The 98,597-nt window shown below is 39.7% G+C and carries 79 protein-coding genes, 2 tRNA genes and 1 pseudogene; 25 read left to right on the top strand and 57 right to left on the bottom strand.

The features are described 5' to 3' along the window. Window positions 1-456: 456 nt before the first annotated feature. A pseudogene (locus BCU84_RS14355) lies at window positions 457-591 on the top strand (thioredoxin-dependent thiol peroxidase); the annotation flags it as partial. Window positions 592-699: 108 nt separating this feature from the next. On the opposite strand, the gene BCU84_RS14350 reads toward BCU84_RS14355, so the two are convergent. From BCU84_RS14350 to dnaQ, 6 genes are all read right to left on the bottom strand, one after another. Further along, entirely contained in the window at window positions 700-2,649 is a 1,950-nt protein-coding gene (locus tag BCU84_RS14350; RefSeq protein WP_102528758.1) for a sodium:proton antiporter, read from the bottom strand. A 250-nt stretch (window positions 2,650-2,899) separates the two neighbouring features. Further along, window positions 2,900-2,976, bottom strand: a tRNA-Asp gene (locus BCU84_RS14345). A 61-nt stretch (window positions 2,977-3,037) separates the two neighbouring features. Further along, a tRNA-Asp gene (locus BCU84_RS14340) sits at window positions 3,038-3,114 on the bottom strand. A gap of 459 nt (window positions 3,115-3,573) precedes the next feature. Beyond that, a complete protein-coding gene (locus BCU84_RS14335; protein ID WP_241906442.1) occupies window positions 3,574-4,794 on the bottom strand; it encodes a DcaP family trimeric outer membrane transporter in 1,221 nt (406 codons plus the stop codon). 333 nt (window positions 4,795-5,127) lie between these two features. After that, window positions 5,128-6,438: a TIGR03503 family protein gene (locus tag BCU84_RS14330; protein ID WP_102528757.1), complete on the bottom strand. Its 1,311-nt coding sequence runs from the start codon at window positions 6,436-6,438 to the stop codon at window positions 5,128-5,130. A 23-nt stretch (window positions 6,439-6,461) separates the two neighbouring features. After that, window positions 6,462-7,196, bottom strand: a complete 735-nt coding sequence (gene dnaQ, locus BCU84_RS14325) for a DNA polymerase III subunit epsilon (protein WP_102528756.1) — start codon at window positions 7,194-7,196, stop codon at window positions 6,462-6,464. A 73-nt stretch (window positions 7,197-7,269) separates the two neighbouring features. On the opposite strand from dnaQ, the gene rnhA reads away from it, so the two are divergent. Continuing rightward, window positions 7,270-7,743, top strand: coding sequence for a ribonuclease HI (gene rnhA, locus BCU84_RS14320; RefSeq protein ID WP_102528755.1), 474 nt, complete (start codon window positions 7,270-7,272; stop codon window positions 7,741-7,743). A 7-nt stretch (window positions 7,744-7,750) separates the two neighbouring features. Here the strand turns inward: rnhA and BCU84_RS14315 are convergent, their stop codons facing one another. Continuing rightward, on the bottom strand, window positions 7,751-8,482 hold the full coding sequence (locus BCU84_RS14315) for a class I SAM-dependent methyltransferase (RefSeq protein ID WP_102528754.1): 732 nt from the start codon (window positions 8,480-8,482) through the stop codon (window positions 7,751-7,753). Between the two features lie 367 nt (window positions 8,483-8,849). On the opposite strand from BCU84_RS14315, the gene gloB reads away from it, so the two are divergent. After that, window positions 8,850-9,641, top strand: a complete 792-nt coding sequence (gene gloB / locus BCU84_RS14310; protein WP_102528753.1) for a hydroxyacylglutathione hydrolase — start codon at window positions 8,850-8,852, stop codon at window positions 9,639-9,641. A gap of 143 nt (window positions 9,642-9,784) precedes the next feature. After that, entirely contained in the window at window positions 9,785-11,302 is a 1,518-nt protein-coding gene (locus BCU84_RS14305; RefSeq protein ID WP_102528752.1) for a LysM peptidoglycan-binding domain-containing protein, read from the top strand. A gap of 154 nt (window positions 11,303-11,456) precedes the next feature. Here BCU84_RS14305 and BCU84_RS14300 read toward each other — a convergent pair whose 3' ends face one another. Genes BCU84_RS14300 through BCU84_RS14290 form a run of 3 tightly spaced genes read right to left on the bottom strand, consistent with a single transcriptional unit; the run spans window position 11,457 to window position 14,369 of the window. Beyond that, entirely contained in the window at window positions 11,457-11,999 is a 543-nt protein-coding gene (locus BCU84_RS14300) for a BsuPI-related putative proteinase inhibitor (RefSeq protein ID WP_102528751.1), read from the bottom strand. After that, complete coding sequence (locus BCU84_RS14295; protein ID WP_102528750.1) at window positions 11,999-13,816, bottom strand: AsmA family protein; 1,818 nt, start codon at window positions 13,814-13,816, stop codon at window positions 11,999-12,001. The genes BCU84_RS14300 and BCU84_RS14295 overlap by 1 nt, the downstream gene beginning before the upstream one ends. Window positions 13,817-13,874: 58 nt before the next feature. Beyond that, window positions 13,875-14,369, bottom strand: coding sequence for a putative 4-hydroxy-4-methyl-2-oxoglutarate aldolase (locus BCU84_RS14290; protein ID WP_102528749.1), 495 nt, complete (start codon window positions 14,367-14,369; stop codon window positions 13,875-13,877). Window positions 14,370-14,541: 172 nt separating this feature from the next. On the opposite strand from BCU84_RS14290, the gene BCU84_RS14285 reads away from it, so the two are divergent. After that, window positions 14,542-14,856 (top strand): hypothetical protein, encoded by a 315-nt coding sequence (locus tag BCU84_RS14285; RefSeq protein ID WP_102528748.1) that lies wholly within the window; start codon window positions 14,542-14,544, stop codon window positions 14,854-14,856. Between the two features lie 305 nt (window positions 14,857-15,161). Here BCU84_RS14285 and BCU84_RS14280 read toward each other — a convergent pair whose 3' ends face one another. The 16 genes from BCU84_RS14280 to BCU84_RS14205 all read right to left on the bottom strand — a co-directional run bounded on the left by BCU84_RS14280 (window position 15,162) and on the right by BCU84_RS14205 (window position 40,674). Beyond that, a complete protein-coding gene (locus tag BCU84_RS14280) occupies window positions 15,162-16,808 on the bottom strand; it encodes a methyl-accepting chemotaxis protein (protein WP_102528747.1) in 1,647 nt (548 codons plus the stop codon). 493 nt (window positions 16,809-17,301) lie between these two features. Beyond that, window positions 17,302-18,456, bottom strand: coding sequence for a GGDEF domain-containing protein (locus BCU84_RS14275; protein WP_102528746.1), 1,155 nt, complete (start codon window positions 18,454-18,456; stop codon window positions 17,302-17,304). 253 nt (window positions 18,457-18,709) lie between these two features. Then, window positions 18,710-19,216 (bottom strand): GNAT family N-acetyltransferase, encoded by a 507-nt coding sequence (locus BCU84_RS14270; protein WP_241906441.1) that lies wholly within the window; start codon window positions 19,214-19,216, stop codon window positions 18,710-18,712. A gap of 469 nt (window positions 19,217-19,685) precedes the next feature. Continuing rightward, a complete protein-coding gene (locus BCU84_RS14265; protein WP_102528744.1) occupies window positions 19,686-20,219 on the bottom strand; it encodes a cell division protein ZapC in 534 nt (177 codons plus the stop codon). A 189-nt stretch (window positions 20,220-20,408) separates the two neighbouring features. Continuing rightward, window positions 20,409-21,431, bottom strand: a complete 1,023-nt coding sequence (gene pyrD / locus BCU84_RS14260; protein WP_102528743.1) for a quinone-dependent dihydroorotate dehydrogenase — start codon at window positions 21,429-21,431, stop codon at window positions 20,409-20,411. A 65-nt stretch (window positions 21,432-21,496) separates the two neighbouring features. Continuing rightward, window positions 21,497-26,341 carry an NAD-glutamate dehydrogenase gene (locus BCU84_RS14255; protein WP_102528742.1) on the bottom strand — a complete coding sequence of 1,615 codons (4,845 nt, stop codon included), beginning with the start codon at window positions 26,339-26,341 and terminating at the stop codon, window positions 21,497-21,499. A 266-nt stretch (window positions 26,342-26,607) separates the two neighbouring features. Next, window positions 26,608-28,962 (bottom strand): MMPL family transporter, encoded by a 2,355-nt coding sequence (locus BCU84_RS14250; RefSeq protein ID WP_102528741.1) that lies wholly within the window; start codon window positions 28,960-28,962, stop codon window positions 26,608-26,610. Window positions 28,963-29,100: 138 nt separating this feature from the next. After that, window positions 29,101-30,111, bottom strand: a complete 1,011-nt coding sequence (locus tag BCU84_RS14245) for a YCF48-related protein (protein WP_102528740.1) — start codon at window positions 30,109-30,111, stop codon at window positions 29,101-29,103. Window positions 30,112-30,159: 48 nt separating this feature from the next. Further along, window positions 30,160-31,524 carry a DUF1329 domain-containing protein gene (locus BCU84_RS14240; RefSeq protein WP_102528739.1) on the bottom strand — a complete coding sequence of 455 codons (1,365 nt, stop codon included), beginning with the start codon at window positions 31,522-31,524 and terminating at the stop codon, window positions 30,160-30,162. 13 nt (window positions 31,525-31,537) lie between these two features. Next, entirely contained in the window at window positions 31,538-33,589 is a 2,052-nt protein-coding gene (locus BCU84_RS14235; protein ID WP_102528738.1) for a DUF1302 domain-containing protein, read from the bottom strand. Between the two features lie 315 nt (window positions 33,590-33,904). Then, window positions 33,905-34,120, bottom strand: a complete 216-nt coding sequence (locus BCU84_RS14230) for a DUF2835 domain-containing protein (protein ID WP_102528737.1) — start codon at window positions 34,118-34,120, stop codon at window positions 33,905-33,907. Between the two features lie 85 nt (window positions 34,121-34,205). Further along, window positions 34,206-36,767: an aminopeptidase N gene (gene pepN / locus BCU84_RS14225; RefSeq protein ID WP_102528736.1), complete on the bottom strand. Its 2,562-nt coding sequence runs from the start codon at window positions 36,765-36,767 to the stop codon at window positions 34,206-34,208. Between the two features lie 95 nt (window positions 36,768-36,862). Further along, the gene (gene prc / locus BCU84_RS14220) at window positions 36,863-38,977 is read right to left on the bottom strand and encodes a carboxy terminal-processing peptidase (RefSeq protein WP_102528735.1); all 2,115 of its coding nucleotides are present in this window, start codon (window positions 38,975-38,977) and stop codon (window positions 36,863-36,865) included. Between the two features lie 22 nt (window positions 38,978-38,999). Next, window positions 39,000-39,635 carry an RNA chaperone ProQ gene (gene proQ / locus BCU84_RS14215; RefSeq protein ID WP_102528734.1) on the bottom strand — a complete coding sequence of 212 codons (636 nt, stop codon included), beginning with the start codon at window positions 39,633-39,635 and terminating at the stop codon, window positions 39,000-39,002. Window positions 39,636-39,904: 269 nt separating this feature from the next. Further along, window positions 39,905-40,363 (bottom strand): GAF domain-containing protein, encoded by a 459-nt coding sequence (locus BCU84_RS14210; RefSeq protein ID WP_102528733.1) that lies wholly within the window; start codon window positions 40,361-40,363, stop codon window positions 39,905-39,907. Window positions 40,364-40,383: 20 nt separating this feature from the next. Further along, window positions 40,384-40,674 (bottom strand): YebG family protein, encoded by a 291-nt coding sequence (locus BCU84_RS14205; protein WP_102528732.1) that lies wholly within the window; start codon window positions 40,672-40,674, stop codon window positions 40,384-40,386. 229 nt (window positions 40,675-40,903) lie between these two features. Here BCU84_RS14205 and BCU84_RS14200 point away from each other — a divergent pair, with 229 nt between their 5' ends. The 3 genes from BCU84_RS14200 to BCU84_RS14190 all read left to right on the top strand — a co-directional run bounded on the left by BCU84_RS14200 (window position 40,904) and on the right by BCU84_RS14190 (window position 44,874). Continuing rightward, on the top strand, window positions 40,904-41,533 hold the full coding sequence (locus BCU84_RS14200) for a paraquat-inducible protein A (RefSeq protein ID WP_102528760.1): 630 nt from the start codon (window positions 40,904-40,906) through the stop codon (window positions 41,531-41,533). Window positions 41,534-41,657: 124 nt separating this feature from the next. After that, on the top strand, window positions 41,658-42,248 hold the full coding sequence (locus tag BCU84_RS14195; RefSeq protein WP_102528759.1) for a paraquat-inducible protein A: 591 nt from the start codon (window positions 41,658-41,660) through the stop codon (window positions 42,246-42,248). Then, window positions 42,235-44,874, top strand: a complete 2,640-nt coding sequence (locus tag BCU84_RS14190; protein WP_102528731.1) for an MlaD family protein — start codon at window positions 42,235-42,237, stop codon at window positions 44,872-44,874. Before BCU84_RS14195 ends, BCU84_RS14190 begins: the two co-directional genes overlap by 14 nt. 104 nt (window positions 44,875-44,978) lie before the next feature. On the opposite strand, the gene BCU84_RS14185 is transcribed toward BCU84_RS14190, so the two are convergent. Beyond that, window positions 44,979-46,205, bottom strand: a complete 1,227-nt coding sequence (locus BCU84_RS14185) for a spore maturation protein (protein WP_102528730.1) — start codon at window positions 46,203-46,205, stop codon at window positions 44,979-44,981. Between the two features lie 135 nt (window positions 46,206-46,340). Here BCU84_RS14185 and rsmF point away from each other — a divergent pair, with 135 nt between their 5' ends. After that, entirely contained in the window at window positions 46,341-47,792 is a 1,452-nt protein-coding gene (gene rsmF / locus BCU84_RS14180; RefSeq protein ID WP_102528729.1) for a 16S rRNA (cytosine(1407)-C(5))-methyltransferase RsmF, read from the top strand. Between the two features lie 437 nt (window positions 47,793-48,229). On the opposite strand, the gene BCU84_RS14175 is transcribed toward rsmF, so the two are convergent. From BCU84_RS14175 to apbC, 8 genes are all read right to left on the bottom strand, one after another. Continuing rightward, window positions 48,230-49,018 carry a YchF/TatD family DNA exonuclease gene (locus BCU84_RS14175; RefSeq protein WP_102528728.1) on the bottom strand — a complete coding sequence of 263 codons (789 nt, stop codon included), beginning with the start codon at window positions 49,016-49,018 and terminating at the stop codon, window positions 48,230-48,232. A gap of 44 nt (window positions 49,019-49,062) precedes the next feature. Beyond that, on the bottom strand, window positions 49,063-49,389 hold the full coding sequence (locus BCU84_RS14170) for a PilZ domain-containing protein (RefSeq protein WP_055024454.1): 327 nt from the start codon (window positions 49,387-49,389) through the stop codon (window positions 49,063-49,065). A 12-nt stretch (window positions 49,390-49,401) separates the two neighbouring features. After that, entirely contained in the window at window positions 49,402-50,361 is a 960-nt protein-coding gene (gene holB, locus BCU84_RS14165; RefSeq protein WP_102528727.1) for a DNA polymerase III subunit delta', read from the bottom strand. A 34-nt stretch (window positions 50,362-50,395) separates the two neighbouring features. After that, the gene (gene tmk, locus BCU84_RS14160; RefSeq protein WP_102528726.1) at window positions 50,396-51,025 is read right to left on the bottom strand and encodes a dTMP kinase; all 630 of its coding nucleotides are present in this window, start codon (window positions 51,023-51,025) and stop codon (window positions 50,396-50,398) included. Then, on the bottom strand, window positions 51,022-52,032 hold the full coding sequence (mltG, locus tag BCU84_RS14155; RefSeq protein WP_102528725.1) for an endolytic transglycosylase MltG: 1,011 nt from the start codon (window positions 52,030-52,032) through the stop codon (window positions 51,022-51,024). Before mltG ends, tmk begins: the two co-directional genes overlap by 4 nt. Window positions 52,033-52,052: 20 nt before the next feature. Continuing rightward, window positions 52,053-52,898: an aminodeoxychorismate lyase gene (gene pabC, locus BCU84_RS14150; RefSeq protein WP_102528724.1), complete on the bottom strand. Its 846-nt coding sequence runs from the start codon at window positions 52,896-52,898 to the stop codon at window positions 52,053-52,055. A gap of 265 nt (window positions 52,899-53,163) precedes the next feature. Further along, window positions 53,164-53,802, bottom strand: coding sequence for a uridine kinase (gene udk, locus BCU84_RS14145; RefSeq protein WP_102528723.1), 639 nt, complete (start codon window positions 53,800-53,802; stop codon window positions 53,164-53,166). Between the two features lie 9 nt (window positions 53,803-53,811). Further along, window positions 53,812-54,927: an iron-sulfur cluster carrier protein ApbC gene (apbC, locus tag BCU84_RS14140; RefSeq protein ID WP_102528722.1), complete on the bottom strand. Its 1,116-nt coding sequence runs from the start codon at window positions 54,925-54,927 to the stop codon at window positions 53,812-53,814. 155 nt (window positions 54,928-55,082) lie between these two features. Between apbC and metG the strand changes: the two genes are divergently transcribed. Then, window positions 55,083-57,125, top strand: coding sequence for a methionine--tRNA ligase (gene metG / locus BCU84_RS14135; protein ID WP_102528721.1), 2,043 nt, complete (start codon window positions 55,083-55,085; stop codon window positions 57,123-57,125). Between the two features lie 74 nt (window positions 57,126-57,199). Here metG and BCU84_RS14130 read toward each other — a convergent pair whose 3' ends face one another. Next, entirely contained in the window at window positions 57,200-59,161 is a 1,962-nt protein-coding gene (locus BCU84_RS14130) for a monovalent cation:proton antiporter-2 (CPA2) family protein (protein ID WP_102528720.1), read from the bottom strand. A 29-nt stretch (window positions 59,162-59,190) separates the two neighbouring features. Next, on the bottom strand, window positions 59,191-59,958 hold the full coding sequence (locus tag BCU84_RS14125; RefSeq protein ID WP_102528719.1) for a Nif3-like dinuclear metal center hexameric protein: 768 nt from the start codon (window positions 59,956-59,958) through the stop codon (window positions 59,191-59,193). A gap of 197 nt (window positions 59,959-60,155) precedes the next feature. On the opposite strand from BCU84_RS14125, the gene BCU84_RS14120 reads away from it, so the two are divergent. Continuing rightward, the gene (locus BCU84_RS14120; protein WP_102528718.1) at window positions 60,156-60,518 is read left to right on the top strand and encodes a hypothetical protein; all 363 of its coding nucleotides are present in this window, start codon (window positions 60,156-60,158) and stop codon (window positions 60,516-60,518) included. Window positions 60,519-60,603: 85 nt separating this feature from the next. Here the strand turns inward: BCU84_RS14120 and BCU84_RS14115 are convergent, their stop codons facing one another. Then, entirely contained in the window at window positions 60,604-61,047 is a 444-nt protein-coding gene (locus BCU84_RS14115; protein ID WP_241906443.1) for a glycine zipper 2TM domain-containing protein, read from the bottom strand. A gap of 101 nt (window positions 61,048-61,148) precedes the next feature. On the opposite strand from BCU84_RS14115, the gene aat reads away from it, so the two are divergent. From aat to infA, 3 genes are all read left to right on the top strand, one after another. Further along, window positions 61,149-61,856, top strand: a complete 708-nt coding sequence (gene aat / locus BCU84_RS14110) for a leucyl/phenylalanyl-tRNA--protein transferase (protein ID WP_102528716.1) — start codon at window positions 61,149-61,151, stop codon at window positions 61,854-61,856. Then, the gene (locus BCU84_RS14105; RefSeq protein ID WP_102528715.1) at window positions 61,846-62,559 is read left to right on the top strand and encodes an arginyltransferase; all 714 of its coding nucleotides are present in this window, start codon (window positions 61,846-61,848) and stop codon (window positions 62,557-62,559) included. Before aat ends, BCU84_RS14105 begins: the two co-directional genes overlap by 11 nt. 84 nt (window positions 62,560-62,643) lie before the next feature. Beyond that, a complete protein-coding gene (gene infA / locus BCU84_RS14100; protein ID WP_011496276.1) occupies window positions 62,644-62,862 on the top strand; it encodes a translation initiation factor IF-1 in 219 nt (72 codons plus the stop codon). 134 nt (window positions 62,863-62,996) lie between these two features. On the opposite strand, the gene clpA is transcribed toward infA, so the two are convergent. Then, window positions 62,997-65,255, bottom strand: a complete 2,259-nt coding sequence (clpA, locus tag BCU84_RS14095; protein ID WP_102528714.1) for an ATP-dependent Clp protease ATP-binding subunit ClpA — start codon at window positions 65,253-65,255, stop codon at window positions 62,997-62,999. Between the two features lie 60 nt (window positions 65,256-65,315). After that, complete coding sequence (clpS, locus tag BCU84_RS14090) at window positions 65,316-65,624, bottom strand: ATP-dependent Clp protease adapter ClpS (RefSeq protein ID WP_102528713.1); 309 nt, start codon at window positions 65,622-65,624, stop codon at window positions 65,316-65,318. Window positions 65,625-65,819: 195 nt separating this feature from the next. Here clpS and cspD point away from each other — a divergent pair, with 195 nt between their 5' ends. Next, complete coding sequence (gene cspD / locus BCU84_RS14085) at window positions 65,820-66,026, top strand: cold shock domain-containing protein CspD (RefSeq protein ID WP_055024439.1); 207 nt, start codon at window positions 65,820-65,822, stop codon at window positions 66,024-66,026. 241 nt (window positions 66,027-66,267) lie between these two features. Here cspD and BCU84_RS14080 read toward each other — a convergent pair whose 3' ends face one another. Beyond that, on the bottom strand, window positions 66,268-68,493 hold the full coding sequence (locus BCU84_RS14080; RefSeq protein ID WP_102528712.1) for an NADP-dependent isocitrate dehydrogenase: 2,226 nt from the start codon (window positions 68,491-68,493) through the stop codon (window positions 66,268-66,270). A 283-nt stretch (window positions 68,494-68,776) separates the two neighbouring features. Here BCU84_RS14080 and BCU84_RS14075 point away from each other — a divergent pair, with 283 nt between their 5' ends. The 6 genes from BCU84_RS14075 to BCU84_RS14050 all read left to right on the top strand — a co-directional run bounded on the left by BCU84_RS14075 (window position 68,777) and on the right by BCU84_RS14050 (window position 74,583). Next, complete coding sequence (locus tag BCU84_RS14075; protein ID WP_102528711.1) at window positions 68,777-69,436, top strand: rRNA large subunit pseudouridine synthase E; 660 nt, start codon at window positions 68,777-68,779, stop codon at window positions 69,434-69,436. 114 nt (window positions 69,437-69,550) lie between these two features. Next, a complete protein-coding gene (locus BCU84_RS14070) occupies window positions 69,551-70,030 on the top strand; it encodes an NUDIX hydrolase (protein WP_102528710.1) in 480 nt (159 codons plus the stop codon). Window positions 70,031-70,197: 167 nt separating this feature from the next. Continuing rightward, window positions 70,198-71,316 carry a tRNA 2-thiouridine(34) synthase MnmA gene (gene mnmA, locus BCU84_RS14065; RefSeq protein WP_102528709.1) on the top strand — a complete coding sequence of 373 codons (1,119 nt, stop codon included), beginning with the start codon at window positions 70,198-70,200 and terminating at the stop codon, window positions 71,314-71,316. A gap of 3 nt (window positions 71,317-71,319) precedes the next feature. Next, window positions 71,320-71,940 carry a high frequency lysogenization protein HflD gene (gene hflD / locus BCU84_RS14060; protein ID WP_102528708.1) on the top strand — a complete coding sequence of 207 codons (621 nt, stop codon included), beginning with the start codon at window positions 71,320-71,322 and terminating at the stop codon, window positions 71,938-71,940. 40 nt (window positions 71,941-71,980) lie between these two features. After that, window positions 71,981-73,351, top strand: a complete 1,371-nt coding sequence (gene purB / locus BCU84_RS14055) for an adenylosuccinate lyase (RefSeq protein WP_102528707.1) — start codon at window positions 71,981-71,983, stop codon at window positions 73,349-73,351. Window positions 73,352-73,452: 101 nt separating this feature from the next. Beyond that, window positions 73,453-74,583 (top strand): cupin domain-containing protein, encoded by a 1,131-nt coding sequence (locus BCU84_RS14050; protein ID WP_102528706.1) that lies wholly within the window; start codon window positions 73,453-73,455, stop codon window positions 74,581-74,583. A gap of 151 nt (window positions 74,584-74,734) precedes the next feature. Here BCU84_RS14050 and lpxM read toward each other — a convergent pair whose 3' ends face one another. The 4 genes from lpxM to pheS form a co-directional block, all read right to left on the bottom strand. After that, complete coding sequence (gene lpxM / locus BCU84_RS14045) at window positions 74,735-75,670, bottom strand: lauroyl-Kdo(2)-lipid IV(A) myristoyltransferase (protein WP_102528705.1); 936 nt, start codon at window positions 75,668-75,670, stop codon at window positions 74,735-74,737. 180 nt (window positions 75,671-75,850) lie between these two features. Further along, window positions 75,851-76,150, bottom strand: coding sequence for an integration host factor subunit alpha (gene ihfA, locus BCU84_RS14040; RefSeq protein WP_102528704.1), 300 nt, complete (start codon window positions 76,148-76,150; stop codon window positions 75,851-75,853). A 4-nt stretch (window positions 76,151-76,154) separates the two neighbouring features. Beyond that, complete coding sequence (pheT, locus tag BCU84_RS14035) at window positions 76,155-78,542, bottom strand: phenylalanine--tRNA ligase subunit beta (protein ID WP_102528703.1); 2,388 nt, start codon at window positions 78,540-78,542, stop codon at window positions 76,155-76,157. A gap of 15 nt (window positions 78,543-78,557) precedes the next feature. Then, window positions 78,558-79,541: a phenylalanine--tRNA ligase subunit alpha gene (gene pheS, locus BCU84_RS14030; RefSeq protein ID WP_102528702.1), complete on the bottom strand. Its 984-nt coding sequence runs from the start codon at window positions 79,539-79,541 to the stop codon at window positions 78,558-78,560. A 395-nt stretch (window positions 79,542-79,936) separates the two neighbouring features. Here pheS and BCU84_RS14025 point away from each other — a divergent pair, with 395 nt between their 5' ends. Further along, the gene (locus BCU84_RS14025) at window positions 79,937-81,445 is read left to right on the top strand and encodes a methyl-accepting chemotaxis protein (RefSeq protein ID WP_102528701.1); all 1,509 of its coding nucleotides are present in this window, start codon (window positions 79,937-79,939) and stop codon (window positions 81,443-81,445) included. Between the two features lie 178 nt (window positions 81,446-81,623). Here BCU84_RS14025 and BCU84_RS14020 read toward each other — a convergent pair whose 3' ends face one another. The 10 genes from BCU84_RS14020 to yceD all read right to left on the bottom strand — a co-directional run bounded on the left by BCU84_RS14020 (window position 81,624) and on the right by yceD (window position 89,723). Further along, window positions 81,624-82,496 (bottom strand): NAD(P)-dependent oxidoreductase, encoded by an 873-nt coding sequence (locus tag BCU84_RS14020; protein WP_102528700.1) that lies wholly within the window; start codon window positions 82,494-82,496, stop codon window positions 81,624-81,626. A gap of 33 nt (window positions 82,497-82,529) precedes the next feature. Then, on the bottom strand, window positions 82,530-83,015 hold the full coding sequence (locus tag BCU84_RS14015) for an acyl-CoA thioesterase (protein ID WP_102528699.1): 486 nt from the start codon (window positions 83,013-83,015) through the stop codon (window positions 82,530-82,532). 272 nt (window positions 83,016-83,287) lie between these two features. Continuing rightward, a complete protein-coding gene (gene fabF / locus BCU84_RS14010) occupies window positions 83,288-84,532 on the bottom strand; it encodes a beta-ketoacyl-ACP synthase II (RefSeq protein ID WP_102528698.1) in 1,245 nt (414 codons plus the stop codon). A 210-nt stretch (window positions 84,533-84,742) separates the two neighbouring features. Continuing rightward, window positions 84,743-84,976 carry an acyl carrier protein gene (gene acpP, locus BCU84_RS14005; protein ID WP_011496723.1) on the bottom strand — a complete coding sequence of 78 codons (234 nt, stop codon included), beginning with the start codon at window positions 84,974-84,976 and terminating at the stop codon, window positions 84,743-84,745. A gap of 160 nt (window positions 84,977-85,136) precedes the next feature. Continuing rightward, window positions 85,137-85,883, bottom strand: coding sequence for a 3-oxoacyl-ACP reductase FabG (fabG, locus tag BCU84_RS14000; RefSeq protein ID WP_102528697.1), 747 nt, complete (start codon window positions 85,881-85,883; stop codon window positions 85,137-85,139). 9 nt (window positions 85,884-85,892) lie between these two features. After that, window positions 85,893-86,819, bottom strand: a complete 927-nt coding sequence (gene fabD / locus BCU84_RS13995; RefSeq protein ID WP_102528696.1) for an ACP S-malonyltransferase — start codon at window positions 86,817-86,819, stop codon at window positions 85,893-85,895. Window positions 86,820-86,997: 178 nt separating this feature from the next. Further along, on the bottom strand, window positions 86,998-87,957 hold the full coding sequence (locus BCU84_RS13990; protein ID WP_102528695.1) for a beta-ketoacyl-ACP synthase III: 960 nt from the start codon (window positions 87,955-87,957) through the stop codon (window positions 86,998-87,000). Between the two features lie 9 nt (window positions 87,958-87,966). Further along, the gene (gene plsX, locus BCU84_RS13985; protein WP_102528694.1) at window positions 87,967-88,995 is read right to left on the bottom strand and encodes a phosphate acyltransferase PlsX; all 1,029 of its coding nucleotides are present in this window, start codon (window positions 88,993-88,995) and stop codon (window positions 87,967-87,969) included. Between the two features lie 15 nt (window positions 88,996-89,010). Further along, on the bottom strand, window positions 89,011-89,181 hold the full coding sequence (gene rpmF / locus BCU84_RS13980) for a 50S ribosomal protein L32 (RefSeq protein WP_011496728.1): 171 nt from the start codon (window positions 89,179-89,181) through the stop codon (window positions 89,011-89,013). Between the two features lie 17 nt (window positions 89,182-89,198). After that, window positions 89,199-89,723, bottom strand: a complete 525-nt coding sequence (gene yceD, locus BCU84_RS13975; RefSeq protein ID WP_102528693.1) for a 23S rRNA accumulation protein YceD — start codon at window positions 89,721-89,723, stop codon at window positions 89,199-89,201. Between the two features lie 240 nt (window positions 89,724-89,963). Here yceD and BCU84_RS13970 point away from each other — a divergent pair, with 240 nt between their 5' ends. Then, the gene (locus BCU84_RS13970) at window positions 89,964-90,650 is read left to right on the top strand and encodes a nucleoside triphosphate pyrophosphatase (RefSeq protein ID WP_102528692.1); all 687 of its coding nucleotides are present in this window, start codon (window positions 89,964-89,966) and stop codon (window positions 90,648-90,650) included. Between the two features lie 1,116 nt (window positions 90,651-91,766). Then, complete coding sequence (locus tag BCU84_RS13965) at window positions 91,767-92,990, top strand: hypothetical protein (RefSeq protein ID WP_102528691.1); 1,224 nt, start codon at window positions 91,767-91,769, stop codon at window positions 92,988-92,990. Window positions 92,991-93,132: 142 nt separating this feature from the next. Here the strand turns inward: BCU84_RS13965 and BCU84_RS13960 are convergent, their stop codons facing one another. Together BCU84_RS13960 and rluC are read right to left on the bottom strand one after the other, a co-directional pair. Next, a complete protein-coding gene (locus BCU84_RS13960) occupies window positions 93,133-93,789 on the bottom strand; it encodes an HAD-IA family hydrolase (protein WP_102528690.1) in 657 nt (218 codons plus the stop codon). Further along, a complete protein-coding gene (gene rluC / locus BCU84_RS13955; RefSeq protein WP_102528689.1) occupies window positions 93,786-94,742 on the bottom strand; it encodes a 23S rRNA pseudouridine(955/2504/2580) synthase RluC in 957 nt (318 codons plus the stop codon). The genes BCU84_RS13960 and rluC overlap by 4 nt, the downstream gene beginning before the upstream one ends. Window positions 94,743-95,349: 607 nt before the next feature. Here rluC and rne point away from each other — a divergent pair. Then, window positions 95,350-98,547 carry a ribonuclease E gene (gene rne / locus BCU84_RS13950; RefSeq protein ID WP_102528688.1) on the top strand — a complete coding sequence of 1,066 codons (3,198 nt, stop codon included), beginning with the start codon at window positions 95,350-95,352 and terminating at the stop codon, window positions 98,545-98,547. Window positions 98,548-98,597 lie beyond the last annotated feature (50 nt).

The following is a 98,597-nucleotide window of genomic DNA, read 5'->3' as shown; positions in this document are numbered from 1 at the left end:
TAGCGATTAAGATGCTGCTGGATTTAGTGAGGGAACCACAAGCATCCTATTAAATTCGTGGGGATCCCTCAGGGTCAGGGTAAACTTTTTTTATTACCATACTTTCCCTAATCCTACGACCCAGCTTTAGACTCCTTGCTCTAACGCATTTCTGTCCAAAAGTGAGATAGCTATGATGCTGATGAGTTGTGATCACCAAGCGATTCTGTCGTACTTTAAATACCAACCTGCTCTCCCGTATGACAATCAGCTATGAGCCATTGCACCGTCTAAACTTTTTATGACAGTTCACTACTTTAAAAAGCGTCAAAAACAGCCCTTTTTACAAAAAAATATGACAACTGATATAATTAAAATACAAAAGGAAAACTTATTAACCTAACTCACTGTTAAGTATAGACTTCATTGATATCTGTCAAGTTTTATGTCCCAAGTTATTTCCAAGGGTGATGCGTTATGGGTAAAATCTACGATGGCATCCATCGTTTAAGTTTCTTAATTGGTCAAGACGGTAAAGTGGCGCACGTGTTTGATAAATTTAAAACTAAAAATCATCACGAAGTTGTCTTATCAGTTATCGCTGAACACTAATCACAGAATAGTATAAGCATTTGAATTAATTCAAATGCTTATACTAAAAGGCTTCGTTAACACGAAGCCTTTTTTGTTACTGATTATTGATTCATTATAAACTGACTTTTATTCCTGAGGCTTTTGTTGACTGTTGGACGGTTTTTTATCCGTTGCTTGCGTTTCATTTTGCTCAGCTTGTTGTTTTTCCGCTTGCCCTTTTTCTGCTAGCAGTTTTGCTTCTCTATCAGCCACTTCTTTTAAGTTACGTTGGATGACATCCTGCTCTTGGGCCTCTTGTGGTAACAAGCTGATGAGCTCGATGCCTATCGGTAAGTCTTGCTCAATACCTGAGACAATTTTTACTTTTTGATCTTTAGTCAAATAAATTAATGGCATTGCAGTTTCGCCATAACGAGATTTAAAGTCTTCCAACGTAAAGTTTTCAGTGATGTTAGTCACCTTGATGACCGCACCTTTAGCCATATAACTGGCAATTCGTGCATATGAGACAGACTCACCAAATAAGCATAAACGTTGTAAATATGATTCAGACAATTGATGTCTAGCACTTCCGCCTTCAGCATTATTTAAACCATAAACTTTTTCACTACCAAAATAGTCCTGAAAATGAAAACTCACTAGTGGGTTTAATTGTCGATAAGGTGACAGGATTAGTACTCGGCCTATACCGCTTAAGTCCATAAAGTTATCGGCATGCTCTGAAGCTGGGTTGCCAAAATACACTGGAATATTTGCCATACGCGCTTGACGAATATTATCCCAGTTATTATCAGCAAGCATGACTTTGACATTTTTCTCAGTTAACACTTTAGCTAACTCACGTGAAAATTTAGATGCGCCAAATAACAGTAAACCTTGTGATGAATCCGCTTTAACGCCTAAAAATTTAGCCCATGGGCCTGCAGTCAAACTTTGAATAACGACTGTACCGATAATAATTAAGAAAACTAATGGCACAATTGAGCTCGCGCCGTTAACCCCTATAGCTTCTAGTTTTATCGCAAATAGTGATGAGATAGCTGCTGCAACAATACCGCGTGGTGCAACCCAACTTAAAAACCATTTATCAGAGCGGGACAAGTTAGTGCCAATGCCTGAAATCCAAATGCTTAATGGTCTCGCCACCAGCATTACAACCATTAATACACCAATGCCACCCCAACCCAGATCTAACATGGCTGTTGAATTTAATCTTGCAGCTAATAAAATAAAAAGTGCAGAAATTAACAGCACCGTTAAAGTTTCTTTAAACTCTAAAATATCCGCAATATCCACGCCGCGCATATTGGCCAGCCAAATTCCCATTACGGTTACAGTCAGCAGACCTGATTCTTCTTGAATTAAGTTAGAACCAACAAACATGCCTAGCATGATGGTTAGCACAGCCGTATTTTTAAGATAATGGGGAAAGACATTGGTTCTTAACGCGACACCAATTAAATAACCAGCTATAGCGCCCAAGCCAAAACCCAGTAGTAAAGTAATACCTAATGCAGACAATACATGAGTGGTTGGGTCTGCTGCGGCAGCAACTGCGATATATTCATAAACTAAAACCGCTAGAATTGCGCCAATTGGGTCTATCACAATGCCTTCCCATCGCAATATACTGGCAAGGTTTGATTTAGGCCTTACTGTACGCAGCATAGGGACAATAACCGTTGGCCCTGTTACCACAACTAAAGCGCCAAATAACAGTGCCATAGGCCATTCAAAGCCCAATAACCAATGTGCCGCAGGGGCAATACATGCCCAAGTGATAAAAGCACCAAAAGTGACTAAATTCGTCACCATGCGGCCGTGATCTTTAATTTCTTTAAAGTTAAGCGTTAATGCGCCTTCAAACAGGATGACTGCAACCCCTAAAGAAATAATAGGAAACAGTAAATCACCAAAAATGGCGTCTGGATTTAAAATGTCTAAACCGGGTCCTAACAATAGTCCACACAGCAATAGCGGTAAAATTGCAGGTAATCGTAACTTCCAGCCGATCCACTGACACAATAAAGACAACACACCAATGAGTGCGAGCATGCCTGTGATGTGTTCAACCATGTATATATCCTTATAAAAGCGCTAACGTGCTTAGCTGTATCTTTGTCGATGTTCTTTGTATTTTACTTACAGTAATAAAATACTAAATACCTAAGTAGAGCAAGTGATAATTAATAGATTAGACGCATTTAATTAAAGATTCATTAACATCATAAGGTGTTGATTTGAAATATGTAAAAATTAAGCAAACTGTGAAAGGTAAATTTCGAACACAAAAAAGCCCTTGTCATATGACAAGGGCTGATCTGTTTGGCGGAGCGGACGGGACTCGAACCCGCGACCCCCGGCGTGACAGGCCGGTATTCTAACCAACTGAACTACCGCTCCTAAACTGTGCTATCTGTTATGAACAGTATCAAACAAATAAACATAATCTAAGTAACTTAACTGGCGGAGCGGACGGGACTCGAACCCGCGACCCCCGGCGTGACAGGCCGGTATTCTAACCAACTGAACTACCGCTCCACTTAAGTTGCGAAGAATAATAGAGATGTCGTCAAAAACCGTCAACCGTTTTTTTTATTTTTTTGTCTGTTTAGCCAAAAAATGTTCAACCAAGCTTAATTCATGAGCTTTTTGGATGTAAATAAACCAGTTTAGTGCCCTTCTTGTGATGTCATTATTTTCATCAAACAATAAAACTCATAACCAATAAATATCTAATCAGTAATTAACCATGGGGTTACTCTTTTTTTTAAAAGAAGAATCTTTTTATTGATAAATACTTAAACAAGCGTGAATACTTAAGCAAGAGTGAATACTGAAGCAAGTGTGAATACTTAAGCAAGCTTGAGTCCATAGCTGATCTACTGTCTGGTCAGCTATAGACTTTTATAGCTTGATAAGCTGCTTTAAAGCTCCTATCAATACTGCTTTTAAACATGAAAAAGCTAGCATTAAAGTGAGCCACAAAACGTTAAGCAGTTACAATACGTATTTAGCTGAAAACATAATGCGATTTAACTCTCCTTCATCGCCATTTTCTTTACTGTTTTTAGCGTACATGTACTCAACTCCTACTGTCAGAGGCTTAACAGGTGAATAGAGTAAATTAACATAGCCAGAGTATGAGTCTTTATTGACCTCATCTGCCATCAAGCTGGTATTGTTATCAGCACTAAAGGCTGAAGCTGTTAAGCTAGTACGCCATTTATCATTCCACCAGTGACGATAAGCAATAAAACCCCCATAGGATGAAATGGTGTCAATATCGCCATCAGCATCAATAACGCCGGCATTTACATAATTTAATGCCATATAACGACCTAAACCTTCTCCATATGTCGCTGTAAACTTTAAATCATCTTTTCCGACGGGAAGTATGCCGCTAACGCTTACACCGTAACCCATAGCTGTGGCATCTAACTGAATATCATTGATTTCGGTTTCTATATTGAGCTGTCTTGCAATACCGGCAACAGAAAACTTAGCCCCCTGCTCTGTTTTAATGTTATATCTTGCGACAACGTCTGGCACCATGCCACTACCACTCACAATTCTGCTTGTACTTTGATAAGCATTTAGTGTTGTTTCGGGGTTTTCTAATGAAAATTGAAACCCACCATTGGTATATCTAACTTGCGTTTGACGAACAAACGGTGTCCCTTCAGCAGCACCAACAAAATCAAGGTTTTCAGGTAACGCTGCAGGGTTTTGAAAAGTGGTCCAAGACTGGCCTACAGTCCAATTGTCAAAACTGAAAAAGGCATGACGAATACGCGGCGAATAGCTATTAGAAACACGTTCATTGCCATCAGCATGTGTCATAAAATCTAACTCAATAAAACTCGTTAATTTATGATCGTCGATACTGCTAACCGTTTTAAAATTAAATCTTGATTCCCTAGCTTGAAAATCAACAACCTGACTGCCATTACCATCAACGCCATAGATAGTGCCAGGCACATAAAACTGCCTTGAGATTGAACCAGAGTCAGGTGCGCCATTACTATAATCACTGAACATGGTATCGACTTTTATATAGCCGCCAAAGTTCACGTCAGTGTCATCAATCACTGATGCGCTTACATTTGTTGCGGCAAGTGCGCTGGCGACCACTAGCCCTATTAGGCTCAATCCTTTGTTTAATTTAAAAGATTTAACATCTGATGACTTTAGCTTGGCGTTAACTACACAGTTTTTCATTACATCACCTTATTTTTATTTATAACCTTCCATCGCATCCGTAAATGATGAGAAAGATTGGGATTTAGGAATTTTTAATATCCATGGTGTGATGATAAAACTGGAATTTGTTCCAAAATGTGGGTTACTAGAAGGTTTACAAAAAGAAACTCAGTCGTAACAAGAAAGTTAAAAGTGAGTCCCAAAGATTTGATATTAGTGATAAATGTCGCTTTTTGGATTGGGTGCCATAGTGTGAATAAGCTTTCTTTAACACGCTAAATGATTAGCTAATAGAAGATTGATGGTGAGATGATTAAAAATGGAGCTAGCATTGTAGCTCCACCGTAGTAGTTACTTTTCGTCTGGCATGGTTAAATCGAGATCATCAATGCTTGGTTCGTCGGTATTCTCAGCACCACCCTCTTGCTCTAAACGCAGTTTTGTTGCCGCTAACGCTTTGTTTAGCGCTTGTTTCTTGCGCCAAATAATTAAACCTAGAATGCCAATCACTAATAAACTGCCGTTGATGACTAAAATCCAGAAAATGGCTTTGTCTTTTGCTGCTGCCTCTTCTTGCGCTGCTTTAATCGCTGCACGCTGGGCTAACTCTTCGGCTGATGGTGGTGGCGCAGGGGGTTCAATTAAGTTGAAAAACTGCTCGGGTAAGTCCAGTACAATCTCACGGCCTTCAATAGTCGTTGAGACTGCAGAGCCTTTAATTCGATAGCTACCAAAGCCAGTGACCGATGGGATAGCGAGTAAGGTTTCAGCGAACTGAACCTCATTAAAGCTTATCGGTAACTTAAGGCCAGCTGGTCCGACAATATCAAAATGAAAATGAGTTTGTTCAAGTTGTAAAACGTCGTCATCTACGTTTAACTGAAGATGCCAAACACCGTTTAATTTATCTTCAGGTTCAATTACATCTACAGCAATCGGTTTTTCTGATAAGTAAAATGGGTAGCTAATTTCTCGTTGAAATATATTATTTCGAGCTTCAACCGTTAAGGTGTAATTCCCCCACGGTTGATTGAGGTTTTTCTTACCAGTAAAGATACCATCATCAGGTACTTCATCTAGCCCTTCGCCATTGTCTTTATAGGAACCTACGATGACAGTTCCGGTGGTAAAGTTTGCGTCAGTGTTTTTATGATGACTGGCAAACTTGACTGTCCACTCAATCATGTAATCAAGCCCGGGCAGCCTGACTGTTAATCCATCCCCTAATAAACGCGATGTCACTTTTAAACGCTCGCCTTGAAATAAAGGCTGTGGAATTGGCTCAACGTCAATTTCAAGGTTAGACACTTTTTGAATGGTTGAATTGGGCGCTAAACTGCCCAACAGCTGCCATGGACCAGGCATTGGCTTTTGGATTTTTATCATATCACCAGTCAAGCCATCAACCCATTTGACAGACTCAGGATGCCTATCGGCATACCATTTAGAACCATCGGGTAATATGACAATAACGGGCGCGGAGCCGTATTCACGTTGCACTAATAATGTCAGTTCATCGACCATATGATCAATTCTGAACCTATTTTTAAGTTCAGTGGCCTGTGTATATGGCACAGCTAACGCCAATTGAGAAAAGGTGCTCGCAATCAGTATTAGCAGTGACAATGCCAGTGACATTAAATACGGTTTAATTCCATTCATTACTTGCGCTTTTACCTTAATTTTTAGGCTTCACCTCTCCAGAGGCACTTCCCCGATTTCTTGACTAAATCAAGACGTTCGTCATGTAATACTAATTCATCGGCCGTAGCTGAGATCACTTTAAGATTAAACTCATTTTGATCAATTAATTGTATCCCACCACCCTCTTGCCCCGCTTTTTCATTGGACAAATTAAACTTAATTTGTCCGCCCGTCATGATCAGATAAACATCTGCAAGAATTTCGGCATCTAATAACGCGCCGTGATAAGTACGACGCGAAAGATCGATACCATAACGACGACACAGGGCATCAAGGTTGTTCTTTTGCCCAGGGTGAAGATGTTTTGCAACGGTTAATGAATCGAGAATGCCACAAATATCAGCAGTTTTGGGGCCGATGGGTTGAAGGTTTGCAAATTCGTGATCCATGAAGCTGATATCGAACGGTGCGTTATGTGCGACGATTTCAGCGCCATCAATAAAGTCGATAAATGCTTGGGCTATTTGATGAAAACGAGGCTCTTTTGCTACTCGTTCATCAGTGATGCCATGTACTTCAATTGCTTCAGGATCAATGAGCTGACCAGGGTTAATATATTGATGGTAAGTTCTACCGGTTAATTTACGGTCAATGACTTCAACACAACCAATTTCAATAATGCGGTGACCAATATAAACAGGCCCGCCTGCTTGGTTCATACCCGTTGTTTCTGTATCTAAAATAACCTGGCGACTTGCGCTAGAAATAATATTCATAGGTAACTCAATTAATAGTTGTGTATTTAAGTATAATTGCCGCAATTAATACGTATTGTATGGTAACAATTTGATGTCAGAACTAAAACAAATCAAAATTTATACTGATGGCTCATGTCTGGGTAATCCAGGTCCTGGCGGATACGGTATTGTAATGAAATATAAGCAGCAAACCAAAGAATTGTCTGACGGATTTAAATTGACCACTAATAATCGCATGGAATTATTAGCCCCAATCATAGCATTAGAAGCCTTATATGAACCGTGTAATATTATTTTAACGAGTGATAGCCAATATATGCGTCAAGGGATCACGCAATGGATCCACGGATGGAAAAAAAGAGGTTGGATAACATCCACTAAAACACCCGTTAAGAATGTCGATTTATGGAAACGCCTCGATGCAGTCAGCCAAATTCACCAGATGGATTGGCGCTGGGTTAAGGGTCATGCTGGACACGCTGAAAATGAACGCTGTGATGATTTAGCTAGGTGGGCAGCAGAAGCTAAACCGGAGCAAGAAGATGAAAACTATAAGCCAGAATAAATTTAACTTAGTTTGGGTTATTTAATTTATTTGAATGACCCGTTCTACCTGCTGTTGATGCTGGCGCCCATTGAGGTGCCCGCGCTTTTTTCTTTTCTCTAATCGGTGTCAAAGGTGACTCCATTTTTCGCGCCACAATAAGATAAACACTGCCAATACCAGGAAGCCATCGCTCAATTCGGTTTTGCCACCAAGCACCTTGGTTAATATCGCCTATAAGCGGGTGATATATAAATCGTTCATCTTGCAATATTTTATAACCCAAAAGCCCTAGCCAATCTTTGACCCTTGCAGGCATGAAGAATTGTCCAGACCAAGGAAGTTTTGTTTGATATTTAGGCATAACCTTTCCAATAAATGCAGTGCTCACCGGATTAAACCCGCAAATAAAGATATAACCACCGCTGATCATCACTCTATCGACTTCCCTAAGTAACCGGTAAGGATCTTGTTCAAACTCTATAAGAAAGCTCATTAATACCGCATCCATAGAACCACTATTGAGCGGTAAATGGTGGGGGTCAGCAATGATTGATGCTCCTTCTCCATCGTGAATAGAAAAATGACGAGCAATGTTGCAGTGTAAACTGGAGATTTGATGGCTAAGAGGGCCAAGTTTAAGTAAATGATAACCGAATATTCTTGGCCACCAACTAGCCAGTTGCTGCTCAACTGCTAATTGGATCTCATCACCACAAGGTAATTGATGCCATTGCTGCGGTTTCTCACTTTTTGACATGAACAATAACCCCTTAAGATTGTAACGCCTCACTTGAGTATAACGATTTTTGAATTTTTTTGAACTAAAGTCCCTAAGGCGATTCAATAAATTATGCTATTGACAACAGTAGGTAAATTAAGCTGAATTTTCGAATCTCTGGGCTTTGGCTACCAACATGCGGGCCGCTCAAAGTTTAACAAACAATACCAATTCTGTATCAACATATGCTCTTCATTTCTAGTCTGTATTTCCGCTTTAATAGATGATTCAATCAAGGCAATTTGTTCAGATAAGGTATACAAGACTCTCAAGTGGCAGGCCATTATTTGGCGTCTTTAAGATAATCCGTTAATCTGTAGCTTCATCTATTATCAAGGTTGCTTTCATGCTCTCAGTTATTACCATCCCAGCTTTTAATGACAATTATATTTGGCTTTTCCATCAAGCTAATTCTAACAAAGCTTATGTGGTCGACCCAGGTTGTGCACAGAGTGTATTAACCTATTTAAATCAAGCTGATGCTCAAGGCAATAAACTAGAATTAGTGGGTGTTTTGATTACCCATCATCATGCTGACCACACCGGTGGTATCGCTGAACTACAGCAAGCTCATCAACAACAGTTAGCGGTATATGGTCCAAGCAAAGAAAAAATTAGTGGTCTGACTCAATTAATCGAACGTGATCAGACAATGTCACTACCCCATATAAGCAGCCCTGTTAATGTCATCGAAGTGCCAGGCCATACCCTTGGTCATATTGCTTATTCAATAGAGGACGCCTTATTTTGTGGCGATACCCTCTTTAGTGGCGGCTGCGGACGATTATTTGAAGGAACGGCTGAACAAATGAGGGCTTCTTTAGCGAAACTATCATCCTTAAATGCAAATACAAAAGTCTATTGCGCCCATGAATATACCCAAGCAAATTTAGCCTTTGCCATCGCTGTTGAGCCGAATAATAGTGCACTGCAGCAATATCAACAGTCAGTTCACAAGGCAAGAGAAAACAACATTTCAACAATCCCTACTACTATTGCAACAGAATTAGCAATTAATCCATTTCTGAGAAGTCATTGTACAGAAATTAAACAATCTATTTCTGAACAGTTTGATGTAGAGAATCCGACCGATTTACAGACATTTACCCTATTAAGACAATGGAAAAATAATTTTTAAAAATACTGACAAAGCCAAGCAAACGTAACTAAGCAAAGACATTAGGCGTGTTTTGCTCTACAATGCCGCTTTAATTTTGACCAATACTTTAGGCTTACAACCTTGTTAAGCCTGTTTTGCAAGACTTAGGAATATTGTTTTTGATGCACAAATCTTTATATATTTTTATTGGTGGAATGGCCTTTTTAACAGGTTGTCAAACTCTTACAACACCAAAACCGACCCCAGAGCCGATTGCTATTCAAAAGCCTGTAGAGCCTGAAGACACTATCGTAAAAGTTGAAAAACCAGTTGAAATTACCGATGTATGGCAGCGTATTAGCCTACAAATGGAAATGCCGATAGATGATCATAAACTGGTTAATCAGTATCGTGACTGGTATCTGGCTAACCCTAGACATTTGGAAATTGTTTCAAAACGTGCTGAACCATATCTTCATTACATTGTAGAAGAGCTAGAAAAGCGTGATATGCCAATCGAAATCGCATTATTACCTATTGTAGAAAGCTCATTCGACCCTTCAGCTTATTCAGCAAGTGCTGCGTCTGGACTCTGGCAATTAACTTCACCTATCTCCAATCATTTTGGCGTAAAGAGTGACTGGTGGTACGACGGTCGCCGTGATGTGCCAGCTGCAACGATTGCCGCATTAGATTTTCTTGAATACCTGTACGACCGTACAGGCGAGAACTGGTTGTATGCCATTGCAGCTTATAATACTGGTGAAGGCCGTGTAAATAATGCAGTGCGCCGTAATAAAGCTGCAGGTAAAAGCACAGAGTTTTGGGCTTTATCATTACCTAGAGAAACACAGCGCTATGTCCCACAGTTAATTGCCTTATCTGACGTTATTAAAAATGCTGAAAAATATGGCATTAATCTAACACCTATCAGTAATGAACCTCATATCGCCATCGTTGATATCCAAAGTCAGATGGATTTAAAGCTTGCTGCTGATTTAGCAGATATGAATATTAATGAGCTTAAAAGTTTAAATCCTGGGCTTGACCGCTGGGCGACATCACCTGATGGTCCCCATACTTTGGTTGTGCCTTACGACAAAAAAGATGTTTTTGAGCAAAAGCTTGCCCAATTAGATCCAAAATCAAAGCTAAATTGGCATCGCTATAAAATTCAATCTGGTGATACGGTCAGTCACATTGCGAAACGTTTCGATACTTCACCCTCGTTTATCCGTTCTAGTAATAACCTAAAGAACAACAATATCCGTGCTGGCCGATATCTTATAATTCCAGTTCCACCTGAAGGGGCTGATTTAACAACCGATGAGCTATTAGCACAAAACCAGTTAACACCTAAAGCGATGACGTATACCGTTAAGTCTGGCGATTCATTATGGGTTATTGCACGTCAGTTTGATGTCTCTGTAGATGCGTTAATTCGCTGGAATAGATTACCTAAAAATGGCGCATTAAGCATAGGTAAAGTACTGACGATTGGCAGTGCAACATCTAGTAATGCCACAGAGCGTACGGTTAATTATAAAGTGCGCTCAGGGGATTCTTTAGCACGTATCGCTAGTCGGTTTAATGTCTCAGTCGATGACTTAATCAAGTGGAATAAGCTGCATAACACTAAGTACATTCAACCAGGTCAAATGTTAAGACTCGTTGTTGATGTGAGTAAAGTGAACGCGTAACAGTGTTAATCTAATGAAGTGAAGATTGTCGATGAATGCCGCATTCTATAATCTAGCATTCATTAACATTCAATAGCACAACGAATAAAAACGGCCAGTGAAATCACTGGCCGTTTTTTATTTCATGCATACTAAATCAGTTCAATAAGCTATTTTATTTAACGATAAGCGGCGTTGAACCTGCATTGATTAACGGTAAGCTACTGCCTTCGGCTTTACCTGCAAATTTTACTTCAAAGCGATAACCAGGGCCTGAAACTTTTTCCATAATCGCAGCAGGAACACTGAATCTAGATTTAATCGTTTGTGCTGGTGCTAACGTCACATCTCTTAAAGCTTGGGTGTACATCATATCTTGCGATGATGACCATACCTTTTGCCCTTTAGGATCGTATAACCACAAATCAGCTGTCATTCCCGAATTAAATCGTAGATTAACACTACGACTTTGGCTGTTAGTGACTGTATGTGTCAATGACATTGCTTTACTTGGATCGGTATATTCTTTAGCTTCTAAAAAACCGACTAACAGTGTTTCAGCCATTGTTGAGACTCCAGCGCCTAACATAATTGTTTTGGCTTGCATTACGGGTTTTACCTCTGCCGCTGCCTCTTTGCTGTTTTGTGCTGTAACATCGGTACTTGTCGCACTACAACCTACTAACAGTAAACTTAAGCAACCTATAAAACGTTTCATTAAAACCCTCCTAATTTTTTAAACAAGCTATCTTTTAGCTTATCAGTTTCACCTTTTAACTTAGCATCAAACAATGCGCTAGTATCAATACCAAATTTAGGGTCTTGCATACTGCCTTTAATGGTTAAAGGTATATCCACACCAGCTAACGCATCGCTGCCACCGCCTTGACCAGCAAGTGAACCAACGACAGATGTCGTAAGTTTATAATCAACAGTTTGCGAGTCAATATTGGCACTACCATTACCAGCTAAACGTATTAATGGCGAAGCCATTGATAAATCTGGGTTAGTAAATACCGCATTTTTCAGTGAATAAGAACCGGTTAAACTGGTGAAGTCAGTTTTGAGTTCTTCATCATTTTTAGCTGATAAATCCCCTTTTAACTTATCTTGAGCACTACGGATCATTTGCGGAATATTCACCCCGTAAAGCGAACCATCAGCAATAGCAAAATCACCATTTGCTAATAGGTTTTTCTTCAAGTTGTCAGGGATTAAACTCTTACCAGAACCTTTAACATTAAAATTTGCAGCGCCAGAAATTAAATCAATATCAGCAGCATCTTTTAATAGCGGACGGAATTGTACCCCTGAAAGCGTTTGCTCGAAATTGTAACTTGCCACTTTTTGGCGTCCATCAAGTTTTGCTTTAGCTGTGATACTACCCTCGTACAAATTAGCTGAAAAATCACTCAGATTAGCAATACCATCTTTCACAGTCGCTTTCATTTTCCAGTCTTGAGTTAATAAATTTGAAACCTTTATCGACTTAACCGTCATGCCTAAGGTTAAATCAATCGTTTTAAGCGCCGATAAATCGGGCTCCTCGGCAGGTGTTGTTGAAGCAACTTGCTCTGTTTCTTTGGTTTCAGTTTGTTCACTTGCTGGCATTATGGAATCAAGGTCTATATCACCAAAATCCATCTGCACATTAATTTTCGGGATCTTATTGCCATAGTTCACTTTGATGTCACCAGTAGCATTAATATCCATTGCTGACAGCTTACTAATTGCAACCTGAAGCGTTTGCGAATCAAGTGCAACATTAATATCAGTGACTAGTTGGGTTGATAACTTCTTATTGGGGATACTGTCACCGGCTACATCAGTATTGATAGAAAAACCACTTATCATCACTTTCGATAAATCATGTTGCACAGTCAATTGGCCTTCGCCGTTACTATTTACCGTCATATCAGGCATCTGCGCTGAAAAGTCATAAGCAAAATCAGCAGCATTGCCTAACGAGAATTCACCTAAGGTTAAGCTATTTAACATGAAGACTTGTTTGGTATCACTAACCTCATCAATGAGATTAATCCTAGTATTGGTAATTGATACGCCACCGATTTGTAGGCTTTGAAGTTGCAAATCGCTTTTTTCTGAAGGTGCGGCCTCTTCTTTAGGTGCTGTGGCAGCCTTGTCACCACTAAGACCATCTAAACTGTTAGCGCCATCTTTTTTTGTCACCATGTTAAGTGTCAAACCATCTAATGAAAGCATGGCAATTTCAACTTCTTGGCTTAATAGCGGCATCAATGCCACATTGGCAACCGCTTCATTGATTTCAACAAAAGTCGCTGGGGCGAAGTTCTCAGGGTTGGACAATGTTATTCCGCCCAAGTTAATGCCGATAGAAGGAAAGAAACTCCAACTTAAATCATCTTTAATAGCAAACTCACGCCCAGTTTGGTCTTTTACCGCATCTACAATTTGTGGTTTAAAACTATTGAGATCAAAAAATACCGTTAAATACACAACCAGTATTAAAATCAAACTAGCCATAATACCTAATAGCCATTTAAGTGCCTTCATGTTTGCATCCTTGTAAGCAAATTGAAATTTAATGAGAAATTCTGTTCTATATATGAGTTTAGCTTAATACCATTAAATCTAAAGGTTTTTCAGAGACTGCTATACCATTTTTATCGGCATAAACCATCATATTAGGTTTTATTGTGACTCCAGCGATTTCAATATTCGCATTCACTAGGCCGACATCTTTTTTATCGGTTTTGATTGGGTTACTCGCAAGTGCTTGAACACCAATATCAATAGTAGCAAGGGTGCCAACATCACGCACTGCGCCATAAATAATGATCCCTTCCCATTCATTATTTGCTGCAGATTCAGCAATCATATCACCTAATAACGCACGTCGGCATGCACCGCCACCATCAACGACTAGGACTTTTCCTTTACCTGAACTGGCTAATGTTGATTTAACTTTTGAATTATCTTCAAAACACTTAACCGTCACTATTTCGCCATAGAAAATAGTTTTACCACCATATGTATTCCAATTCGATTGAACCAAAGTCAGTTTATCTTCGTAATAATCAAATAAATCAGGCAATAAATCTAACATCTCACACTCCATGTACTAATTTAATAAGACTATCATTAATATAAACGTGTATAGCTATTGAAACAATTCATTAATCTGAATAGACTGTCGCTATAGTTGATTGTTCATGGATGAAAACACTGCAATATCCTTATTGCTATTCATTAACCCACCTTTCTAAGTAGTTTTCAATATGACAGATATTAATTTACAAAATGTTATTAATGCTTTCGATGAATTAGATTTTGAAAATCGTACCACTAAGAGTTTAGAGAATGCTCGTAACAGAGTTCAAATGAAGACCTATTTGTCTTCTTTAGATTACAGCTTACGTCGTATCAAAATTCTTGAGGAAGTCGTTTCTGAGTTAGTTGAAGAAAAGCAAACCGAACTCGTAAAACAAGAGCATATTCAGACATATAAAGCCAAAGTTATTCAGCTTTCTAGAGAGTTCAAAATCTCTTATCAAGATGTGTTAAGTATTATGTTGAAATTAAAACAAGATTAGAAATGAATACAAAGTAAGTTATTCACTCAACTCTGAAGATATTAATTATATTTTATTCAGATAAAACTGATGTCTTTGGGAAAATGAAATTTCTGAAATACAGCATTAAATTATCTTAAATATAATCATCAATATCCGCTGTAGCAATTTACCTATCGTTAAACTCACTTAAGATAATATACCAGATAAACATATGACCTAAGTGAGTGATGACTTTTATAAAGCGAGTTAGCTTTTACAGTTAATTCTGTCATTGATATAAAATTTGTATCAATGACACAAAAGCTGAGTATTCGAAAAAGCCACTAGACTTTAAAATTACCAACAATACTTTCTAATTGAGTAGAACCTTCTGCTATTTGTATACTGCTATTAGAAAGTTGTTCATTGTGAGTTTTATTTTCAACAGACATATCATTGATTCTTGTAATGTTCATATTAAGTTCAGATATAACAGCGCTTTGCTCTTCAGTTGCGCCAGCAATTTGAATGTTCATTTGCGATATGTCACCAATCGCTGTTTTAATCGAATTGAGTGCAGCTTCTACTTTTTGGGTTTCTGTCACCGTTTCATCAGATTGCGTTATCGCGCGTTCGACTGATTGGTTAACATTTTCAATAGCTTCTCTAATTGCATCAATAATGCCATTAATTTCGCGGGTAGAATCTTGAGTTCGGCTCGCTAATGTTCTTACTTCATCAGCTACAACTGCGAAACCTCGACCAGCTTCACCAGCTCTTGCTGCTTCAATCGCTGCATTCAAAGCCAATAAGTTAGTCTGTTCCGCAATACCTACAATAACATCCAATATTTGCCCTATTTGGCTGGAACTGACCTTTAATCCTTTCGCTACAGTTTCAGTTTGTTGAAGTTCCGTGGATAAATCGCCAATTTTCACTATCGCATTATCAACAATCTCAGCCGTTTTATCCGCTTCGCTATCAGCAACATTAGCACTTGATGCTGCAGTTTGGGCGTTTGAAGCCACTTCAGCTGCTGTCATCGACATCTCATTAATTGCAGTGGCGACATTTTCAGTTTCCATTTGCACGTTGGAAGATATTTGATTGGCCTGTGAAGAAATAGTCGATAAATCATTAGCCAGAGTATGACTCTCTGACACAGAATCCGCGACCGAGGACACTAACTTTTGAATTTTATCAGTGAAAATATTAAAGTTTTGCGCGATTTGGTTTAATTCATCTTGACCAGCTTCAGACAACCTTAATGTTAAATCCCCTTCGCCTTTCGCAATATTCTCAAAAGCAGTAATGGTTTGCGACATGGGTTCAGCAATACTGCGAGTAATGACAAACAAAATAATGATGATTGGCAACCATACAATCAGTAAAAGTATTAAATATTGCATAGCAAATTCTGTCTTTTGAGCCTGGATATCATCGATATAAATGCCGGTTCCGATAATCCATCCCCATGGCTGAAAACGCTCTACCACACTCATTTTAGGACTAGGTGAATCTTGTTCTGGCTTATTCCACATATAATTCACAGTGGCATTCTTAGCGGAGTTTGTATGTTCAATCATTAACTGGAATAAAGGAACATTGTCGGGATCACGCATTGATAACACGTTAGTATCGATTAATTTTTTAGCGAAAGCATGCTGCACCATTATCCCATCAAGGTTGATAGTAAAAAAATACTCATTGCCAGAATAACGTAGTTCATTTAACGCTGTTATTGCCGCCGTCTTTGCTTCAGCCTCGGTTAATTTTCCTTCTTGTGACTGCTGATGAAATTGCGAAATAACTGAACTCGCTACCCCAACCAAAGAAGTTAATTTTGATTCTTTTTCTTGTACTAGAACATTATCGATACGATTAAAAGCGAAGAAGAACATTAGGATAGTGGCAAATGCAGCCACGATAATCATTGCTAGTAAGCGATTTGCAATGCTTGTTTTACGAAAGAAAAGATAGACAGCATTCATGATATATCACCGTATTCTTATAATAGGGATTAGATCACATGCGTGATCACTGTGAGGCTTCCCAGATCAAATACCACTTAATTAAGTTTAGAAATACCACACCTATACAATCGACCATATATGGGAATTATTTAGGGTTTAACGCTACAAATATCTAAATAAAAATATTATCGATAGAACTAGTCTATTTTTCACACTACAACTAATGCAACAATTTAAACATCAAAGAGGCATAAAAATTGAGATAATTACTAGTGTTAACCATCTAATTTAACAACGAAAAATTTGTAATATAAAGAGTTACTATTCAGTAAAAGTAGTTGATGTATTTACATCTCGCAAGTACTTAACTGCCCGTCATGGTTAGTTATTCTTTAATTAGACAATAATATTTTATATTAGATATTAATGCTTAAATGAAGAAAATTAAAACAGAAACGCTGCTACCGCTTTATGGTTAGGGTTAGGGTTAGGGCTATAACTAGAGCTATAACTATGGCTTATCGCTATATATTTCGATTCTATTTTTACCTTTTTGTTTCGCTAGGTATAAAGCTTTATCGCCTTGATTAATTAACTCATGCATATTCAATGACTGATTTTTGTTGGTAGCTAAACCAATAGAAACGGTGACTCTTAAGTTTTTATCAGGCCAATAGAGTTTTGCCACGTCGGTTAATATTGATTCCGCAATTTGCTGTAGCTCTGACTCACTAAAGCAATGGAATACCGATAAGAACTCTTCCCCACCATATCGAATGTTCATCCCTGTATAACGTCCACAATGCTGCCTGATGATTTGTGCAACACCATAAATCACATTATCACCCACTTGATGCCCGTATACATCATTGATTGATTTAAAGTTATCTATATCAATCATGAGTAAACTCATACCTTGCTTTGATTGCTTTGCATTTTGGACAAATAGAGCTGCATTTTGGGTTAAGTAGAGTCTATTTTTTAATTCGGTTAATGGATCGGTTACCGCTTGTAGCGATAATTTACGCTGGCTGGCTTTTAACTTAAGTTGCTGACTGCGGATTTGTGAATATTGTTCAAAACTTGTATGTGTTTCAGACTCTCGTCTTAAACAAGCAATAAGGCACATGATATAAATAGCCGACATGATAGATAAACGATCTATTTCTTCTGCAAAATCATGCTCTAACCTTAAAGGAGATATCATCCATACGTAACAAATTGCCATAAATGTAAGTGCGATAAAACTGGCTTTGAACGGCAAGCGTGACAAGGCGCCGACATAAGCCATGACCAATATACCGCCCGATTGATAGTTAAAATCCCCTCCGTGCATTGCCATTTGGCCAATATAAGTCAATGACCAATAAACACATAACACTAAAGTTAATTCAGCTAAATCTAAATGTTTTGGCGAATAACGTTTTAATAATAATAAAAGTGCCACACATAAAAAAGAAAAAAACAGGCGGGTCATTGTTGCTAGCCACGCATCTTCCTGTAAGTGCTGATAGTCAAAATAACCAAATAACAGGTATATCGGAATAACTGAAAGCACAAACCCCGAATAAGGCAACATGACTTGGTAAATGTGAAAGTGTTTAAAGCGCCAAAAGGTATATTCTGAACGATGTATTTTGGCAGAGCCTTTCAAATAATCGAACATATAATTCCCTGAGTTATTTTAAGGTTATACTTGTTTAATTTGATTGTAGGACAACTGAAATTAGGTAGCAATAATTGACCATAAAATCATAAAATCATAAAATCATAAAATAGTTATCGAAAACAATCTTTTTTGGAAATAATCTAATAGAACACGCTGTAATGACAATCTATCTGAGAGTTGTGAATTTCGATTAAAGATTGGTGCAATGGATGAAGGAGTACAGGGAACGTTGTAAAAGATCACTCGCCATTTAACAACCCGAATCTGTACTAAACTTTTTAAGCATCCAAACATCACAGCCACCGTGAATGGTACCATCCAGAGGTTGGTTAAGATGCTCAAAACCTACTTTCTCGTATAGCTTAATCGCAGCGGTCATACTGGTTAATGTATCTAAATAACATTGTTTAAACCCCATATCTTCAGCAAATTCCAAGCAAGCTTGAGTGAGTTGCATGCCTATACCTAATCCACGGCTCTCGGGTAGCAAAAATAACTTACGAAGCTCACAAGTATCTTCTGACTCATTGAAAGAAGCGACGCCACCACAACCTAAAATTTTCCCATCCAACGATGCCACTAAATAGATACTCTTATTATTGTAATGATAATGCTGACTCATTTGCTCTACTTCAGGATCTGACGGTCCAAAACCTTCGCCAATCGCACCAAATTCCTTGCCAACGGTTTTAATAATTAATGCAACTTCGCTATCTTGTTCTGCAACAATTGGTTTAATCACTATATTCATCTTCATGGTCTTTTAGTATTCCAACATTTATGACTTTTCACCTTACCAGCTAAATTTAACATTTCAAAGATTAGCGATATTCATTAATACATATAGACATGATTATACTAAAACGAAGCTTTAAAGCTCACAACTGCATCAAATAATAGGTTTTGAGTTTTAGCTATTCTAGGCATTTTTACGATGAGTAATAACAAGAGTTGCTCAGTAAGACATGCATCTGACTAATAATAAGTGATGAAAGGAGTTAATGTTATGAGAAGTAAACTTTGTTGCAAAGTCATCTTATACAGCAAAATAGATATAGAATAGTTAAACTTTATAGCTTCTAAAACAATTATAGATAAGCTTCGCTAAAGTGTGAAGCCTAAACTGATGTTGTAAAAAACGATGTTAAAGAAACCTATGTTAGAGAAACCAATGTTAGAGAAACCAATATTAAAGAAGCTAACCTCGAAGAATCAATTCTATTTGATTATGCAGCAACCACAAGTTGAGCTTTTCTAAGCGGATTGAGTCTATTATGCATCACTTTAATTGTTTCAAATTGCTGCAGAGTTTTGTTCTCAGATAATGGACACTCTTTAGACAGTACCATCACTAATGCAGCTTGTAGGCTATTTTCAACCACCATGACTAAAACGCGAGTACCATTAGCATTGAGGTTAAATAACTTACCTACTTCACAATAAACACATTCTTGGCTTATTTCAAAAAACCAAGATTTAGGCATTTGTGGTTTTAACAAAAAATGCGCAGCGGTTGCATTTAGTGCTGTTTGAACAACAGCAGCATCTGACATATTGATAACTTTTGGAAGAGTTTCAAGCAAGTTGATATAGAATTTAGCGTGCTCGACACTAAATTCCGATGTTATTAATGCATCAGGAATGAGCGCTTTAGTTTTGTATGGGGTTAAGAACTCCATCTCGGAACCTAATGAAATACTTAATTGCTTATAGTTTTCATTATATTCCCACTGCCAGTCCTTATTTGGCATTAATAACATTTTTTAGTACCTAATTATAAGAATACAAGGTGATAATAGTTTATATTTCAGACAATATCAAAACATTATTGAATATTTTTGATATAAAGATCATAAAGTTACAACGATCGAAAGATCGTTAATTCGATCGCTATAACTTTATTAGATCTAAAAAAAGGATCTTTGGTTGGTTTTTAAACTATTCAGATCTTATTTTGCTTTATAGGCTTTTACAATATCGTTAATTAATCCAGGACCTTGGTAAATAAAGCCAGTATATATCTGAACTAATTGAGAACCTGCGTCAAATTTAGCTAAAGCATCTTCTGCACTATTAATTCCGCCAACACCAATAATTGGGATCTCACCGTTTAAATATTCAGCTAATTGTTTGATCACTTTAGTTGAAAGATCGGTTAACGGTTTACCACTCAAACCACCCATTTCATCGGCATTATCAAGGCCAACCACAGCATCACGACTTAATGTGGTGTTTGTGGCAATTGCGCCGTCAAATTTACTTTTCAATAATGACTCAGCAATTTTCTCAATTTCTTCAGTGGTTAAATCTGGCGCTATTTTCAATGCAACTGGAACATATTTATTATACTTTTTAGCTAGCTCTGCTTGCTTTTCTTTTAGCGAGCTTAATAAATCATCTAACAATTCACCGTATTGCATTGTACGAAGACCCGGTGTATTTGGTGATGAAATATTAACCGCAATATAATCTGCATGTTGATAAACTTTTTCCATGCAAATTAAGTAATCGTTTTTGCCTTCTTCAACCGGAGTATCTTTATTTTTACCAATATTCACACCAACAATAATGTCTGTTTTTTTAGCCATTAAGTTTCGGACTAAATTATCAACACCTTTATTATTAAAACCCATACGATTAATAATCGCTTTAGCTGGTTTTAATCTGAATAAACGTGGTTGCTCGTTACCTGGTTGTGGTCGAGGAGTGACAGTGCCGACTTCTACATGCCCAAAACCCATGGCATGGAATGCATCAATCGACTCACCGTCTTTATCTAAGCCTGCAGCAAGGCCTACAGGGTTATTGAATGTAATACCCATGCAAGTCACTGGAGCAGCGCTAACATTTTGACTATAAAATAGGTTTAAAGGGTTGTTTCCAGTGTTTTTTAAACTTCCAATAGCGATGTTATGCGCTACTTCTGGATCCATTTGAAACATTACTTTTTGTGCAACTTTGTAAAAAAACATGCTTTCTCCTAAACCTAAAAAAAACCCCGGCTATTTGCCAGGGCTTGTTCACTTATTATAAATAATTATCTCGGTCCTTCGCAATGAAGGATCAACAAATTAAGTTCACGTAACGCCACCGAGAATTTGGCAAAGTCATGACTTTGAGAGACTTTAAAGTCTGCTAATAGGTGGAACCAACGTTCCAATAGCTTCTCGTTATTGTCTATCCATTGCTGAATAATTGAATCGGCATTACAAGTATCTGTACACGCTCGCAGCACAGTAGAGCTCAGTGCGCGTTGCTGCCAATCTAATTCTTCTCTGAAGGCGGCACGAGCAAGCGCTTGCCAATGGTTAGATACGGGCTGATTACTAATTTGTTCAAGGAACCAATGTAATTCAACTTTTGCACCAAGTCTGAAATAGGTTTCAGCCACAAGCTGAACTGACTTACCTTCGATTTGGGCAATTTGGGCGATATCTAACGCTGAGAACAAGGTACTCATTTTAGCAACAACTTGTGCTAAAGACTCAGGTACTTTTTGTTCTGTTAGTGATTTTATTTCAGTTGAAATCGCAATCACTTCAGCAGCAATCATATACTGATCAACATTGGTCTTTAATTCTTCAAATACAGGTTTGAAGAACGCCACTGTTTGCTCAATATTTTCACCTTTGGTGCGATGACGGATGAACCAGCGACAAGCACGGCGCATATTGCGACGTAATTGATGCAGCATTTCACTTTGCACGTCAGCAGACACAATACCGTTTAATTCAGTAATTGATTGAGTTAAATCAGCTAAACCGAAAACTTCACGAGCCATAGTATAACAAATTGCGGCTTCGGCTACTGTGGCACCTGTCTCATCTTGCATGCGTTGCACGAAATTAAAGCCCATGTCATTAACAAGTTCATTAGCTAATGAAGTCGCAATAATTTCACCGCGCAATGGGTGCGCAATCATTTTATCAGCATATTTGTCTTGTAATTTCTGAGGGAAATAAGCCGTTAGCAATTTACTTAAGAATGTATCTTCAGTGATTTCTGCTGTAACTAATTGCTCTTTTAAAACCATTTTTCCATAAGCAACTAACACAGATAATTCTGGACGAGTTAATGCTCTGCTATTGGCTAAACGATCTGCAAGTTCATCATCTGTTGGAAGGAACTCTAACGCTCTATCCAACTTGCCATCTTTTTCAAGATACTGAATATAACGAATGTGTTCTTTTAATTGTGAAACACCGTGAGCCTGCGTCACTGAAATTGTACGAGTTTGATCATTACAATCTTGAAGTACAATATCCCCCACTTCATCAGTCATTGATTCTAATAAGCGGTTACGTTGCTTAACGGTAAGTTCACCGTCTGCCACTAACGTATTGAGTAAGATTTTAATGTTCACTTCATTATCTGAACAATCAACACCGCCAACATTATCAACAAAGTCAGTATTAACTCGACCACCATTAGCCGCAAATTCAATACGGCCTAATTGTGTCGCACCTAAATTACCACCTTCACCAATGATTTTAGCGTTTAATTCATTACCATTGACACGAATAGCATCGTTTGCACGATCGCCAACTTCAGCATGCGTTTCAGAAGTCGCTTTAACGTAAGTACCAATACCACCATTCCAAATCAAATCAACACGCATTTTTAGCAATGCTTGCATTAACTGGTTCGGGGTCATGGTGTCTGAATCAGTTTCAAGCATTCCCTTGATTTCTTTAGTCAACTTAAGTGACTTAGCAGAACGATTAAAAATCACTCCACCTTTAGACATCAATTTAGTGTTGTAATCTTCCCAGCTTGAACGCGGTAGATTAAACAAACGCTCACGCTCTACGTAACTCTTTTCAGTATCCGGGTTTGGATCAACAAAGATATGCATGTGGTTAAATGCTGCAACGAGCTTAGTATGGCGTGATAACAACATACCGTTACCAAATACATCGCCGGCCATGTCACCCACTGCTAAACAGGTAAAATCAGTTGTTTGGCAATCAATACCTTCTTCACGGAAATGACGTTTAACCGATTCCCAAGCGCCTTTCGCAGTAATACCCATTTTTTTATGGTCATAACCGTTACTGCCGCCAGATGCGAAAGCATCACCTAACCAGAAGTCATACTCAATGGCAATTTCGTTGGCAATATCAGAGAAAGTCGCAGTACCTTTATCAGCTGCAACAACGAGGTATGCATCATCTTCATCATGACGTACTACATCTTTTGGCGGTACCACTTTGCCTTCAATGATATTGTCGCTGATATCAAGTAAACCACGGATAAATAATCGGTAACATGCTTGGCCTTCATTAAAGAATGCCTCGCGGCCACCTTCAGTTGGTAGCTGTTTACACACAAAGCCACCTTTTGCACCAACAGGTACAATAACGGTGTTTTTAACCTGTTGCGCTTTTACAAGACCAAGCACTTCAGTACGGAAATCTTCACGTCTGTCAGACCAACGTAAACCACCACGCGCTACTTTACCGCCACGTAAATGAACACCTTCAACTCGCGGAGAGTATACGAAGATTTCAAATTTCGGTAATGGGCGAGGCATTTCAGGAATGTCTTCAGGTAAGAACTTAAACGAAATGTACGGCTTGTTCTCGTTTTTGTTCAATGTTTGATAGAAATTGGTACGTAGTGTGGCGTTGATCAAATCTAAATAACGACGAATAATACGATCATCATCTAAGCTCGATACGTCCTCAAGACGCAAATCCACTTGTTCTAAAAACTTATTTAACGTACGAGTTTTTAATTTTGGATTAAATTTACGAATGAACATTTTAACCAGTAAGTCAGCTATTTGCGGATAGCGATTAAACGTTTCTTCAATGTATGACTGACTAAAAGTTGCATCTATTTGACGCATATATTTAGCGTAAGCACGCAAAATAGACACTTCACGACCCGTTAAACTGGTCGCTAAAATCATTCGGTTAAAGCCATCATCTTCAAGTTCTTTATCCCAAACTTGTGATAATGCATTTTGAAAACGATCTTGGCTATCAGCAAGGTTTTCAATGGCAGCGCCCTGCACTGTCATTAAGAAGTCTAAAATCCAGAAGGTTTGACCATCTGCAGTTTTAACTTCGTACGGGCGTTCATTAATGACCCGCAAACCAAAGTTTTCAAGCATAGGTAGCACATCAGAAAGATGAATAGGTTCATCTTTATGAAATAGCTTTAAGCGGACTTTATTATCATTTAATGCCGTTTCTTGTGGCTGATAAAAAAGCATGCCCAGTTTATGTTCGTCGTTCAATGCTTCAAGGTGTTGAATATCAACCACTGCTGAACTAGGCAACACATCTTCTTTATAACTCGGTGAAAATGCCGTGAAGTAACGCTTAATAAGACCCGTTCCTGACTGCTCACCAAGAGCATTATTCAGTGAACTATGTAGTTTATCTTCCCAAGAGCGAGCTGCTTCAATTAGGTTTTTCTCAATAGCAGCCACATCGACGTCCATATTATTATTGTCAACTTTAATGATGTAATGAGTACGCGCTAAAGTTGATTCTGAGAAGTAAGTGGTAAATTCAACATCTTCACTACTGTTAAAATGTTGAGCCAAAATGCGTTGTGTATCTTGACGTAATTTGGTGTTGTAACGATCTTTTGATACATACACCAAACAAGATAAGAAACGACCAAAACCGTCTTTACGGACAAATAACTTTAATTTGTCACGATCTTGCATTTCTAAAACGCCGCGAGCGATATGAGCAAGCTCATCTTCTTTAGCTTGTATCAGCTCATCGCGAGGTAAGTTCTCAAGGATATTCATTAACGCTTTATAGTCATGAGAGCGAGGCGTTAAACCTGACTGCTCCATAACGCGTTCAACTTTACCAGCAAGTAGCGGAATTTCACGTGGGCTTCGATTATATAAATTAGAAGCATATAGGCCTAAGAATCGGTCTTCGCCTATGACATTACCTGCTTTATCAAAACGTTTGATACCCACATAATCGACATATGCAGGGCGATGTACACGACTTTTGGTTGAGCTTTTAGTAAGCACTAATAAGCTTTCATCCAGCGCTTCTTTACGGGCAGAAGCTGAGAACGTAGACAAAAGTAATCCACGATCTGCATGTTCAGCACTCGAGCGGCTCATTAAGCCTAAGCTTGAATCCAAATCTGGTACTAACTCAACATCACCTTCAACACGCTTTAACTCGTAATGTCTGTAACCAAGTAATGTAAAATGATGATTATTGAGATAAGTTAGGAATTTAGTCGCTTCTTCCATTTCAGCTTTATCGCCTGGAAATGGTTGTTTTGGTAATTGCTTAACCGTCTCGGTTAACTTATCTGACATTTGCTGCCAATCATCAACTGAAGACACAACATCAGCAAAAACTGATTCAAGTTCTTTACCAATGGCTTTAATATCGGCTTCGCTACTTTGACGATCGATTTCAATTAAAAATACCGCAACATTTTCAGTTGCTTCTGGCGCATCTTTAATAAAAGAAACTTCTTTAACCAATTCCTCATCACGAACTAATGCTAACGGTGTATGTAACACCATGTGCGCCGTAATGCCCATGCGGTTTAATGCCATAGTCACTGAATCAACCAAGAAAGGCATATCTGGTTGAATAATTTCAATAATACTATGGGTAGACTGCCAGCCATGTTTCGACTGACTTGGGTTAAACACACGGATGTGGCTGTTGGTTTTAGCTGATTTGTTTAGCGCATTCCAAAGGCTTAGTACGGCACCATAAAGGTCGCTGTCATTACGAGCATTTAAGTCGTCTTTTGACATATGGGCGTATATACAATTGGCAAATTGCTCAACTTGTTTAGCTTGAGAATTAGGGATTTTTTTATGAATTAAATTGACTACATTTTCTAGTAGTACTGAAGGCATTGCATCTTTAAAGGCCATGTTGCAGTTTCCTTAAGCGTTTATGGCAGCGCTTTTATCATTATATTGGATGCTTCGGCTTGTTGATTCAGTCTAAAACTGAGATCTGGAGCAAAGTTTATTACTAATTAACTGCTATATCGAGCACTATTTTAGTGGTAGATCCTCTAAAATCCTTGTTAACTATAGAATTATAGTCACTATTTGACCAATCAAGCGTTTAGATAGACTAACTATGCAAAAAAAAGAGGAGCCTAAGCTCCTCTTAATATTTTCAAACCGTTTATTTACTTGGGTTTGCGCCAGAATACCGCTGACAACGCAGGTAAAATAATTATCGCACCCAACATATTTACTAAAAACATGAAAGTTAACAAAATACCCATGTCCATTTGGAACTTAAGTGCTGAAAAGAACCAAGTACTCACACCAATAGCTAAAGTTAACCCTGTAAAGATGACCGCACTACCACGTTCAACTAAGGCTTCAAAGTAGGCTTGCTGGACTGCCATACCTTGAGTAAGTTTACCTGACATGGTCGATAAAATATAAATACCGTAATCCACGCCAATACCCACACCCAATGCAATAACAGGTAATGTACTCACCGCTAAACCGATATCTAGCCACGTCATTAATGCTTGCGCTAATGTTGAAACCACATATAAAGGCACAATCACGGCGATAGTCGCTTTAATTGAACGGAAGCTGATGAGACATAAAACAAACACCGCGCCATAAACATAAATCATCATTGGTAGCTGTGCTTCGCTAACAGCCTCATTTGTCGCTGCCATCACGCCAACTGGCCCTGAAGCTAATTTAAACTGCAATGTGTCAGTATTAAGCTGCTCAGCAACTTGTTTTACTTTGGCAGTCACAACTTCAATGGTTTCTGCTTTATGATCTTTTAAGAACAAGAAAACTGGCATCACTGAACAATTACCGTTAAGTAATCCAGAGGTAGTTGGCACACGGCCTACAGCTTGCACTAAGCTCGCTGTGGTACGAGGAAGCACTTGCCATTTAGGATTACCTTCGTTGAAACCGGCATTCACTCGCTTAGAGACTGACGCTAAACTTGCGGTCGACTCAACACCTGGTGTATTGCCAACCATCCATTCAAACTGATCAATTTCATTTAGAATGGAATGATATGTACAAGCTTCAGGTGTCGCTTCAACAATCACAGTCATATAATCAGTCGTAATTGAATAATTGTCTGTTATATGGAAAGTATCTTGGTTATATCGAGAATCTAAATGAAGTGCTGGCGCACCGCCCTGCAAGTCACCAATTTTGATATTGCTTGCTTGCTGAAAACCAAAGCCGTATAGCACTGCGGTGCAAACTAGTACAATGACAGCATATTTAGGTGTCGCGAATTTTGACAAGCTGCGCCACAAACCTTCAATTTTGGCTTTTTTAACTGGATCTTCTTTTTCTGGCTTAATCGTGGTGTATGAAATCACCAAAGGCAATAGAATGAGATTGGTTAAAATAATAACAGCCACACCCAGTGAAGCTGAAATAGCGAGTTCTCGGATAATACCAATATCAATCGCCAATAATGTTAAAAAACCAACGGTATCAGATAATAGTGCTACGCCGCCCGGCACTAATAAACTGCGAAAAGCCGATGCTGAAGCTGCTTTGGTATTTTGACCATCGAGTACACGACGTCTAACAGCATTGATCATTTGAACGCCATGACTTACGCCAATTGCGAACACTAAAAACGGTACTAGAATTGACATAGGATCTAAGCCAAAACCGACCACAGTTAATAACCCTAGCTGCCAGAAAACAGCGACAAGGCTGCACACAAGTGGGAGAACCGTTAGAATTAACGACTTAGAAAATAAATACACCATGACTGCAGTAATCAAAATCGCAATCAAGAAAAACAGTAATACGCCTTTTGCCCCTTCTGCGACATCACCTGCCATTTTAGCAAATCCAATAATATGGATTTTAATCGTTTCCGTTTCGTATTTGCCGCGTAATTGGTTTTCTAATTGTTTAGCGAATTGAATCGTGTTGAGTGGTTTAGTCGTAATATCTTTTTCAGCACCTTCAGACTCGGCCATTTCTTCGTCTGTTTTAGCCACAAAATCCATTAACTGCGCTGTTAACATCGCTGATGAATAATCATTTGATACTAAACGACCAACAATACCTGCCTTTTCCACATTGTCACGAACAACATTTAGGCCATATTCATCGTTACGAAAATCTGCAGGTATCACTGGTCCGCCAGCAAAACCATCTTCAACAACTTCAGTAAAACGTGTTGAAGGAGAATATAAAGACTTAACTTGGGAACGCTCTACACCCGGGATAAAAAACAGTTCATCATGAACCTGTTTCAGGGTTTCGAAATATTCAGGATTAAATATATCACCGCTAGTGTCTTCAACAGACACCATAATCCTATTCGCACCACCAAAATCTTTTTGATGCTTTGTATAGGTTTTCATGTACTCATGATTAAGCGGTATGTTTTTACTAAAAGCCGCATCCATTTTTAATTGGCTTGCTTGATAACCAAGAAAAAGTGTAATTAACATGAATGACAAAATCACCCACATGCGGTTTCTGAAAAGATGGGTTTCAAATCCATTGACCAGTTTTTCTAACATCTTATCGGCCCTATTATTGTTGTTTTATTTTTACACTAACTTAGTGTTTATTTTGCTCAGCTTATACCGTAATCGTATCTTCCAGACACGTTTACTTGCCCCGTCACTGAACAAATCCATCGTAAAGCTTAAGCGACTCTATTTGAGCTGAAATAAACCTTTTGAACCTGCAAACCAAACTTGACCTTGATTATCACTTTCAATAGCGACGATATTTTCGCCTTGTCTACGTGCAATGATATTAGCTGTATCAGTATTATCTAACTCGATAACAACACCTGCGTTACCAACAAGGTACAAAGATCCAGAATCAGTAATATAAGCGTTATTAATTGAAGACTTCACCGGTAAAGCGATTTCTTGCCATTGACTGAATAGCTTATCGGTTTTGAAAACATGGCCACGTAAGCCCATGACAAACACTGCGCCGTCCGTTTCAATAGCATTAAACATTGAACCTTCATAATCAAAAGGCTGTGTAACAAACGTTACGCCATTATCATCAGATGTGGCGACAAGTCCTAATTCACCTACCATCAACAGTCGATTATCAGCTAATTGGATGACACGGTTAAAGTGAGGTAATAACGCTGATCTTTCTGATAAATATAAAGCTTCATCTTCAGCTTTTAAATCAGCAAGATATGAGACATCTTCAGGGAATAGTAATTCTTCATGAAACTCTTGAACCCAATGCTTGCCACCATCAGCGGTGCGATAAAACAAACCATACGCGCCAACGGCAATACCTTCATTTTCATTAAAAAATAAAATATCCAAAAGCGGTTTTTCAACTTCTGTAGATTGGAATTGTACTTGCCAAGTTAACCCACCATCTTCAGTGTGAATGATGGTTGCATCATGACCTACCGCCCAGCCTTGCTTTTCATTTAAAAAGAACACTTTGGTTAATTGGGAAATTACTGGTGAACTCACTTGTTGCCAATCTTGTTGTTTAACTAACACATGACCGCGTTCACCCACCGCAACAAGGTTTTCACCTGCTTTGGCAATATCTAGAACTAATGAAGACTCAGCGAGTGGCTGTATTTGAACGGTAAGAGGATCGAATTGAGCATGGACTGGCGCAGTAGAAATTAAACAACCTAAGCTGATTGCGACAACATTGCGAAGTGTGCGAAACGACATACAAACTTCCTTAGAAATAATAGGGGCGCAATGCGCCCCATAAAGGTCTTAGCGAATACCTGCGCGACGTAATGCGTCAGGTGTGAAATTAGCTTCAGAAAGCTTAGCATCGAAATCGTACATGCGGCCTTCATTATCTAATCCCATTGCTAAATAACGACGAGATTGTAAATCGTGGAAAATTTCTAACGTGCTCCAATGTGTTGGAACTTCGTAGTAGTTAATCGAATGTGCTGTACCTACACGGTATAACTCATCACGGTTATCGTACATATCCGTTAGCGAAACCTGCCATGAATCTTCATCGATATAGAAAACACGTGTTTTATAAATATGACGCATGCCATCTTTAAGGGTTGCTTTAACTTCCCAAACACGGTGCTTTTCCCAACGAGCAAATTCAGGGTTGATATGACCTGGTTTTAAGATTTGATCATATTCAAGTGAATCTGAATGAAGTTTGTAATCGTTGTAAGGGATATAAAGCTCTTTCTTACCGACCAGTTCCCAGTTATAACGCACAGGTGATCCGTTAAACATATCGAAATCATCAGTTGTTCTTAGACCATCAGACACTGTACCTGGTGTATCAAAGGCAACATTTGGCGCTTTACGAACACGGCGTTGACCTGTGTTATAAGTCCAAGCTTGGCGCGGAAGTGCTTCTTGATCCATTGTCTCTTTAACAAGCAAAGCAGTTCCTGCAAGACGCGCAGGTTGACGTACAACTTGTTTAAAGAAGAACAAAGTATTTGATTCTTTTAATTGATCCAGAGTCACTTCAGGACGGCTGTAGCTAAAGCGAATCTCTTCAGCCGTTTCAATTAACGTATAAGAACCACCTGCCGTTGGAGCCGCTTGGCTACGAGCAGTTTTGATATCAACACCACGATAACGCAGGATGTGGTTCCAAATCACTTCTAAACCATTATTTGGAATTGGAAATGGCACACTAATAGAAGCGCCACTTACACCGTTACCATTAGCAACCAACTCTGCATTTAAGGCATTAGCTTTAGTTGCATCATAGACATACTGAGGCAAAGAAGCCGTACGACGACTTTCATACACATTCATTTTGTATGTATCTGGGTATAATTCAAAAAGCTTGTTTTGACCCGGCGTTAAAAATTCAGCGTACTGTGCTTTGTTAGCATTTGTAATGGTGAACAAAATTTTATCAGAAGGAAAAGGATCTGGATGATGCATTCCCTTTTCATAGCCAGCAACTGGAGAAGTAATACCATTATCCCAAGCAGGGATAGAACCGTCAGCATTACCCGCTTTAACAGCACCTATTGGCGTAAGTTCATTACCCAATTTAGCTGCTTCAGCTTCAGATACTTTCGCCATCGCTGCCGGCGCACTAAACGCCATGATCATTGCAGCCGATAATATCGTCAGTTTCTTCATTATTATTATCCTTCTAGATAGAATACTTGACGTTAAACGAGACGTAATCTCGGTCAGTCATTGCATTTGTTGTTCCTACACCACCAAAGAAGTTGTTGTAAGAAATATCTGCTCCCCAGCGGCTGCGATAATCAAAACTAACGCCTAAAGCAACTGATTTACGACCTTCAGTAAATAAGAACATTGGATCAGGAGTGATACCGTCAACATCGTGAGAGAAAATCACACGTGGAGACATGTTCACGCCAGCAAAGATATTATTGTAGTCAGCTTTAGCCACTAAACGATAACCCCAAGCAAAATCAGTTGGGAATGGATTCGTTTCTGGACCATCATGCAAGGCTTCGATAATACCTGGCATATCAGGGTTACCACCTGAACGCGCGGTTCCAGGACCATTTAAGCGTAGTTCATCAAAACCAGGCATGTCATGGATCCACACACCACCGACTTCAGCAAGCATGGTTAAATTATCTGTTCCAAAGGTAGGACCAAATAAATGTGTCAATGTAAATTGAGCTTGAGTCGTATCAGATAAAATGAAACCATCAATTGTTTCGCCAGCCTCTACACCTTCAATTTGCGACACACCATCTAAATCAGGGCGTAGACCAGCATTAGCAAGTTGCTGTGGCATACCTGCAAATAACAATTCAACGTCATCAATTTGTAATGGTTCATCAACACGGTGAGAAACTTCACCCGCAACAGATGTGTCACCGACTAAGGTGTTAAAACTCGCGCCGTATAATTGAATATCTTCAGGGTATACCACTTGAGCCTTAGTAAACGATTCCATACTAAGCATCAACTCACGGTCAATTTCACCGCCACTTGCAGCTAAACGGCCGTAGTCTCTTGCTAAAGCTTCACTGCTAAAGTTAGATGCTGTACCGCTGATAATAGGGCGGCGACTGTGATAGTTCATGTAGTACAAGCCAAATTCAGTTTCACCTAAACTCGGCGCGTAATAACCTAACTTGATACCGTATTGACCATCATCACTTGGTTCTGCTTCATCTTGAAGTAAAGCCACTTTAGTAGCATATGGCACCATGTAAGCTGCGAATGCAGGATCAAAATTAGCCGCAGCTGCTGCACCATAAAGCGCGGCATACTCAGACATTAAAAAATCAAGATTGATATCAGGGTTTGAGTTGAAACCTAACTGAGCGTTTTGGTTATAACCACCAAAACCAACAAAGTCATTGGTTGCAAAGTTAGAACCCGCAGATGGAACCCAAACTGGCTCCCAATCATATTGATAATAAGCTTCAACATTTAAATTTTCAGTAACACCTAACGATGCCCATACCATTCCTTGTGGACGGAAAGCTTCTTTAAGTTCAGCACCTGGTGTATTCAAGATATTTAAATCAACTGGGTTAATGACACCAATACCGTGAGGAATTAATGTGCTTTCACCCCAAGAAACAACTTGGTTACCGATACGAACTGATAATGGGTTTTTACCATCATTTAAGTCAAAGTTACCGTAAACAAATGCATCTAATAAACGAATGTCTTTACATTGAACTTCTTCTGCTCGGCTATCCTCACAAGGATCATATTCTTTGCCAGTCAATGGATCGTTATAATCAAAATCGCCATCACTTAATTTGCGATCATAAAAATACATGCCACGTACAAACAAACCGAAGTTCTTATATTCTAAAGATAGCTCATGCAAACCTTTAAAACGTTCAGAGGTAGTGTCACCCTGAGAATAGAGTAAGTTACTTAAGTCGTTGTTACTTGAGTATGAACCAGGCTGGCCCCAAATTTGAGCTGAAGAGTAGATAGGCGTTTGCCCAAATGGCGCACCGAAACCAGAATAACCAGACCAATCAAACTGTGGCTGGTTAACTTTACCGATTTGGCCTTCCCAATCACGCTCAGAAACACGCCAGCTTGCGCCGACTGTCCATGTTGAGTCAAAGGTGCCTTGTACTTCACCCCAATCAAATGATACAGCATTAGCGCTACTGCTCATCCCTAAAGTCAATGCCGACACCACCCCCAAAGCGAGTGCCGACTTGTTAAAGCGTCTTTTAACAATATTCATTTTTGCTTCTCTCCGTAACCTGCCGGATTCGTTGTTATAGGATTTGAACCAACATTTTGTTAGCCTGCAGGCAACACCATTGTTACAGTAATTAACATCATTGAGCAAGTTCAAAAAACAGAAAATTTGTTAACGAATTGGTGCAGTTAGGAGAAATTAATACAGAATAATCGAACGCTTATTTGAATTGGATCACACGAATTGACTACAAGCAGTAAAAATGAAAGAAAAACAAAACTTTTTCAACAAGTTACATAAAACCAAGTGAAGCTAAATTACCATTTAACAATCAATTGGTCGTTTGAAGTAATTACTCTAAACTTTATTAAGAGAAATAAATTTTCCAGCAGGTTCTAGTTGCAAAATGAATTGCCCCTGTATCCCTGCAGAGGTCACAAATGGTCTAAAATATTTACCATTTATGTGTAAAATTTTGCCATTAATATCCTTTACCTCGACATTTTTAACTGTGCCTTGGTAATAAGGAAGAAAATCTTTAAAACTGATGTACATTGAAAATATAAATTGCATAACTCAATTACTACAAATTATAGAGTGAAATAGTGATAGGCAACGATCTAGCATTTAAAATGATAAACCGTCACCCAATTTTAGATTAAGCGTGTTCTAACGCCTTTTCTACTTTCTCAAACAAATCTTTCGATAGGTTAGGTAGCGCTTTTAATCGTAATAAACAGGCTTTCATTTTCTGTTGGCGGCCATCATCAAATTTACTGAACTGAATAAGTGGTGTGATCATTCTGGCAGCAATTTGCGGGTTCAACTCATTCAGTTTAACCAAGATATCCGCTAAGTATTCATAACCACTGCCGCTCGCATCATGGAACTGGTAAGTATTTGCAGCGACAAAGAAGCCAATTAACGAACGCACTCTATTTGGATTGTTAAAGCTAAAACTTTCATGTTCAGTGAGTGCTTTGATTTCTGTTAAGACTTCTGGCGTGTTTTGTGAAGCTTGTAAACTAAACCATTTATCCATAACCAGTGGCGTTGAAACCCACTTTTGCTCAAAGTCTGCCATCAAGGTTTGTTGACAAGTTAACTGACCTGAAACCGCAGCTTTAAGTGCAGCTAGGCTATCGGTCATATTCGTAGCTGCATGATATTGCTCAGTCACTAAGCCTTCATATTCTGATGACACACGCGATAACAATACTAAACAGATATTCTTAAAGGCTCGCGAAGCTGCATTATCTTCCTTAATCAATGAACGATAACGCGTCACTAACTCATCTAAACAGGCTTCAGCAAGTTCATCGATAACAAATTCTCTAGCAGCTTGTAAAGCATCTAAGTCGACAGTTTCAACCTGTTCAATTAAAGCAGCCGCACTCGGGAATGCCAGTATTTCTGCCACTAACGCTTTGTCTAAGCTTTCATCTAGAATAATGCCTCTTATTGCTTCAATCACTCTAGCATCGAGATGCATTGCCTCTTTAGCAACTAAACTGGCGACATTTTGCCAAACAGCTTGGCTGAATAAACCAACAGAAGCTTCCCAACGTGCTACTTCGCTTGATGCAAAACGTGTTAGATGTACAAGTTGGTCAACATTAAATTCATAATCTAAGCGAACTGGTGCTGAAAAATCTTGCAGTAAAGAAGGCACTGGCATTGCGTCAATATTATCAAATACAAATGTCTGTTCAGCTTCTTTCACATCAAGCACTTGGTTTGTTAAAGGTTGACCAGCAGAATTCAATAGCTCAAGGCTGAATGGAATATGCAGAGGGTTTCCTTTCACTCCTTGAGAAGTAACCGATTGACTGACAGTTAACTGGTACTGCTTGCTATCTGCATCATATTGATCAACCACAGTAACCACTGGGGTACCGGCTTGGCTGTACCAATTTCTGAATAAGGTTAAGTCGATACCACTCGCCGTTTCCATTGCATTGACGAAATCATCACAAGTTACCGCTTGGCCATCATGGCGTTCGAAATAACATTTCATCCCTAACTGGAAATTTTGCTCACCTAATATGGTATGCATCATCCGAATAACTTCAGCGCCTTTGTTATAAACAGTCACGGTATAGAAGTTATTCATTTCAATAACAGATTCAGGACGAATTGGATGCGACATAGGGCCTGCATCTTCAGCGAACTGTTGATTTTTCATGACGCGAATGGCTTGAATACGATTGACAGCACGAGAGCCTAAATCTGAGCTGAACTCTTGATCTCTAAATACCGTTAAGCCTTCTTTTAAGCTTAACTGGAACCAGTCACGACAAGTCACACGATTACCGGTCCAGTTATGGAAATACTCATGGCCAACAACCGATTCAATACCATGATAATCTTCATCTGTCGCACTGGCGGTATCAGCTAATACGTATTTAGTGTTAAACACGTTTAAGCCTTTATTTTCCATCGCGCCCATATTGAAAAAATCAACGGCAACAATCATATAAATATCGAGGTCGTATTCTAAATCAAAACGGCTTTCATCCCATTCCATCGATTTTTGTAACGACACCATTGCATGGTCAGCTTTATGCAAGTTTCCTTTATCTACAAATACTTGCAGTTTTACCTCTCGGCCACTACGAGTAATAAACTTATCTTCAAGTAAATCGAAGTCTCCTGCTACAAGGGCAAATAAATAGCTAGGTTTTGGGAAAGGATCTTCCCAACGCACAAATTGACGTGTTTCACTCACATCGCCCTTTTCAACCAAATTACCATTGCTTAATAAAAACGGGAATGCCGCTTTGTCAGCTTCGATTCTTACCGTATAGATAGCTAAAACATCAGGACGGTCAAGGAAGTAAGTGATCCTTCTGAAGCCTTCAGCTTCACATTGGGTACAGTAAGCGCCATCAGACATATATAAGCCTTCTAGGCTTGAGTTGGCTTCTGGATCTTGCTTAGTAACGAGCGTTAACTCAAAATCATTTAAAGAGGTGCTGATAGATAATTGGTTATCTTTTTCTTGGTAATCAGCTGGCTCGCCATTGATATGCACAGACACTAAATTAATTTTCTCGCCTACTAGCACCAATGCTTCGCTGTGCTCGCCTACCCTTTGTATTTTGCTTATCGCAATAACTTCAGTGTCTGAACCCTTTAAATTAAAATCTAACTCGATGTGACTAATGGTGAAAGTGGGTGCTTGATAGTCTTTTAAATGTTTTGCTTGAGCTTGAGTCATAAATAATCCTTGAATAACACTTAGCATTTAACGGGCATAAAATTTACATAATAAAAAACGCGCTAAAAGCGCGTTTTTTGACAATGAAATAGCGTTTATTTCACTGCAGATTTTTTAGCATCAACCATGTCTAAGGTGATTAATGCTGTTTCTTCTAAAAACGCATCCGGTACTTCTAATTCGTCTTCTTCAGACTCTTCAGCATCTTCCGTTTCGTTTTCAGCAACTTCTGTTGATTCTGCATCAGTTTCAGTGGCTTCTTCATCTTCTTCATCAAGTGATGCTAAAGGCTCAAGACCATTTTTAACACGACGCTCATTAGTGCGGTCAAGAATACGCTTTTCATCTTCTTCACGAGAAGCAATGCGCTCACTTTCCACTAATGAAATCGTTTTATCATCATGATGCTTTTTAAATTCAGCAATATCATCAAAGATATAACCAAATTCTACATCGGTTTTGATACGCTGCTGATGCTTGGTATCAAGTTTAGATACCAATTCAGGGTAGATATTACCTAAAGTACCGTATTGCGCTACCGGAACTTTATCCCATGGTAATGCGTTCTTCTCTTCAGATTCACCATATTCACCAGGCTCAAGTGCACTAGGGAAATTGATATCTGGAGTAACCCCTTTTAACTGTGTACTACCGCCATTAATACGGTAAAACTTAGCTATGGTGTATTGTACATGCCCAATAGGTTTTTCGTACATATCATAAATGCGACCTAAGCTTTTATGCTGCTGAACTGTACCTTTACCAAAGCTCGCCTCACCTACAATCAATGCACGATCATAATCCTGAAGCGCTGCAGCAAAAATCTCTGATGCTGAGGCACTGTAGCGATCAACCATAACTGTTAATGGTCCGCTATAGGCACTTTTACCGTCATTATCACGGTTTTGAGTAACGCGGCCATTAGCATCACGGATTTGAACCACTGGTCCCATATCAATGAATAAACCAGTCAGTAATGTCGCTTCAGTTAATGCACCGCCGCCATTACCACGTAAATCAATGATAATACCTTCAACGTTATCTTCTTTTAATTTAGCAATTTCTTTTTCTACATCAACGGATAAGTTCATGTAAAAACCCGGAATTTGAATAACACCGACTTTACGGTTAGCGTATTCGCCTTCAGTAGGCTCAACAACTTTAGAGGTTGCAGCGCGATCTTCTAAGCGAATTTTGTCACGAACAATCGTCACTTCAAATGCTTTCGCGTTTGCGCCACCTTTGTTAGGCAAAATTTGAAGATTAACTTCACTGCCTTTAGGGCCTTTAATTAATTCAACAACATCATCTAATCGCCACCCGATGACATCGACTATCTCTTCGTCTTTTTGACCGACACCAATAATTTTGTCTTCTGGAGATAGTTTTTCACTGCTCGCGGCAGGACCACCAGCAACTAAGCTTTTAATTACCGTGTAATCATCATCCATCTGCAACACTGCACCAATACCTTCAAGGCTTAGGTTCATTTCCATTTGGAAACGTTCAGCATTACGTGGAGAGAGATAACTTGTATGAGGTTCAACAGTGCGTGCAAAGGCATTCATAACACCTTGGAACACATCTTCACTGTGTGTTTGACTTAAACGTTTGATGGCATTGTTGTAACGCTTGCCAAGAATTTCGACTGTTTCTTCCCAGTCTTTATCAGCAAGTTTTAAATTTAATGCATCGTATTTGACACGTTGGCGCCAAAGTTCATTTAATTCTGCTTCATCTTTTGGCCATGTAGCTTCTTCGCGGTCAAACTCATAGGCATCATTGGCTTCTGTGAAGTCGAATTCTTTGTCTAATAAAGTCAGTGCGTAAGCAAAACGTTCATAGCGACGTTGTTGCAACAAAGAGAACATATTGAAAGCAGGTTCGATATTGCCTGTTTTGACCATATCGTCAAACAGATGTTGATATTGTTTAAAGCTATCAACATCTGCTTGTGTAAGCACATTACGTCTGAAATCTAGCTGTTGTAGATAACGATCGTAAATCAACTCAGAAAAAGCATCATCAAGTTCAAAGCGGTGGTAATGAGAGCGTGTGAATAAATTCGTTACCCTCTTACTCGCAACCTTGTGTTGAGGCTCTTGCTCAAGTTTAGGTAACTCGTTGATTTGAATAGTTGGTGAAATTGCCCAAGCCGAAAAACCGACAAATAAAGTGGCAATCGACGCAGCCAAAGTGAGTTTTCGCATCAACAAGTTACTCCTTAAATGATCACGATAATAAAATATGCTCTGCACGTACTTTAACGACTAAACCAGAATCAAGCTGTACATGGACATCTTCTTTCTTGATATCAGTGATAACGCCAGCGACAGGATTTTGTCCTAACTTGACACTAACACGTTGTTTTTGTTTAAGCTCGTCAAATTTTGCTGGGACATAATTAACTTTTGGTGCAGCAGGCTTTTTAGGCTTAGCTGGGCGGTCTTTCTTAACAGGAGCTGCTTTTGAAGAAGGTGCTTTTTTAGCTGGCTTCTTAGGATTTGCTTTAGCAGCTTGTGCTTGACGCTTAGCCTTGGCTTTTTCTTGACCTTCTTTTAAAGTCTGCTGAGCATGATCGATATGCTCTTGCTCAAGTTCGCCACAGTCTTGTCCGTCAAGATCAATACGTTGAACGCCGGTTTTAACACCTTTAAGGTAGCGCCAGCTACTTGTATAACGTCTAAGTGCAACACGCAATTGTGTTTTACTTACTTTAGAATCATCAGCCAACCTTTCAGCTAAATCTTGAAACAACCCAATTTTTAATGGCTTAGTTTCACCTTCTGCAATAAAGCATAAAGGAAATGTTTCATATAAATACGCTAAAACTGCGTTGGTGTCGGTCAACTTGTCTGTTGATTCCATTTTTACTTCCACGTTATATAAGGGGACTGGTTTATAGCTATCTTAGCTAGTTACAGTCGTTTATCTTTCGTTAAACAGAGTCTTGCTTAACGTTCAAATTAGCATTTCCTACATGATTGCTAAAGCAATTGAAACATGCCCTAACAAATTAACTTACTTGCCTGCATATTTACAGTAAATAAATTTTAAACATAGTAATGCGTGCAGCTCAGTATTATAAAGCCCATGTCAGCGATTGCGACCTGCAATTTAGCTTATTTGTTCGCAAATTAAGCAAATAAGCAAGATTCGAAGCTTTTAACTAAGATTTCTAAGCCTTTTTGATCATCTTTATCAAAACGATTCAAAGAAGGACTATCAATATCTAACACTGCTATGACATTTTTCCCGTCATGAACTGGCACTACAATTTCCGAATTACTGGCTGCATCGCAAGCAATATGACCTTCAAATTGGTGGACATCTTCAACAAGTTGAGTTTCATCTAAGGCTGCAGCTGTGCCACATACACCTTTGCCAATCACAATGCGTGTACAAGCAACTTTTCCTTGAAATGGTCCTAACACTAATTGGTCGTTGCGCTTAATATAAAAGCCAACCCAATTGATATCATCCAAATTGTCATTTAATAAGGCTGAGAAATTTGCCATACCAGCAATTAAGTCGTCTTCGCCTTCCATTAAGGCCAACACTTGTCTGTTCAAGGTGTCATACATTTCAGCTTTCATTTTACTTCCTAACTATTCTTTTATTCTGCTGCCGCTTTTTTGGGTGCTTTTTTGGCTGCAGGTTTAGCTGCAGGCTTAGCTTTTACGACGCCTTTGAGTAGATTTGCGAGTTCATCTTTATTAGATGCAAGATAAAAAGCAAGTTTCTCAACACTATTTTCGTCAATTTTTAACTCTGCGCTAGTAATAAAAGGAACTAAGTTATCCGCAATATCGAGCATTTTGTCATAGGCATCGGCTTCTTTTTTAGATGTGAACGTCATCTTTTCCACCCCTTCTCTGACCACGACAAACTTTGTAATTACCGCCATGATTAACCTCTTACTGTTTTTATATACAGTGCATAGAGTGTCATAGAACTAACTTCTGATGCAAGTATTCTGATTATTCTGGTATTATCTCATTTCATTGTAACTCGAATCATGATGAATAAACTCAGATAGTGGTCATAATTAGTCGCAATAAGTGGCTATAATATGTCTCAACTTGGATCATTGTTTCGCTGCTCATATTTACTAAATGGATGGTTTTAGCTTTTATATGCCCAAAAATTTAGATCAAGACACTATTATATTGTGCCGCTCTTGTGATTTAGCTGTGCAGCGCCGTGCTTTGCCCTCTAATGTTCGTGCATTATGTCCACGTTGTCATACGGCACTGTATGATGTGCCATATTGCTCTTTAAATGGCATGCTTGCTCTATGTATTGCAGCCATTCTGTTTTATATCCCTGCTAATTTTCTTCCCGTGCTTGAAATACATTTTTTAGGCAGTATTCGAGCAACCACAGTTTATGAAAGTGCATTTGCTGTTTGGGTTCAGGGTTACTGGATTGTTGCTGTCGCCGTTATCGCTGCAGCGGTCGTCGCTCCAGGATTACTTATATTGTCGATATTGCTGCAAATTATCATTGTAAAGCGCCGACTTCATTCAGCTTTTTGGCAACAGACGTATCGTAAATTGCTGAAAAACCATGGCGTACTTTCTCAATTAACAATGTTAGAAATCTATGTCATTTCTTTTTTAGTCGCAGCATTCAATTTATCTGACTTTTCAGATATCTATTTAGGCATGGGCACTTTTTGTTTTGGGATGTTATTTTTGGTTATCCTGTTCTTACAGCGAGAATATAACTTAGAACATATGTGGAGAATGGTTCATGACGAATAATACTTCACACTCAACGACTCAAGCGTCAACGTGTACTGAGTCTACAAGTACTGAGACAAAGACGTTGCAAGAAGATAACGCCACTAATAAATCCAATCTTGGCCAACAAGGTAAAGATATTGGCATGACGCTTTGTGGTACATGTCGCAATATTAACCCTATCGACCAAGGGCGTTGTAGTCGTTGCCATTCTAAAATTCAGCCGCGCAATTATCAAAGCCTACAGCAAAGCTGGGCATTACTAATTACCGCCGCCATATTATTAATACCCGCTAATATTTACCCAATCACAATGCTAACTAACCAAGGCAAAGTGACCTACGACACGATTTTTACTGGCATTGTACATTTGGTTCATTCAGACATGATCCCTATCGCGATTATCGTCTTTACCGCCAGTATTTTAGTGCCATGGTTAAAGATTGTAGGCTTGGCGATATATTTGTCAGCAATCAGTTTTAATCTGCCCGTTTCAAAAAAGAAGCTCATGGTGGGATTTCATATCATTGAGTGGATTGGTCGATGGTCTATGCTTGATTTATTCGTTATTGCTTTAACAGTGGCAGTAGTGAATATGGGACAACTTCTTGATGCAAAACCTGCACCTGCAGCAACAGCCTTCGCGCTGGTCATTTTATTGACCCAGTTAGCTGCAAAGGTACTTGATACACGTTTACTTTGGGATCGCTTGGAAAAAAACAATGACACGAATTGAATCACCAAAAGTCGTTAAAAAGAAACTCTTCTCTCCAATTTGGTTACTGCCAATTGTGGCTCTCGTACTGGGAGCTTGGCTTGGAGTGAAAAGTATCAAAGAGTCAGGAATTGAAATACAAGTTCATTTCCCCAGTGCCATTGGTATTGATGTTGGTAAAACCTTAGTAAAATACCAAGGATTAACTGTTGGTAAAGTCACTGACATCAGCCTTGATAAGGACTTATCAGGGGTAAATGTCAAAATTGTGATGGATTATCGCTCTGATCCTTTCCTAAATAAGAACACCCTTTTTTGGCTGGTTACGCCAAAAGCCAGTATTACGGGAATTGAAGGGCTAGATACCCTATTTTCAGGAAATTATATTGCGATTGAACCGGGTGATGGTAGTTCAACATCTGAGTTCATTGCATCCACTGAAGCTCCGTCAATGATCCCCAATGAAGAAGAAGGTATCGTTGTTAAGCTAACGACCCCAACTTTAGGTTCATTAGATGTAGGCTCTTTAGTGTTTTACCGCCAAGTACCTGTCGGTAAAGTCGTTAATTATCGTTTGATAGACAGTGACACTATTATCATTAGCACGTTTATTGAGCAGCAGTATGCTCACCTTGTTAACCAGAATTCGCAATTTTGGAATGTGTCAGGACTTAAAATTGATGCCTCACTTTCTGGTATAAAAGTAAATACTGAAAGTTTAGCGTCATTGCTCGCTGGCGGGATTAGTTTTAACTCTGATACTAAAGCGGACAAAGCAATCACCGGCGATAATTACGTTTTATATCCAGATGAAGAAAGCGCTGTAAAAGGTGTTGAGTTTGTATTAACAGCAGATAATGCCGATGAGATTAACCAAGGCTCTGCACTGGTATATCGCGGTATTGAAGTCGGTAAGGTTCATCAAACTCAACTGACTGAAAATGGCGTTAAGTTTTCAGCTAAGTTTGATATTGAATATCAACACCTTTTAAATGCTGATAGTCAGTTTTGGGTAGCGGGTGCTGATATTTCAATGGATGGAGTTAAGCATGTTAGTCGCTTACTGACAGGTAGCGTCGTTAATGTACTTCCTGGTGTATCTGACGAAACATTACCTGAGAAATTTACATTACTTGAGCAATCACCAGACTTATTGAATGACAGTAAACTCAAGATCCAGCTCAGCTCTGATGAGCATAGTGGTCTCACTGCAGGAGCTGAAGTTCGATACAAACAAATGCCAATTGGTGAGATCACTCGAGTGACCTTTACTAAAGATTTTAGTGGCGTTGAGTACCAATTAGAGATCCTGCCAGAATATAAAGGTCTTATCACTACCGATAGTCATTTTGTGTCTGAATCAGCATTAACCATAGATGCTTCACTCGATGGTGTTAGTGTGACCACCCGTGACTTAAACACTGTTATAGCCGGTGCAGTTTCATTAGTCAGAGGCAAAACCAAAGCGTTAGTAAGAGCAAATAGCCAATTTGCACTTTACCGTTCAACAGATCATGCTACTGCGACATTAAGTAAAAATAGTGTCACCACGCTAACCCTAGACAGTATCGATGGCGCAGGCCTTTCAGACGGCTCACCGATTTATTATAAAAAAATGCAAATCGGTAAAGTAACTGAAGTTAATTGGAATAATAAAACAGACCAGTTTTCAATTAGCGTCGCGATTCAAAATAAATTTAGTCAGCTAATACGAGATAATAGTGTCTTCTGGCGCAATGATGCTGCCAGTATTAATGCAAGTTTATCCGGTGTTGAAGTGAATGTAGCACCACTTGAGGGTGCGCTAAAAGGCAGTTTAAGTTTAGGGCTGTTAAGTGATGAGCTTATCGGAAATCAACAAAGATTATACGATTCAAAAGAACTAGCCTTGAAGCAAGCGAAAGCGATTACGTTAGTTTTACCTGCTGAAGCAAAAGTAGCAGCTAAAGCCGCGATTCGATATCAAGGGCATCAGATTGGTGTCGTTCAGCAAGTAAAGCTTAACCAAAATCTTGATACATTAACGGCAAGCGCTTATTTATATGGAGAGTATGCAGCTCACTTCACTAAAGCTGATACAGAATACTTTATTGTTGATGCGCAAATTTCATTAGCAGGCATTAAAGCGCCTGAAACCTTGATAACGGGTCCGTATATCGGTGTGATACCCGGTAAAGTCAGCGATGCTATAGATACTTTTGAAGCTCATTTATCAGCTCGTTATGATGCTGACATTGAAGATGATGCTTTAACGCTTATACTTGAAGATAGCCAACTTGGCTCGATAAAAGTGGGCACGCCAATATTCTTTAGAGGTATTTCAATCGGTCAAGTTGATGGTTATACATTGTCGGATAACGGCAACAAAGTCTTAATGTATTCACACATTGAAAAGCAATACACCCACCTAGTAAACCAAAGCAGTCGTTTTTGGGATGCTTCTGGTATTAAATTAGAAGTGGGTATTTTCTCTGGTGCGCAAATTGAAACGGGTTCACTAGAAACATTACTGTCAGGTGGTATATCAGTTGTTACTGAGGATGTGACTTCAGAGCAGAATAAACTATCAGATAATAGCCGTTTTGATCTTTATAACAAGATGAAAGAAGAATGGCGCAGATGGCAGCCTGAACAGGTAAAGCCATAAAATGTGCAATCCAAAAAAGTCGGCATATGCCGACTTTTTTATTGAGCAAATGTAATATGAGTCAGCAGATATGATGACTCTACCCTTATGGCTCCTTTAAGTCTTTATCCGTAAAACCAGTAACAAACCCCAATCGCAGCCATGATACCGCCGACATCAGCAGCTAAACCACAGCCAAGCGCATGGCGACTATTTCGAATGCCAACAGAGCCAAAATATACCGCGAGAACATAAAATGTAGTTTCTGTGCTGCCTTGAAAAATAGCTGATAATCGCCCAGCAAATGAATCAACACCATGGTGGTCCATCGTTTCAAGCATCATTGCTCTTGCTCCTGAACCACTAAAAGGTTTCATTAATGCTGTCGGCATCGCATCAACAAATCGGTTATCAAAGCCGAATAAGGTCACTAAGCTTGATAAACCCTGTAAAGCGAAATCTAACGCGCCTGAAGCCCTTAATAACCCTATTGCCAATAACATCGCCAACAAATAAGGGATCAGCATAATAGCTTGGGAAAAGCCGCCTTTAGCGCCTTCTACAAACTCATCATATATGGCAACCTTTCTATAACCAGCAATCAGTATAAAACTTAAAATTAGCACCAGTAAAATACCGTTACCTAAGGCGGTAGATAAAGTGCCAATAGCCTCAACTGATAAAGTCATTAAATAAAATACACTGGCAATAAGCACACTGATTAAGGTTGCACCGTAAGCAAGCACAACACTATTTAATAAAGAGATACGTTGCACAATAGCCACAACTGACAGCCCCACTAAAGTTGATGCAACTGTGGCAAGTAAAATGGGTAAGAAAACATCTGCGGGGGCAGCAGCGCCTTGTTGAGCACGATATAAAAATACTGTTACAGGCACTAATGTTACAGAAGAAGTATTGAGTACTAAGAACAAAATTTGCGCATTGGTCGCAACGCTTTTTTCGGGGTTTAAACTCTGTAAGTCATGCATCGCCTTAAGGCCAAGTGGAGTTGCAGCATTATCAAGCCCAAGCATATTTGCAGTTAAGTTCATCGACATACTGCCATAAGCTGGGTGTCCTCTTGGCACTTCAGGCATCAACTTGGATAATAACGGCTCGAACAATCGTGCAAACACCGCTACAACACCCGCCTTCTCACCCACTTGCATCAAGCCCATCCAGAGCGCCAACACACCAATGAGTCCAATTGAGATCTCAGCAGCAAGTTTCGCACTACTAAAAATCGCATTGACTGAGTCACTCAGCACTTCAACATGGCCATTAAATAGTTGCACAATGATGGCAATAGCTGCCGTTATAAAGAACAATAACCAAACTCGATTCAGCACTTAATACTCCATCATTATGACCAATGCTAACCCGTTTAGAACTGATGCTTAGTCCACGGGGATAACCTAACTCTTGTTAATGCATGATATAATCTATTTCATTATTACACAGTTGTTTTATCGAAATATTTTACTATGGCTCAAATTAATCCAGATTACCTCACCCACATTGCCGCAGAACTTCCAAAACATCTTGATATGGAAGAGTTTGTTGCAGCTTGTCATCGCCCTTTAAGAAAATCTATACGCATTAATACGCTAAAGATTTCAATAGCCGACTTTAAACAGGTTATGTATTCAAAAGGCTGGGAATTTGAACCTATTCCATGGTGTAAAGAAGGTTTTTGGATAACCCATAACGAAAACCAACAACCTGGCAATTGTGTAGAACATATTCAAGGGCTTTTTTATATTCAAGAAGCCAGTTCAATGTTACCGCCAGAAGCATTATTTAACGATTTAGGCACCAATGAAACTTATCAAGCGGATATTGTTTTAGATGTTGCTTCCGCTCCTGGATCTAAAACAACCCAACTTGCCGCATTAATGAACAACCAAGGCTTACTGATAGCCAATGAATACTCATCTAGCCGCGTTAAAATTCTGCATGCCAATGTACAACGCATGGGGGTCCGTCAAACAGCATTAACCCATTTTGACGGCAAGGTATTCGGTGAATACCTATACGAAAAGTTTGATGCCATTTTGCTAGATGCCCCCTGTGGTGGTGAAGGCACAGTACGCAAAGATGTAAATGCATTGAAAAATTGGCAACTCGACGATGTCACAGACATTGCAGAAACCCAGAAACAACTTATTGAATCAGCCTTTTTAGCATTAAAGCCCGGTGGCGCTTTAGTTTATTCAACTTGTACACTAAGCCAAATTGAAAACCAGCAAATTTGTCACTATATCCAGCAGCAATACCCCGAAGCAGTGAAATTCGCCTCATTAAATAATTTATTCGCAGGCGCTGAGCAAGCCTGTACAGAAGAAGGTTTTCTACATGTTTGGCCACAAATATTTGACAGCGAAGGCTTCTTTGTCGCTAAAATCATCAAGACCGCATCTGTACCTCGCTTAAAGAAATGCCCCAAACAACAGCGAAACTTCCCGTTTGTTTCAGCTAACCCAACGCAGACCCTAGCCGTTTCTGAGTATTTTAGTCAGAGCTTCAACATCAGCTTACCTAAGCAATATAACGTTATGATCCGCGACGATGAATATTGGTTATTTCCAGAGCAATTCAGCCATTTTATCGGCTTAATGCGTTTTCAACGCATTGGATTTAAACTGGCTGACGTAATGAAAAAAGGGTTTAAAGCTAAACATGAAGCCATTATCGCCTTAAGTGACTTTATTGAAAATCAAGATAGCGTTATTGAGCTTAATCGTCAGCAAGCTATTGAATTTTTGATGGGACGCGATATTCCAACCAATGAGGTTAACGGCTTAGATATAACCCCTGCTGGTGAAATGATAGTAAGCTTTCATCACAAGCCATTGGGCGTAGTAAAACACTTAGGTCACCGCCTGAAGAATAATTTACCGAGAGAGTTGGTCAAAGATAAAATCGAATCAGTCTAAAATTAGGCGTTAAAGTGAGCATTAAAGTTAAAATCATCCAAAAGTTAAACAGCTTTAATAGGCTCATTTCGCTAGTGATTTAAGCAGTATTAGTTAAATATGACGATTTATATACGTTAAACATTCATTTATAGCGCATTAATTGTGCAATATAGAAATACACAACTATAATTTATTCAGACGTGTTTAATTAAAGACTTTTGTAGCAAGAATTGAATGTTGGGAATAAGCGGGAATAACGCTTTATTCTCATAACGGTTTACTGAGAGTTTACTGAGAGACAACTCTCAACAGTAGCGCAAGGCTCTTTTCAATAAGAGCCATTCCCCTAGACCCAGAACAATTGGATAGTTTTGGGTCTTTTTTTTGCCTGTAGTTTAATAGAGCAAACCTAATGATTAACGAATGTCGTTAGAATCTTGTCGCTAAAAATAACTCTATCGGCCAATTAATTTGGCAGCATCGGTGAATAGGTTGAAGAAGTTTTCCGAGGTGTAATGAGCTAAATCTTCATATTTTTCACCACGTAGCTCAGCGACAAACTCTGCGACATCGCGAACATAAGCCGGTTGATTTTCTTTGCCGCGATGTGGAACAGGTGCTAGATAAGGCGAATCTGTTTCTACCAATAGTCTATCTTGTGGGACTTGGCGAATAACACTTCGAAGTTCACCTGCGTTTTTAAAAGTGACAATACCTGAAACTGAAATATAAAAACCTAAATCAATCGCCGCTTTTGCCATTTCCCAATTTTCAGTAAAACAGTGTAATACGCCACCCACTTTATCCGCATTGCCTGCTTTTAACATGGCAATGGTATCTTCACGTGCATCTCGGGTATGAACGATCAAGGGTTTATTCACATCAACAGCTAATGCAATTTGTTGTTCAAAACATTGCTGTTGAAGTGTTTTAGTTTCTGGGGCGTAAAAATAATCAAGACCAGTTTCACCAATTGCTACCACTTTTTTATCAGTGGCAAATTGTTTGATTTCTTCAACATTTAAACCGTCTTGAACATCTAAAGGGTGAACACCAGAAGAAAGGAAGACATTATCAAATTGCGCCATTTTTTCGCGCATAGATTCGAAACCTTGCTGACGCACATTGACGCACAGTAGGTAATCTACGCCACGAGATTTAGCACCATCAATAATGGCTTGTAAACTAGGTTGATCAGGTGCCGCTTTTAAACGGTCTAAGTGGCAATGAGAGTCGATTAACATGGGAATTCTATCAAAAGCTAAAATAAGCCAGCAAGAATACCTAGCTACATTGTGCAGGTCAAATCACTTGAAGAAAGTTCGCTCGAAAGTAACTTTTCAATGTGATGTTTATGACTTTCAGGATCGGTTTTAATTTTAACCCCTATCCCTGCAGGTCTGCCACCTGAAGCGCCTAATGGGTTAATCCAAACCACCACACCTTTAAAGTCAGTCATTTGTGATGTTCCAGGTAACTTATACGATATCGACAACTCTTGGCCTAAAAAGTGGCTTTCTGTTGTTGAAATAAATAAACCCGCAGGCTTAATAAAAGGCATATAAGCTCTGTACAACTGGTGCAGAGTATCAAAATTTACAACAAGATCGGTCATAATCTCAGTCTATTATTTAATATGAATAAGTTGTCTAAATTCGAGTATGTAATCTTGGCATAATGCCGGAGCATTCACACTCGCCATCGTTGCTAGCCGTTGGCACATTTGCGCCACTTTTGAAGACAAACCAATAATGTTACTTATAGCTAATGCATCTAGCTCTTTACTTTTTAACACATATTGTCTTAAGTACAAATATAAAACATTAAGTGCATCAACAATTTGATGCTCTGAAACCTTAATTAAACTGCCATTCAAATGGCCAGATTTAATGCTTAACGCCCAATCTGTTCGAAACTGAATCAACTGTTGGTAATGCTGACTACTGAGGCTTTCAGCAAGCTTTAATGGCCCGCCAATCATACTTAAACACCAAGTGACATCATGGGGCTTTTCGCCAGCACGCACTGAAGGTAGCATTTGATGGGCTTTTAACCACTCATATACTTGTTTTCTATCAGGAGCGTGAAATGCCACTTGCTGACAACGACTTTTAATCGTCGCCAATATTCTTGAAGGCACATCGGTTTGTAAAATAATTAATATATTATTACCCGGCTCTTCTAATGTTTTCAGTAAGGCATTGGCTGACGCTAAATTAAACTGCTCACAATTAAGAATAATAGCAACTCGTTGCCCGCCTTGCTGAGCAGTTACAGTTAACTTTTGGCATAAATCACGGATTTGGTCGACTTTTATTATCGTGCCATCCGCTTTGATAACATGACAATCGGGATGTGTGCCGGCCTTAAATAGCAAGCAGCTCTTACATTGGCCACAAGCCCCCACTGGCGTGAGCGCTGTACACATAGCAGCTTCAGCCATTTCGTTTGCCAAAACATGACCACCTAAGCCTTGATCAATACTCACCAGTTGAGCATGAGCGCTATGGCCGCTATGGCGTTCGTTAATAAAACGTTCAAACGGTGCATCCAACCACGGTAATTGCTGTATACCAAATGCTTGCATTATACGCTCGCCTTTACCCAATAATATGTCATTTTCAAGCTAGCCTTGCTGTCAACTCAGCCGTAATCTGTTGGTGCACTTGTTCAATAGGCTTACTGGCATCAATAACAATAATTGAGTCATCTTCGGCTGCAAACGCTAAAAATGTCGCTCTAGCACGTTCAAAAAACTCAATTTGTTGCACTTCAATTCTGTCTAAAGCGCCGCGACTAGCAGCTCTTGCTAGCCCAAGCTTAGGCTCTATATCAAGATATAAGGTTAAATCGGGTTTAAAGCCTTTTAAAGTGATATCACTGATAGATTTTACTAAAGGCATTAATCCCCTACCGCCGCCTTGATAGGCCAGCGATGATAAATTATGACGGTCACCTAATACCCAAGTACCATTAGCCAAAGCGGGCTTAATAACATTAGCAATTAGTTGCGCTCTCGCAGCGTAAAACAATAAACACTCAGACTCATCGCAAAGAGGGTCTGTTTCATCTGCAACCTTAACTAAATCACGCATTTTTTCGGCAAGTGGCGTTCCACCAGGCTCACGCGTGCATACTGGGGTTTGTTGAGTGTGTTGTGTGATAATCTGTTTAACCAGTTCAATGGCACTGGATTTACCAGCGCCTTCTAGGCCTTCAATTACAACAAATTTAGCTTGTTCTTGGGTCATTTTCTATTTCTCTGGTATTCATTCACAGCGCGGTTATGTTGCGCTAGCGTCTCGGAAAAAACATGGCTTCCATCATTTCTTGAGACAAAATATAAGTAATTAACATCTGCAGGCTTAGCCGCTGCAAAAATGGCGGCTTTACTTGGTGCGGCGATAGGCGTTGGCGGTAAACCATTAATGCGATAAGTATTAAACGCGGTATGCTCTCGTAAATCACTGCGGGTTATATTACCGTTATAGCGTTCTCCCATGCCATAAATCACTGTAGGATCAGTTTGTAAACGCATACCTAACTTCAAGCGGTTGTTGAATACTGCTGCGACCCAGTCACGCTCAGATGGCTTGCCGGTTTCTTTTTCAATAATGGACGCAATCGTCAATAACTCATAAGGTGTGGTTAATTTAAGATCTTTATCTCGCTCACCCCAAGCCGTAGCAAGGGTTTTCTGCATCATTTGATAACTGCGGTCTAATATCGCCTCTAATGAATCATTGGCTTGATATTGATAGGTTTCGGGGAAAAACTTACCTTCAGGTAAACCCGATTTATCACCATTTTTTATCAACACGCGATTAAAGACTTGCTCATCAAATGTTAAATGCGGCAAATCCACTAATGACTCATGCCACTCTTTAATCGTTTTACCTTCAATTAAGGTAACAGAGAAGGTCATTTCGTCACCACGATTAAGTTTGGTTAGCAAGCTATCAATGCTATCACCTGGGTTAATTTGGTATAAACCAGTACGAATATGGGCATATTCAGGCTTAATCTTTAACAGGTATTTGAGTTTCCAGCTGTCGGTAATAAACTGCTTATTTTCTAGATCAGCCCCAAGTTTTGTGACATTCATTCCTTGTGCGATAGTCAGTTCAACTGGCTTTTCAATTGATAGAAGTTGGCTAGGATAAGCGATAATTTGCTGATATCCCCAAAAGCCTACAACACACGCGACCGTAGTCAGTGTCATTAGCGATGTCAGTATAATGGTGATGGTTTTTTTCATATTATTTTAATCAGTACTTATTAGAATGATAGTTTGAGCTGGGTGAGTAAAGTAAGGGTCATATTCCAGGCTTTATAATGATAGCTCGAGCTTAATTGGGTATTAATCGAGTCTGTATTAATGCTGTTTACATTCACCAAACCTAATAAGCTGTTGGTGATAAATACATGTTCCGCGTCGAGCAATTCATCCAAAGTGACCTTTGTCGCCATTACAGCAATATCATTTGTCAAAAGCGCATCAATAACATGTTCACGCATGACGCCAGACACCCCGTTTTGACTCATCGCAGGTGTTTTAACCTGATTGTCCTTAACAATAAAAATATTCGCCATTGAAGATTCAACTAAACAATTATCTGCGTCAAGTACAAGCCAGTCATCGGTGTTTTTGGGTAATGTCTGCTGTTTGATTAACACTTGCTCTAAACGATTTAAGTGTTTCATCCCTGCCAGTAAAGGCTGATTACCTAACGTTACTGGCGACAAGGACAATGTGATTCCTTTAGATTGCCACTGTGCATAAATATCAGGTATCGGATGTAATGAAATCACCTCAGTGATATCAGGGGATGTAGGCGCAGTATAACCTCTGCCGCCAACCCCGCGGCTAAGCAGTAACTTAATACAGCCTTGCTTTAACGTTTTCGCGTGTGATTCAAGGCGTAAAACTAATAACTCGATGTGCGAAATAGTAAAACCTAAACGCAAACAGGTTTGTTCTATGCGTTGCAGGTGTGTATTAAGGAATAAGATTTCGCCTGCAGCAACTCGCATGGTAGCAAATGCGCCATCGCCATAAGCAAGCCCTCGATCAAGAGCATCAATAGTATTATCAGATTTTCCATTCACAAATACCGACTGCATAACGTCCTTAACTCAAGGTTGTATTAATCTCATCTTGAAAATGCGATTTAGTTAACTAAGTGGATTGACTATCATATTTGCATCTAATGCCATGTAATTCAAATCGTCACTAAAGACTGTAATGGCTAAAAATAACTAAAGCGAATTCGAAACGAGAAACTGATACCAGAAATGGCCTCAGCATATGATGAGGCTCCAATTCTCATGGAGCCGTCAACTTGTACATCTGAGATCACATCCTTGTTATCTATAGCTTAACTCTATCTTATCTGGCTAACAGATGTTGGATCCTTGCTTTTAATATATCTGTCGCAATACGGTTTTTACCGCCGCGAGGAACGATAATATCAGCGTGCTGCTTTGATGGCTCAATGAACTGCAAGAACATTGGGCGAACAGTGGCTTTGTACTGAGAAATAACCGACTCCATCGTACGTCCGCGCTCAGCTACATCACGCGTCAAACGACGTAAGAAACAAATATCCAGCGGTGTATCCATGAATACACTCGCATCCATGAGCTCACGTAATTTAGGGTCTGTTAATAGTAAAATCCCTTCTAAGATAATCACCTTTTTAGGTTGCATATCAAGGGTTTTAGTCATACGAGTATGTTCTTTATAACTATAACAAGGAATGTTTACCTGCTCACCTTTCTTTAATTGCTTAAGGTGTTCAGCTAATAGCTGATGATCCAGTGCTTTAGGATGATCATAATTCGTTTTAACACGGTCTTCCATTGTCATATGACTTTGGTCACGGTAATAAGCGTCTTCATTAATCACACCGATTTGGTCGGTGCCTAGGTCACGCTTAAGTTCTTCAAAAATCGTTTGGGCAATTAAACTTTTGCCTGATGCTGAAGCACCTGCGATACCAATAATGACACATTGCTGAGAATTCATTACTTAACCTTACTCGTCGTCTGAAATACTGATTGAAACTGTGTTTTTGTTTTGCTGCTTCGCAAGTTGAGCACCCACTTTACGGGCAATTTCACGATAAATAGCAGCAACTTCTGAATCTGGCTTACTGACAACTGTTGGGTTGCCTTCATCCATTGACTCACGAATGTTAATATTAAGCGGTAATGCGCCCAATAACGGCACTTCATATCGCTCAGCAATCTTGCTTCCGCCATGGGTGCCAAATGGGTGTTCTTTATGGCCACATTCAGGACATAAATGAAAACTCATGTTTTCAATAATGCCTAACACTGGGATATCCACTTTTTGGAACATGGTGATACCTTTTTTGGCATCTTCAAGTGCGATATCTTGCGGTGTTGTCACCACAACTGTGCCACTTACTGGAAACTTCTGTGACAATGTTAATTGTATGTCACCGGTTCCAGGAGGCAAATCAATCACTAAGTAATCCAGTTCTGGCCACTGAGTTTCAGTTAACAACTGATTTAATGCGCCTGCAGCCATAGGACCGCGCCAAACCGCAGCTTCACCATCGCCTAGCATAAAGCCTATAGATTGGGCTGAAATACCATGAGCAGATGCAGCCGTCATCATTTTGCCGTCTGGAGATGTCGGTTTAAAACCTTGTAAACCCAGCATCATTGGAATTGAAGGGCCATAAATATCAGCATCTAATATGCCGACTTCAGCGCCTTCAGCTTTTAACGCTAATGCAAGATTTACCGCAGTGGTAGATTTACCCACACCGCCTTTACCTGAAGCAACTGCAATAACTTGTTTAATATTAGGGATTGGTTCTACTGAGGCAATGGCTGAAAAAACACGTGGCTGGAAGTCAATTTCACATTCTACTTCGTCAATAGCATCAAGTACGGCTAACTTTTTAGTCACATCCATGACGGTATCACGATATTGCGTCATACAAGGGTAAGGATAAACCAATCCAAGTAGAAGGCGTTTACCTTCAATTGCAAGTTTGTTAACACAACCCGCAGATACTAGCCCTTCAGCTAAATATGGATCTTGGTATGCATCTAAAATACTCAATACTGGACCAAGAAGGTCATCACTTAATTGATAATCTGTATGCGAAGTAGACAAAAGCAGAACTCCCAGCGAAAAATTTGCCCAAGTGTACCAGAATTAGAAAAAAATGAGCGCTAATTTAGCCGATTTTGTTGTTGTTTGATGAAATAATCACTTTGATCGGTTAGTATCTTGACCATATATTTAGTGTAATCGATTGTTGAGACAAAATGACAAATTCACAACGTAAAATTCTGGTGACAAGTGCCCTCCCGTATGCAAATGGTCCAATCCATTTAGGTCATATGCTTGAGTATATTCAAACTGATATTTGGTCTCGCTACCAAAAACTTCGTGGACATGAATGTCACTATATTTGTGCAGACGATGCCCATGGCACGCCAATCATGCTCAAAGCTCAACAAATGGGTATTACCCCAGAAGAAATGATTGCTCAAGTTCAAAAAGAACACGAACAAGATTTCGCTGATTTTAATATTCAATTTGATAATTTCCATAGCACACACAGCGAAGAAAACCGCGAATTAGCTAGCGACATTTATATCAAGTTAAGAGATAACGGTTATATTAAAACCAAAACTATCTCGCAGTTATTTGACCCTGAAAAAGAAATGTTTTTACCAGACCGCTTCGTTAAAGGCACATGCCCTAAATGTAAAAGCGAAGACCAATATGGTGACAACTGTGATAATTGCGGCGCGACATATAGCACCACTGATTTAATTAAGCCTTATTCGGTTGTTTCTGGTGCTACACCTGTCATGAAGGATAGTGAGCATTTCTTTTTTGATTTACCAGCATTTGAATCAATGCTTGGAGAATGGTTATCTTCTGGCTCATTACAGCCTGAAATTGCTAATAAATTACGTGAGTGGTTCGATCAAGGTCTACAACAATGGGACATCTCTCGTGATGCGCCTTATTTTGGTTTTGAAATACCCGATCAACCAGGTAAATTCTTTTACGTTTGGTTAGATGCACCTATCGGCTACATGGGTTCATTCAAAAACTTATGTGATAGACGTGATGATTTAAACTTCGACGACTTTTGGAGCATTGACTCAAAAGCCGAAATTTATCATTTCATTGGTAAAGATATCGTTAACTTCCACGGTTTATTCTGGCCAGCAATGTTACATGGCGCAGGGATCAGAAAACCAAACAGTGTTTATGCCCACGGTTATGTCACTGTGAACGGCGCTAAAATGTCTAAATCTAAAGGCACATTTATTAAAGCCCGTACTTACCTAGATAACTTAAACCCTGAGTATCTGCGTTATTACTACGCTGCGAAATTAAATAGCCGTGTTGATGATTTAGATTTAAATCTTGAAGATTTTGCTCAGCGTGTAAATTCAGATTTAGTCGGTAAATTAGTTAACTTAGCTTCTCGTACAGCTGGTTTTATCAGTAAACGTTTTGATGGCAAGTTAGCAAAAATTAACGACACATCGTTAACCGAAGCCTTCCTTGCTAAACAAGACACCATTGCTGAACTATACGAAACTCGAGAGTTTGGTAAAGCAATGCGCGAAATCATGGCACTTGCCGATATGGCTAATGCTTATGTCGCTGATGCAGCGCCTTGGCAGTTAATCAAGCAAGAAGATAAACAAGAAGAAGCACATCAAGTATGTAGTAATGCACTTAACTTGTTCCGTATTCTGGTCACTTACTTAAAACCAGTACTGCCAAAACTTGCTGAAAATGTTGAAGGTTTCTTACAACTGACACTGACTTGGGATAATTTAGACCAAGACCTAGCTGGCCATGAAATCGCAAAATTCAAAGCATTAATGCAACGCATTGAAATGAAGAGCATTGAAGCCATTATTGATGCATCGACTGAAAACCTTCAAGTGACTCAAACTGAAGTGCCAAAAGTTGAACAAGTGCAAACTGAACTTGAAAAAGAGCCGTTAGCACCAGAAATCAGTTTCGATGATTTTGCTAAGATTGATTTACGCATTGCGTTAATTGCTAAAGCTGAACATATTGAAAAAGCCAATAAACTACTTCGATTAGAACTGGATTTAGGCGGCGAAACTAAACAAGTCTTTGCAGGAATTAAATCAGCTTATGCACCAGAAGACTTGATTGGTAAACACACTGTAATGGTTGCCAACCTTGCACCACGTAAAATGAAGTTCGGTGAATCTGAAGGCATGGTATTAGCCGCAGGTCCTGGTGGAAAAGATATCTGGATTTTAGAGCCACATGCAGGTGCAAAACCTGGTATGCGTGTGATGTAATAAGTTTACTGACTTATTAACAAGAAAAAAGCCGTCATTTGACGGCTTTTTTAATGCGTTATGAATAATAAAATTTAAGACATCAACTTAGTTTCTAAGTCTTTTTCAGTGTCATTACTATTTATTTTACCGCAGTTTTCTTTGTCTGGGTCGCAAGGATGTTCTTGGGCGAATCGTTGACTTTTATACGCTTCAGTATCAGCTACGATAGCCTCTTTTAAACGTTCCTCGTATTCAATAAACAAGTTGATAAAATCGCCACCAAATTTTTCACCATCTGAACGATTAGCCCACTCGTTATAAAGCACTTCAGAAGCTTCACTCTCAACTCGCATGTAAGTCTTCTTTTGTCGTTGCACAAGCTCATCAGAAAAGCCCATCGCTTTCATTGATTCGGCTCCGACTTTTAACGCTGAGCGAAACGTCTCTGACTCAACGTAATCAGCCCCCGCCTGACGTAATAAATGGCCATGTCCACGGTCAAATGCTCGGCTAATCACTTTCAGTTTAGGGTATTTATGTTTTAGGTGCTTAACCAGCTCTACACTGGCTTGTGGATTATCTATCGCTACAACAAATGCTGATGCCGTGGCAACACCTGCGGTCTCAAGTAAATCTGGTCTCGTAGCGTCGCCATAAAAGGCTTTAGTATTGACTTTACGTAGATTATCGACTTGGGTCGCTTGATGATCTAACACCACCGTCTTAACCCCATTAGACAGTAACAGTCGATTGACTATCTGACCAAAACGGCCTATCCCAGCAATGATAACGGTGCCTTGTTCATCAACTTGATCTTGCTCGCGATCGTTCGATGTTTGTTGATATTTAGGTAAAATTACTTTTTCATAAAAAATAAACAATCCAGGGGTTAGGAACATCGATAAAGCCACTACAATCGATAAAGGCTGTGCGACTTCTACTGAAATCACATGGTTTTGCTGGCTAAAGCTGAGTAACACAAACCCAAACTCACCTGCCTGGGCTAAACTTAAGGTGTATAGCCATCTATCACTGCCTTTAATCCTAAATATAAAACTCAATAACAATAAGACTAAGCCTTTTACTATCATCACAGCGGCTGTAGCACCAAGAATAACACCTAAATACTGCCACAAAATTTCAAAATCTATTCCCGCACCTACGGTGATAAAAAACAAACCGAGTAATAAACCTTTGAATGGGCCGATATGAGTTTCTAATTCATGTTTGAATTCACTATTAGCCAGTACTACACCCGCTAGAAAAGTGCCTAACGCTGGCGACACGCCAACTAAACTCATTAAAGTTGCAATACCAATGACTAACAATAAAGCCGCTGCCGTGGATATTTCACGCACACCAGAATCGGCAATAAACCTAAAAACAGGTCGGCTTAAATAGTGCCCGCCAAACACGACTACCCCTATTGAAAGTACTAACACCAAGGCGTATAAGCCACCGGGTAAGTTAGCGACTAAAGATAGTTCATCATGGTGTTCCGCTGCCGCAGCAACAGAGGATTGAGCAGCTTCCACCAGCTCTGGTAATGCTAGAAGAGGAATCAATGCCAGCATTGGAATGACGGCTATATCTTGAAATAACAACACTGAGAAAGCGTTCTTACCTGCCGTTGTCTTGGTTAGACCTTTTTCATTTAAGGTTTGCAGCACAATGGCCGTTGAGGATAGCGAGAAAATTAAGCCGATTGTTAATGCGACAGTCCATTGGAACTCAAACATCAGCGCAATAGCCATCACAATACCGGTTGATAAACCAACCTGTAAGCCCCCCATTCCCAACAGTCGGTTCCTCATCGACCAGAGCATTTTAGGCTCAAGTTCTAAACCAACTAAAAATAGCATCATCACAACACCAAATTCGGCAAAATGCTGAATGGTGTTTGTTTCACTGCCGACCAGCCCCACAATGGGACCAATAATCACCCCAGCAATTAAATACCCCAGCACAGAGCCTAAGCCCATTCTCTGCGCTATAGGCACTGCTATAACAGCGGCAGACAAATAAATAAATGCTTGGATAAAATATTCTGTCATGATGCTATTCCTTAAGCGATATCAGAAAGTTAAACTGGATTAACAATATCAATAAAATGATGGGTCAAACCAAATTGTTCAGCTAAATGCTCACCCAAAGCTTGTATGCCAAACTGCTCAGTCGCATGATGACCTGCAGCAAAATAATGTATACCTTGCTCCATTGCACAGTGAAAAGTTCGCTCTGAGACCTCACCGCTGATGAAAGCATCCACGCCAAGTGATGCCGCATGATCGATATAATCTTGAGCACCACCGGTACACCAAGCTAATGAGCTAATAAGTTGTTCTTTATCACCAATGTGTAATGGTGTTTTGTTGAGTTTTTCTGTAAGTAACTCACTCATTTGTGAAACACTTAACGGTTTCGGTAACTTACCCTGCCACAATAAATCTTGTGAAATATCGGCACAAATTTCTACATCAACCAAGCCTAGTTTATTCGCAAGCTCGGCATTATTACCTAATGTTGGATGGGCATCTAAAGGTAAATGATAGCCGAATAAATTAATATCGTGGGTCATTAACGCCTTAATTCGATTGTATTTCATCCCGGTGATCACTTCAGGTTCGTTTTTCCAAAAAAAACCATGATGTACGATAATGGCATCAGCATTGAGTGCTGCAGCTTGCTCAATGAGTGCTTGGCAGGCTGTTACGCCAGTCACGATAGTCTTAATGTTGTCACTGCCCTGCACCTGTAGACCATTTGGCGCATAGTCTTTGAATTGTTTTACATTAAGAAAATCATTTAGATATTTGGATAATTGTTGGCGAGATACAGACGTTAATGACATAAAACTAACCCTAAAATTTTTGATAATAATAGTGTAACTCAGTCCAATACTTATTGAAAAACCCTTGTTAAGATTGATTATTTGCTAAGCTATTTTGGCTTAAATTGGACTTTTGGGTGCATTAAACACTAAAATTAGACCTAAGGGATGTTGAAAACATTAAATAAACTATTCATTACAAAAAAATAGGTCTCAAAATGTCTAACTTGACTAAAGAAGCGCTTATCGCCGAATTAAAAGCTGCTCTTGAAAAGCAAACTTCAAAAACTGTTGAAATTGAACAGAAAGGCAGTTGGTATAAAATTGATGGCGGCAAGTCTTTACGCTTTAGCGATCTTGAGCAAATGCACCTTGAAGCAACACAAGGTCAATCAGTAGAAGCGCCTGCAGCTAAGCAAGATGTAGCTAAAAAACCAGCGGCTAAGCCTGCTGCAAAAAAAGCAGTGGCCAAAAAGCCAGCAGCAAAAACGGCAAATAAATCTGGTGGCAAAACGCCAAAAGAATTATGGCGCGAAAAATTAGCGAACGCTGGTAAAAATACACTGCCACGCGGCTTCTAATCTTTGCTTATATGATAAAAACTAAAAAGGAGCCAATGGCTCCTTTTTTATTCATTGCATTAATCATTGCTACATGGCTACATGGCTACATGGCGATATCGACGCGAACATAACCTTTAAGATAAACAACGCGTACTTCATCTCCTGCAACAAATGACATGCCAGGGTCTAAGTCCTGTATCACCATCACTTGTGTGCCATCATCTAAATTAATCATCATTTCAATGAGCTTATATTCAAGTGTGCGAGTAGAGTTACCGTACTGATTTGCAGCTGCGCCGCCTAGTAATGCACCTAAAACGGTCGCAACATCTTGGCCAGAACCGCCGCCAAATTGATGACCAACGACGCCGCCTATTAATGCGCCTCCGAAAGTTTTCCAACCTAGATTACGATCTTCAACTAATTGAGTTTGAGTGACATGTTTTATCGACTCAACCTGACCATAAACCACTTTTTCAACCGGTACAGCTTGGTTTCTATCGTAAGCTGCACTCGCTGACGTGCTAACAGCAGCCATTAATAACATTAAAAGCGCACTAAATCGTATCACTAAGCTGTTTGTGAGTTTCAACATAGGCAAAATTCCGCTAACGTATATATAAGGTTTAGTAAATAATATACTTAATTGTGAACTCACTGTCTTATTTAAATCATCTTCCGCACTTTCCTGATCCGCAACAAGCACTTGATGAACCCAATGGTTTACTTGCTATCGGAGGTGACTTATCACCTCAACGTTTAGTTGAAGCTTATTATCAAGGCATTTTCCCTTGGTTTAATGATGATGACCCTATTCTATGGTGGTCACCTGAGCCTAGAGCTATTTTCAAACCAAAAGTTCAGCCGCTTAATAAAAGCATGAAAAAATATCTACGTAAAACACAGTGGCGTTACACCATCAATCATGCCTTTGCTGATGTCATCAAAGCCTGTTCAGAGCCACGACTCACACAACAAGGCACATGGATATCATCTGACATTCAGGAGGCTTATATCCAGCTACATAGGCTTGGAAAAGCCCATTCAATTGAGGTTTGGGACGATAACGAACTTATAGGCGGCTTGTATGGCATTGCTGTAGGCAGTGTATTTTGTGGTGAATCCATGTTTCACCGCCAAACGAATGCATCCAAAGCGGCCTTTGCCATGTTAAACCAGCATATTTCTCGATACGGTTTTAAGTTAATTGACGCTCAAATAATGAACCCACATTTAGAAAATCTTGGCGCACAAGCCTGCCCTCGTGAGGACTTTCTGTTATCGCTTCGGCAACTACGAAATAGTGTCATCGACAATAATGCATGGATAGCACAAGAGGTCTGTTTTGAGTTCTAGAAGCGTCAGCGTTGGCATTAGCCACCCATTTGATTGCAGTTATATCGAAGGATTAACTGAGCAGTTACTTATCATTCAAGAGTCTCAACTTGATAGTCAATTATTTGAGCAGCTTTTAGGTATGGGATTTAGGCGCAACGGAAATTCAATTTACAAACCGCGCTGTCCGAGTTGCTCTGCATGCCAGTCCATTCGAGTCGTAGTACCTGAATTTAAGTTATCAAAAAGACAGAAAAGGACCTTAAAAAATAACCAAGACCTGCACTGGAAAGTCACTCATCAAGTCACAGAAGCCCATTACGAGTTATACGAGCGATATATTATTGGTCGCCATTCTGATGGCCCTATGTATCCGCCAAGTGAAGACCAGTTCAATGATTTTTTAAAGTGTACTTGGTTAGAAGCGACTTATATCGAGGTTTATCTACAAGATAAGTTGATTGGTGTAGCAGTAACAGACGCGATGAATAATAGTCTCTCTGCAATTTACAGTTATTTTGACCCTGATTACGCCAAACGTTCGTTAGGGGTTTATATGATCTTAATACAGTGTGAATTAGCCCAACAGTTAGCTAAGCAATTTTTGTATTTGGGCTATCAAATTGATGAAAATAGAAAAATGAATTACAAACGTTTATATCGTCCATATCAAATATTAACAGCAAATGGATGGCAACATATTGAAAAAGAACCCACGCTATAGTGTTTCAATCCTTTACAGCAAGCGCTTTTTGGGGCATGATACGGCGAATTTTTTTATATTTGAAGGCATAAAGGTAACCAATTAATGGCGAAAGAAGACAACATTGAAATGCAGGGCACAATCCTTGAGACCTTGCCAAATACAATGTTCCGCGTTGAACTTGAAAATGGTCATGTTGTGATTGCACACATTTCTGGCAAAATGCGCAAAAACTACATCCGTATTTTAACGGGTGATAAAGTTACGGTTCAGTTGACTCCTTACGATTTAAGTAAAGGTCGTATCGTCTTCCGCGCACGTTAATACTGCCTCATCTATTTAAAAACCCGGCTTAATTGTCGGGTTTTTTATTGGCTAAAGATTAACGTTGATGCGAAAAAAATGGCTATCTGATTTCAGATAGCCATTTTTATTAACCCGATAAATTAATTAGCGAATTACGATACTTTCTCTAAACATTCACAATGAATAACAATCTCGTTGTCCTTAACATCCACTTTAGCTGTACCGCCAGCTTCAAGCTTACCGAAAAGTACTTCATCAGCTAATGGACGTTTAATGAGTTCAGTCACCACACGCGCCATTGGTCTAGCGCCCATGTTTTTATCGTAACCTTTCTCAGCAAGCAGCGTCCGCGCTTCATCAGTTACTTCCAGTGTTACTCGTTTCTCGTCTAACTGCGCTTGTAATTCAATTAAGAACTTATCAACCACTTTCGCGATAATGGTCATGTCTAAATGGTTAAACCATATAATTGAATCTAAACGGTTACGAAACTCTGGGGTAAACACTTTATTGATTTCTGACATTGCATTAAGACTATTATCTTGCTGCTTAAAGCCAATCGATGTACGAATTGTTTCTTGCACACCCGCATTGGTTGTCATCACTAAAGTTACGTTTCTAAAATCAGCTTTACGACCATTGTTATCTGTCAGTGTGCCGTGATCCATCACTTGCAGCAGCAAGTTATAGACATCTGGATGGGCTTTTTCAATTTCATCCAATAACACTACACAATGAGGATTTTTAATCACGGCATCAGTTAATAAACCGCCTTGCTCATAACCCACATAACCTGGAGGCGAACCAATAAGGCGTGAAACCGCATGACGTTCCATGTACTCAGACATATCGAAACGAATTAACTTCATGTTTAAGCATGAGGCCAATTGATTGGTGACTTCTGTTTTACCGACACCTGTTGGGCCAGCAAATAAGAAACTACCCACAGGTTTCTTTTCTGCGCCTAAACCGCTACGAGATAACCTAATCGCTGAACTGAGCCCCTCAATCGCCTTATTTTGGCCAAACACCAACATTTTAAGGTTACGCTCAAGGTTTTTAAGTAAATCCTTATCAGTCGAAGATACCGACTTCTCAGGTATACGAGCAATTTTAGCAATTATCGCTTCAATTTCTGGCTGGCCGATGGTTTTCTTGCGTTTACTTTGTGGCAGCATCACCATTCGAGCACCTGCTTCATCAATCACGTCGATGGCCTTATCAGGCAAGTGACGATCATTGATATGTTTAGCAGATAAGCTCGCTGCTGAACTAATTGCTGCTTGGGTGTAACGCACACCATGATGCTCTTCGTATTTGGACTTAAGACCTAACAGAATTTTTGTCGTCTCAGCCACTGATGGCTCATTAATATCAATTTTTTGGAAACGTCTTGCCAATGCACGATCTTTCTCAAAAATGCTTTGATATTCCTGGAACGTAGTTGAGCCCATGCAGCGTAGTGAGCCGTTAGACAATAAAGGCTTTAACAGGTTTGACGCATCCATTACTCCACCGGATGCCGCACCTGCGCCAATAATGGTATGGATTTCATCAATGAACAAAATAGCATGTTCATTTTTACCTAACTCCTTGAGTAAACCTTTAAAGCGTTTCTCAAAATCACCACGGTATTTAGTACCAGCAAGCAACGAACCTAAATCTAATGAATACACAGTTGCATCTTTGATGACGTCTGGCACTTGTTCGTTAACAATACGGTACGCGAGGCCTTCAGCAATGGCAGTCTTACCCACACCGGCTTCACCGACGAGTAATGGATTATTCTTTCTACGACGACATAAGGTTTGAATCGCACGTTCGACTTCATCATCACGACCAATTAATGGATCAATCACACCGTCTTTAGAAAGTTGATTTAAATCGGTAGCGAATTGCGATAACAAGCTTCTGTCTTCAGCAGCTTCACCGCCTTCCTCTGAAGCTTCCGGGTTATTAATTTCAGAGTCGTCATCATCTTTCGGTAAACCATGAGAAATAAAGTTAACCACATCTAAACGGGTTATTTCACAACGGCGGAGTAAATATACTGCTTGTGACTCTTGCTCACTGAATATCGCCACTAACACATTTGCGCCAGTGACTTCATTACGACCGGACGATTGCACATGAAATACTGCACGTTGAAGTACACGTTGAAAACCTAAGGTTGGTTGGGTTTCACGTTCTTCTGTGGTTTCAGCGATCAATGGGGTTGTTTGTTGAATGAAGTTAGATACTTCCTCGTGGAGACGAGTAATATCCGCGCCACAAGCCAATAATGCTTCTTTGGCCGATGGGTTATTAATTAATGCTAATAATAAATGTTCTACCGTCATATATTCATGACGTGAATCTCTAGCTTGTTGAAACGCTAGGTTCAAGGTGACTTCGAGATCTTTGTTTAGCATAAGCACCCCCTAAAAATACTCATAAACTGCAGAGTTACCGACGGAGAATCAACTAATTCATTATGCGGTTTCTAATGAACACAGTAATGGATGTTGGTTTTCTTTGGCAAATTGATTTACTTGTAACACTTTCGTTTCGGCAATGCCAAACGAGTAAACACCACATATTCCCTTACCTTGGTGATGGATAGCCAACATAATATCGGTGGCTTGTTGTTCATCCTTATTAAAAAAGCGTTGTAACACTTCTATCACGAAATCCATCGGAGTGTAATCATCGTTATTTAACACGACTTTGTACATTGAAGGTGGTTGTAGCTCCGATTCAACACGTTCTTCTGTGTGCTCTACGCTGCCTAATCTACCCATGAGTTAATACTAGCCTCTAGTTTGGTACAAGACCAATTGATATTATTAAATTAATTAAATGTTGTCATTTTGTTAATTTTTACTTGACATCTTTTCGTACAAATTTCATTCTGTTCTGAGGCGGCAATAGAGACCGCTGATAAAAATAAGTTTTACTATCTTACTGGTAAGTAGACAACAGAAGGAAGTGGAAGTATGGCAAGCGGAACTGTTAAATGGTTCAACAACGCCAAAGGATTCGGGTTTATTTGCCCAGATCAGGGTGGCGAAGATGTATTTGCGCATTATTCAACAATCGAAATGGAAGGTTACAGAACGCTAAAAGCGGGCCAACCGGTAGATTTCGAAACTGAGCAGGGCCCAAAAGGGATGCATGCTTCAGCCATTTCACCAACTAAATAGTCGGTGAAACTATAATACAAAAAGGCAGAGATTTTAATCTCTGCCTTTTTTATTTAGCCAATTAATTATCAATAACGATTTGTTTGCCTGAAAAACACTCAACATTTATTTTAATATTGACAAACTTAGTTACAAAAATCTTTGTATCATCACGTTAATATCACTCATTTTTAAACCCAAATAAAAAAACAGAGACACAAGGCCTCTGTTTTTATCTTAAGCGATACCGCTAAATATTAAATTACGCAGTAATAAACGAATTCAATAATGCACTTGGACGCATTGCTGTTTCAGCTTTTGCTGCATCTAAACGGAAATAACCGCCTAAATCGACAGCTGGGCCTTGTGAACCATTCAGTTCAGCAACAATCTCCGCTTCGTTAGTGGTTAATGACTCAGCTAATGCAGAAAATTCAGCTGCAAATGAGGTGTCAGCCGTTTGAACTGATAAAGCTTGTGCCCAGTACATAGCAAGATAGAAGTGACTACCACGGTTATCCAATTCACCTACACGACGTGAAGGAGACTTATTGCTATCTAAGAACTGTCCAATCGCAGTATCAAGCGTATCAGCTAATACCTGTGCTTTAGGATTATTCTGAGTTTGACTTAAGTGCTCTAATGAAGCCGCTAATGCCAAGAACTCACCTAAAGAATCCCAACGTAAATGCCCTTCTTTCTCAACCTGTTGAACATGCTTAGGTGCACTACCACCTGCGCCAGTTTCAAATAAGCCACCGCCATTCATTAGTGGTACGATTGATAGCATTTTAGCACTGGTACCCAGTTCTAAAATTGGGAATAAATCAGTTAAGTAATCACGTAAAACGTTACCAGTGACTGAAATCGTATCTAGACCTTCATGAACACGGGCAAGTGTCGCTCGTGTTGCTTCAACTGGTGCTAAAATTTGTAAATCAAGACCTGCTGTATCGTGATCTTTTAAGTACAATTCTACTTTAGTGATGAGCTGCGCATCATGTGCACGCTTGCTGTCTAACCAGAAGATTGCTGGTGTGTTGCTTAAACGAGAACGATTAACCGCTAGTTTAACCCAGTCACGGATAGGCGCATCTTTCACCTGACACATTCTGAAGATATCACCCGCTTCAACATTGTGGCTCATTAGCACATCACCCGCGCTATTGATCACTTTAACAACACCTGCTGATGCTATTTCAAATGTTTTATCGTGGCTGCCGTATTCTTCTGCTTTTTGCGCCATTAGGCCAACGTTAGGCACGCTGCCCATTGTCGTTGGGTTAAAGGCACCATTTTCTTTACAGAAAGAAATAGTTTCTTGGTAAACACCCGCGTAACAACGATCAGGGATCATTGCTTTAGTGTCTTTTAATTGGCCGTCTGGGCCCCACATTTTTCCTGATGAGCGGATAGCCGCAGGCATCGATGCATCAATAATGATGTCACTCGGTACATGAAGGTTAGTAATGCCTTTATCTGAATCTACCATCGCAAGTGCTGGACGCTTTGCGTATACCGCTGCGATGTCAGCTTCAACTTCAGCACGCTGAGCTTCAGGTAAACCTGCGATTTTAGCGTAAACATCACCAAAACCATTGTTTACATCTACACCTAGCTCATCAAATAATTCTTGATGCTTAGTAAATACATCTTTAAAGAAGACCTTAACAGCATGACCAAATAAAATTGGATCAGAGACTTTCATCATTGTCGCTTTTAAGTGTAGAGATAATAAAACGTCTTCAGATTTAGCAGCTTCAATTTCACGCTCGTAAAATGCTTGCAGCGCTTTATTGCTCATAACTGCAGTATCAATGATTTCACCTGCAAGTAATGGAAGCCCCTGCTTAAGTGTCACTTCTTGACCATCAGTTTGGGCCAGTATGATATTAACAGTATCAGCAGTTGTTAATGTGACTGACTGTTCACTACCGTAAAAGTCGCCTTCGCTCATGTGTGCAACATGAGACTTTGAATCACTCGCCCACTTACCCATTGAATGTGGGTTTTTCTTAGCATAGTTTTTAACTGACGTCGGCGCACGGCGGTCAGAGTTACCTTCACGTAATACAGGGTTTACTGCACTGCCTTTAATTTTGTCGTAACGGCTTTGAACATCACGCTCAGCATCTGTTGCTGGCTCGTCCGGGTAATTCGGAATGTCATAACCTTTAGTTTGAAGTTCTGTAATACACGCTTTTAATTGCGGAATTGAGGCACTGATATTAGGTAATTTAATGATATTGGCTTCAGGAGTGCCTGCCATAACACCTAATTCAGTTAATGCGTCAGAAATTTTCTGCTCAGCAGTTAACTTTTCAGGAAAGTTTGCGATTACACGGCCTGATAAAGATATATCTCGGGTCTCAACTTTAACACCTGCAGCATTAGTAAATGTACGGATGATAGGGAGTAATGAAAGCGTCGCTAATGCGGGTGCTTCATCAGTTTCAGTATAAATGATCGTTGGAGAGTTATCTTTCATGCTTTTTCCTACATTATTGAAATAAAAAGTTTTTATAAATTATTATTGTAATAAGTATCTACCTAAAACAGCTTCAATCTAATTGTCGAAGTCTATTTATCTGCGGCACAAATCCATATGAAATAGAAAAATTAACTGTGACTGCGGGTACAAAAGTGGGCACAGATCACATTTTTTAGGCCAACATCATAGATCATTATCTCGCAGATTCAAATTCCACTAAGGCCCAATGCCAAGTAAACTATGCAAAATAACTTAATTTCGCTCTTAAATAGGCTTATTTATGCCAGCAAATGACAAAACAAAACGATTTAATAGCAAACCGGCATTTGCCAGAACAGCCAAAAAGTCTAGCAACAATACCAGAAAAACCATTAAACGCCCTGTAAAAAAAGCAGTTGAGAACCCAATAATAGTGTTATTTAACAAACCTTTTGATGTGCTATGTCAATTTACTGATGAGTCAGGAAGACAAACATTAAAAGATTTTATCCCAGTAAAAGATGTTTATGCTGCTGGCAGATTAGATAGAGACAGTGAAGGTTTATTATTGCTGACTAATGACGGTAAATTACAAGCTCAAATTACTCAACCTAACAAAAAAACATTTAAAACTTATTGGGCGCAAGTTGAAGGTGAACCCAGTGAGCAAGCCATTAATGCCTTATGCCAAGGTGTTGAATTAAAAGATGGTATGACTTTACCGGCCAAAGTTACTGTGATGAATGAACCAGCGGTGTGGGACAGAGTTCCCCCAGTTAGAGAGCGCAAATCCATTCCAACAACTTGGTTAGAAATCCAAATATGTGAAGGCCGGAACAGACAGGTTAGAAGAATGACAGCACATATTGGTCACCCTACATTAAGATTAATTCGCTATAAAATAGGCCAATGGAGTTTAGATGACATTGCCAATGGTCAATATAAAACACTTGCACAGTAACAATTGATAACCATCATAAGCTTAGCTTTCAAGCCATGCTTAAGCTTAAAATAAACCCAAGCCCAAAGAATAGCCTAAGCCCAAAAAATAGTTCTATGACAAAAGGATAGCTCAATGACAAAAGAACGTTATAAACCTAATACTACGGTCGCTTGTGTTATCCATTGCCAAAATAAATTTTTATTTGTCGAAGAAATCATTGATGGTGAAACTCGCTTTAATCAACCTGCAGGTCATATTGAAGCGCAAGAATCGATACCAGAAGCTTGTAAAAGAGAAGTTAAGGAAGAGACGGGGCTAGATATCGAGCTTCTCGGTATTATCGCCGTCTACCAGTTTAGCCCGAATGAACAATTATCCTTCGTGCGTTTTACCTTTGCCGCTGAGACTAAAAACCTGATAATTTGTCAGCCTTTAGATAAAGATATCCTTGCCTGCCATTGGTTCACTCTGGATGAAATTAAAGCGCGGAAACATCAGCTTAGAAGCCCGTTAGTGATTAAATCCATAGAAGACTTTTTACATAAAGCTCACAGCCCATTATCACTGATTAATAGTGACTTGCAGATCATAGCCGACAACAACAATGCATGATAGAATATGCGCCGCACATTTTTGAGATTTTCGTGATGTTTTTCATCGGTTTTTATGACCGGTTTTGATAACAGCATTTGGCGATATATATACAGCGACTTGAAAAGCGCTAACGTCGACCACATGATCATCTCTTGTATCCGTAAATTCACTGGTTTTTAGGTTTTATGACATCAATCAATCCCAATTCAAATGGTAAAAAAGTCATCGTAGGTATGTCCGGCGGTGTAGATTCTTCAGTTTCAGCTTATCTGCTTATGCAGCAAGGCTACCAGGTTGAAGGATTATTTATGAAGAACTGGGAAGAAGATGACACGGATGAATACTGTCTTGCAGCCGAAGATTTAAAAGATGCTCAGGCTGTTTGTGACAAACTCGGTATTAAGTTGCATACAGTTAACTTCGCTTCAGAGTATTGGGACAATGTATTTGAACATTTCCTTGAAGAATACAAAGCGGGTCGCACGCCAAATCCCGATATCATGTGTAACAAAGAAATCAAATTCAAAGCATTTTTAGAATTCGCAGACGAAATTCTTGATGCTGACTTTATTGCTATGGGCCATTATGTGCGTCGTCGAGATAACGAAGACGGCACCACCCAAATGCTACGTGGCGTTGACGGCAATAAAGACCAAAGTTACTTCCTCTACACCTTAAGTGACAAGCAAGTTGCTAAAAGCTTATTCCCAGTGGGCGAGTTAGAGAAATATCAAGTTCGTGATATCGCCAAAGAAATGGGCTTAATCACCCATGATAAAAAAGACAGCACCGGTATTTGCTTTATTGGTGAGCGAAAGTTTACCGACTTTTTAGGCACGTATTTACCTGCACAACCTGGTGATATAGAAACCGCTGAAGGTGAAGTCATTGGTACTCACCAAGGTTTGATGTATCACACCTTAGGGCAACGCAAAGGTTTAGGTATCGGCGGCTTGAAAAACAGCAATGACGACCCTTGGTATGTCGTTGAAAAAGACTTATTACGTAACGTATTAATCGTCGCACAAGGTGGCAACCACCCTCGCCTAATGTCTCATGGCATGATGGTCAGTCAGCTACATTGGGTTGACCGCCAAGGCCCTAGCTCACCAGCAAGCATTACGGTAAAAACTCGCTATCGCCAACACGATGTAAAATGCACCGTGACAACAGTAGATGCTGATAACATCAAAGTCATGTTTGATGAACCTGTTGCAGCGGTAACGCCAGGTCAATCAGCCGTATTTTATGATGGTGAAGTCTGCCTTGGTGGCGGCATTATCGATACCTTAATTAGAGGATAGGTCGTGAGCCAAGTATTATTTGAACGCACTATGGCGTTTGCAGGTATTTTACAAGCGGTTGCTCAAGTTCAACACCTTGCTCGACATGGTGAATCAGACGAAACCGCAATGGCTGCGAGTTTGAACACCATTATGGTGACAGACCCAGAATCAATATCTGATATCTACCAAGATAAGCATGCATTAAATAAAGGCTATCAATTAATTGAACAACAATTAGGTGATGGTAATAGCAAAGATGTTGAAACCACACGCTATCTTGTCGGTATGCTCGCTCTGGAGCGTAAACTCGCTCGCTCAGCTAATGGCTTAGGCATGCTTGCAGAACGAATTAACCAAGTCCATCGACAGTTACACCACTTTGCCATCACAGATGAGCAAATTGTCGCAAGTTTGGCGAGTATTTATAGCGATGTGATCAGCGAACTTGGGCCTAAATTACAAATTTCTGGTAATCCAGCTTGCTTGCAACAACCGCAAGTACAACAAAAAATCCGTGCTTTACTTCTATCAGCTATGCGCAGTGCTGTTTTATGGCGTCAATTAGGTGGCAAACGTCGTCACCTTGTTTTTGCTCGTAAGGCCATTGTGGATACTGCAATTAGCAGCCGTAAAAATAATTAATCGTATCACCCTACAACAAAAGTTCATCAAGGAGCTTCAAATGGATCTTTCTGCACTGACCGCTATCTCTCCGATAGACGGTCGTTATGGTAGCAAAACCACCTCATTACGAGGTATTTTCAGCGAATTCGGTTTAACTAAATACCGTGTTCAAGTTGAAATTAACTGGTTAAAACTACTTTCAAGTTGCCCAGAGATTGAAGAAGTTCCGCCATTCAGTGAAGAAGCATTAATCTTACTGGATAGCATCAAGGATAACTTCAGCGAAGAAGACGCATTACGCGTTAAAACAATTGAAAGAACCACCAACCACGACGTTAAAGCGGTTGAGTATTTCATTAAAGAACAAATTGCTGATAATGCTGAATTAGTCGCTATTGACGAATTTGTTCATTTCGCTTGTACCTCAGAAGACATTAACAACTTGTCTCATGCGTTAATGCTTAAAGAAGCGCGTGAACTTGTTCTAGCACCTCAGTGTTTAGAAATTGTGGATGCCATTAAAAAGTTAGCGACAGATAACAAGTCTGTACCGCTAATGTCACGTACTCACGGCCAACCAGCTTCACCTACAACTTTAGGTAAAGAAATGGCAAACGTAGCTGTACGTCTAGAGCGCCAACTGAACCAAATCAACGCTGTTGAAATCATGGGTAAAATCAATGGTGCAGTAGGTAACTACAACGCACACATCTCAGCTTACCCTGAAGTTAACTGGCATGAGCTGTCACAACGTTTTGTGACTAGCCTTGGCATTAACTGGAACCCATACACGACTCAAATCGAACCGCATGATTACATTGCTGAATTATTTGATGCCGTAGCACGTTTCAATACAATCCTAATCGATTTCGATCGTGATATCTGGGGTTACATTGCCATGGGCCACTTCAAGCAGCGTACTATTGCTGGAGAAATTGGTTCTTCAACCATGCCGCATAAAGTTAACCCTATTGATTTTGAAAATTCAGAAGGTAACTTAGGTATTGCTAACGCGCTAATGCAGCATTTAGCCGCGAAATTACCTGTTTCAAGATGGCAACGTGACTTAACGGATTCTACGGTTTTACGTAACCTAGGTGTTGGTATGGCCCACTCGTTGATTGCTTATCAAGCAACGATGAAAGGCATCAGCAAGTTAGAAGTTAACGAAGCTAACCTGTTAGCAGAGCTCGACAAAAACTGGGAAGTATTGGCTGAGCCGGTACAAACAGTAATGCGTCGTTATGGTATTGAAAAGCCATATGAAAAATTAAAAGAGCTAACACGTGGTAAGCGTATTGATGGCGAGCAACTTGCTTTATTCATCGATGGTTTAGAACTGCCTGACAGTGTCAAAGCAGAGCTTAAAACAATGACACCAGCTAACTACATCGGCCGTGCAGAAGCATTTGTTGACGAGTTAAAATAATCTTCCAAACAAATGCTTATATAAAATTATTTATAAAAGTCACTTGTTTGTAGAATAAGGAATGGCGACACCTCTTATGAGCTGTCGCCTTTTTTACAATTATGTATACATTAAATTTTGATACTGCTGAATTCATACGTGAAAACTGGCAAAAAAAACCTATTGTGATTAAAAATGCCTTCAATGCATTCGAAGATCCTATTTCTGCAGATGAACTAGCGGGTTTAGCCATGGAAGAAGATATTTCTTCACGTATTGTGCAAACACAAGCTCAAGGCTGGAATGTGGTCCAAGGGCCATTTGAGGATTATGACGAATACGGTGAAGATGGCTGGCAATTATTAGTCCAAGCCGTTAACCATTGGTACCCTGAGTCACAGCCATTAGTGGAAGCCTTTCGTTTTTTACCTGACTGGCGCTTTGATGATCTAATGGTCTCTTTTGCGACGCCAAAAGGCGGTGTTGGACCACATATCGATAATTATGATGTATTTATCATTCAAGGCGAAGGTGAGCGTCGCTGGCAAGTGGGCAATAATGGTCACCATAAGCAGCGTGGCGGTGATAAAAACAGCCCTTTAGTAGACGACTTTGAGCCTATCATTGATGTTGTATTGACCAAAGGCGATGTACTGTATATTCCCCCTGGTTATCCGCATTGTGGTGAAACGTTAACACTGGCGTTAAGTTACTCCATTGGTTTTAGGGCCCCTAGTCAGCAAGAGCTATTAACTGAACTTGCAGACTCTTTAATTGACAATAACGCGGGTAAACAGCGATTTATTTCAACTGAAGAACAAGCCAATAAAGGCATTGTTAGCCAACAGCAACAACAAGGTATGATGAACTTGTTAGCTGAGCTAGCAAATAACCCGAATCAGTATCAAACAATGTTAGGTAAGTTGCTTAGTCAAAATCGCTTTGAACTTGACCTTAATCCATTCGAGCAACCTATTTCGGCTGAAGATATGATTGAAGCCATTGAAGACGGTGCAAGTATGCAACGTATTGGTGGTTTAAAAGTATTAACACTTGAGGCGGATACACAAGCCCATCTCTATGTGAATGGTGAAGTAGTTAGTGTTGAAGGCATCGATGCTGAAATTATCAAGGTTATCGCTAATGAACATTCAATCAGTCAACCAATGTTATCGACTTGGAGTCATCACCCCGCTTTACTATTAATACTCACAGAGTTTATCAATCAAGGTTGGTTTTACTTCTCTGAATAACCCATTATTTATCATTGATGGGTTATAAGATACATATTAAAAAGGCACAAAAGATTCATCTTTTGTGCCTTTTCAATTTAATTTTAATATTGGTTAAACTGATTGAAACACAGCTATCACTTACAACAGCACAAATCACTGACTGTAGGATTTAATACAGTTTACTCTCGCCATCTGGTCTTGTTTTCAAAAACTTTAAAAACCACATGTATTGCTCAGGATATGCATTGATAACTTGTTCAACCATTTTGTTAAGGGCAATGGCTTCATTATCCTTACCTTGCATGTCTTCTGGGTCTACTGCCTGCATCACGGTTAAATTAAACTGTCGCGCTTGTTTGTCATAACCAATTTTAACTGGCAGTACTTGCGCTTTTCCTGCTTGAGCTAAACGGCCAACCACTGGCAGTGTTGCTTTAACAGTCCCCAGTAATGGCGCAAAAACGCTTTGTTCTGGGCCTAAATCCTCATCTGGCAGGTAAAAGAAACTATTATCTTGTCTTAATTCGCTGATTAGAGCACGTATACCCGCCTCTCGCATGTAAACACGACCGTTTTGACTACTACGTAGACGGTTGCTAAACCAGTTAAACAAGCCATTCCTGTGAGCTTTTGCCATTGTCACCATCGGCAGTTCGATGTTAAGCCTGATCCCAGCATAATCGATTGGCCAAACATGAGGCATGATAAAAATCATCGGCTGCCCTGCTTGTCTTGCAGCTTCGACATGTTCAAAGCCTTCGATCGTGACACGACTTTTAATATGTTCATTAGAGCGCAGTAACAACTCAGCTTGCGACATTAATGTTAGAACAAACATATCGACATTGTCTTTAATCAAGGCATCAATTTCTGCTTCTGGCTTATCTGGAAAACAAGTACGCATATTAATTCGTGCAATATTAATTGGTTTTTTAGCAATCGACATTACAAGCTTGGCGAGGAGTCGCGAGATGGGGTCGCGTAGCCAAGCCGGCATAATGCCAAAAATGAATAAAATCAGAATGACAAACCAAGTACCCCAATATCGAGGGTGTAACAAAGAAAGAGTAAATCGACGATCGAAATGTTTTGCTTGTCTAGCCAAAAGAAACCTCAAAATTACATCAGCGCAGTGAAATGAATAGCGGAGCCAAAGACATATAATAACAATTTTCTACTACTCACAGCACGATATTTTTACCTCTCCAACATCAGGAGTAGTGATTAATTAATTTTAGAAAACAAAAAAGCCACTCAATTGAGTGGCTTTTTGAATAAAGCGAAACTATTTCTTAGCCGAGTTCGATTCTTCAACTCGAGTTTTCAACTTTTGTCCTGGACGGAACGTCACAACACGTCGAGCTGAAATTGGAATATCTTCACCAGTTTTTGGGTTCCTTCCCGGTCTTTGATTCTTGTCGCGCAGATCAAAGTTTCCAAAGCCAGATAACTTGACCTGCTCACCACTTTCGAGTGCTTCTCTAATTTCTTCAAAGAAAGACTCAACCATCTCTTTGGCAACACGTTTGTTCATGCCCAGCGTTTCAAAAAGATGTTCTGCCATTTCGGCTTTGGTAAGTGCCATACTTTTAGTCCCTCAACGATGCGTTGAACTCGGTCTTAAGTGCAGATACAACTGAATCAACAGTTTCGGTTATATCTTTTTCTTCAAGCGTACGAGTAATGTCTTGTAATGTAAGTGCTATTGATAGGCTCTTTTTGCCTGCTTCAACACCTTTACCTCGGTATACGTCGAACAAGTTTAAGCCAACCAACTGATTTTCGCCAACTTTTCTTATCAAATTCATAACATTAGTTGCAGAAACTTCTTCTTCAACAACAACAGCAATATCACGTCGATTTGCAGGAAACTTAGATACAGTCTGGGCTAGCGGCAAACTGGCATGCAGTAAAGCGTCCAGTTCTAACTCAAAAATAATTGTTTTGCCATTCAGTCCAAAAGGCTTTTCCAAACTAGGATGGACAGCACCAATGATACCAATGACCTGATTATTTCTTAGTATTTCAGCACATTGCCCCGGATGAAGAGCAGAATGTGTTGCACTTCTAAAAGTAAATTCAGAAGTTGAAACTGTCAAGCCGATAATTGATTCTAAATCACCTTTTAAATCAAAGAAGTCGACAGTTTTTGAATCCATTGACCAATGTTCATCATTTTGGACACCTGAAATCACCGCACCAATCATTGCTTCTTGTCTAACACCAGAATCTGCTTTTGCATCAGGTACAAAGCGTAAACCAGTCTCAAATAAACGCACTCGACCTTGTTGACGGCTTTGGTTATAACCTACTGACGTCAATAATCCAGTGAACATAGAGAGGCGCATCGCTGACATTTCAACCGAAATAGGATTCGGTAAAATCATCGCTGGCGCATCAGGGTGAACAAGATTTTGTTGTTTAGGATCAACAAAGCTGTAAGTCACCGCTTCTTGGAAGCCACGTGCGACTAAAACATTACGTACTTTACGTAGTGAAATATCAGCTTCTTTGTGATCAGACATGGTTAATGAAGCTACAGGCGCGATATTAGGGATATTGTTATATCCGTAGATGCGAGCCACTTCTTCAATCAAATCTTCTTCAATCGCCATATCAAAACGATAAGTTGCAGTGACAACATCCCACGTTTCAGCATTAGCGGTGACATTGAAACCTAAACGCTCAAGAATTTCAGTCACGTCAGTATCAGGAATATGATGGCCGAGAATTTTGTCTAGCTTGCTGCGACGTAGTGTCAATTCAGCAGGCTTAGGCAAGTGAGCTTCAGTCACAGCTTCTTCAACAGGGCCAGCTTCGCCGCCACAAATGTCTAATACTAGACGAGTCGCACGATCCATAACCTTATGTTGTAGTTCAGGGTCTACTCCACGCTCAAAACGGTGTGAAGCGTCTGTATGAAGACCTAAGCGGCGTGACTTACCCATAATCGCAAGAGGCGCAAAGAATGCACACTCTAAAAGAATATCTTGAGTTTTAGTGGTAACACCGGTTTTTTCACCACCAAACACACCGGCTAACGCGATTGAACCGCTGTCGTCTGCAATCACTAATGTATCACTAGGCACAGTAACTTCATTACCGTCTAGAAGCGTTAATTTCTCTACGCCGTCGCTTAAGCGAACTTGAATAGCACCCGCTAAGGTAGCTAAGTCAAATGCATGCATTGGCTGACCGTATTCAATTAATACGTAATTAGTAATATCTACAATTGGATCAATTGAGCGAATACCACTACGACGCAGTTTCTCTTGCATCCACAATGGAGTTGCAGCGGCAAGGTTAACGTTTTTAACTACACGGCCTAAGTAACGAGGACATGCTTGTGCATCGATAACATTAATCGCAACTTTATCGTCGATAGTCGAAGCTACTGCTTCCCAAGTTGGCTCTGTTACTGCTTCACGGTTTAATACGCCAACTTCACGCGCAAGACCAGCCATGCCTAAACAATCTGCACGGTTTGCCGTTAAATCAACGTCAATCACCGCATCGTTAAGGTCAAGGTATTCACGAACATCCTTACCAATTGGAGCATCCGTCGGTAATTCGATAATACCATCGCTTTCGATGTCGATACCTAATTCACCGTACGAACACAACATACCAAATGATGGTTGACCACGTAATTTAGCTTTCTTAATTTTAAAGTCACCAGGTAAAACAGCACCTACCATAGCAACAGCAACTTTAAGACCTAAACGACAATTTGGTGCACCACAAACGATATCGATTAACTCTTCTTCACCGACATTAATTTTGGTTACACGCAATTTGTCAGCATCAGGATGCTGACCACACTCAACCACTTCACCGACAACAACACCGCTAAATTCGGCGGCTACAGGGTCAACGCCGTCTACTTCAAGACCTGCCATTGTAATTTGGTGTGATAACGCGTCACGACTTACTGATGGGTTAACCCACTCACGAAGCCAAGATTCACTGAATTTCATCTTTATATTGCTCCGTTATTTGAATTGCTTAAGAAAACGTAAATCGTTTTCGAAGAAGGCACGTAGGTCATTTACGCCGTAACGCAGCATTGTTAAACGCTCAACCCCCATACCAAAAGCAAAACCAGAGTATTTTTCAGGGTCAATACCGACACTGCGAAGGACATTAGGGTGCACCATGCCGCAACCTAATACTTCTAACCACTTGCCATTTTTGCCCATCACATCCACTTCTGCAGAAGGTTCAGTGAATGGGAAGTAAGATGGACGGAAACGAACTTCTAAATCTTCTTCAAAGAAGTTACGCAAGAAATCATGCAAAATGCCTTTCAGCTCAGCAAAGTTAACTTTCTCATCAACTAACAGCCCTTCCACCTGGTGGAACATTGGCGTATGAGTTTGATCGTAGTCATTACGGTAAACACGGCCTGGAGAAATAATACGTAAAGGCGGTTTTTCGTGTTCCATAGTACGAATTTGAACACCTGAAGTTTGCGTACGAAGCATTACTTTAGGGTTAAAATAGAAAGTATCATGATCTGCACGAGCCGGATGGTGCTCTGAAATGTTCAATGCATCAAAGTTATGGAAATCATCTTCAATTTCAGGACCGTTCTTAACCGAAAATCCTAACTCGCCAAAGAAAGTTTCAATACGTTCGATAGTACGGGTCACTGGGTGCAAGCCACCCAATTCAATTGTACGACCTGGTAAGGTAACATCGATTTGTTCAGCGATAAGTTGCGCTTCTAATTCTGCAGACTTTAAGCCTTCAATACGCTCAGAAAGTTCTTTCTGTACCGCTTGTTTTGCTTTATTGACTGCTTGTCCAAAAGCAGGTTTCTCTGCTGGACTTAAGCTACCCATCAATTTCATCATGTCAGTGATCTTACCTTTTTTACCAAGGTAATCGACACGGATATCATCCAATGCCTTTAGATCACTGGCCTTACCTATTACTTCTAAGGCTTGTTCTACGATCTCAGTTAACTGCTGCATTATTTCTTCCACTGCATTCTTGCATATCAAATGCGTTTGGGCGTCTAAGGATAGACGACATATTTAGTCTAGGCATAAATGTAAAATTAAACCTAAAGCATGGGGTTAAAACAAAAGATGGGATTTTACGTGACCTAGGCTTATTTTACTAGCATTTATTGCAATTTAAACCAGTAAACTCCTGCGTTATCATGAGTTAGCCTCATGTAAATTGAAATTTATCAAACGCTAAAAAATCTTATACCCCTAAAAGTATAATTTTATGAATAATTCAATATATACAAGCCAGTAGCAATTAATCCGTCAGCCATTATTGCCTTTAACAAAACTCCATCTAAAGTTTAATCAGTATTATCCGATATAACGACATAGCGCGTATAAAACAAGAGGCCAAAATGAAAGAAGTAAAGTTTAGATGGATTGATCAATTTTTAATTAAATTATCCATTAAATCCAAATTCACAATATTGGCGATTGTTCCGATTGCATTGATTTTATTGCTGACTTTTACATTGACAAGCAGTTTTAAAACGACCTTAGCTGAAGCTGAAATTGAAGAAGCTATATCCCTTAACAATACTTATAATCATGCAATTGAAGCTGCCTTAGATTTACTTGAACAAGATAAACAACAAGCTTTCCTATCTGACGTAAATGGCTCAAGCCGAGCGGTTAATATTGATACGCTTTCTCGCCAAGAACAACAAATCGCACGTCAAGGTGGCGGTTCCCTCGAAACAGGCCAAGGCTTTAATGTCTTTAGTAATGTTAATTCTCACGATATTGTTATCACCACTCAAATAGCGCACAAAACTATCGATGATAAAACCAGCGGCGATAATAATTTGGCCTATTTATTAATGGTGTTGATTATTGCAATTATTTTGTTCTTTTCTTATTACATCTCAACGTTTATCGGCGGCGCGTTATATACCACTGTGATGGCGCTACGTAGAGCAACTGAAGGCGATTTAACTAGTCGATTAAACTTTTTCGAAGTCCCCGATGAATTTAGTTTGCTGGCTATTAGTGTTGATGAATTGGTTGACAGGCAACACAAACTTGTCGTTCAAATGACTCATGCTACTGAGCAAATTAGGCATGTAGTACATTCATTTAGAAACACGGCTGAAGAGGGTCAAACTGTCGCTGTTAATCAACGTCAACATTTGGACTCACTGGCTACAGCCATGGAGGAAATGACTGCAGCCGTTAAAGAAGTGGCCCGTAATGCAGAACAATCTTCAGCAGAGACTCAAGAGGCGAATAATCAGGTTACAGCAGGGTCTAACGACATTGAAACCACAGTGCAAGCCATTGATTTACTTTCAACTGAAATTGCTGGCGCTTCAGACGCTGTGAATGAATTAAATGACAATGCCAGTAAAATTGATGCAGTTGTAACCACAATTAATGCCATTTCTGAACAAACCAACTTACTTGCCTTAAATGCTGCTATTGAAGCTGCACGTGCGGGTGAGCAAGGTCGTGGGTTTGCTGTCGTTGCCGATGAGGTTCGTACTCTTGCAGGTAGAACACAATCTGCCACGGTAGAAATTAAAACCATGATTGAAGCTTTACAATCTGGTACTCAGAACCTAACACAAGTTATGTCTCGCACCGTTGAACAAGCAGAAGAAGGTAAAAAGCATGTCCTTCAAACTGGTGACGATTTAGAAAGCATTGCCCATCATAGTGGTAAAGTGTTTGAGATGAGCGTATTAATCGCTACATCAGCAGAGGAGCAATCAGCTGTCGCAAATGAAATAGCCTCTAATTTAATGGAAATTAGAAATCAATCCCATAATGTTGAAGAAGCGGCAAATCTATCAGTATCTGGTTGTAATGAGCTAAACACGACGGCAGAAGAACTCGATAAACTAATGATTGGTTTGAAGATTTAAAGTCAAATCGGCATATAAATGCAAAAAGCTCGTCCCTAGATGGTGACGAGCTTTTATTTACCAATTTTATCTGGCTGTTTTATCTGGCTGTTTTATCTGGCAATATGATCTGGCTATAAGTAAGTTAAACGCATTAATCTAGCAGTGCTAATACAGCTTAATTAACACTAGTGAAGCATTAACGGTTTTTCTCTAATCGAGCCAATAAACTTGAAGTGTCCCAGCGATTACCTTTCATTGACTGCACTTCTGAATAAAACTGATCAACCAATGCAGTGACGGGAAGTTGGCTGCCATTACGTCTACCTTCTTCAAGGGCGATACCTAAATCTTTACGCATCCAATCAATCGCAAACCCAAAGTCATACTCGCCCTGCCACATGGTTTGGTAACGGTTTTCCATTTGCCAACTTTGTGCTGCTCCCTTACTGATAACTTCAACCACCTTTAAACCATCTAAACCAGCACTTTTAGCAAAATGGAGCCCTTCAGCGAGCCCCTGCACCACACCTGCAATACAGATTTGATTAACCATTTTAGTTAATTGACCAGCGCCAACATCACCTAATAATTCAGCGCAGCGGCTATAAGATTCAATCACGGGTTTGACTTGATTGAAGACCGACTCTTTCCCGCCCATCATCACGGTCAGTACACCATTTTCAGCCCCAGCTTGGCCACCAGAAACAGGTGCATCTAAAAACTCGACATTTTGGCCAGCTAATAAAGCAGCAACTTCACGTGCCACATCCGCTGATGCTGTTGTGTGATCTACGAGTACAGCACCTTGATTAATACCGTGAATAACACCGTTGTCGCCTAAGATAACTTGTCTTAAATCATCATCATTACCAACGCAGGTAAATACAATATCTTTATCTTTTGCAGCTAAAGCTGGCGTTAACGCGAACTCACCTTGATAATCTTGAGTCCACCTTTCCGCTTTCGCCGTTGTACGATTGTACACAGTGACTTGATGGCCTTGTTTGACAAGATGACCCGCCATTGGGTATCCCATAACACCAAGTCCGATAAATGCTACCTTTGCCATATTATCCTTCTTATTATTTTAATGGTTTTATAATTACAGTGCAGGTTTAACGTGCGCTTCCATTTCTGCGCCAATACGCTTACGCATATCCATTAATCTTAATGCAGAGTCTCTTAAACGAACATCGTCTTCATTTTGTGGGATCCACTCAGGTACAGAAGTTGGTTTACCATCATCATCAACCGCAACCATGATCACAATACAATGGGTGGTTAAATGGCGTTCAGGTTCTTTAGGATCGCCCGCTTTTACATCAATACCTAAGTGCATTGATGATGTACCGGTATAAATTACTTTAGCGCTCACTTCGACAATATTGCCAACATGAATAGGTTTCACAAAACGAATACCGCCAGCATAAACCGTAATACAGTATTTCCCGCTCCAACCTGCCGCGCCAGCATAAGCCGCCAAATCAATCCATTTCATTACCGCGCCGCCGTGCACTTTGCCGCCAAAGTTAACATCTGCAGGTTCGGCCAAAAATCGTAAGGTTATTTCTCTATCAATACCGGCCATACAGCCTCCTAAATGAATCATCTAGACTCAGTTTACGATATTTTTAAACCTAAAACGTTAAAAAAATCAGCTTTGCAATAATTTAGTCATTATATTATTGAATTGTTATTTATCCTCGAAAATATCCACGTTTCGATAATAAAGGAACGAATCTATTAAACAGCAAATACAAAAAAGCAGTAACCGAAGTTACTGCTTTTATTATGTATTCATTTTGAATGTTAATTATAATTCAAAACTGATTTATGGCATATTTTAAGATGTGCTTTACTCTACGAATCCGCTTTTTTGAATAAAAGCGAGCCGTTAGTGCCACCAAAACCAAATGAATTACATAATGCGTAGTCAAATGTATGCTCTTTTGCTTTATGGGCAACAAAGTCTAAATCACAGCCTTCATCTGGGTTATCTAAATTAATGGTTGGCGGTACGATTTGATCACGTAATGCCAAAATAGTAACAATAGCTTCAACTGAGCCCGCAGCACCTAATAAATGCCCCGTCATAGACTTAGTCGAACTGACTAATAAATCATAAGCATGAGGGCCAAATACTGATTTAACCGCTGCAGCTTCTGCTTTGTCACCAGCTGGTGTTGATGTGCCATGAGCATTAATGTAGCCCACTTTTTCATTTTCAATTTGCGCATCATTGATAGCATTAACCATTGCAGCAGCAGCACCTGCACCATCTGCTGGAGGTGAAGTCATATGGAAAGCATCGCCACTCATGCCAAACCCTACAAGTTCAGCATAAATTTTGGCACCACGTGCTTTTGCATGTTCATACTCTTCCATGACCATCACTCCAGCACCATCACCAATAACAAAGCCATCACGGTCTTTATCCCATGGACGGCTTGCAGCAAGCGGATCGTCATTACGAGTCGATAACGCTTTAGCCGAGCCAAAACCTGCGACTGCAAGTGGTGAGGTCACATCCTCTGCACCGCCTGCAACCATCACATCGGCATCGCCATATGCAATGGTGCGCGCTGCAAAACCAATGTTATGCACACCAGTAGTACAAGCGGTTGTTACAGCAAAATTCGGGCCTGTCATGCCATATTTGATTGATAAGTGCCCTGCTATCATATTGATAATAGTACTTGGGACAAAAAATGGAGAAACCTTACGCGGGCCACCTTTTAATAATGCGGCGTGGTTTTGCTCAATTAATGGCATCCCCCCCATTCCAGCACCAATTGCAGTTCCCACTCGTGAAGGGTTTTCTTTTTCCATATCCAAACCGGCATCGTTCATGGCTTGAATACCAGCAGCCATGCCGTATTGGATAAATAAGTCCATTTTGCGCGCATCTTTACGCGATAAGTACTGCTCGACGTCAAAATCTTTTACAGAGCCACTGAAACGCGTACTGAATTCAGTTGCATCAAATTTGGTAATGGGTGCAATACCACTTTTACCCGCTAATAAAGACTGCCAAGAAGAATCGACATCGTTACCCACTGGAGTAACTAGTCCTAGGCCTGTAATGACAACACGACGTTTAGACACAGTATTCACCTTTGAAATAAATAGGCATAAGCCAATAATAAACAATATTGGTTAATCCATCATCAATGACTTTGTACCGGTACATTTAGCATTGAGTAGATAAGGATGGAGCTGAGGATTAACGCTTGGAAATTAAGTCTAGTCGAAAAGTATCGACTTCAGAAACAAAAACAGGCGGCATAAATGCCACCTGTTTTTGTGAATCTGGGATTACTGATTTTTTGAAACGTAATCGATCGCTGCTTGAACAGTAGTGATCTTTTCAGCTTCTTCATCAGGGATCTCGGTATCAAACTCTTCTTCTAGAGCCATAACCAATTCAACAGTGTCCAGAGAATCTGCACCTAAATCGTCTACGAATGATGCAGCTGATTTAACGTCTTCTTCTTTAACGCCAAGTTGCTCAATGATGATTTTCTTTACACGTTCTTCGATGTTGCTCATTAGTTTTCTTTCCTATTCAAATTACACACTTGCGTAAGATTGCGAGTAGTTTATTCGATCCAGCTGACAATGCAAGCTTAGTTTTCGTGGTCTAACCACGAAAATTATCATACTTTGATATCAAACCAGATTCAATAAAAGTCGTTGCCTTTGAAGGCGATTAAACCATGTACATTCCACCATTTACATGCAGGGTCTCACCCGTTATGTAAGCAGCAGAGTCAGATGCTAAGAACAATACAGCGTTAGCAATCTCTTGTGCCTGCCCTAAACGCTCCATTGGAACTTGTGACATGATAGCTTGCTGTTGTTCTTCAGTTAGCTCATCTGTCATGTCAGTTTGTATGAAACCTGGTGCAATAGCATTCACTGTTATTTGACGAGATGCAACCTCTCTTGCAAGAGATTTTGTAAATCCGATCAAACCAGCTTTAGCTGCAGAGTAGTTTACTTGGCCTGCATTGCCCATGGTACCAACAACTGAACCGATGTTAATGATGCGTCCATTACGTTTTTTCATCATTGAGCGCATTACAGGTTTTGATAATCTAAATAGCGACGTTAAGTTAGTATCAAGGATATCTTGCCACTCATCATCTTTCATTCGCATTAATAAATTATCACGAGTGATACCCGCGCTGTTTACAAGAATATCAACATCACCGGCTTTTTCTTTGATCTGGGCGAATAATTGTGCAACTGATTCTTTATCAGTAACGTTTAATACTAGACCGTGACCTTTGTCGCCAAGGTACTCTTGAATCGCCGCAGCACCTTTTTCACTGGTTGCAGTACCAATAACAACTGCGCCGGCTTCGACCAAGGTTTCAGTGATTGCACGTCCAATACCACGACTTGCGCCGGTGACTAATGCAACTTTACCGGTTAAATTAAAGCTAATGCTCATGAAAATTCCTTATTGGATTAAAGCAGATAAAGACGCTGCATTGTTAACCGCATGCCCCTTTAATGATTTATTAATTCTTTTTGTTAAACCCGTTAAGACTTTACCTGGGCCCATTTCTACTAAATCTGTGATGCCTTTACTTGCCATTAGCTCGACCGATTCGCTCCAACGTACAGGGCAATATAACTGGCGAACTAAAGCATCTTTAATGTCACTTGCCGCAGTTGGCGTAGCAACATCAACATTATTTATCACGCTAATTTTAGGCTCATTAAAAGTCAGTTCGGTTAATGCTATCGCTAACTTATCAGCTGCAGGCTTCATCAGTTCACAATGAGACGGCACACTCACTGGTAATGCTACTGCCATTTTAGCCCCTGCCGCTTTACACGCAGCCGCAGCTCTTTCTGCCGCTTCTTTTTCACCAGCGATAACGACTTGGCCAGGACTATTAAAGTTAACCGGGCTAACCACTGCGCCATTGGCTGATTCTTCACAAGCTGTTGCGATTGCATCATTATCTAAACCGATAATAGCAAACATCGCACCTGTGCCTGCTGGAACAGCCTGTTGCATGAGTTGACCACGAAGCTCGACTAATTTAATTGCATCAGCAAAATCAATCACACCAGCACATACCAGCGCGGAGTACTCACCTAAGCTATGGCCTGCTAATAAAGCAGGTTGAGTCGCACCGCTTGCTTGATAAGCGCGGAAAATAGCTACACTTGCGGTTAATAATGCAGGTTGAGTTTTATCTGTTTCATTTAACTTTTCAGCGGGTCCATCTTGAGTTAGCGCCCAAAGGTCATAACCCAATACTTCGCTTGCTTGTGAAAATGTCTCAGTGACAACCGGAAAATCCGCAGCAAGATCAGTTAACATGCCAACGGCTTGCGAACCTTGACCAGGAAAAACAAAAGCCATATTTTCCATTATTTTTATTACCTTTATTCGTTCATGAAAAATGAAATTATTCGTCTGTCGTCAGTATAAAGCACTCACTTTACTGACAAGTAATATTAGAACAGTTAATGAATGAGTCTCTATTCAAAATATTAATTATCTTACTGACGTTTTAACGATAAATCTAGAATCTAACCAGCAGGTTAAATCAAAACCTAACTAACGCACTGCCCCATGCAAAACCGCCGCCAAACGCTTCTAGCAAGATTAATTGACCACGTTGAATGCGGCCATCTCTGACGGCTTCATCCAGAGCAATCGGAACCGATGCAGCTGAAGTATTACCATGCTTAGCTAACGTCAATACAACTTTATCTAAGCTCATATCCAGTTTCTTAGCTGTAGCTTTAATAATTCTAAAGTTTGCTTGATGAGGCACTAACCAATCAATTTCTGATTTATCAATATTATTAATACGTAATGTTTCAGTCACAACATGCGAAAGCTGAGTGACTGCAAACTTGAAAACATCATTACCTTTCATAGTCATAAAACTAACGGCTTCTGATGATTCTGCAGCTCTTGGCGGGAAAGAACATTTTAATAAATCACCTTGACGGCCATCAGCATAAATATGAGTCGAAATAATACCTGGTTGCTCACTTGCACCAATCACGGCTGCACCAGCACCATCGCCAAATAATATGACAGTAGTACGATCTTCAGGATCGCACAAACGTGATAACACATCTGCACCGATAACCAATACTTTTTTAGCGGCACCTGTTTTTACAAACTGGTCTGCAATAGATAATGCATAAACAAAACCTGAGCACGCTGCAGCAATATCAAACGCCGGAATAGTATGAATGCCGAGTAACTTTTGAATTTCACAGGCTGCAGCAGGAAAAGCATTGCTAGCACTTGTGGTACCACAGACAATCATGTCTAGTTCACTGGCTTCAATCCCTGCCATTTCTAGCGCTTTTAAAGCGGCTTGATAACCTAATGTAGTAACAGTTTCGTCTTTTGCTGCAATACGTCGTTCAGAAATACCTGTACGCTCCACAATCCATTGATCTGAAGTGTCGACCATTTTTTCTAAATCGTGATTACTACGAACTTGCACCGGCAGATAACTACCAGTTCCGAGAATTTTTGTTTGCATATAATGAGATCAGCTATTGATGTCTAAAAGAATCGTCTCCAAACGATCTTTAATCATTTCCGGAAGACGACGTTTTGCTTCTGTAGCAGCTAAATTGATTGCTTGTAAGTAAGCCGCTTCATCAGCGTTTCCATGACTCTTTACTACTATTCCGCGCAATCCTATCAGACTTGCGCCATTGTAGTGGTCGGGGTTCATCTTACTGAGCACTGATTGTATACGTGGAGCGAGGAGTTTAGACAACATCCGAACGAATAAACCTTGCGTTAAGCCACGTTTTAATTGGTGGACTAACAGCTTAGCAATGCCTTCTGATGTTTTTAACGTGATATTGCCAACAAAGCCATCACAAACAATGACATCAACCGTTCCGGTGAATATTTCATCACCTTCAATAAAACCGGTGTAATTGACTTGTTCAGTATCCAATAAATACTGAGCAGCTTGCTGGACTTGATCGTTGCCCTTCACGTCTTCGATGCCGACGTTCAGTAATGCAACTTTTGGTCTTGCGCGTTTATGGACTGCTTCACATAACACTGATCCCATGACTGCAAACTGAAATAACGTTTCAGAGTCACAGGATACATTTGCGCCAAGATCTAATAAATAAACAGGTTTACCTGTTACTGCAGGTAAGCAACTCACTAAAGCGGGCCTATCAACCCCAGGAAGCGTTTTAAGTAAAATTTTGGCCAATGCCATTAATGCACCAGTATTACCGGCACTAACGCACGCTTGGGCTTTACCATCTTTAACTAATTCTAACGCCAAACGCATTGAACTTTGTTTGCGCGAACGAATAGCTTGAATAGGTCTATCACACATGGTGATAACTTCAGTGGTATGAATAATTTGAATACGTGCACGAATAGCACTATCAATATCAACTAGGAAAGGATCTATTTCGGTTTGATTACCGACAAGAATAATGGATAGTTGAGAATTGAATTTCAGTGCCTGCAAGGCTGCAGGCACTGTGACGAAGGGGCCATTATCGCCCCCCATCACATCTAACGCGAGCGTCAGATCCGTCATAAGATTAGCAACAAATTACTTGTTGATAACCTTTTTACCGCGGTAAAAACCATCAGCAGTCACGTTGTGACGTAGATGTAATTCACCGCTAGTAGCGTCTACAGATAATTGAGCTGTGCTCAATGCATCGTGTGAACGGCGCATGCCGCGCTTTGAACGTGATTTTTTATTCTGTTGTACAGCCATTTGACTTGTCTCCTAGATTACTTGCTCTTCAGTTTTTCTAACACTGCAAACGGATTTGGACGCTCCTCTTGAGAGGGCTCGATTTCGCCTACAACTATGTCTTTTGTTCCTAAGTTGCAATCAACATTCTGATGCATAGGAATAATTGGCATAGCGATTATCAATTCATCTTCGATCAACTGATGCAGACGAACTTCACCAATTTCATTGCACTCAATCGGCTCATACGCATCCGGGAGCTCATCGATTTCTTCTTGTGTCTTACAAAGACCAAAGGAGAAGTCGACCGTAACCTCTGTGGTATATGGTGTCATACAACGTTGACATAGCAGAGTGAGCTCCGTCACAGCCTTCCCGCTAAGGTAGACTATCCCCTGAATATCGACGCCACATTCTAGCGACACTGTCACATCGGAACAATCGCCAGCACATAACTCGTTTAATCGCTTATTCTGTTTGCCGGGCACAACACCTTCATAACGAAGACCGCTGGCTGCAGTTCGAATAGGATCAATTGATACTGGTATCTTTACTGTTTGCATAAGGCGCGCATATTATAGTTTGAAAACGCTAGAGTCAAAGGAAATTTATCCAAATTGCGGTTAATTGCTTAACTAAACAAATTGAACAATTTACTAAAACGCCAACATTAAAATTGATCGAAGCGAAATATTACCTGTCACAGCCTGCGATCACAAGCGCGATCCGGCTAAATTTACTGCATTTGAACGCAATTTTGACTTATTATAGTCGTAATTATCTAAATACATGAAAGACGTAACATGAATACCAAAATAATCTTGGCTTCTACATCAGTATATCGCAAAGAAATTCTCGAAAAATTACAACTTCCTTTCGACTGTTTATCTCCCAATGTCGACGAAAGCCCCATTAAAGGTGAAACAGCACAAGCATTAGTATTACGCCTAGCAAAAGCAAAGGCTGTAGCAGGTGCCAAACTCTACAATACAATTAATAATAATCTCGATACGCATAAAAAAGATGTGAACAATAATCCAGAGACTAAACTCGATAAAATTAGCTATATAAAGAGTGGATCAAACGAAATACAACCTGCGGTGATAATTGGCTCGGATCAAGTGGCAGTAATAGATGGCAAAATTGTTGGTAAACCCCACTCCAGTGACAAAGCCATCAAACAACTTCAACAAGCCTCCGGCAAAGCTATCACTTTTTATACTGGACTCAGTGTTATCCATAGCCAAACACTGCAAGCATTCAGTTTAATCGAACCATTCACCGTGCACTTCAGAGAGTTAACCCTCGCAGAAATTACCCGTTATGTTGAACTAGAACAACCTTTATACTGTGCTGGCAGCTTTAAAGCTGAAGGACTAGGAATCGCTCTATTTGAAAAGCTTAAAGGCGATGACCCTAACACCTTGATTGGTTTACCACTGATTAAGCTTATTCAGTTACTTAAAAAACATGATATTCAAGTATTGTAAAAGTCACGTTTTTTAAAAAATATATGAATCTTTGTTAAGGATAATCAAAGGTTCAATTTAAAATCGGTAATTTCTGAATGACTATTATCGAGCGCAATATAATTTTGCGTCTACTTCATTGAATAACTCACTTCCAACTCATTTAATCAACAAAGATAAAAGAATCATTACAAAAATAGAAGCAAGGATTACAAAGAATAGAATAAAACAAAAATCAATTAATGCTAATGAAAGTGACAATCAGCAATATAAATACACAAACCCACTTGCAAACAATTAAAATTAGTTACCCGGCAAGTATTCCAGACTGATGGAATTACTCCAAAATGAAATACCAAGTACACTCAACCTTTCAATTTAATATTCATCATTAATATAACCTCTTTCATTTCGTATAAATAAGCCTTCTAACTTGACGATATATTTACATTGTTACAGATTAAAAAAAAGACTAAAAAGTTAATGAAACGATATGGTAATGTTTCCCCCTTTAATTAGCGATTTAGCACCACTTTGCAATAAAAAATTAAACAGCCAATGCAAAGCCAGCCAACAAGCCATTAATAACAGCAGCTTAAACAAAAACACAGCAATAAGCCCAAACAACTTAAGGTTGTTCTAAACTAATGTTCAGTTCTCAAAACAACTTAAATATACATTTAGATCACATTGCAACTAATATCATTTACCATGTAAGAATAAAATTGACATTCATCACATACTATTTCTTTGCAAACATTTACATTCCTCACCGAAGCAATCACCGCATTACTAATACTAGATAATAGAATTAGTAATGAATCAAAGTTAAAGCTGCAATATCAGAGGTGTTAACTAAAGCATCGATATTGCACAAATGATTTTGTGAGCACTGCTTTATTTACATCTAAATTAAATTTGGATGTTCAAACATTTTAAAGCTGAACGTAGTTAAACGTTTTATTAACGTATGAATAAAAGATTGTTCGTCTCACCTAGTGTTTTACAAGACATTCATTTAAATGGACGTCATTAAGCTATTAAGGTAAAGACTGCTCATTCTATCCATCGCTTTAAATTGTAGGTTGAAATAAAAATAATATTAAATGCTAGTCACAAACTAGTAGGGGAACAATGATGAAAAAAACTTTTAAATTAAGCCTTGTCTGTATTTCAGTTTTGGCTTTAACTGCTTGTAACGATGATGATACTGTTACAATCGATCCTAATCCTGAACTAGAAGTACAAATTGCTGAATTAACTCAACAAAACCAGCAATTAGATGAGGCTAATAAAGGTTTAACAGAAGATAACAAAAATCTATCTGATACCAACAAAGAGTTAGATGAGAAAGCCACTAGCTTTGTTAGCACATTCCAACAACAGTGTGCCAACATTGGTGTCAATTTCGAATATGAAAACCCGAATCCTGATACGCCGTATGTCAATAATGGTAAATCACCAGAAGCGAGTTTAGTGGGCGTATTTGGTATGCCTGAAATTCCTTTTGAGCATAATGAAGGGTCCACATGTACTTCATGCCACAACGATGGCCACGATAACGGTATGACTTGTGATACTTGTCATAGCTTTGCAGCAGAACCTGTTGAGCCAACAGATCCTGTTGATCCAGTTGAACCAACAGACCCAGGTGCGCCAGGGGTTCCTACTCATCCAGCTGATGGAAATTGGGATAGTTATACTGGAGCATCAAATGTAGGTACTTTCTATTACAATGCAGACGGTGCTTCATTTGTTAATGCTGCATTCTTAGAAACTCGTATGGGTAAACAAAATACTTTCTATGAATGGAAAGAAGCTGCTGAAGGCGAAGGTGTTAAAACACTTAAAACGGCTTGTGGCCAAGAAAATCGTGAATTTATCACCCATGAATTCCCAGACGATGGCAAATCTTATACGCTGAATAGTTATTCTAACTTCAAAGGTGCTTCTACTTTCACTACTCATCGTATGGAAAATGGCACGCCAATAGCGAGTTCAGCTACATTTGGTCCTGGTATGAGCTTAGAAGATGACGGTGAATACTACATCGACTTATTTATTACCAAGAATAATACTTGTAAAAACTTAATCACCAACGGCAGTGGTGAAGTGCATTACTATGAGTATGATACTCGTTCTAATGTTAAGAAAGGCTCACCAGATATGGGACCACGTAATGCTGGTGCACGTATACAAGTAACCGCTGATTTACATAAGTCAGTACTGAAAAGCTTTGACTGGTTCACACCTGTTTATGGAGCTGATGGCCAATCATTTGATCCACTAGCTGTAGACTGGAACACTGTAGGTTCTTGTGATCTAAAACTGAAAGTGCAAGTTATCTACCCACTAGGTTAATTAACACTTAGATACAAAAAAGCCGGTGAATGATTCATCGGCTTTTTTATGATTAATTCTTAAGGCAATAACTAGTTATGATTCGAGACTATTTTTTATAAACTGAAACAAGTAGCCAAATCGTACAAGATAACTCTACGAGCTAAAGATGCAATAATATATCAGTCGGCTTATTGACTGTTGCTGTTGGACTCTGACTTAATAAATCTTCTAAGCTATGTGCACCATAAGTGACCGCAATGCTACTCACACCCGCATTATTTGCCATTGCAATATCAAGCTTTGAATCACCAATCATCACTGCCTGTTCAGCATTGATATCTAACTCATCAAGTAAAGATGTGATCATCGAAGGGTGAGGTTTAGACTCAGCTTCATCAGCAGAACGAGTAGCCACAAAATATTTACCTAAACCCGTTTCAGACAACATTCTATCAAGACCTGCTCTGCGTTTACCGGTAGCAATGGCTAACGTGTGCCCTGCTGCTTGAATTTGAGATAACACATTCTCAATACCGTCAAACAAAGGCGAAGGCGTCACATTAATGTTTAAGTAGTAGTTTTTGTAAGCTTCCAAAAGTTCGTCGTACATATCAGCATTGTGAGGAAACAACTTTTCCATCGCAGGTAAAATAGACAAACCGATAATATCGCGGACTTGTTGCTCTGAAGGAACAACTAAACTTAATTCTTTCGCCACACATTGCATGCAATCAACTATTTTACCGATTGAATCCATTAATGTGCCATCCCAATCAAAGATGACTAACTGATACTGTTTTGTCTGATTTGGGTTCATGCGCGCTTTAACTTCTCTAAGGTTGCTAATAAAACATCATCTAATGGCGCTTTTACTGTCGTCACTTCATCATTTTCAGGATGTATAAACTTAAGTTCAGCCGCATGCAAAAATAAACGATTTAAACCTTTGTCACGCATAGCATCATCAAACTTCTTCTCACTGTACTTATCATCACAGGCAATTGCATGACCTGCATATTGACAATGTACTCGAATTTGGTGAGTTCGACCTGTTACTGGACTCGCTTTAACTAATGTGCAGCCTTGGTAACGCTGCATAATCTTATAACGGGTTTCAGATGCTTTACCTTCAGGGTTTACTCTGACTATTCGCTCACCAGATTTAAGAGTGATTTTAAGTAACGACGCTTTAATGACTTTATCTTTAGCTTGCCAATCACCGCGAACCAAAGCCATATAATCTTTCTGCATCGTTTTCTTACGCAGTTGATCGTGTAAATGTTTTAATGCGCTGCGTTTCTTAGCAATAAGTAACACACCTGATGTGTCTTTATCTAATCGATGAACCAACTCTAAAAACTTTTGTTGTGGTCGTAATGAACGAAGGCCTTCAATCACACCAAAATCAACACCACTGCCACCGTGAACAGCAATTCCCGCAGGTTTATTCAATACGATAAGATGATTATCTTCATGAATAATACGTGCCTCTAACTGAGTCACTTTCGATAATTTAGCTGAAGGGGCTGTACGATGATCTTTTTCAGCCATTCTCACTGGCGGAATACGCACCACATCATCAATTTGTAATTTATACTCAGGTTTTATCCTTTTCTTATTTACACGCACCTCTCCTTTTCGCACGATTCTATAAATCATGCTTTTAGGAACACCTTTTAATTTGGTGAGAAGAAAATTATCAATGCGTTGCTCAAAATGATCTTCATCAATGATGACCAACTGAACTTTTGTGGGAATTTCTGTATTCATGATGCGCCTATAGTAATTACGGCGCACATTGTACCCTAAGTTTTACCTTGATGGGATAATAAGAATTCGTTGTTTTGATTGCTGTCTAAATTGTTTATTGCTATATTTGCGCAGTGATTGAGGATAAACAGTGAATAAATTGTTCACAACCTCAATTTATTATGGTGTTTTTTCAGTAGAATTCATGAGCACGGCAGGTCGCAAATCATTGATTTGCAGACTGTAAACATCACAAAGCAATAAGAATTGCTTTTACAGTTAAACCGTCTGTTTCATCATTATTTAAAAAGTTTTCCTGAAACATTGCACCCCCAAATTCGAACAAATTTTAGCTTGTTATCAAACAGACCGATTCGACTTGGGCATTACCGGATAAGAAATTTTAAAATTTATGGGGTTGGTTGCGTATTAACAACGAATTCCTTGTTTTTGTAATCATTAAAAAATAAGCCATAAATAGGATGCGACACGCAGCGAATGCGTCTTACAGCAATGCGCACCTAACTTGCCTAAAAACCAGCCGTGAGGCTTTGTGAATAATAATTTTAGGCCCGTAATGCAACGATAAGTCTTTGTTTGATGACCTTATTAGAAGAATTAAGTCATCATGAAACGTATGTTAATAAATGCAACTCAATCGGAAGAGTTGCGCGTTGCCCTAGTAGATGGGCAACAATTGTATGATCTGGATATCGAAAGCCCAGGCCATGAACAAAAAAAATCAAATATCTATAAAGGCACCATCACTCGCGTAGAACCTTCTTTAGAAGCTGCGTTTGTTGATTACGGCGCTGATCGTCACGGTTTCCTTCCGCTTAAAGAAATCGCACGCGAATACTTCCCTAAAGGATACTCTTTCCAAGGTCGCCCAAATATCAAAGAAGTGGTATCTGAAGGCCAAGAAGTTATCGTACAAATCGACAAAGAAGAACGTGGTAATAAAGGCGCCGCCTTAACAACGTTTATCTCTCTTGCTGGTTCTTACTTAGTGTTAATGCCTAATAACCCACGTGCTGGCGGTATTTCTCGTCGCATCGAAGGTGATGAGCGTACTGAGCTTAAAGCAGCAATGTCTGAGTTATCTGTACCTAACGGTATGGGTCTTATTGTACGTACAGCTGGTGTTGGTAAAGACGCTGCTGAACTAAAATGGGATCTTAAAGTTCTTCAACATCATTGGGATGCCATTCAGGAAGCTGCTCAAAGCAAGCCTGCACCATTCCTTATTCACCAAGAAAGTAACGTAATTGTTCGCGCAATCCGTGATTACTTACGCCGTGATGTTGGTGAAATCTTAATTGATCACCCACGCATTTTTGAAGAAGCGAAACAGCATATTGGCCTTGTTCGCCCTGATTTCGTTGAACGTGTTAAGCGTTACGAATCTGAAGTACCGCTATTCACTCACTTCCAAATTGAGTCTCAAATTGAGTCTGCTTTCCAACGTGAAGTACGTTTGCCTTCTGGCGGTTCAATTGTTATTGACCCGACTGAAGCATTAACGTCTATCGATATTAACTCTGCACGTGCTACAAAAGGCGGAGATATTGAAGAAACAGCATTAAACACTAACCTTGAAGCCGCAGACGAAATTGCACGTCAATTACGTTTACGTGACCTAGGTGGTTTAGTGGTTATCGATTTCATCGATATGACACCAGTTAGACACCAACGTGAAGTTGAAAACAGAATGCGTGATGCGGTTCATTTAGACCGTGCTCGTGTGCAATTAGGTCGTATTTCTCGTTTTGGTTTGATGGAAATGTCACGCCAACGTCTACGCCCTTCTCTTGGTGAATCTGCAGGTCATTTATGTCCTCGCTGTCATGGCCAAGGTACGATTCGTAGTACTGAATCTTTAGCTCTTTCTATCCTTCGCTTAATGGAAGAAGAAGCGATTAAAGAAAACACCTCGCAAATCGAAGCTGTTGTACCTGTTGATGTTGCTGCATTCTTATTGAACGAAAAGCGTAAAGCAATTCGCATCACTGAAGAACGTCACAATGTTGAAGTGTACGTAATCCCAGATTCGCACATGACAACACCTGACTACCGCGTATCACGTTTAAGAAGCGATGATGAAGTCGTTGAGTCAAGCTATAAGCGTGTAGAAAAACCTGAAGCTAAGTTGTACGAACCACGTAAACTAGAACGTGCAGAAGCACAACAACCAGCTATTAAAGGTTTTGGTACGCCAAAAAATGTAGCGCCAAAACCGACTGTTGAACAGCCTACTAAAGTTGAAGCTACTGCATCAGAGCCTGGTTTCTTCGCTAAAATGGTTTCAGCGATTAGCAAACTATTCTCATCAGATGAGCCTGCGAAAACTGAATCTAAGCCATCAGACAAAAATCGTAAAGATGGTCAAAACAACCGTCGTAACCGTCGCAATGATTCACGTCGCACTGACAATCGTCGCAATCGTAATGACAACCGCAGCGATAACCGTAACGATGCTGATAACAAAGGCAGAGACAACAAAGGTCGTAACAAGAAGTCTGACAGAGATGTTGCTAACAAAGAGCAAGCTGATAAACGTCCGACTAAGAATGACCCTAAAGTTAATACAAATAAACCTGTTGTAGATAAGCCACGTGCTGAAGGCGAGAAATCACCTAAGCAGGAAGCTGCCAGAGAACGTCGTCAACGTCGTAACATGCGCCGTAAAGTTCGAATTGAAAACGAACAAAATGAAGCTAAGTTAAATGACGTTGCCACAACTGAAACTACTGCTTCAGTTGAAACAGCTAAGCCTGTTGCGACAGAACAAGCAGCTAAACCGGCTCGTACTCGTCGTCCAAGAAAAGATAACACAGCAAAAACTGAGCAAGTTAAGTCTGAATCAGTTGAAGCGGTAACATCTGAATCAGCAAAAGATGCTCAAGTTATCAAAACTGAAAAAACTGATTCTGAAGTGAAAGTTGACTCTGCAGTTGTCGAAACCACGGTTGAAGCAACAAGTTCAGCGCCTGTAGCTGCCCCAGCTGAAGCATCAGCAGAAGCGCCTGTTGTTACATCTGAAGATAATGCTGAAGACAGTGATGAGAAACAAGGTCAGCGTCGTAGCCGTCGTAGCCCTCGTCATTTGCGTGCAGCGGGTCAACGTCGTCGTCGTGATGAAGATGAAACAGCGCCAGCAACAGCTGTATTTACTCCAGTTGATGAACTTGAAAAACAACTCGATGCAGAACAAGCTGAAGCAGCAGTTGAAGTTAAAACTGAGGCTCCTGCTGTTGAAACAACACCCGTTGTTGAAGAAGTTAAAGTTGAAGCACCTGTTGCTCAAGAGCCTGCAGTTGAAGAAGTTAAAACTGAAGCGCCTGTTGCTCAAGAGCCTGTAGCTGAAGAAGTTAAAACTGAAGCGCCTATTGCTCAAAAGCCTGTAGCTGAAGAAGTTAAAGCTGAAGCGCCTATAGCTCAAGAGCCTGTAGTTGAAGAAGTTAAAACTGAAGCGCCTATTGCTCAAGAGCCTGTAACTGAAGAAGCTAAAGTTGAACCGCTAAAAGCACCAGCTAAAGATAATTCAATCGCTTCGGCACCTATGGCAAAACCTGCTGCTATTCAGCGTAAAGTTGTTGCTACACCAACAGCATCTGCCGCGAAAGTTGAAGCGCCAGCTAAAAAACCTGCTGCCGCTAGTCGCTTTGGTTCTATGGTGATGTCAGATACAACTAAACCTGTTTCTGAAGCTCGAACTCAGCAAGCTGTCCCTAAAGGTCGTGAATATGAAAAATCACAACCTGATGCTGAAGCATCTAAGTCTAGAATGGCAAATAGTGCTTCGTCTGATACGACAAAAGCTTAATGATTTAAGTTCAGTCTAAAAGACTCATTTAAAAACCACGCTAATTAGCG

Origin of the sequence: Shewanella sp. 10N.286.51.B7 (genome assembly GCF_002873615.1) — a bacterium.
In the GTDB taxonomy this organism is placed as follows: Bacteria; Pseudomonadota; Gammaproteobacteria; order Enterobacterales; family Shewanellaceae; genus Shewanella; species Shewanella electrodiphila.
The sequence above is the reverse complement of the archived record's forward strand: the minus strand, read 5'-3'. Positions and strand labels throughout refer to the sequence as shown.

What these genes read in the sequence shown, in the direction of transcription:
- BCU84_RS14350 (WP_102528758.1), bottom strand. Translation starts at nt 2,649, where the DNA reads ATGGTTGAACACATCACAGGCATGCTCGCACTCATTGGTGTGTTGTCT.
- BCU84_RS14335 (WP_241906442.1), bottom strand. Translation starts at nt 4,794, where the DNA reads ATGAAAAACTGTGTAGTTAACGCCAAGCTAAAGTCATCAGATGTTAAA.
- BCU84_RS14330 (WP_102528757.1), bottom strand. Translation starts at nt 6,438, where the DNA reads ATGAATGGAATTAAACCGTATTTAATGTCACTGGCATTGTCACTGCTA.
- dnaQ (WP_102528756.1), bottom strand. Translation starts at nt 7,196, where the DNA reads ATGAATATTATTTCTAGCGCAAGTCGCCAGGTTATTTTAGATACAGAA.
- rnhA (WP_102528755.1), top strand. Translation starts at nt 7,270, where the DNA reads ATGTCAGAACTAAAACAAATCAAAATTTATACTGATGGCTCATGTCTG.
- BCU84_RS14315 (WP_102528754.1), bottom strand. Translation starts at nt 8,482, where the DNA reads ATGTCAAAAAGTGAGAAACCGCAGCAATGGCATCAATTACCTTGTGGT.
- gloB (WP_102528753.1), top strand. Translation starts at nt 8,850, where the DNA reads ATGCTCTCAGTTATTACCATCCCAGCTTTTAATGACAATTATATTTGG.
- BCU84_RS14305 (WP_102528752.1), top strand. Translation starts at nt 9,785, where the DNA reads ATGCACAAATCTTTATATATTTTTATTGGTGGAATGGCCTTTTTAACA.
- BCU84_RS14300 (WP_102528751.1), bottom strand. Translation starts at nt 11,999, where the DNA reads ATGAAACGTTTTATAGGTTGCTTAAGTTTACTGTTAGTAGGTTGTAGT.
- BCU84_RS14295 (WP_102528750.1), bottom strand. Translation starts at nt 13,816, where the DNA reads ATGAAGGCACTTAAATGGCTATTAGGTATTATGGCTAGTTTGATTTTA.
- BCU84_RS14290 (WP_102528749.1), bottom strand. Translation starts at nt 14,369, where the DNA reads ATGTTAGATTTATTGCCTGATTTATTTGATTATTACGAAGATAAACTG.
- BCU84_RS14285 (WP_102528748.1), top strand. Translation starts at nt 14,542, where the DNA reads ATGACAGATATTAATTTACAAAATGTTATTAATGCTTTCGATGAATTA.
- BCU84_RS14280 (WP_102528747.1), bottom strand. Translation starts at nt 16,808, where the DNA reads ATGAATGCTGTCTATCTTTTCTTTCGTAAAACAAGCATTGCAAATCGC.
- BCU84_RS14275 (WP_102528746.1), bottom strand. Translation starts at nt 18,456, where the DNA reads ATGTTCGATTATTTGAAAGGCTCTGCCAAAATACATCGTTCAGAATAT.
- BCU84_RS14270 (WP_241906441.1), bottom strand. Translation starts at nt 19,216, where the DNA reads ATGAAGATGAATATAGTGATTAAACCAATTGTTGCAGAACAAGATAGC.
- BCU84_RS14265 (WP_102528744.1), bottom strand. Translation starts at nt 20,219, where the DNA reads ATGTTATTAATGCCAAATAAGGACTGGCAGTGGGAATATAATGAAAAC.
- pyrD (WP_102528743.1), bottom strand. Translation starts at nt 21,431, where the DNA reads ATGTTTTTTTACAAAGTTGCACAAAAAGTAATGTTTCAAATGGATCCA.
- BCU84_RS14255 (WP_102528742.1), bottom strand. Translation starts at nt 26,341, where the DNA reads ATGGCCTTTAAAGATGCAATGCCTTCAGTACTACTAGAAAATGTAGTC.
- BCU84_RS14250 (WP_102528741.1), bottom strand. Translation starts at nt 28,962, where the DNA reads ATGTTAGAAAAACTGGTCAATGGATTTGAAACCCATCTTTTCAGAAAC.
- BCU84_RS14245 (WP_102528740.1), bottom strand. Translation starts at nt 30,111, where the DNA reads ATGTCGTTTCGCACACTTCGCAATGTTGTCGCAATCAGCTTAGGTTGT.
- BCU84_RS14240 (WP_102528739.1), bottom strand. Translation starts at nt 31,524, where the DNA reads ATGAAGAAACTGACGATATTATCGGCTGCAATGATCATGGCGTTTAGT.
- BCU84_RS14235 (WP_102528738.1), bottom strand. Translation starts at nt 33,589, where the DNA reads ATGAATATTGTTAAAAGACGCTTTAACAAGTCGGCACTCGCTTTGGGG.
- BCU84_RS14230 (WP_102528737.1), bottom strand. Translation starts at nt 34,120, where the DNA reads ATGCAATTTATATTTTCAATGTACATCAGTTTTAAAGATTTTCTTCCT.
- pepN (WP_102528736.1), bottom strand. Translation starts at nt 36,767, where the DNA reads ATGACTCAAGCTCAAGCAAAACATTTAAAAGACTATCAAGCACCCACT.
- prc (WP_102528735.1), bottom strand. Translation starts at nt 38,977, where the DNA reads ATGCGAAAACTCACTTTGGCTGCGTCGATTGCCACTTTATTTGTCGGT.
- proQ (WP_102528734.1), bottom strand. Translation starts at nt 39,635, where the DNA reads ATGGAATCAACAGACAAGTTGACCGACACCAACGCAGTTTTAGCGTAT.
- BCU84_RS14210 (WP_102528733.1), bottom strand. Translation starts at nt 40,363, where the DNA reads ATGAAAGCTGAAATGTATGACACCTTGAACAGACAAGTGTTGGCCTTA.
- BCU84_RS14205 (WP_102528732.1), bottom strand. Translation starts at nt 40,674, where the DNA reads ATGGCGGTAATTACAAAGTTTGTCGTGGTCAGAGAAGGGGTGGAAAAG.
- BCU84_RS14200 (WP_102528760.1), top strand. Translation starts at nt 40,904, where the DNA reads ATGCCCAAAAATTTAGATCAAGACACTATTATATTGTGCCGCTCTTGT.
- BCU84_RS14195 (WP_102528759.1), top strand. Translation starts at nt 41,658, where the DNA reads ATGACGCTTTGTGGTACATGTCGCAATATTAACCCTATCGACCAAGGG.
- BCU84_RS14190 (WP_102528731.1), top strand. Translation starts at nt 42,235, where the DNA reads ATGACACGAATTGAATCACCAAAAGTCGTTAAAAAGAAACTCTTCTCT.
- rsmF (WP_102528729.1), top strand. Translation starts at nt 46,341, where the DNA reads ATGGCTCAAATTAATCCAGATTACCTCACCCACATTGCCGCAGAACTT.
- BCU84_RS14175 (WP_102528728.1), bottom strand. Translation starts at nt 49,018, where the DNA reads ATGTTAATCGACTCTCATTGCCACTTAGACCGTTTAAAAGCGGCACCT.
- BCU84_RS14170 (WP_055024454.1), bottom strand. Translation starts at nt 49,389, where the DNA reads ATGACCGATCTTGTTGTAAATTTTGATACTCTGCACCAGTTGTACAGA.
- holB (WP_102528727.1), bottom strand. Translation starts at nt 50,361, where the DNA reads ATGCAAGCATTTGGTATACAGCAATTACCGTGGTTGGATGCACCGTTT.
- tmk (WP_102528726.1), bottom strand. Translation starts at nt 51,025, where the DNA reads ATGACCCAAGAACAAGCTAAATTTGTTGTAATTGAAGGCCTAGAAGGC.
- mltG (WP_102528725.1), bottom strand. Translation starts at nt 52,032, where the DNA reads ATGAAAAAAACCATCACCATTATACTGACATCGCTAATGACACTGACT.
- pabC (WP_102528724.1), bottom strand. Translation starts at nt 52,898, where the DNA reads ATGCAGTCGGTATTTGTGAATGGAAAATCTGATAATACTATTGATGCT.
- udk (WP_102528723.1), bottom strand. Translation starts at nt 53,802, where the DNA reads ATGAATTCTCAGCAATGTGTCATTATTGGTATCGCAGGTGCTTCAGCA.
- metG (WP_102528721.1), top strand. Translation starts at nt 55,083, where the DNA reads ATGACAAATTCACAACGTAAAATTCTGGTGACAAGTGCCCTCCCGTAT.
- BCU84_RS14130 (WP_102528720.1), bottom strand. Translation starts at nt 59,161, where the DNA reads ATGACAGAATATTTTATCCAAGCATTTATTTATTTGTCTGCCGCTGTT.
- BCU84_RS14125 (WP_102528719.1), bottom strand. Translation starts at nt 59,958, where the DNA reads ATGTCATTAACGTCTGTATCTCGCCAACAATTATCCAAATATCTAAAT.
- BCU84_RS14120 (WP_102528718.1), top strand. Translation starts at nt 60,156, where the DNA reads ATGTCTAACTTGACTAAAGAAGCGCTTATCGCCGAATTAAAAGCTGCT.
- BCU84_RS14115 (WP_241906443.1), bottom strand. Translation starts at nt 61,047, where the DNA reads ATGTTATTAATGGCTGCTGTTAGCACGTCAGCGAGTGCAGCTTACGAT.
- infA (WP_011496276.1), top strand. Translation starts at nt 62,644, where the DNA reads ATGGCGAAAGAAGACAACATTGAAATGCAGGGCACAATCCTTGAGACC.
- clpA (WP_102528714.1), bottom strand. Translation starts at nt 65,255, where the DNA reads ATGCTAAACAAAGATCTCGAAGTCACCTTGAACCTAGCGTTTCAACAA.
- clpS (WP_102528713.1), bottom strand. Translation starts at nt 65,624, where the DNA reads ATGGGTAGATTAGGCAGCGTAGAGCACACAGAAGAACGTGTTGAATCG.
- cspD (WP_055024439.1), top strand. Translation starts at nt 65,820, where the DNA reads ATGGCAAGCGGAACTGTTAAATGGTTCAACAACGCCAAAGGATTCGGG.
- BCU84_RS14080 (WP_102528712.1), bottom strand. Translation starts at nt 68,493, where the DNA reads ATGAAAGATAACTCTCCAACGATCATTTATACTGAAACTGATGAAGCA.
- BCU84_RS14075 (WP_102528711.1), top strand. Translation starts at nt 68,777, where the DNA reads ATGCCAGCAAATGACAAAACAAAACGATTTAATAGCAAACCGGCATTT.
- BCU84_RS14070 (WP_102528710.1), top strand. Translation starts at nt 69,551, where the DNA reads ATGACAAAAGAACGTTATAAACCTAATACTACGGTCGCTTGTGTTATC.
- mnmA (WP_102528709.1), top strand. Translation starts at nt 70,198, where the DNA reads ATGACATCAATCAATCCCAATTCAAATGGTAAAAAAGTCATCGTAGGT.
- purB (WP_102528707.1), top strand. Translation starts at nt 71,981, where the DNA reads ATGGATCTTTCTGCACTGACCGCTATCTCTCCGATAGACGGTCGTTAT.
- BCU84_RS14050 (WP_102528706.1), top strand. Translation starts at nt 73,453, where the DNA reads ATGTATACATTAAATTTTGATACTGCTGAATTCATACGTGAAAACTGG.
- ihfA (WP_102528704.1), bottom strand. Translation starts at nt 76,150, where the DNA reads ATGGCACTTACCAAAGCCGAAATGGCAGAACATCTTTTTGAAACGCTG.
- pheT (WP_102528703.1), bottom strand. Translation starts at nt 78,542, where the DNA reads ATGAAATTCAGTGAATCTTGGCTTCGTGAGTGGGTTAACCCATCAGTA.
- pheS (WP_102528702.1), bottom strand. Translation starts at nt 79,541, where the DNA reads ATGCAGCAGTTAACTGAGATCGTAGAACAAGCCTTAGAAGTAATAGGT.
- BCU84_RS14025 (WP_102528701.1), top strand. Translation starts at nt 79,937, where the DNA reads ATGAAAGAAGTAAAGTTTAGATGGATTGATCAATTTTTAATTAAATTA.
- BCU84_RS14020 (WP_102528700.1), bottom strand. Translation starts at nt 82,496, where the DNA reads ATGGCAAAGGTAGCATTTATCGGACTTGGTGTTATGGGATACCCAATG.
- BCU84_RS14015 (WP_102528699.1), bottom strand. Translation starts at nt 83,015, where the DNA reads ATGGCCGGTATTGATAGAGAAATAACCTTACGATTTTTGGCCGAACCT.
- acpP (WP_011496723.1), bottom strand. Translation starts at nt 84,976, where the DNA reads ATGAGCAACATCGAAGAACGTGTAAAGAAAATCATCATTGAGCAACTT.
- fabG (WP_102528697.1), bottom strand. Translation starts at nt 85,883, where the DNA reads ATGAGCATTAGCTTTAATTTAACCGGTAAAGTTGCATTAGTCACCGGC.
- fabD (WP_102528696.1), bottom strand. Translation starts at nt 86,819, where the DNA reads ATGGAAAATATGGCTTTTGTTTTTCCTGGTCAAGGTTCGCAAGCCGTT.
- BCU84_RS13990 (WP_102528695.1), bottom strand. Translation starts at nt 87,957, where the DNA reads ATGCAAACAAAAATTCTCGGAACTGGTAGTTATCTGCCGGTGCAAGTT.
- plsX (WP_102528694.1), bottom strand. Translation starts at nt 88,995, where the DNA reads ATGACGGATCTGACGCTCGCGTTAGATGTGATGGGGGGCGATAATGGC.
- rpmF (WP_011496728.1), bottom strand. Translation starts at nt 89,181, where the DNA reads ATGGCTGTACAACAGAATAAAAAATCACGTTCAAAGCGCGGCATGCGC.
- yceD (WP_102528693.1), bottom strand. Translation starts at nt 89,723, where the DNA reads ATGCAAACAGTAAAGATACCAGTATCAATTGATCCTATTCGAACTGCA.
- BCU84_RS13970 (WP_102528692.1), top strand. Translation starts at nt 89,964, where the DNA reads ATGAATACCAAAATAATCTTGGCTTCTACATCAGTATATCGCAAAGAA.
- BCU84_RS13965 (WP_102528691.1), top strand. Translation starts at nt 91,767, where the DNA reads ATGAAAAAAACTTTTAAATTAAGCCTTGTCTGTATTTCAGTTTTGGCT.
- BCU84_RS13960 (WP_102528690.1), bottom strand. Translation starts at nt 93,789, where the DNA reads ATGAACCCAAATCAGACAAAACAGTATCAGTTAGTCATCTTTGATTGG.
- rluC (WP_102528689.1), bottom strand. Translation starts at nt 94,742, where the DNA reads ATGAATACAGAAATTCCCACAAAAGTTCAGTTGGTCATCATTGATGAA.
- rne (WP_102528688.1), top strand. Translation starts at nt 95,350, where the DNA reads ATGAAACGTATGTTAATAAATGCAACTCAATCGGAAGAGTTGCGCGTT.